The 115,343-nt window shown below is 45.0% G+C and carries 123 protein-coding genes and 1 riboswitch (2 of these 124 only partly in view); of the genes, 112 read left to right on the top strand and 11 right to left on the bottom strand.

What is annotated here, in order from left to right:
• From D2910_RS03550 to D2910_RS03425, 26 genes are all read left to right on the top strand, one after another.
• Window positions 1-935: the 3' portion of an FtsK/SpoIIIE family DNA translocase gene (locus tag D2910_RS03550; protein WP_117312414.1), read on the top strand. The gene continues 1,414 nt to the left of window position 1, outside the view; the window shows 935 of its 2,349 coding nt (coding positions 1,415-2,349); the start codon falls outside the window, past its left edge; its stop codon occupies window positions 933-935.
• A gap of 175 nt (window positions 936-1,110) precedes the next feature.
• On the top strand, window positions 1,111-1,839 hold the full coding sequence (locus D2910_RS03545; protein ID WP_084245338.1) for a GntR family transcriptional regulator: 729 nt from the start codon (window positions 1,111-1,113) through the stop codon (window positions 1,837-1,839).
• Between the two features lie 47 nt (window positions 1,840-1,886).
• Window positions 1,887-2,972 carry a BMP family lipoprotein gene (locus D2910_RS03540; protein ID WP_084245340.1) on the top strand — a complete coding sequence of 362 codons (1,086 nt, stop codon included), beginning with the start codon at window positions 1,887-1,889 and terminating at the stop codon, window positions 2,970-2,972.
• A gap of 168 nt (window positions 2,973-3,140) precedes the next feature.
• Window positions 3,141-4,700, top strand: a complete 1,560-nt coding sequence (locus tag D2910_RS03535; RefSeq protein ID WP_084245342.1) for an ABC transporter ATP-binding protein — start codon at window positions 3,141-3,143, stop codon at window positions 4,698-4,700.
• Window positions 4,690-5,739, top strand: coding sequence for an ABC transporter permease (locus D2910_RS03530; protein ID WP_084245344.1), 1,050 nt, complete (start codon window positions 4,690-4,692; stop codon window positions 5,737-5,739). The genes D2910_RS03535 and D2910_RS03530 overlap by 11 nt, the downstream gene beginning before the upstream one ends.
• Window position 5,740: 1 nt before the next feature.
• Entirely contained in the window at window positions 5,741-6,700 is a 960-nt protein-coding gene (locus tag D2910_RS03525) for an ABC transporter permease (protein ID WP_117312413.1), read from the top strand.
• A gap of 332 nt (window positions 6,701-7,032) precedes the next feature.
• Window positions 7,033-8,307 (top strand): EF-P 5-aminopentanol modification-associated protein YfmF, encoded by a 1,275-nt coding sequence (gene yfmF, locus D2910_RS03520; protein ID WP_084245348.1) that lies wholly within the window; start codon window positions 7,033-7,035, stop codon window positions 8,305-8,307.
• Window positions 8,300-9,604, top strand: a complete 1,305-nt coding sequence (gene yfmH / locus D2910_RS03515; RefSeq protein ID WP_117312412.1) for an EF-P 5-aminopentanol modification-associated protein YfmH — start codon at window positions 8,300-8,302, stop codon at window positions 9,602-9,604. Before yfmF ends, yfmH begins: the two co-directional genes overlap by 8 nt.
• On the top strand, window positions 9,601-10,320 hold the full coding sequence (ymfI, locus tag D2910_RS03510; RefSeq protein WP_117312411.1) for an elongation factor P 5-aminopentanone reductase: 720 nt from the start codon (window positions 9,601-9,603) through the stop codon (window positions 10,318-10,320). Before yfmH ends, ymfI begins: the two co-directional genes overlap by 4 nt.
• A 108-nt stretch (window positions 10,321-10,428) precedes the next feature.
• Window positions 10,429-11,232: a YmfK family protein gene (locus D2910_RS03505; RefSeq protein WP_084245354.1), complete on the top strand. Its 804-nt coding sequence runs from the start codon at window positions 10,429-10,431 to the stop codon at window positions 11,230-11,232.
• Window positions 11,233-11,246: 14 nt separating this feature from the next.
• The gene (locus D2910_RS03500; RefSeq protein WP_240633541.1) at window positions 11,247-12,128 is read left to right on the top strand and encodes a helix-turn-helix domain-containing protein; all 882 of its coding nucleotides are present in this window, start codon (window positions 11,247-11,249) and stop codon (window positions 12,126-12,128) included.
• Window positions 12,129-12,178: 50 nt separating this feature from the next.
• A complete protein-coding gene (pgsA, locus tag D2910_RS03495; protein WP_117312410.1) occupies window positions 12,179-12,757 on the top strand; it encodes a CDP-diacylglycerol--glycerol-3-phosphate 3-phosphatidyltransferase in 579 nt (192 codons plus the stop codon).
• 36 nt (window positions 12,758-12,793) lie between these two features.
• The gene (locus D2910_RS03490; protein WP_117312409.1) at window positions 12,794-14,029 is read left to right on the top strand and encodes a competence/damage-inducible protein A; all 1,236 of its coding nucleotides are present in this window, start codon (window positions 12,794-12,796) and stop codon (window positions 14,027-14,029) included.
• Window positions 14,030-14,221: 192 nt separating this feature from the next.
• A complete protein-coding gene (gene recA, locus D2910_RS03485) occupies window positions 14,222-15,283 on the top strand; it encodes a recombinase RecA (RefSeq protein ID WP_084245360.1) in 1,062 nt (353 codons plus the stop codon).
• 270 nt (window positions 15,284-15,553) lie between these two features.
• On the top strand, window positions 15,554-17,110 hold the full coding sequence (gene rny / locus D2910_RS03480; RefSeq protein WP_084245362.1) for a ribonuclease Y: 1,557 nt from the start codon (window positions 15,554-15,556) through the stop codon (window positions 17,108-17,110).
• A 65-nt stretch (window positions 17,111-17,175) separates the two neighbouring features.
• A complete protein-coding gene (locus D2910_RS03475; RefSeq protein WP_084246793.1) occupies window positions 17,176-17,973 on the top strand; it encodes a TIGR00282 family metallophosphoesterase in 798 nt (265 codons plus the stop codon).
• A gap of 100 nt (window positions 17,974-18,073) precedes the next feature.
• A complete protein-coding gene (gene miaB / locus D2910_RS03470; RefSeq protein ID WP_117312408.1) occupies window positions 18,074-19,621 on the top strand; it encodes a tRNA (N6-isopentenyl adenosine(37)-C2)-methylthiotransferase MiaB in 1,548 nt (515 codons plus the stop codon).
• Complete coding sequence (locus D2910_RS03465; protein ID WP_117312407.1) at window positions 19,622-20,056, top strand: YlbF/YmcA family competence regulator; 435 nt, start codon at window positions 19,622-19,624, stop codon at window positions 20,054-20,056. It abuts the gene before it with no gap.
• Between the two features lie 124 nt (window positions 20,057-20,180).
• A complete protein-coding gene (gene mutS / locus D2910_RS03460; RefSeq protein ID WP_117312406.1) occupies window positions 20,181-22,706 on the top strand; it encodes a DNA mismatch repair protein MutS in 2,526 nt (841 codons plus the stop codon).
• A 4-nt stretch (window positions 22,707-22,710) separates the two neighbouring features.
• Window positions 22,711-24,522: a DNA mismatch repair endonuclease MutL gene (gene mutL / locus D2910_RS03455; protein WP_117312405.1), complete on the top strand. Its 1,812-nt coding sequence runs from the start codon at window positions 22,711-22,713 to the stop codon at window positions 24,520-24,522.
• Window positions 24,523-24,537: 15 nt separating this feature from the next.
• Window positions 24,538-26,031 carry a glycerol kinase GlpK gene (gene glpK / locus D2910_RS03450; protein ID WP_117312404.1) on the top strand — a complete coding sequence of 498 codons (1,494 nt, stop codon included), beginning with the start codon at window positions 24,538-24,540 and terminating at the stop codon, window positions 26,029-26,031.
• Window positions 26,032-26,043: 12 nt separating this feature from the next.
• A complete protein-coding gene (locus tag D2910_RS03445) occupies window positions 26,044-27,708 on the top strand; it encodes a glycerol-3-phosphate dehydrogenase/oxidase (protein ID WP_117312403.1) in 1,665 nt (554 codons plus the stop codon).
• Complete coding sequence (locus D2910_RS03440; RefSeq protein ID WP_117312402.1) at window positions 27,705-28,625, top strand: alpha/beta fold hydrolase; 921 nt, start codon at window positions 27,705-27,707, stop codon at window positions 28,623-28,625. Before D2910_RS03445 ends, D2910_RS03440 begins: the two co-directional genes overlap by 4 nt.
• Complete coding sequence (gene miaA / locus D2910_RS03435) at window positions 28,618-29,574, top strand: tRNA (adenosine(37)-N6)-dimethylallyltransferase MiaA (protein ID WP_117312401.1); 957 nt, start codon at window positions 28,618-28,620, stop codon at window positions 29,572-29,574. The genes D2910_RS03440 and miaA overlap by 8 nt, the downstream gene beginning before the upstream one ends.
• Window positions 29,575-29,584: 10 nt before the next feature.
• On the top strand, window positions 29,585-29,809 hold the full coding sequence (gene hfq / locus D2910_RS03430; RefSeq protein ID WP_033544068.1) for an RNA chaperone Hfq: 225 nt from the start codon (window positions 29,585-29,587) through the stop codon (window positions 29,807-29,809).
• A 152-nt stretch (window positions 29,810-29,961) separates the two neighbouring features.
• Window positions 29,962-30,261 (top strand): rhodanese-like domain-containing protein, encoded by a 300-nt coding sequence (locus D2910_RS03425; protein WP_117312400.1) that lies wholly within the window; start codon window positions 29,962-29,964, stop codon window positions 30,259-30,261.
• Window positions 30,262-30,312: 51 nt separating this feature from the next.
• On the opposite strand, the gene D2910_RS03420 is transcribed toward D2910_RS03425, so the two are convergent.
• The gene (locus D2910_RS03420; RefSeq protein WP_084245385.1) at window positions 30,313-30,918 is read right to left on the bottom strand and encodes a trimeric intracellular cation channel family protein; all 606 of its coding nucleotides are present in this window, start codon (window positions 30,916-30,918) and stop codon (window positions 30,313-30,315) included.
• Between the two features lie 107 nt (window positions 30,919-31,025).
• On the opposite strand from D2910_RS03420, the gene D2910_RS03415 reads away from it, so the two are divergent.
• From D2910_RS03415 to D2910_RS03395, 5 genes are all read left to right on the top strand, one after another.
• Entirely contained in the window at window positions 31,026-32,258 is a 1,233-nt protein-coding gene (locus D2910_RS03415; protein WP_117312399.1) for a methionine gamma-lyase family protein, read from the top strand.
• A gap of 96 nt (window positions 32,259-32,354) precedes the next feature.
• Window positions 32,355-32,738 carry a MerR family transcriptional regulator gene (locus tag D2910_RS03410; RefSeq protein ID WP_084245389.1) on the top strand — a complete coding sequence of 128 codons (384 nt, stop codon included), beginning with the start codon at window positions 32,355-32,357 and terminating at the stop codon, window positions 32,736-32,738.
• 39 nt (window positions 32,739-32,777) lie between these two features.
• Window positions 32,778-34,112 (top strand): type I glutamate--ammonia ligase, encoded by a 1,335-nt coding sequence (gene glnA / locus D2910_RS03405; RefSeq protein ID WP_084245391.1) that lies wholly within the window; start codon window positions 32,778-32,780, stop codon window positions 34,110-34,112.
• Between the two features lie 259 nt (window positions 34,113-34,371).
• Window positions 34,372-35,193: an STAS domain-containing protein gene (locus tag D2910_RS03400; protein ID WP_084245393.1), complete on the top strand. Its 822-nt coding sequence runs from the start codon at window positions 34,372-34,374 to the stop codon at window positions 35,191-35,193.
• A 57-nt stretch (window positions 35,194-35,250) separates the two neighbouring features.
• Entirely contained in the window at window positions 35,251-35,451 is a 201-nt protein-coding gene (locus D2910_RS03395) for a hypothetical protein (RefSeq protein ID WP_117312398.1), read from the top strand.
• A gap of 35 nt (window positions 35,452-35,486) precedes the next feature.
• Here D2910_RS03395 and D2910_RS03390 read toward each other — a convergent pair whose 3' ends face one another.
• The gene (locus D2910_RS03390; RefSeq protein WP_117312397.1) at window positions 35,487-35,723 is read right to left on the bottom strand and encodes a hypothetical protein; all 237 of its coding nucleotides are present in this window, start codon (window positions 35,721-35,723) and stop codon (window positions 35,487-35,489) included.
• Between the two features lie 274 nt (window positions 35,724-35,997).
• Between D2910_RS03390 and D2910_RS03385 the strand changes: the two genes are divergently transcribed.
• The 3 genes from D2910_RS03385 (at window position 35,998) to D2910_RS03375 (ending at window position 37,384) form a co-directional block, all read left to right on the top strand.
• Complete coding sequence (locus D2910_RS03385; RefSeq protein WP_117312396.1) at window positions 35,998-36,198, top strand: hypothetical protein; 201 nt, start codon at window positions 35,998-36,000, stop codon at window positions 36,196-36,198.
• 156 nt (window positions 36,199-36,354) lie between these two features.
• A complete protein-coding gene (locus D2910_RS03380) occupies window positions 36,355-36,549 on the top strand; it encodes a hypothetical protein (protein ID WP_084245401.1) in 195 nt (64 codons plus the stop codon).
• A gap of 94 nt (window positions 36,550-36,643) precedes the next feature.
• Window positions 36,644-37,384, top strand: coding sequence for a class I SAM-dependent DNA methyltransferase (locus D2910_RS03375; protein ID WP_101802871.1), 741 nt, complete (start codon window positions 36,644-36,646; stop codon window positions 37,382-37,384).
• 73 nt (window positions 37,385-37,457) lie between these two features.
• Here the strand turns inward: D2910_RS03375 and lexA are convergent, their stop codons facing one another.
• On the bottom strand, window positions 37,458-38,078 hold the full coding sequence (lexA, locus tag D2910_RS03370; RefSeq protein WP_084245405.1) for a transcriptional repressor LexA: 621 nt from the start codon (window positions 38,076-38,078) through the stop codon (window positions 37,458-37,460).
• Between the two features lie 162 nt (window positions 38,079-38,240).
• Here lexA and yneA point away from each other — a divergent pair, with 162 nt between their 5' ends.
• The 5 genes from yneA to D2910_RS03345 all read left to right on the top strand — a co-directional run bounded on the left by yneA (window position 38,241) and on the right by D2910_RS03345 (window position 41,962).
• On the top strand, window positions 38,241-38,558 hold the full coding sequence (gene yneA / locus D2910_RS03365) for a cell division suppressor protein YneA (RefSeq protein WP_084245407.1): 318 nt from the start codon (window positions 38,241-38,243) through the stop codon (window positions 38,556-38,558).
• Entirely contained in the window at window positions 38,555-39,208 is a 654-nt protein-coding gene (locus D2910_RS03360; RefSeq protein WP_084245409.1) for a YneB family resolvase-like protein, read from the top strand. The genes yneA and D2910_RS03360 overlap by 4 nt, the downstream gene beginning before the upstream one ends.
• A 57-nt stretch (window positions 39,209-39,265) precedes the next feature.
• On the top strand, window positions 39,266-39,499 hold the full coding sequence (locus tag D2910_RS03355; RefSeq protein WP_084246794.1) for a DUF896 domain-containing protein: 234 nt from the start codon (window positions 39,266-39,268) through the stop codon (window positions 39,497-39,499).
• A gap of 85 nt (window positions 39,500-39,584) precedes the next feature.
• Window positions 39,585-41,585 carry a transketolase gene (gene tkt / locus D2910_RS03350; protein WP_084245411.1) on the top strand — a complete coding sequence of 667 codons (2,001 nt, stop codon included), beginning with the start codon at window positions 39,585-39,587 and terminating at the stop codon, window positions 41,583-41,585.
• A gap of 125 nt (window positions 41,586-41,710) precedes the next feature.
• The gene (locus tag D2910_RS03345) at window positions 41,711-41,962 is read left to right on the top strand and encodes a YneF family protein (RefSeq protein ID WP_084245413.1); all 252 of its coding nucleotides are present in this window, start codon (window positions 41,711-41,713) and stop codon (window positions 41,960-41,962) included.
• A gap of 43 nt (window positions 41,963-42,005) precedes the next feature.
• Here the strand turns inward: D2910_RS03345 and D2910_RS03340 are convergent, their stop codons facing one another.
• A complete protein-coding gene (locus tag D2910_RS03340) occupies window positions 42,006-42,971 on the bottom strand; it encodes an alpha/beta hydrolase (RefSeq protein WP_101802874.1) in 966 nt (321 codons plus the stop codon).
• A gap of 13 nt (window positions 42,972-42,984) precedes the next feature.
• Window positions 42,985-43,884 (bottom strand): hydroxymethylglutaryl-CoA lyase, encoded by a 900-nt coding sequence (locus D2910_RS03335; RefSeq protein ID WP_117312395.1) that lies wholly within the window; start codon window positions 43,882-43,884, stop codon window positions 42,985-42,987.
• An 80-nt stretch (window positions 43,885-43,964) separates the two neighbouring features.
• Between D2910_RS03335 and D2910_RS03330 the strand changes: the two genes are divergently transcribed.
• From D2910_RS03330 to guaC, 3 genes are all read left to right on the top strand, one after another.
• Window positions 43,965-45,149: an acetyl-CoA C-acetyltransferase gene (locus D2910_RS03330; RefSeq protein ID WP_117312394.1), complete on the top strand. Its 1,185-nt coding sequence runs from the start codon at window positions 43,965-43,967 to the stop codon at window positions 45,147-45,149.
• Between the two features lie 13 nt (window positions 45,150-45,162).
• Window positions 45,163-45,372 (top strand): DUF3886 domain-containing protein, encoded by a 210-nt coding sequence (locus D2910_RS03325; RefSeq protein WP_117312393.1) that lies wholly within the window; start codon window positions 45,163-45,165, stop codon window positions 45,370-45,372.
• Between the two features lie 154 nt (window positions 45,373-45,526).
• Window positions 45,527-46,510 (top strand): GMP reductase, encoded by a 984-nt coding sequence (gene guaC / locus D2910_RS03320; protein WP_084245423.1) that lies wholly within the window; start codon window positions 45,527-45,529, stop codon window positions 46,508-46,510.
• A gap of 97 nt (window positions 46,511-46,607) precedes the next feature.
• Here guaC and D2910_RS03315 read toward each other — a convergent pair whose 3' ends face one another.
• Together D2910_RS03315 and D2910_RS03310 are read right to left on the bottom strand one after the other, a co-directional pair.
• Window positions 46,608-48,065 (bottom strand): UDP-N-acetylmuramoyl-L-alanyl-D-glutamate--2,6-diaminopimelate ligase, encoded by a 1,458-nt coding sequence (locus D2910_RS03315; RefSeq protein WP_117312392.1) that lies wholly within the window; start codon window positions 48,063-48,065, stop codon window positions 46,608-46,610.
• A 286-nt stretch (window positions 48,066-48,351) separates the two neighbouring features.
• Window positions 48,352-49,254: an aldo/keto reductase gene (locus tag D2910_RS03310; RefSeq protein WP_117312391.1), complete on the bottom strand. Its 903-nt coding sequence runs from the start codon at window positions 49,252-49,254 to the stop codon at window positions 48,352-48,354.
• 83 nt (window positions 49,255-49,337) lie between these two features.
• On the opposite strand from D2910_RS03310, the gene D2910_RS03305 reads away from it, so the two are divergent.
• The 7 genes from D2910_RS03305 to D2910_RS03275 all read left to right on the top strand — a co-directional run bounded on the left by D2910_RS03305 (window position 49,338) and on the right by D2910_RS03275 (window position 56,022).
• Window positions 49,338-49,889 (top strand): NUDIX hydrolase, encoded by a 552-nt coding sequence (locus D2910_RS03305; RefSeq protein WP_084245429.1) that lies wholly within the window; start codon window positions 49,338-49,340, stop codon window positions 49,887-49,889.
• A 103-nt stretch (window positions 49,890-49,992) separates the two neighbouring features.
• Window positions 49,993-50,472, top strand: coding sequence for a ferric iron uptake transcriptional regulator (gene fur / locus D2910_RS03300; protein WP_084245431.1), 480 nt, complete (start codon window positions 49,993-49,995; stop codon window positions 50,470-50,472).
• 100 nt (window positions 50,473-50,572) lie between these two features.
• On the top strand, window positions 50,573-51,475 hold the full coding sequence (gene xerD / locus D2910_RS03295) for a site-specific tyrosine recombinase XerD (protein WP_117312390.1): 903 nt from the start codon (window positions 50,573-50,575) through the stop codon (window positions 51,473-51,475).
• 68 nt (window positions 51,476-51,543) lie between these two features.
• On the top strand, window positions 51,544-52,728 hold the full coding sequence (deoB, locus tag D2910_RS03290; RefSeq protein ID WP_117312389.1) for a phosphopentomutase: 1,185 nt from the start codon (window positions 51,544-51,546) through the stop codon (window positions 52,726-52,728).
• Window positions 52,729-52,746: 18 nt separating this feature from the next.
• Window positions 52,747-54,051, top strand: coding sequence for a pyrimidine-nucleoside phosphorylase (locus D2910_RS03285; protein ID WP_084245437.1), 1,305 nt, complete (start codon window positions 52,747-52,749; stop codon window positions 54,049-54,051).
• Between the two features lie 61 nt (window positions 54,052-54,112).
• Window positions 54,113-55,435: a diaminopimelate decarboxylase gene (gene lysA / locus D2910_RS03280; protein WP_117312388.1), complete on the top strand. Its 1,323-nt coding sequence runs from the start codon at window positions 54,113-54,115 to the stop codon at window positions 55,433-55,435.
• A 227-nt stretch (window positions 55,436-55,662) separates the two neighbouring features.
• On the top strand, window positions 55,663-56,022 hold the full coding sequence (locus tag D2910_RS03275; protein ID WP_084245441.1) for a GNAT family N-acetyltransferase: 360 nt from the start codon (window positions 55,663-55,665) through the stop codon (window positions 56,020-56,022).
• 1 nt (window position 56,023) lies between these two features.
• Here the strand turns inward: D2910_RS03275 and D2910_RS03270 are convergent, their stop codons facing one another.
• The gene (locus tag D2910_RS03270; RefSeq protein WP_084245443.1) at window positions 56,024-56,524 is read right to left on the bottom strand and encodes a DUF309 domain-containing protein; all 501 of its coding nucleotides are present in this window, start codon (window positions 56,522-56,524) and stop codon (window positions 56,024-56,026) included.
• A 58-nt stretch (window positions 56,525-56,582) separates the two neighbouring features.
• Here D2910_RS03270 and D2910_RS03265 point away from each other — a divergent pair, with 58 nt between their 5' ends.
• The 11 genes from D2910_RS03265 (at window position 56,583) to D2910_RS03215 (ending at window position 67,633) form a co-directional block, all read left to right on the top strand.
• Entirely contained in the window at window positions 56,583-57,356 is a 774-nt protein-coding gene (locus tag D2910_RS03265) for a segregation/condensation protein A (RefSeq protein ID WP_117312387.1), read from the top strand.
• Window positions 57,334-57,927, top strand: a complete 594-nt coding sequence (gene scpB / locus D2910_RS03260; RefSeq protein ID WP_117312386.1) for an SMC-Scp complex subunit ScpB — start codon at window positions 57,334-57,336, stop codon at window positions 57,925-57,927. Before D2910_RS03265 ends, scpB begins: the two co-directional genes overlap by 23 nt.
• A 30-nt stretch (window positions 57,928-57,957) precedes the next feature.
• Window positions 57,958-58,689, top strand: coding sequence for a pseudouridine synthase (locus D2910_RS03255; protein WP_084245448.1), 732 nt, complete (start codon window positions 57,958-57,960; stop codon window positions 58,687-58,689).
• An 89-nt stretch (window positions 58,690-58,778) separates the two neighbouring features.
• Entirely contained in the window at window positions 58,779-59,339 is a 561-nt protein-coding gene (resA, locus tag D2910_RS03250) for a thiol-disulfide oxidoreductase ResA (RefSeq protein ID WP_117312385.1), read from the top strand.
• Between the two features lie 12 nt (window positions 59,340-59,351).
• Window positions 59,352-61,028: a cytochrome c biogenesis ResB family protein gene (locus tag D2910_RS03245; RefSeq protein WP_117312384.1), complete on the top strand. Its 1,677-nt coding sequence runs from the start codon at window positions 59,352-59,354 to the stop codon at window positions 61,026-61,028.
• The gene (gene ccsB, locus D2910_RS03240; protein ID WP_117312383.1) at window positions 61,025-62,209 is read left to right on the top strand and encodes a c-type cytochrome biogenesis protein CcsB; all 1,185 of its coding nucleotides are present in this window, start codon (window positions 61,025-61,027) and stop codon (window positions 62,207-62,209) included. Before D2910_RS03245 ends, ccsB begins: the two co-directional genes overlap by 4 nt.
• A gap of 181 nt (window positions 62,210-62,390) precedes the next feature.
• Window positions 62,391-63,107 (top strand): response regulator transcription factor, encoded by a 717-nt coding sequence (locus D2910_RS03235; RefSeq protein WP_101802894.1) that lies wholly within the window; start codon window positions 62,391-62,393, stop codon window positions 63,105-63,107.
• The gene (locus tag D2910_RS03230) at window positions 63,100-64,881 is read left to right on the top strand and encodes an ATP-binding protein (RefSeq protein WP_084245458.1); all 1,782 of its coding nucleotides are present in this window, start codon (window positions 63,100-63,102) and stop codon (window positions 64,879-64,881) included. The genes D2910_RS03235 and D2910_RS03230 overlap by 8 nt, the downstream gene beginning before the upstream one ends.
• 45 nt (window positions 64,882-64,926) lie before the next feature.
• Complete coding sequence (sigX, locus tag D2910_RS03225) at window positions 64,927-65,460, top strand: RNA polymerase sigma factor SigX (RefSeq protein WP_084245460.1); 534 nt, start codon at window positions 64,927-64,929, stop codon at window positions 65,458-65,460.
• Entirely contained in the window at window positions 65,450-66,688 is a 1,239-nt protein-coding gene (locus D2910_RS03220) for a GerMN domain-containing protein (protein WP_117312382.1), read from the top strand. Before sigX ends, D2910_RS03220 begins: the two co-directional genes overlap by 11 nt.
• Window positions 66,689-66,770: 82 nt before the next feature.
• Window positions 66,771-66,904: riboswitch (FMN riboswitch) on the top strand.
• Between the two features lie 147 nt (window positions 66,905-67,051).
• Window positions 67,052-67,633 (top strand): ECF transporter S component, encoded by a 582-nt coding sequence (locus D2910_RS03215; RefSeq protein WP_117312381.1) that lies wholly within the window; start codon window positions 67,052-67,054, stop codon window positions 67,631-67,633.
• Window positions 67,634-67,716: 83 nt separating this feature from the next.
• Here D2910_RS03215 and D2910_RS03210 read toward each other — a convergent pair whose 3' ends face one another.
• Complete coding sequence (locus D2910_RS03210; RefSeq protein ID WP_084245466.1) at window positions 67,717-67,968, bottom strand: ferredoxin; 252 nt, start codon at window positions 67,966-67,968, stop codon at window positions 67,717-67,719.
• Between the two features lie 107 nt (window positions 67,969-68,075).
• On the opposite strand from D2910_RS03210, the gene D2910_RS03205 reads away from it, so the two are divergent.
• The 36 genes from D2910_RS03205 to D2910_RS03030 all read left to right on the top strand — a co-directional run bounded on the left by D2910_RS03205 (window position 68,076) and on the right by D2910_RS03030 (window position 99,078).
• Entirely contained in the window at window positions 68,076-69,101 is a 1,026-nt protein-coding gene (locus D2910_RS03205; RefSeq protein ID WP_117312380.1) for a YpbB family protein, read from the top strand.
• Window positions 69,098-70,525: a RecQ family ATP-dependent DNA helicase gene (locus tag D2910_RS03200; protein WP_084245470.1), complete on the top strand. Its 1,428-nt coding sequence runs from the start codon at window positions 69,098-69,100 to the stop codon at window positions 70,523-70,525. The genes D2910_RS03205 and D2910_RS03200 overlap by 4 nt, the downstream gene beginning before the upstream one ends.
• 80 nt (window positions 70,526-70,605) lie before the next feature.
• Window positions 70,606-71,292: a LysM peptidoglycan-binding domain-containing protein gene (locus tag D2910_RS03195; RefSeq protein WP_084245472.1), complete on the top strand. Its 687-nt coding sequence runs from the start codon at window positions 70,606-70,608 to the stop codon at window positions 71,290-71,292.
• Between the two features lie 60 nt (window positions 71,293-71,352).
• The gene (locus D2910_RS03190) at window positions 71,353-71,982 is read left to right on the top strand and encodes a CBS domain-containing protein (RefSeq protein ID WP_117312379.1); all 630 of its coding nucleotides are present in this window, start codon (window positions 71,353-71,355) and stop codon (window positions 71,980-71,982) included.
• Window positions 71,983-72,049: 67 nt separating this feature from the next.
• Complete coding sequence (locus tag D2910_RS03185) at window positions 72,050-72,832, top strand: metallophosphoesterase (protein WP_117312378.1); 783 nt, start codon at window positions 72,050-72,052, stop codon at window positions 72,830-72,832.
• A gap of 55 nt (window positions 72,833-72,887) precedes the next feature.
• Window positions 72,888-73,856, top strand: coding sequence for a YpdA family putative bacillithiol disulfide reductase (locus D2910_RS03180; protein WP_084245478.1), 969 nt, complete (start codon window positions 72,888-72,890; stop codon window positions 73,854-73,856).
• Between the two features lie 66 nt (window positions 73,857-73,922).
• Window positions 73,923-74,891 carry an asparaginase gene (locus D2910_RS03175; RefSeq protein ID WP_084245480.1) on the top strand — a complete coding sequence of 323 codons (969 nt, stop codon included), beginning with the start codon at window positions 73,923-73,925 and terminating at the stop codon, window positions 74,889-74,891.
• An 81-nt stretch (window positions 74,892-74,972) separates the two neighbouring features.
• Window positions 74,973-75,653 carry a glutamic-type intramembrane protease PrsW gene (gene prsW / locus D2910_RS03170; protein WP_117312377.1) on the top strand — a complete coding sequence of 227 codons (681 nt, stop codon included), beginning with the start codon at window positions 74,973-74,975 and terminating at the stop codon, window positions 75,651-75,653.
• A gap of 386 nt (window positions 75,654-76,039) precedes the next feature.
• Window positions 76,040-76,714, top strand: coding sequence for a (d)CMP kinase (gene cmk / locus D2910_RS03165; RefSeq protein WP_101802905.1), 675 nt, complete (start codon window positions 76,040-76,042; stop codon window positions 76,712-76,714).
• A 1-nt stretch (window position 76,715) separates the two neighbouring features.
• Window positions 76,716-77,303 (top strand): lysophospholipid acyltransferase family protein, encoded by a 588-nt coding sequence (locus D2910_RS03160; protein WP_101802906.1) that lies wholly within the window; start codon window positions 76,716-76,718, stop codon window positions 77,301-77,303.
• A 72-nt stretch (window positions 77,304-77,375) separates the two neighbouring features.
• Window positions 77,376-78,521, top strand: a complete 1,146-nt coding sequence (gene rpsA, locus D2910_RS03155) for a 30S ribosomal protein S1 (RefSeq protein ID WP_117312376.1) — start codon at window positions 77,376-77,378, stop codon at window positions 78,519-78,521.
• Window positions 78,522-79,577 carry a type 2 isopentenyl-diphosphate Delta-isomerase gene (gene fni / locus D2910_RS03150; protein ID WP_084245490.1) on the top strand — a complete coding sequence of 352 codons (1,056 nt, stop codon included), beginning with the start codon at window positions 78,522-78,524 and terminating at the stop codon, window positions 79,575-79,577. It begins immediately after the preceding gene.
• A gap of 94 nt (window positions 79,578-79,671) precedes the next feature.
• Complete coding sequence (gene der, locus D2910_RS03145) at window positions 79,672-80,982, top strand: ribosome biogenesis GTPase Der (protein ID WP_084245492.1); 1,311 nt, start codon at window positions 79,672-79,674, stop codon at window positions 80,980-80,982.
• Window positions 80,983-81,006: 24 nt separating this feature from the next.
• Window positions 81,007-82,026 (top strand): NAD(P)H-dependent glycerol-3-phosphate dehydrogenase, encoded by a 1,020-nt coding sequence (locus D2910_RS03140; RefSeq protein ID WP_084245494.1) that lies wholly within the window; start codon window positions 81,007-81,009, stop codon window positions 82,024-82,026.
• A gap of 168 nt (window positions 82,027-82,194) precedes the next feature.
• Window positions 82,195-82,398: a DUF2768 domain-containing protein gene (locus D2910_RS03135; RefSeq protein WP_084245496.1), complete on the top strand. Its 204-nt coding sequence runs from the start codon at window positions 82,195-82,197 to the stop codon at window positions 82,396-82,398.
• A gap of 10 nt (window positions 82,399-82,408) precedes the next feature.
• Window positions 82,409-83,119 (top strand): hypothetical protein, encoded by a 711-nt coding sequence (locus D2910_RS03130; protein WP_084245498.1) that lies wholly within the window; start codon window positions 82,409-82,411, stop codon window positions 83,117-83,119.
• 175 nt (window positions 83,120-83,294) lie between these two features.
• Window positions 83,295-83,567, top strand: a complete 273-nt coding sequence (locus D2910_RS03125) for an HU family DNA-binding protein (protein WP_084245500.1) — start codon at window positions 83,295-83,297, stop codon at window positions 83,565-83,567.
• A 455-nt stretch (window positions 83,568-84,022) separates the two neighbouring features.
• Window positions 84,023-84,592 carry a GTP cyclohydrolase I FolE gene (gene folE, locus D2910_RS03120; RefSeq protein WP_117312592.1) on the top strand — a complete coding sequence of 190 codons (570 nt, stop codon included), beginning with the start codon at window positions 84,023-84,025 and terminating at the stop codon, window positions 84,590-84,592.
• A 23-nt stretch (window positions 84,593-84,615) separates the two neighbouring features.
• A complete protein-coding gene (mtrB, locus tag D2910_RS03115; RefSeq protein ID WP_101802910.1) occupies window positions 84,616-84,837 on the top strand; it encodes a trp RNA-binding attenuation protein MtrB in 222 nt (73 codons plus the stop codon).
• A gap of 88 nt (window positions 84,838-84,925) precedes the next feature.
• A complete protein-coding gene (locus tag D2910_RS03110) occupies window positions 84,926-85,702 on the top strand; it encodes a heptaprenyl diphosphate synthase component 1 (protein WP_117312375.1) in 777 nt (258 codons plus the stop codon).
• A gap of 5 nt (window positions 85,703-85,707) precedes the next feature.
• Entirely contained in the window at window positions 85,708-86,412 is a 705-nt protein-coding gene (locus D2910_RS03105; protein ID WP_084245508.1) for a demethylmenaquinone methyltransferase, read from the top strand.
• A 17-nt stretch (window positions 86,413-86,429) separates the two neighbouring features.
• The gene (gene hepT / locus D2910_RS03100; protein WP_084245510.1) at window positions 86,430-87,404 is read left to right on the top strand and encodes a heptaprenyl diphosphate synthase component II; all 975 of its coding nucleotides are present in this window, start codon (window positions 86,430-86,432) and stop codon (window positions 87,402-87,404) included.
• 88 nt (window positions 87,405-87,492) lie between these two features.
• A complete protein-coding gene (gene ndk, locus D2910_RS03095) occupies window positions 87,493-87,939 on the top strand; it encodes a nucleoside-diphosphate kinase (RefSeq protein ID WP_084245512.1) in 447 nt (148 codons plus the stop codon).
• Window positions 87,940-88,110: 171 nt separating this feature from the next.
• Window positions 88,111-89,283 carry a chorismate synthase gene (aroC, locus tag D2910_RS03090; protein ID WP_084245516.1) on the top strand — a complete coding sequence of 391 codons (1,173 nt, stop codon included), beginning with the start codon at window positions 88,111-88,113 and terminating at the stop codon, window positions 89,281-89,283.
• 4 nt (window positions 89,284-89,287) lie between these two features.
• Window positions 89,288-90,367, top strand: a complete 1,080-nt coding sequence (gene aroB / locus D2910_RS03085; RefSeq protein ID WP_117312374.1) for a 3-dehydroquinate synthase — start codon at window positions 89,288-89,290, stop codon at window positions 90,365-90,367.
• Window positions 90,367-90,750 carry a chorismate mutase gene (gene aroH / locus D2910_RS03080; RefSeq protein ID WP_084246795.1) on the top strand — a complete coding sequence of 128 codons (384 nt, stop codon included), beginning with the start codon at window positions 90,367-90,369 and terminating at the stop codon, window positions 90,748-90,750. Before aroB ends, aroH begins: the two co-directional genes overlap by 1 nt.
• On the top strand, window positions 90,747-91,835 hold the full coding sequence (locus D2910_RS03075) for a prephenate dehydrogenase (RefSeq protein ID WP_117312373.1): 1,089 nt from the start codon (window positions 90,747-90,749) through the stop codon (window positions 91,833-91,835). The genes aroH and D2910_RS03075 overlap by 4 nt, the downstream gene beginning before the upstream one ends.
• A gap of 15 nt (window positions 91,836-91,850) precedes the next feature.
• Window positions 91,851-93,134: a 3-phosphoshikimate 1-carboxyvinyltransferase gene (aroA, locus tag D2910_RS03070; RefSeq protein WP_117312372.1), complete on the top strand. Its 1,284-nt coding sequence runs from the start codon at window positions 91,851-91,853 to the stop codon at window positions 93,132-93,134.
• An 84-nt stretch (window positions 93,135-93,218) separates the two neighbouring features.
• Window positions 93,219-94,472, top strand: coding sequence for a tetratricopeptide repeat protein (locus tag D2910_RS03065; RefSeq protein WP_117312371.1), 1,254 nt, complete (start codon window positions 93,219-93,221; stop codon window positions 94,470-94,472).
• A gap of 14 nt (window positions 94,473-94,486) precedes the next feature.
• Entirely contained in the window at window positions 94,487-95,050 is a 564-nt protein-coding gene (locus D2910_RS03060; protein WP_084245526.1) for a ReoY family proteolytic degradation factor, read from the top strand.
• A 5-nt stretch (window positions 95,051-95,055) separates the two neighbouring features.
• A complete protein-coding gene (locus tag D2910_RS03055) occupies window positions 95,056-95,499 on the top strand; it encodes a YpiF family protein (RefSeq protein ID WP_117312370.1) in 444 nt (147 codons plus the stop codon).
• A gap of 148 nt (window positions 95,500-95,647) precedes the next feature.
• Window positions 95,648-96,151, top strand: coding sequence for a Rieske (2Fe-2S) protein (locus tag D2910_RS03050; protein WP_084245530.1), 504 nt, complete (start codon window positions 95,648-95,650; stop codon window positions 96,149-96,151).
• Between the two features lie 21 nt (window positions 96,152-96,172).
• A complete protein-coding gene (gene qcrB / locus D2910_RS03045) occupies window positions 96,173-96,847 on the top strand; it encodes a menaquinol-cytochrome c reductase cytochrome b subunit (protein WP_084245532.1) in 675 nt (224 codons plus the stop codon).
• 38 nt (window positions 96,848-96,885) lie between these two features.
• Window positions 96,886-97,668, top strand: coding sequence for a menaquinol-cytochrome c reductase cytochrome b/c subunit (locus D2910_RS03040; RefSeq protein WP_084245534.1), 783 nt, complete (start codon window positions 96,886-96,888; stop codon window positions 97,666-97,668).
• A gap of 61 nt (window positions 97,669-97,729) precedes the next feature.
• Window positions 97,730-98,353: a lipoprotein heptaprenylglyceryl N-acetyltransferase LhaT gene (lhaT, locus tag D2910_RS03035; RefSeq protein WP_117312369.1), complete on the top strand. Its 624-nt coding sequence runs from the start codon at window positions 97,730-97,732 to the stop codon at window positions 98,351-98,353.
• Between the two features lie 41 nt (window positions 98,354-98,394).
• On the top strand, window positions 98,395-99,078 hold the full coding sequence (locus tag D2910_RS03030) for a zinc metallopeptidase (RefSeq protein WP_117312368.1): 684 nt from the start codon (window positions 98,395-98,397) through the stop codon (window positions 99,076-99,078).
• A 53-nt stretch (window positions 99,079-99,131) separates the two neighbouring features.
• On the opposite strand, the gene D2910_RS03025 is transcribed toward D2910_RS03030, so the two are convergent.
• Window positions 99,132-99,998 (bottom strand): YitT family protein, encoded by an 867-nt coding sequence (locus tag D2910_RS03025; RefSeq protein ID WP_084245540.1) that lies wholly within the window; start codon window positions 99,996-99,998, stop codon window positions 99,132-99,134.
• A gap of 107 nt (window positions 99,999-100,105) precedes the next feature.
• Between D2910_RS03025 and D2910_RS03020 the strand changes: the two genes are divergently transcribed.
• The 16 genes from D2910_RS03020 to D2910_RS02945 all read left to right on the top strand — a co-directional run bounded on the left by D2910_RS03020 (window position 100,106) and on the right by D2910_RS02945 (window position 115,017).
• Window positions 100,106-100,441, top strand: a complete 336-nt coding sequence (locus D2910_RS03020; RefSeq protein ID WP_117312367.1) for a nucleotide pyrophosphohydrolase — start codon at window positions 100,106-100,108, stop codon at window positions 100,439-100,441.
• Window positions 100,441-101,241 carry a 4-hydroxy-tetrahydrodipicolinate reductase gene (gene dapB / locus D2910_RS03015; RefSeq protein ID WP_117312366.1) on the top strand — a complete coding sequence of 267 codons (801 nt, stop codon included), beginning with the start codon at window positions 100,441-100,443 and terminating at the stop codon, window positions 101,239-101,241. Before D2910_RS03020 ends, dapB begins: the two co-directional genes overlap by 1 nt.
• A 13-nt stretch (window positions 101,242-101,254) precedes the next feature.
• On the top strand, window positions 101,255-101,659 hold the full coding sequence (gene mgsA, locus D2910_RS03010; protein ID WP_084245546.1) for a methylglyoxal synthase: 405 nt from the start codon (window positions 101,255-101,257) through the stop codon (window positions 101,657-101,659).
• Window positions 101,660-101,670: 11 nt separating this feature from the next.
• On the top strand, window positions 101,671-102,813 hold the full coding sequence (gene bshA, locus D2910_RS03005; RefSeq protein WP_117312365.1) for an N-acetyl-alpha-D-glucosaminyl L-malate synthase BshA: 1,143 nt from the start codon (window positions 101,671-101,673) through the stop codon (window positions 102,811-102,813).
• The gene (locus D2910_RS03000) at window positions 102,810-103,943 is read left to right on the top strand and encodes a CCA tRNA nucleotidyltransferase (protein ID WP_117312364.1); all 1,134 of its coding nucleotides are present in this window, start codon (window positions 102,810-102,812) and stop codon (window positions 103,941-103,943) included. Before bshA ends, D2910_RS03000 begins: the two co-directional genes overlap by 4 nt.
• Window positions 103,921-104,904: a biotin--[acetyl-CoA-carboxylase] ligase gene (locus D2910_RS02995; RefSeq protein WP_117312363.1), complete on the top strand. Its 984-nt coding sequence runs from the start codon at window positions 103,921-103,923 to the stop codon at window positions 104,902-104,904. Before D2910_RS03000 ends, D2910_RS02995 begins: the two co-directional genes overlap by 23 nt.
• A 224-nt stretch (window positions 104,905-105,128) precedes the next feature.
• Entirely contained in the window at window positions 105,129-105,965 is an 837-nt protein-coding gene (panC, locus tag D2910_RS02990) for a pantoate--beta-alanine ligase (RefSeq protein ID WP_117312591.1), read from the top strand.
• 2 nt (window positions 105,966-105,967) lie between these two features.
• Window positions 105,968-106,351, top strand: coding sequence for an aspartate 1-decarboxylase (gene panD / locus D2910_RS02985; protein WP_117312362.1), 384 nt, complete (start codon window positions 105,968-105,970; stop codon window positions 106,349-106,351).
• A 486-nt stretch (window positions 106,352-106,837) separates the two neighbouring features.
• Window positions 106,838-109,600, top strand: a complete 2,763-nt coding sequence (gene dinG / locus D2910_RS02980; protein ID WP_117312361.1) for an ATP-dependent DNA helicase DinG — start codon at window positions 106,838-106,840, stop codon at window positions 109,598-109,600.
• A 23-nt stretch (window positions 109,601-109,623) separates the two neighbouring features.
• Entirely contained in the window at window positions 109,624-109,794 is a 171-nt protein-coding gene (locus tag D2910_RS02975) for a YpmA family protein (RefSeq protein ID WP_084245560.1), read from the top strand.
• Between the two features lie 14 nt (window positions 109,795-109,808).
• Complete coding sequence (locus tag D2910_RS02970; RefSeq protein WP_101802926.1) at window positions 109,809-110,285, top strand: cell wall elongation regulator TseB-like domain-containing protein; 477 nt, start codon at window positions 109,809-109,811, stop codon at window positions 110,283-110,285.
• Between the two features lie 15 nt (window positions 110,286-110,300).
• Window positions 110,301-111,491 (top strand): pyridoxal phosphate-dependent aminotransferase, encoded by a 1,191-nt coding sequence (locus D2910_RS02965; protein ID WP_117312360.1) that lies wholly within the window; start codon window positions 110,301-110,303, stop codon window positions 111,489-111,491.
• A 27-nt stretch (window positions 111,492-111,518) separates the two neighbouring features.
• Window positions 111,519-112,814, top strand: coding sequence for an asparagine--tRNA ligase (gene asnS, locus D2910_RS02960; RefSeq protein ID WP_084245566.1), 1,296 nt, complete (start codon window positions 111,519-111,521; stop codon window positions 112,812-112,814).
• Between the two features lie 501 nt (window positions 112,815-113,315).
• Window positions 113,316-114,020 (top strand): DnaD domain-containing protein, encoded by a 705-nt coding sequence (locus tag D2910_RS02955; RefSeq protein WP_117312359.1) that lies wholly within the window; start codon window positions 113,316-113,318, stop codon window positions 114,018-114,020.
• A gap of 12 nt (window positions 114,021-114,032) precedes the next feature.
• Window positions 114,033-114,713 carry an endonuclease III gene (gene nth / locus D2910_RS02950; RefSeq protein ID WP_117312358.1) on the top strand — a complete coding sequence of 227 codons (681 nt, stop codon included), beginning with the start codon at window positions 114,033-114,035 and terminating at the stop codon, window positions 114,711-114,713.
• Window positions 114,688-115,017 carry a YpoC family protein gene (locus D2910_RS02945; RefSeq protein WP_133299066.1) on the top strand — a complete coding sequence of 110 codons (330 nt, stop codon included), beginning with the start codon at window positions 114,688-114,690 and terminating at the stop codon, window positions 115,015-115,017. Before nth ends, D2910_RS02945 begins: the two co-directional genes overlap by 26 nt.
• A gap of 62 nt (window positions 115,018-115,079) precedes the next feature.
• On the opposite strand, the gene D2910_RS02940 is transcribed toward D2910_RS02945, so the two are convergent.
• Window positions 115,080-115,343 carry the 3' end of a penicillin-binding protein 1A gene (locus tag D2910_RS02940; protein WP_117312356.1) on the bottom strand. 2,820 nt of this gene lie beyond the right edge of the window, so the window shows 264 of its 3,084 coding nt (coding positions 2,821-3,084); the start codon falls outside the window, past its right edge — the gene reads right to left on this strand; the stop codon is at window positions 115,080-115,082.

The following is a 115,343-nucleotide window of genomic DNA, read 5'->3' as shown; positions in this document are numbered from 1 at the left end:
CAGTTTGTATCAACGGCATTATCACAAGTATTATCATGCGTGCAAAACCTCACGAAGTGAAAATGATGATGATCGACCCAAAAATGGTTGAGCTGAATGTCTATAATGGCATTCCGCATCTATTGGCGCCGGTCGTAACCGATCCGCGCAAAGCAGCGCAGGCATTGAAGAAAATCGTTTCTGAAATGGAGCGCCGTTATGAATTGTTCTCCCATACCGGAACAAGAAATATCGAAGGCTATAACGAATATGTAAGAGTGTTTAATGAAGAAAATGAAGACAAACACCCGAAATTGCCATTCATCGTCGTAATCGTCGATGAGCTCGCCGATCTGATGATGGTCGCTTCGAACGAAGTGGAAGATGCCATCACCCGATTGGCACAAATGGCGCGGGCAGCCGGTATCCACTTGATCATCGCGACTCAGCGACCAAGCGTCAACGTAATAACGGGCGTTATCAAAGCCAATATTCCATCACGCATTGCATTCGCGGTATCATCCGCCATCGATTCGCGGACGATTTTGGATATGGGTGGAGCAGAGAAATTGCTTGGCCGCGGAGACATGCTGTTTCTGGGGGCCGGTCAATCCAAACCGGTCCGGGTGCAAGGAGCGTTTCTTTCAGACAGTGAAGTGGAGAAAATCGTCGACTTTGCCATTGAGCAGCAGAAAGCACAGTACCAAGAGGATATGATTCCGTCCGATGTGGAAGAAACCAGCATTGATGAAGAAACGGATGAAATTTATGATGAAGCGGTGCAATTGGTGACCGAGATGCAGACTGCTTCCGTATCGATGCTGCAGCGCCGCTTCCGTGTGGGTTATTCCCGCGCTGCCCGGATCATCGATCAAATGGAGCAGCGTGGAGTGGTTGGCCCTTATGAAGGCAGCAAGCCTCGCACTGTTTTAGTTCAAAAGCAGGAAGAATATTAAACAAGAACAAAAATTTCGTGACATATTACGCACATCATACAAGGCTTCAGACTGAAAAATTCGCGAAATTCGACAAAACACTATTTATTTCGGTGGAAATAAGTGTTATAGTAATTTTGATTAGTAGGAATGTTTTACATCAGATGTCTGATCTCTGTCATTGGTGGTGAATCGTATGACAATTAAATCGGATCATCGGGCATTGTATCTCCAAGTGATCGATCGGATGAAGCAGGATATTGCTGCCGGAATATACAAAGAGAAAGAAAAGTTGCCTTCCGAATTCGAATTGGCGAAAACACTTGGGGTCAGCCGCGCCACCTTACGGGAAGCGCTCAGGCTGCTGGAAGAGGATAATATTATAGTAAGAAGACATGGCGTCGGTACATTTGTTAATCCGAAACCCTTATTTACATCAGGGATCGAACAATTGACAAGTGTCTCGGAGACAATCAGGCAGGCCGGTATGGAACCTGGTTCGATTTATCTGAGTACTTCCGAAAGCCTTGCTTCTGAGGACGATATAAAACGCTTACATTGCAATCCTGAAGATTCAGTAATTACAATTGAAAGGGTACGGACAGCGAATGGTGAACCTGTCGTTTATTGCATCGACAAAGTTCTTTCCAGCTTTTTGCCGGAAGATTTCCTGGGTCGTGCCGAAAGCTCCATTTTCTCCGCAATAGAGGAAAGTGGAGAAACACATATTAGTTATGCAGTGACGTATATCGATCCGGTCGGCTACCATGAAGATGCGTCTCCGATTTTGGAAACCGATCCTGAAACTGCATTGTTGGTATTAAAACAGCTCCATTATGATACAGACGATCAAGTGGTGCTTTATTCGAAGAACTATTTCAGAGCTGATAAATTCAGTTTCCATGTAGTTCGAAAACGTGTGTAAAACAAACTATTCCTGCTAATATCAAAAAAACCTTGGGGGTTATTACATTGACAAAACGTAAATTTGGTCTAGGTCTTTCACTTATGCTGGCTGCAGGTACAATGCTTGCTGCTTGCGGAAGCGACGAAGACACTTCTTCAACTGACACTGGAAACGGCGGAGAAGGCGGAGAAGGCACTGAAGAAACAAGTGACTTTTCGGTAGCAATGGTTACTGACGTCGGCGGTGTCGATGACAAATCATTCAACCAGTCAGCTTGGGAAGGTCTTCAGAAATTCGGTGAAGAGAACGGACTTGAAAAAGGTGACGGCGGATTTGACTACCTCCAGTCACAAAGTGATGCAGACTACAACACAAACTTGAACAACTTGATCCGCCGTGACTTCGATGTCGTTTTCGGTATCGGATTCCTGATGGAAGGCGCAGTAGCTGAAATCGCTGCACAACAGCCAGATGCTCAAATCGCTATCATTGATGCTGTAGTTGAAGCTGATAACGTTGCTAGCGTATTGTTCAAAGAACAAGAAGGTGCTTTCCTTGCAGGTGTTGCGGCTGCTCTTATGACTGAAACAGGCAAAGTCGGATTTGTAGGCGGCATGGATATTCCTGTAATCGAGCGTTTCGAAGCTGGATTCCTTGCAGGTGTTGAAGCTGCTAATGCTGACGTAGAAGTTGATGTTCAATACACAGGTGCTTTTGATAAAGCGGAATTAGGTAAAACTACTGCAAACCGTATGTACCAAGGCGGAGCTGATATCATCTTCCACGCTGCCGGCGGAACTGGAAATGGTGTATTCACTGAAGCTAAAGAACGTAAAGAAGCAGATGCAGACGCAAACGTTTGGGTAATCGGAGTTGACTCTGACCAATATGACGAAGGACAAGTCGGCGATGCAAACATCACTTTGACTTCAGTTCTTAAACGTGTTGACAACGCAGTTTTCAACATCTCTGAACAAGCAATGAACGGAGAATTCCCAGGCGGCGAAACTGTTGTTTACGGTCTTGCTGACGACGGTATCGATCTTGCAGATTCACGTGGAGCTATTCCTGAAGACATCATGACGCAAATCGAAGAATTCAAGCAACAGATTATTGATGGTGATATTACAGTTCCAGAAACTGTGGAATAATCTTCAATTTTCACGGTCATTCTCATAAAGACCGGTTCAACCGGTCTTTATGATTTTTTTTCGCCTAAATTTACAGAAAAATTAATAGATGAAAGGTTTTTTATATGGAAACCTTTCCTGTATTAATTAATAAAAGAGAATTTAACAGTTTTCGAGGGAGTGAAAACAGTGGAATATGTTGTTGAAATGCTGAACATCCGAAAAGAGTTCGGAAACTTTGTCGCTAATGACAACATCACCCTGCAATTGCAAAAAGGTGAAATCCATGCCTTGCTGGGAGAAAATGGTGCTGGGAAATCGACATTGATGAACGTCCTTTTTGGTCTTTATCAGCCAGAAGGCGGAGAAATCCGAGTCCGTGGGAAAAAAGTGGACATCACAAACCCAAACGTAGCCAATGACCTGGGGATTGGAATGGTACACCAGCACTTTATGCTGGTCGAGAATTTTTCCGTTACAGAGAATATCATCCTTGGATCGGAACCGACCAAGATGGGTGTTACAAACAAAAAAGATGCAGCGGATAAAGTACAGGCATTATCAGAGCAATACGGATTGAATGTCGATCCTTACGCAATCATCGAAGATATTTCAGTTGGGATGCAGCAGCGTGTGGAAATATTGAAAACGCTTTACCGCGGGGCAGAAATCCTGATTTTCGATGAGCCGACCGCTTCTTTGACTCCGCAGGAAATCATTGAATTGGTGCAGATCATGAAACGTCTGATCGCAGAAGGAAAATCGATCATTCTCATCACCCATAAACTGAAAGAGATCATGGATGTATCCGATCGCGTCACTGTTATCAGAAAAGGGCAAGGGATTGGTACAGTCGTTACAGCAGATACAAATCCGAACGAACTTGCTTCCCTGATGGTTGGCCGCCAGGTCGAATTCAAAACAGAAAAAGGTCCTGCCTTCCCTAAAGATGAAGTGTTGGATATCCGTGATTTGGTTGTTCTTGATTACCGTGGAGTCGCGAAAGTGAAGAACTTGAATCTGAATGTGCGAAAAGGTGAAATTGTAGGTATTGCAGGAATTGACGGTAACGGACAGTCAGAACTTATCGAAGCCATTACAGGTCTAAGAAAAGTGAAAAGCGGTACAATTTTCATCAATGAAAAAGATGTTACCGGATTGAAACCGCGTAAAGTGACTGAAGCAGGTGTCGGGCACATTCCGCAGGATCGCCATAAGCATGGTCTGGTTCTGGATTTCCCGATCGGCCATAACATTGCACTTCAAACTTACTATAAATCACCGATCTCCAAAAATGGCATCATCGACTACAACAAAATAAACGAAAAAGCAAAACAGATAATTGCTGACTTTGACGTCCGTACACAAGGGCCGCATGAACTGGCCCGTTCACTTTCAGGCGGAAACCAGCAAAAGGCGATCATCGGACGTGAAGTTGACCGCGATCCGGATCTTTTGATTGCCGCCTTGCCTACACGCGGACTTGATGTTGGGGCTATTGAATTCATACACAGCCGTCTCATTGAACAGCGCGATAACGGCAAAGCTGTCTTATTGATTTCATTTGAACTTGATGAAGTTATGAACGTCTCGGATCGGATCGCCGTCATCCATGATGGTGAGATCGTTGATATTGTGACTCCGGAAACAACAACGGAGCAGGAGCTCGGGCTGTTGATGGCCGGCCATAAAATCGATGACAATAAAAAAGGCGAATTGAAGGAAGGTGAGGATCAGCATGTCGAATAGAGTCACCAATATCCTGGTCCCCCTTGTTTCCGTTATTCTGGGCTTGCTGGTCGGAGCTATAATCATGCTGGTCAGCGGATATAACCCGTTGATAGGCTATACAGCTTTATGGAATGGAATCTTTGGGGATTTATATACAATAGGAGAAACTCTCCGTCAAATTACACCATACTTACTTGCGGGTCTTGCTGTAGCATTTGCATTCCGCTCTGGACTTTTCAATATCGGGGTTGAAGGGCAATTGATCGTCGGTTGGTTCGCAGCGGCTTATGTAGGCGTAGCTGTAGAACTGCCGAAAATAATCCACTTGCCATTGGCAATCTTGGCAGCTGCAGTTGCCGGTGCGCTATGGGGGTTTGTACCGGGCCTATTAAAAGCGAAGTTCCGTGTACACGAAGTAATCGTGACAATCATGATGAACTATATCGCATTGCATGTAACGAACGCTTTAATCAAAACAGTATCTGACGGCGGAGACCGGACTGAACGAATTTTCACAAGCGCATCTCTCCGTTCAGAGTTCTTTCAGAACCTGACAGAATTTTCACGTCTGCATTACGGCATCCTGCTGGCGCTGATCATGGTCGGTGTGATGTGGCTGATTCTTGAAAAGACTACACTCGGCTATGAATTAAAAGCGGTCGGTTTCAACCAGAACGCTTCTGAATATGCAGGTATGAACGTCAATAAAAACATCATTCTGGCAATGGTCATTTCTGGTGCTTTCGCCGGATTGGCAGGATCGATGGAAGCGCTTGGTACATTTGAATATGTATCTTCAAAAGGCGGTTTCACGGGAATCGGTTTTGATGGGATTGCCGTTGCCTTATTGGGAATGAACACACCGCTTGGTGTTATTTTCGGGGCTACATTATTCGGTTCACTGAAGTATGGTGCATTGAATATGCCGAACGAAGCGGGAATCCCATTGGAAATCGTTGAAATTGTAATTGCTGTAATTATATTCTTCGTAGCTTCCGGCTACATCATCCGCCTACTGTTGCTGCGGGCAGCAAATAAGAAGAAGGAGGCGAAGTAATATGACTTTCCTGGAAGCTTTGTATTTCATCGTTCCTTCGGCGATATTCTATGCTGCACCGCTAATTCTTGTCGCGATCGGCGGAGTATTCTCCGCGAGATCCGGTGTCGTCAATATCGGACTTGAAGGTTTGATGGTCATCGGTGCCTTTACCGGCATCCTGTTCAATTTGTTCTTTGCGGATACGTTCGGCAGTGCAACTCCATGGCTGGCACTTGTAGCGGCAATGGTAGCAGCCTTATTGCTGTCATTGCTCCACGCAGTAGCTTCAATCTCGTTCCGCGCGGATCAGGTTGTGTCGGGTGTTGCCATCAACTTGCTGGCTATCGCATTATCTCTGTACCTTGTTAAAAAAATCTTCGGTAAAGGGCAGACGGATTTCATCACCGAGCGCTTTGCGCGTTATAATGTGCCGGTATTATCCGACATTCCATTCATCGGAGATCTGTTCTTCAAATCGATCTATAACACATCATTCTTTGCGATAGCTGTTGCGATCGTTGCTTGGTTCATCATTTATAAAACACCTTTCGGCCTCCGTTTGAGAGCTGTCGGTGAACATCCGATGGCGGCTGACACGATGGGGATCAATGTAACAAAAATGCGTTATATCGCAGTAATGATTTCCGGTGCTCTTGCAGGAATCGGCGGTGCCATCTACGCACAAACCATTTCCAATGATTTCGGACATGCCACAATCAATGGACAAGGATTCATGGCGCTTGCCGCGATGATCTTCGGGAAATGGCATCCACTAGGTGCGATGGGAGCCGCTTTGTTCTTCGGACTCGCTCAATCATTAAGTATCGCTGGTTCATCCATTCCTTACATTCAGGAAATACCAAATGTATTCCTTCTGATATTGCCATATGTGCTGACAATACTTGCACTAGCCGGCTTTATCGGCAAGGCGAACGCGCCGAAAGCGAACGGTAAACCTTATATCAAAGGTGAGCGTTAATCATACAGACCAAAGAGCCGTCAATGCGACGGCTCTTTTTTTGAGTTGTACATTATTTGCTGGCTGCTCCTGTATCGCTGCGCTGCTTCGTCGCAAAGAGATGGGCTCACAAACATTGGGCCATCTCTTCACCGTCGCTTTTCTTTATTGTCCAGACTCCAACGGCCAACTCCTCGGTCTTAAGCTGCTCTTCCTATGCGGCAGAAAGCGCCGCTTCGGAAGTTCATCTTAAGCCTGACGGAGCTGAACGGCCGTCTCCGCTTTTCTTTATTTGCATTTAAAGGAAAAGGTTCGGTATAGTAAAAGAATGAACGATGAGAGGGGATTCATTAATGTTTGAAACTATCAGGCTTGCGAAAGGCGTGAACGTTCACGTCAATGAAACAACACAATTCAAAACCATTAATATTTCAATAAAGTTTAAAGATAAATTATCAAAAGAAAAAGCGTCGGCCCGGTCGATTCTTGCGAATGTCCTGCAGCACAGCAATGAAGCCTATCCATCCCATACGGCTTTGCGTATGGTGCTGGACGACCTTTATGGCACATCTTTATACATGGATTCTTCCAAGCGCGGCAATGAACATATCGTCAGTTTGAATGTCGAAACAGTCAACGATCAGTATTTGTCAGAAGAAGGCGTTCTGGAAAAAGTTTTGAATCTGATGTATCTTGTGCTGTTCAAGCCGAATACCGAACACGGCCTTTTCAAGGAGTCGATTTTCCTGCGCGAAAAAAATGCGGTCAAGGAAAGAATTGAATCGATTTTTGATGATAAGACGCGTTACGCCCAACAGCGGATGATGGATCTGGCTTTGCCGGAACATCCTGCTTCGATTCCGGCTAACGGTTCAATCGAAGAAGTTGAAAAGATCTCAAATGAGAAGCTGATGGAGGAATACCGTACGATGATCGAAGCCAATGAAGTGGAGATCTATGCGGTTGGAGACGTGAAGCCGGAATTGATAGCTGATTATGTCCGTGATTATTTCCATTTTGCCGATCGTGAAAAACCGGTGGCGGCACCTTCCATGGAGCTGGAAAAGCCTGCGCAGCAGCGCGTTGCCGAATTCGAGGATATGAAGCAAGGTAAACTGCATATGGCTTTCTTCAGCCCTGTCACTTTCCGCGATGAGAAATTTCCGGTAATGCAATTGCTGAACGGCGTTTTTGGCGGATATGCCCACTCAAAACTTTTCGTCAATATCCGTGAGAAAGAAAGTATGGCTTATTATGTATCCAGTTCCTATTCTTCCCAGTTCGGCTTGATGTTTGTGCTGGCGGGGATTGACGGTAAACTTGAGGAAAAAGCGGTTAAGCTGATTCTTGAGCAGCTGGAAGAAGTTAAAAAAGGAAATATTACAGATGTCGAGTTCGGCCAGACCAAGGCGCTTCTAACCAATCAATTGACCGAAGCACTCGATTCTGCGCGCGGTCAAATCGATATTTATGACCAGTATATGGAACTGACAGAAGACTTTGAACCTGATTACCTGATCAGCCGATGGAATAAAATCACAAAAGAAGATATAGCAGACGCAGCTAAGCAACTGAGCCTGGAAATGACTTATTTCCTGTCAGGAAAGGAAAGTGAAATTGATGCATAAAGTGGAATTCGAACAATTGGACGAAACCTTATACCACGAAAAACTGGGAAATGGCCTGGAAGTTTTCATCCTGCCCAAGAAAGGTTTTTCCAAGACATTTGCCACGTTCACTACTAAATACGGATCAATTGACAATCATTTTGTACCGCGAGGAGAAAAAGAAGCGATTAAAGTGCCGGATGGCATCGCCCACTTCCTGGAGCATAAGATGTTCGAAAAAGAGGAAGGGGACATATTCCAGCAGTTCAGCAAGCAAGGTGCTTCTGCAAATGCCTATACGTCATTTACCCGGACAGCTTACCTGTTTTCAGCAACCGGCCAAATAAATGAAAACATCGAAACCCTGCTGGATTTTGTCCAGGAACCTTATTTCACAGAACAAACAGTGGAAAAAGAGAAAGGCATCATCGCGCAGGAAATTACGATGTATGATGATCAGCCCGACTGGCGCCTGTATTTCGGCATCATCGAGAACATGTACAAAAACCATCCGGTTAAAATTGATATCGCGGGAACTGTGGATTCGATACAGGATATAACGGCTGAACATTTATATACTTGCTACAATACTTTCTATCATCCTTCCAATATGGTTCTTTTCGTGGTGGGGGCTGTCGACCCTGAACAGATGATGAAACTGGTGAAAGAAAACCAGGACCGTAAAACGTTTGAAGATGCACAGGAAATCGAACGGATTTTCCCTGAGGAGCCTTTGGAAGTGGCGATCAAAGAACGTGTTTTGAATATGAGTGTTCAAAAGCCGAAAGTCTTTGTCGGCATTAAGCCGGAAAAAATGGATTTGCAGGGTGAAGAAATGCTGAAGCATGAACTTGCAGCGGAGCTGGCATTCGAATTGCTGTTTGGCCGCACTTCCGATTTCTATCACCATGCATATGAAAAGAACTGGATCGATGAATCCTATTCGTTCGATTATTCATTGGAGAACGGTTTCGGCTACGCCATTATCGGATCTGATACGGCAGAACCGGAAACGCTGGCCGCTGAAATAAAACATACAATCGCGAATGCTGTAGAGAAATGGCCATTTGGGCAGGCTGATCTTGACCGTATGCGCCGTAAGAAAATCGGATTTTTCCTGCGTGCATTGAATTCTCCCGAATATATCGCCAATCAGTTTACGCGCTATACATTCAATGGCATGAATCTTTTTGATGTTGTGCCGACACTCGAAGAGATTGAAGTAGCTGACCTGCAGGCAGCGTTTTCGCTTGTCAGTGCGGAAAGCCAGCAATCCGTGTTCACTATCCAGTCTCCTGATAAGAAGGAAGCACAGTGAAGAAATTCGCCCTTGTAATGGGGGCTTCCGGTGAATTGGGTGAAAGCATTTCACGGACGCTTGCGGCATCCGGCTGGTCGCTTTATCTTCACTGGAATACAAACCCGGTGGACGATTTGGCGTCCCAATTAAGGGATGCCTTCCCGCAATCGGAATTTTCAGCAGTCCAGGCGGATCTTTCATTGCCGGACGGAGCGGAAAAGCTCACCGGACAGATTTTTGATGTATCCTGTATTGTTGTGGCAAGCGGCCAGTCACTGGTTGAAATGCTGGCGGATACGCATGATGAAGACATGGAAAAATTATGGCTGGTCCACGTAAAGAATCCGCTTTCGGCCATTCGGCAGCTGTCTTCGAAGCTGCAGCGCCATTCCAATACTTATATAGTTTTCATTTCTTCCATCTGGGGTGAAATAGGAGCATCCATGGAAACGGCCTATTCTGCAGTTAAAGGCGCACAATTGGCTTTTGTTAAAGCCTATGCCAAAGAAATGGCCTATTCCGGCACCCGGGTCAACGCTGTTGCACCCGGGTTTATCATGACCAAGATGAATAATGATTTTTCACAAGAAGAAATTGAATCCCTGCGTGAAGAAATTCCGCTGGGGCTCGGCAAACCTCAGGACGTAGCCGATATGGTGGACTTTCTGGTCAGCGGAAAAGCTGATTACATGACCGGGCAGACATTGCGCATAAACGGCGGCTGGGATATGTAGCGCCATAATGCCTATTCTTTTGATGAACCCTTTTCTTGCAGCATTAAATCAGCTATTATAGAGGATAGGGAATTAATAAGAAATTGACAGCGAAAGGTCGGACGCTTAATGAGAGAATGGTATTTTGAATACGAAATCCAAGTGAACCGGCCGGGTTTGCTGGGAGATATAGCTTCACTGCTTGGGATGCTGCGCGTCAACATCGTCACAATCAACGGTGTCGACCAGGGACGCCGTGGTATGCTTCTGCGCGCGGAGCATGATGTTCAGCTTGAACGTTTCGAACAAATCGTCTCCACGATCGAAACGATCGCTGTGACCAAATTCCGTGAACCCAAATTACGCGATATCCTGGCGGTTCGTCATGGCCGATACATACAACGGGATGCGGATGACAGGAATACATTCCGGTTTGTCAGGGATGAACTGGGCTTGCTGGTCGATTTCATGGCTGAGATTTTCAAACAGGAAGGCCATAAACTCGTCGGACTGCGCGGAATGCCACGGGTCGGGAAAACGGAATCCATCGTAGCTGCCAGCGTCAGTGCCAATAAGAAGTGGATTTTCCTTTCATCGACCATGATCAAGCAGACTGTCAGAAATCAGCTGATGGGTGATGAATTCAATGAAAATAATATTTTCATACTGGATGGCATCGTCACCAGACGTGCACATGATGAGCGGCATATGCAGCTTGTCCGGGAAATGATGCGGATGCCTACTATTAAAGTGGTTGAGCATCCGGACATGTTTATACAGCAATCCGAATACAGCATCGAGGATTTTGATTATATTATCGAATTGCGCCATCATCCCGATGAGGAAATCACTTATGAAGTGATGGAGAAAAACAATTTTGTGAATGATAAGAGCCAGGCTGACGATATGTTTGGCGGCGGATTTAATTTTTAGGCAGGCAGGTGATCGTGTTGAATGAAATGGGTACTCGCCTGAAAGAAGCGAGAATCGCTAAAGGGTACAGCCTGGAAGATCTTCAGGATGTAACCAAAATACAGAAACGCTATCTGGCGGGAATAGAAGAAGGCAATTACAGCATGATGCCCGGTCAATTCTATGTTCGCGCTTTTATAAAACAATATGCTGATGCTGTCGGGCTGAACGCTGATGAACTGCTTGAACAGCATAAATCCGAAATGCCAGAAACGACGAAAGAGCAAGTCAGCAAACCGATGGCTGCACCAGCCCGGTCACGCAGGCAGTCGATGTCGAAATCATCTTCCGGCAGAATAAATGAAAAGATGCCGATGATCATTGTCGCTTTATTCATTGTATTGATCATTTTTGTGATGTGGTTCTTCTATAATATGCTGGCAGAAAATGATCCAACTGATGAAGCAACGGAAAACGACGATGGCCTGCAATACGAAGCCCCTTCTGAAAACTCCCCTCCACCAACAGAGGAAGAAGAACCTGCAGAAGATGAAGCTGCAGAAGAACAGCCGGAAGAAGAAGAGCCTGCTGAACCGGAGACCGAAATTTCAGTTACTGGAACAGAAGGCCAAACTACTACTTACCAGTGGACAGGTCCGGCTGAGCGGGAGCTTGTTATTGATGTTTCTGGTCCTTCATGGGTTGGCGCCACTGATGAAAACGGCGAAAACCTTATGACAGCTACTACTATGCAAGCTGGACAAAGTGAAACATTGGATGTGTCGGAAGCCTCACAGATACGGCTGCGCCTTGGTGCTGCGCCTAATGTGGAACTCTCGCTGAACGGTGAGCCGATTGAGTATCAGCAGGATCTGACAACCCAGAACATTGTCATCGATTTTACAGACGCTGAATAGCCATCTATACAGATGGCTATTTTTATTGAAAGTAAGGAAGGGGAAGCATTATGAACATACCAAATAAAATAACAGTTTCACGCATTCTTTTAATACCGGTTTTTATGATATTCATGCTTATTGATTTTGGTTGGGGAGAAATGACGCTGTTAGGTGCCACTTTGCCTGTCAGCCATTTTATCGGAGGTTTGATTTTCATTTTTGCATCATTGACGGATTGGGTTGACGGCTACTATGCCCGGAAATACAATCTGGTAACGACATTCGGCAAATTCCTTGATCCGTTAGCTGACAAATTGCTTGTGTCAGCGGCTTTGATTATCCTGGTTGAACTTGGTTTTGCGCCTTCGTGGATCGTCATCATCATCATCAGCCGTGAATTTGCTGTGACAGGGCTGCGCCTTGTGTTGGCCGGTGAAGGCGAAGTGGTTGCAGCTGGCGGGCTTGGCAAAATCAAGACCACGGCACAAATTCTGGCAATTTCCGCTTTGCTTCTATATGATATGATTTTCACTTTGATCGGCCTTCCATTTGGAATGATCATGCTTTACATCGCACTTATTTTCACAGTATGGTCCGGTTGGGATTATTTCTATGCAAACCGGAAAGGTTTATTGGCATCCAAATAAAATTTCTTAAGAAATCAATGGAAGGTGCGTGCCCGTATGAATGCAGAAATCATAGCAGTCGGTTCAGAATTGCTGCTTGGACAAATTACAAATACGAATGCCCGTTTTGTATCGGGACACCTGGCTGAGATCGGGATTAATGTTTATTACCATACAGTTGTCGGTGATAATCCGGACCGTCTTGAACAAGCGATCCAGATTGCCGAAAGCCGGGCGGATCTCATCATTTTCTCCGGAGGACTGGGTCCTACTAAGGACGACCTGACTAAAGAGACGATTGCACGGCATCTCGGCACCACCCTTGAAATGGATGAATTGGCGATGGACTCGATAGAAGCCTATTTCGAGCGCGCAAATCGTCCGATGACTGAAAATAACCGGAAACAGGCTTTGATCCTAAAAGGCAGTGAAGTTCTGGTCAACGAAAATGGAATGGCCCCAGGCATGCTTTATAAACATGAAGGCAGGGTGTATATCCTGTTGCCGGGCCCGCCGCACGAAATAGAGCCGATGTTCCAATTCGAGGCGAAACCGAAGTTGATCCGGATGCTTAACAAGGAAAATGTGATCATTTCCCATGTGCTCCGTTTCTATGGGATAGGGGAAGCGGAACTTGAAGACCGGTTGGATCATATTCTTGTAAAACAGACCAACCCGACGATCGCACCTCTGGCATCCGCCAGCGAGGTGACTCTTCGCATTACAGCGAAAACAGATACGTCGGAAGAAGCCTGGAAATTGATTGATGAGACAAAAAAAGAGATTCTCGATGTTGTCGGTGAATATCTGTATGGCTACGACGACGATTCCTTGACCTCCCGGGCCGTAGATTTGCTGAAAGAGCAGAACAAGACGATTTCAGCTGCGGAAAGCCTGACCGCTGGGCTGTTCCAGTCAGAACTGGCCTCTGTTCCTGGTGCCAGCGCTGTCCTTTCAGGCGGTGTAATTGCTTATAATGAAGAAATTAAGATTAGCCAGCTCGAAATCGATGCCGAACTGTTAAAAGCGCATGGAGTTGTCAGCGAAGAAACAGCTGTCGCAATGGCGGAAAATGTACGCAGAAAATTCGGCACTGACTTCGGCATCGGCCTGACGGGAGTAGCGGGACCTGATGCACACGGCGGTCAGCCGGCTGGCACTGTATGGATCGGCATTTCCTCGGAATCAGGCAGTGATGCCTATAGGCTTCAATTATCCGGAATGCGCAACACAAACCGGATCCGTACCGTAAAATTGGCTTTGCATTATTTAATACAAACACTATCACGTTAAAAAAACGCGCAAAATTTATTTTTGCGCGTTTTTCTTTTTCAAAAATCGGATATGCTCAATATAGAGGTCTTAAAAATATAATTTAAAATACGAACACGAATAAACGTTCGCTTTTTTCTTGTATATTTCTCAATAACCTAGTATACTAGAAACAGGTAGAAAAATTGGTTTATATTAAGAGGAGGATTTCTTTTGAGCGATCGTAAAGCAGCGTTAGATGTTGCGTTAAAACAAATTGAAAAACAATTTGGTAAAGGTTCAGTCATGAAATTGGGTGAAAAAAGCGACCGGAATATTTCGTCGGTTTCCAGTGGTTCACTGGCAGTTGACTCTGCACTTGGAATAGGCGGATACCCGCGTGGCCGTGTCATCGAGATTTATGGTCCTGAAAGTTCAGGTAAAACGACTGTTTCACTTCATGCTATTGCGGAAGTACAGGCTACTGGAGGAACAGCGGCATTCATCGATGCTGAGCATGCGCTTGACCCTGTCTATGCGCAGAACCTTGGCGTGAACATCGATGAGTTGTTATTATCCCAGCCCGATACTGGTGAACAGGCTTTGGAAATTGCTGAAGCATTAGTACGAAGCGGAGCGGTTGATATTGTGGTCATCGACTCTGTTGCGGCACTTGTACCGAAAGCGGAGATCGAAGGCGAAATGGGCGATTCCCACATGGGTCTCCAAGCCCGTCTGATGTCTCAAGCTCTCCGTAAATTATCCGGTATCATCAATAAATCGAATTCGATTGTCATCTTCATCAACCAGGTTCGTGAAAAAATCGGTGTCATGTTCGGTAACCCTGAAACAACAACTGGTGGACGCGCATTGAAATTCTATTCTTCCATCCGTATGGAAGTGCGCCGTGCTGAAGCTTTGAAATCAGGCAACGACATCATCGGTAACAGAACGAAGATCAAAATTGTGAAAAACAAAGTTGCCCCGCCTTTCCGCACAGCTGAAGTTGATATCATGTACGGAAAAGGGATTTCACGTGAAGGTGAAATCGTTGATATTGGTGCAGAGCTTGAAATCATCCAAAAGAGCGGTTCTTGGTATTCGTATAAAGAAGAGCGCATCGGACAAGGCCGTGAAAACGCGAAGCAATTCCTGCGTGACCACGCTGATATCCGAAATGAGATTGCAGGAAAAATCCGTGAGCAATACGGAATGGCCGCTGCATCCTATACGATTGCTGCTTCAAAAGAAGAGCCGGAAGAGTTCAACCTTTTGATCGACGAGGACGACGAATAAGTCTTTATAGAAGAGCCGTTGGACCAAAGCGTATGCTTTGTCCAACGGCTCTTATTTTATTGCCGGGATCCAGCATATGGAAGTGACATATCAAAACAATAGAATATCCACTCGCAAAGCTATTTTAAAGGCTTGTCACCGGGTTGACACTTTAAAGGTCCATCTATACAATTAAAACTGTATAATTTTATAATTTTTACAGCGTTTGAGAAGCACGAAAATTTAATTTATTGTGAACCATTAAAACGAATAGCAAGAGGAGGTGTCCGAATGGAATACGTGATCATCTTCGCTTTGCTTGGTATCCTCGTCGGTGTGTTTGTTGGTTATTTTGTAATGAAAAAATCAAATGAGTCCAAAATGGCAGGTGCGAGAAACTCTGCAGAGCAAGTTATAGAAGATGCGAAGAGAGAAGCAGAAGCACTGAAAAAAGAAGCCCTTTTGGAAGCAAAAGACGAAAATCACAAATTGCGTACTGAAACAGAATCTGAAATTCGGGAACGCCGATCAGAAATTCAAAAACAAGAGAATCGGCTGTTGCAGAGAGAAGAAAATTTAGATCGCAAGGATGATGCATTAAACAAAAGAGAAGCGGGACTTGAACGGAAAGATGAAGCCCTCGCTGAAAAACAACAGCATATTGAACAGATGGAGAGCAGAGCTGAAGAATTGGTTCAACAGCAGCAATCCGAAATGGAACGGATTTCTTCTTTGACACGCGAAGAAGCCAAGTCAATCATCCTCCAGCAAGTTGAGAACGAACTTTCAACAGATATTGCAGTGATGGTGAAAGAAACGGAAGCCCGTGCAAAAGAAGAGTCCGATAAGAAAGCGAAAAATATCTTATCATTGGCTATGCAGCGTTTTGCAGCAGACCATGTGGCAGAGACGACAGTATCTGTTGTCAACTTGCCTAACGATGAGATGAAAGGCCGTATTATTGGCCGTGAAGGCCGTAATATCCGGACGCTTGAAACACTGACAGGAATCGATTTGATCATCGATGACACACCGGAAGCGGTAATTCTGTCAGGATTCGATCCGATCAGACGTGAAACAGCAAGATTGGCACTTGAGAAATTGGTGTCAGATGGCCGTATTCACCCAGCCCGGATCGAAGAAATGGTTGAGAAGTCCAGACGCGAAGTAGATGAGCAAATCCGTGAAATTGGTGAACAAACCACATTTGACGTTGGGGTACATAATCTGCATCCCGATTTGATCAAAATCCTTGGCCGTCTGCGTTATCGCACAAGTTACGGACAGAATGTCCTCAAGCACTCAGTGGAAGTCGCATTCCTTTCCGGCTTGATGGCAGCGGAACTTGGCGAAGATGTCACCCTGGCACGCCGCGCAGGTTTGCTTCATGACATCGGTAAAGCGATCGATCATGAAGTTGAAGGCAGCCATGTTGAAATCGGGGTTGAACTTGGAACCAAATACAAAGAGCATCCGGTCGTCATCAACAGTATTGCTTCCCACCACGGAGACACCGAAGCGACATCGATCATTTCGGTGATCGTTGCAGCGGCGGACGCCCTATCAGCGGCACGTCCGGGAGCGAGAAGTGAGACATTGGAAAACTATATCCGCCGTCTGGAAAAACTTGAAGAGATTTCTGAATCCTACGAAGGCGTTGAGAAATCATTCGCCATTCAGGCAGGACGCGAAATCCGCATCATGGTCAGACCGGAACAGATTGATGATATGACTGCACACCGTTTGGCTCGCGACATCCGGAAACGGATCGAAGAAGAGCTTGATTATCCGGGACATATCAAAGTGACCGTAATCAGGGAAACAAGAGCAGTTGAATACGCAAAATAATAGGATAAAGGCTTCGATGAATGTCTATTCAAAGAAGCCTTTTTCTTATGGGAAAAGGTGAGAGTATGAAAGTTTTATTTATTGGAGATATTGTCGGATCGATCGGACGTGATGCATTGGAGTCTTATTTACCGCGCCTGAAGAAAAAATACATGCCGGATGCGGTAATCGCGAATGGTGAAAATGCTGCAGCGGGAAGGGGCATCACGAAAGCCATTTACCAGGATCTCCTTTTCATGGGCGTCGATATGGTGACAATGGGCAATCACACGTGGGACCAAAAAGAGATTTTTGATTTTATTGATGAAGTGGATTATTTAATCCGTCCGGCGAATTTTTCACCGGAAGCACCTGGCCGCGGAATGGCGACGTTGACGAAAAATGGCAAGACTTTGTCTGTCATCAATTTGCATGGCAGGGTATTCTTGCCGCCGCACGATGATCCATTCCAAAAAGCGGATGAGCTGCTGGCGGAAGCCAAAGCCGTTTCGCCACTGGTCTTCGTTGATTTTCACGCAGAAGCAACCAGTGAAAAAATCGCGATGGGCTGGCATCTCGACGGCCGTGCTTCAGTGGTAGTTGGCACACATACTCACGTCCAGACTGCCGATTCACGCATCTTGCCGGGCGGCACAGCCTATATCTCGGATGTCGGCATGACCGGCCCCTATGATGAAGTGCTGGGGATGAGCAAGGATTCAGTGCTCTACCGGTTCAAGACCAATATGCCGACCCGTTTCGAAGTGCCAAAACGCGGCCGTTCCGTAGTCAGTGGCTTTTTCACTGAAATTGATGACGAGACAGGCAAGGCGTTATCCTGCGAACGAATCTACATTAATGATGATTACCCGTTCCGCGGATAAACGGTCAGTTGGTGACGATTCTCCGACAATTTCTGCAATCGGCTTGAAGGAACGTCTTTGATTTCAGTATAATAACGGTATGATTGAAAGGGGTTTTTTCATGAATGAAGACCAGCGTTTACTTTCAAGCCAAGTAACGGCTGCCCGATCGGTTGGAAAACACGAAAAGGATTACAGCCAATACTTTCAAAATGTCTATACCGCGCCTTCCCTGAAAGACGCAAAAAAACGCGGAAAAGAGCAGGTATCCTACGTGGATAATTTTGCGATCGATTCCCGTTTTGAAAACATGGGCCGAGGGCGGAAGTTCTATATCCGCACTTATGGCTGCCAGATGAACGAACATGATACAGAAGTGATCGCCGGTATACTGCTGGAACTCTGCTATGAGATCACCGATTCTGTGAAGGATGCGAATGTCATTCTGCTGAATACTTGTGCCATCAGGGAAAATGCTGAGAACAAAGTTTTTGGTGAACTGGGTCATTTCAAACCGTTAAAACTGGAAAACCCTGATTTATTGATCGGCGTTTGCGGTTGCATGTCGCAGGAGGAATCCGTCGTCAATAAAATCTTGAAGACCTACGATCAGGTCGATATGATTTTTGGGACGCATAATATCCATCGTCTACCGGAAATTTTGGATAACGCCTATAAATCGAAAGAGGTTGTCGTGGATGTCTGGTCCAAAGAAGGGGACGTCATCGAGAACTTGCCGAAAGTGCGCAAGGGCAATATCAAGGCGTGGGTCAATATCATGTACGGGTGTGACAAATTCTGTACCTATTGCATCGTTCCTTATACGCGAGGCAAAGAACGCTCCAGAAGACCGGAGGATATTATCCAGGAAGTGCGGCAATTGGCTGCGCAAGGATACAAGGAAGTTACTTTGCTGGGACAGAATGTCAATGCCTATGGCAAAGATTTTGAGGATCTCGAATTCCGGCTGGGTGATTTGATGGAGGAATTGCGCAAAATCGATATTCCTCGCATCCGTTTTACAACAAGCCATCCAAGAGATTTTGATGAACACTTGATAGAAGTGCTGGCGCGAGGCGGAAATCTTGTCGACCATATCCATTTACCTGTACAATCAGGTTCGACGGGTATGCTGAAAATAATGGCCCGCAAGTACACGCGGGAACAATATATCGAATTGGTCCATAAAATCAGGGCTGCCATTCCGACAGTGTCATTGACAACTGATATAATTGTCGGCTTTCCCAATGAAACCGATGAACAGTTTGAAGAAACGATGTCTCTATTCCGGGAAATCGGATACGAGATGGCCTTCACTTATATTTATTCTCCAAGGGAAGGGACTCCGGCTGCGAAAATGGAAGACAACATCCCGATGGAAGTAAAGAAGGAGCGTCTGCAGCGCCTTAATGAACTGGTCAAGGAGCAAGCGCTGGCCGCCATGCAATCTTACCAGGGCCAAGTGGTCGAAGTGCTGGTTGAAGGGGAAAGCAAGAAAAACCCCGATGTCTTATCCGGCTATACAGCAAAAAATAAACTGGTCAATTTTGTCGGGCCGAAGTCGATTGTCGGTCAACTCGTCAAAGTGAAAATAACTGAAACTAAAACATGGTCGTTAAACGGGGAACTGATTGAAGTTGCCGCCGGCCAAGAAGTGGGTGTCCAATAGATGACTTATACAAAAGATGAAATCGTAGCAAAAGCGCGTGAAGTGGCAGACATGATCGCCGAGACTGAAGAAGTGGATTTCTTCAAGCGCGCCGAAGCACAGATCAATGAAAACCAACAGATCCGTGAAAAGATTGCGAGCCTGAAAAGCCTTCAAAAACAAGCGGTCAATTTCCAGCATTACGGCAAGGAACGGGCACTGGAATTGATCGAAGGCAAAATCAAGAAAATTGAAGATGAAATTGACGCAGTGCCGATTGTACAGGAATTCAAACAGTCCCAAAGCGATGTCAATTCATTGCTTCAAATGGTTTCGACTGCAATCGCCAACCAGGTGACGAACAATATCATCACTGATACAGGCGGCGATCTGCTGCGCGGTGAAACAGGTTCAAAAGTGCAAGCGGATGCAAAAGGCGGCAGCAGCTGTTCATAAACAACCAAATTGAAAATTGATAAAGAAAAACTGAAAGAGCTGATGCTCTTTCGGTTTTTTCTTTTCTACGTGTATTTTTGCTATAATGAAGAAACGAAGAATTGATTCCGAAAGAGGTTTTAAAATGGCGATTACACCAATGATGCAGCAATATCTACAGGTAAAAGCAGATTATCAGGACGCATTCCTTTTTTTCCGGCTTGGCGATTTTTATGAAATGTTTTTCGATGATGCTTTACAAGCATCCCAATTGCTTGAAATTACGTTGACCAGCAGGGGCGGCAATGGGGACGAACGTATTCCGATGTGCGGGGTTCCGCATCACGCCGCGAAAAATTATATAGATCAATTGATTGCGAAAGGCCATAAAGTGGCGATCTGTGAACAAGTGGAAGATCCGAAATTGACAAAAGGTGTCGTCAAGCGTGAAGTAGTGAGACTCATTACACCCGGCACCCATACTGAAGGCAAAAGTGTGGATTCGAAATCCAATCATTTTATTGCAGCGGCCGAAGAATTGCCGGGTGGCTTTTCATTGTCGTACATAGATATATCAACCGGGGAATCGACAGCCACATACATAATGGGGCAAGGTAAAGCGCTTCTCCAGGAATTACAGTCTCTCGGTATCCGTGAATTGGTGGTTTCCGATTCCCTGTTCCTGCTGCTGAACGAAGATGCGCAGGATTTGCTGTTATCAATCGAACCGATGGAATTTGTGTATGAACTGGATCGGTCTCTGATTCAGCACTGCCCTGCCGATCTTACCGGCAGCAGCCATCGCTTGCTGACATATATTGCACGTACCCAAAAACAATCGCTTGAGCATATACAGCCTTTTGTTTATAGCGAAGAAGGGCAATTGCTCAGCATAGATTTCCATTCGAAACGCAATCTGGAATTGCTGCAGTCAATCCGGGGCGGCGAAACGAAAGGGACATTATTATGGCTTTTGGATGAAACGGTAACCGCAATGGGAAGCCGGAAATTGAAGCAATGGCTTCATCAGCCGCTTGCCAACAGGAACCGTATCGAACTCCGCCAACAGATGGTGGAATCCCTTATTGAGCAATATTTCACTCGAGTGGAATTGCAGAATGCGCTGAAAGAAGTTTACGACCTTGAACGGCTGAGCGGGCGTGTCGCCTTTGGCAGCGCGAGCGGGCGTGATTTGGCGCAGCTGAGAAGCTCACTTGAGAAAGTGCCGGCAATCATCGAAGAACTGATGCAATCCGGCAATTCGCATTTAGCGGAATTCGCCGGTAAATTGGATCGCTGCGGCGAAGTTTGTGAACTGCTGGAAGCGATCAGTGACAATCCGCCATTATCGGCAAAAGAAGGCGGTGTCATCCGTGAAGGCTTCAATAGGCAATTGGATGAATTCCGGGATGCCTCGCGGAACGGCAAAGACTGGATAGCTCAGCTTGAACAGCAGGAGCGCCAGAAAACAGGCATAAAATCCTTGAAAATCGGTTATAACCGCATCTTTGGCTATTACATCGAGATTTCGAAGGCCAATATGCACTTGGCTGATTTGGAACGATACGAACGCAAACAGACATTAGCGAATGCCGAACGTTATATCACTCCGGAGTTGAAAGAAAAGGAGACGTTGATCCTGACAGCCGAAGAAGAAAGCCTGGATCTGGAATACCGGCTTTTTACAGTGATACGGGATGAAGTGAAACAGTATATTTCCCGCATCCAGCAGCTTGCATCGTCACTCAGTGCGCTTGATGTATTCCTCAGTTTTGCGGACGTAGCGGAAAAATACCGGTTCACGAAACCGGAGTTTACCGACAGCCGTGAAATCCGGATACTAGAAGGCCGGCATCCGGTTGTGGAGAAAATGCTGAACAGGCAGCATTATGTGCCGAATGATTGCGTAATGACTGAAGACAGCAATATGCTGTTGATTACAGGGCCCAATATGTCAGGTAAAAGTACATATATGCGCCAGGTGGCGTTGACGATAGTACTCGCGCAGGTCGGCAGTTATGTGCCCGCGGATTCAGCGGAATTGCCGATTGTTGATCAAATTTTCACACGGATCGGCGCTGCGGACGATCTTGTCTCAGGCCAAAGTACATTCATGGTCGAAATGCTCGAATCCCAGTACGCCATTACACATGCAACCGAACGCAGCCTGCTGCTGTTCGATGAAATCGGTCGGGGCACTTCAACTTACGATGGTATGGCACTGGCACAGTCAATGATCGAATACATCCATAAAAACATCGGGGCGAACACATTATTCTCTACGCATTATCATGAACTGACTGCGCTTGACCAATCACTTGAACGCTTGAATAACGTGCATGTTGCGGCGATGGAGCAATCCGGAAAAGTTGTATTCCTTCATAAAGTGAAGCAAGGTCCGGCTGACAAAAGCTATGGCATACATGTAGCCGAGCTGGCCAATCTGCCGCAGCAAATACTCACGCGAGCCCGGGAATTGCTGAAGAATTTTGAAGCGGAAAAGAAGCAGCAGACACAGCATATCGAACAATTATCGTTTTTTGATGAGCGTGATACAGATTCTGAAGAAGTGGTTCAAGCCATCACAGACGCTAAAATATCTTCGATGACACCGCTTGAAGCCTTGCAGATGATTAATGATCTGCAATTAAAGCTTAGCCGGAAGGAGTGATTCTATGGGAAAGATCCGCTTGATGGATGAACCCTTATCAAATAAGATTGCTGCGGGCGAGGTCGTTGAACGGCCAACTTCAGTAGTAAAGGAATTGGTGGAAAACGCCATTGATGCCGGCAGCAATGCGGTGGAGGTCCTGCTTGAAGAAGCTGGATTGACATCGATTCACATCATCGATAACGGAGCGGGAATGGACAGTGAAGATGCTTTGCTGTCTTTTTCCCGTCACGCGACCAGCAAAATTGCAAATGAGCACGACCTGTTCCGGATCCGGACACTCGGTTTCCGCGGTGAGGCGCTGGCGAGTATTGCCTCGGTGTCCAAAGTGACCTTACAGACTTCCGACGGTTCGGACGGAACTTTTGTCCACCTGGAAGGCGGTCGGATGATTGAAAGCCGACCAAATGCTTTGCGTCAGGGAACTGATATTAAAATCGAACAATTATTTTTCAACACACCTGCGCGGCTTAAATATATGAAAACATTGCAAACGGAACTCGGTCATACAATAGACCTGATGAACCGTTTCGCACTCAGCTACCCGTCAGTGGCTTTCAAATTGGTGCACGACGGCAAAACGATTCTGCAGACTTCCGGCAGCGGTGAAATTCGCCGGGTCCTGGCGGATATTTACGGGATTGCCATCGCGAAAAAAATGATTCCTTTTGAAGGGGAATCCCAGGATTATAAAATTTCCGGCTATACATCATTGCCGGAAATCACTCGCGCCAATAAAAATTACATCTCTTTATTCGTCAATGGCCGGTGGGTAAAACATTATGCCATCGCTACGACGGTCCACCGGGCTTATCATACATTCCTTCCGCTGGAACGCCAGCCGATAACCATGCTGAATATTGAAGGGGATCCTTATTTAACGGATGTCAATGTCCATCCGGCGAAACAGCAGATCCGCCTCAGCAAGGAAAAGGAATTGATGGAGCTGATCTATCAGACGATCCGTCAAGCCATCAGCTCTGCCGTGCGGGCTCCGGTCATCGATGAACCGAAACCGAAGAAACAGGCATCTGCCCCTTCGATGCAGATGGATCTTTGGAAAACTTCCACTACAGTTAACGAACAAAGGCCAGTTGAAAAACCAGTATTCCAAAAGGCTGAACCTCTGATCGAAAACACGTTATTGTCAGAACCTGATGTATTTCCGGAGCAGAATCCAGTAGAAAAGGAATATTCGCCTGAAGTTGAGGGAATAGAGGAAAGTCCGCAGTTTCCTGAACTGGAAGTGGTAGGTCAGATTCATGGCACATATATCGTCGCCCAAAGTTCAGACGGGTTTTATCTGATTGATCAGCACGCAGCACAGGAACGCATCAAATACGAATATTTCCGAGAGAGGGTCGGACAGGCAGACGCCATGGAAAGGCAGTCCCTGCTGTTGCCGCTGACATTCCATTATAGTCGGGATGAAGCGCTGAGGCTGCAGGAAAACCTGGAAAGCCTCGCGGAAACAGGCGTCTTTTTAGAAATCTTCGGTGATTCCTCTTTTATTGTGCGCGAGCACCCGACTTGGTTCCCTAAAGGTTTTGAACAGGAAATTGTCGAAGAACTGATTGAGCAGGTACTGAATGGCAGCCGTGCGGATGTAAAAAAATTACGTGAAGAAGCAGCAATCATGATGAGTTGCAAAAGGTCCATAAAAGCGAACCATTATCTGCAAAAACAGGATATGGAGCAATTGCTGGCAGATCTGAAAAAGGCAGAGCAGCCATTCACCTGTCCGCATGGCCGTCCGGTTATCATCCATTTCAGGACCTATGATGTAGAAAAGATGTTCAAGAGAGTTATGAATTAGAGGAGGTATGCTGGTTTGGAAAGCTATATCCTATCCATTGATCAAGGAACGACAAGCTCGCGCGCGATTCTTTTCAATAAGCAAGGTGAACTCGTCCATACATCTCAGAAAGAGTTCAGGCAATCCTATCCTAAACCGGGCTGGGTCGAGCATAATGCCAATGAAATCTGGGGATCGGTCTTATCTGTCCTGGCTGCGGCATTGACGGAAAGCGGTATTTTACAAACCCAGATTTCAGGCATCGGCATTACAAATCAGCGGGAGACGACCGTGGTATGGGATAAAAATACCGGCCAGCCGGTCTACCCCGCAATTGTATGGCAGTCGCGCCAGACCCAATCAATCATTGATGATTTGAAAAAAGAAGGATTGGAAGAATGGTTCCGTGATAAAACGGGCCTTCTGCTCGATCCGTATTTTTCAGGCACCAAAGTCAAATGGATACTCGACAATGTCGAAGGTGCCAGAGATGCAGCAGAAAAAGGTGATTTGCTGTTTGGAACGATCGATACGTGGCTGATCTGGAAAATGACAGATGGCAAAGTGCATGTCACAGACTATTCCAACGCTTCGAGAACTTTGCTGTATAATATCTTCGACTTAAAATGGGACGAGGAAATTTGCGGGAAACTCGGCATTCCGGTGGGGATGCTTCCGGAAGTGAAATCTTCTTCTGAAATTTACGGTGAAACAGATCCCAGTGTTTTCTTCGGACAGAAAGTACCGATCGCAGGCATCGCCGGGGATCAGCAAGCCGCGCTTTTCGGCCAGCACTGTGTAGAAAAGGGCATGGCTAAAAATACATACGGCACAGGCTGTTTCATGCTGATGAATACAGGGGAAGAGGCTGTGAAATCTGCCAATGGCCTGCTGACGACAATCGCATGGGGTCTGGACGGAAAAGTGGTCTATGCACTTGAAGGCAGTGTGTTTGTAGCGGGTTCTGCCATTCAATGGCTTCGGGACGGGTTGCGGATGCTGAAAAACGCCGCTGACTCCGAAGCATATGCCAAGCGGGTGCCATCGACCGACGGAGTCTATATAGTGCCCGCCTTTGTCGGTATGGGGACGCCTTACTGGGATTCTGAAGCCCGGGGTGCCGTATTCGGCCTGACAAGAGGCACGGAAAAAGAACATTTCATCCGGGCGACGCTGGAATCGCTGGCGTACCAGACGAAAGATGTGCTCGACTGCATGGAACAGGATTCCGGGACTGAGATCCAAATGCTGCGGGCTGACGGCGGTGCGGTTTCCAATGACTTCCTGATGCAATTTCAAAGTGATGTTCTGCAAAAAGATGTGGAACTTGCGAGGCTCAATGAAACAACGGCGCTTGGGGCAGCTTATCTGGCCGGTTTAGCAACAGGATTTTGGAAAAATCTAAACGATATAAAAGAATTGGATTCAACGAAGAAGATCTATAAACCGAAAATGGATGAAGCAAACAGGGACAATCTATACAAAGGGTGGAAAAAGGCGGTAGCCGCTACCCGGGAGTTCAGCAGATGAGGGGTGTATTAGATGTTTTCAGCCAAACTTCGCCAACAAAAAATTGAAGAATTAAATACTTATCAATTCGACCTGGTGGTAATCGGCGGCGGCATTACGGGAGCAGGAATCGCTCTGGATGCTGTATCGCGCGGGTTATCGGTTGCTCTGATTGAAAAGAATGATTTCGCTTCAGGCACATCGAGCAGATCAACCAAATTGATTCATGGCGGCCTCCGCTACCTGAAGCAATTTGAAGTGAAGATGGTGCGTGATGTTGGACGTGAACGGGAGGTCGTTTATGAAAACGCGGTGCATGTCACGGAACCGCAATGGATGCTTTTGCCGTTTCACAAAGGCGGAACATTCGGACCGTTGACCACTTCAGTCGGTCTCAGGGTCTATGATTATTTGGCCGGCGTCAAAAAAGGGGAGCGGCGCAAAATGCTGACAGCGGATGAAGCTTTGTCAAAAGAGCCGCTGCTCAAAAGTGAAGGTCTTCAAGGCGGCGGCTATTACGTCGAATACCGGACAGATGATGCGAGGCTTACACTTGAAATCCTGAAAAAAGCCGATGAACTGGGAGCTCTTTGCCTCAACTACGTAAAAGCGGAGGATTTCCTGTATAAAAACGGCAAGGTTTCCGGTGTGGAAGCGGTAGAGACAATCAATGGAACTAAAGTGGCTATTGAAGCGAAAAAAGTTGTGAATGCAGCTGGTCCGTGGGTGGATGATATACGGGACATCGATTCAACAGCTGCCGACAAGCAGATCCGTTTGACTAAGGGTGTCCATATCGTTGTCGACCGCCAGACTTTCCCGCTGCGCCAGCCTGTGTATTTTGATGCTCCGGATGGCAGGATGATTTTTGCGATTCCACGGGATGACAAAGCCTATATCGGCACGACAGATACCTTCTATGATGGAGATCCTGCAGAAGCGGCCGCTGCGGAAGAAGACGTAACGTATCTTTTGGATGCACTCCGCCATATGTTTCCGTCAACTTCTCTTGGACATTCAGATGTGGAATCCACCTGGGCAGGGGTCAGGCCGTTGATTTACGAAGAAGGCAAAGATCCATCTGAAATTTCCCGGAAAGATGAAGTGTGGGAATCAGAGAATGGATTAATTTCTATTGCTGGCGGCAAGCTGACGGGTTACCGCAAAATGGCTGAAGCCATAACTGACCGTGTAATAAAATCCTTGGAAAAAGACAGCCACAAGAAATTCGGGAAATCGGTCACCAAGAAATTGCCGCTTTCAGGCGGTGACTTCGGTGGCTCCAAAAACTTTCCCCGTTTTGTAAGTTCCATGGCGCTTCAGTCTGAACAATTTGGACTCGCACCCGAAGAGGGACGGATGTTCGCTCAATTCTTCGGAACCAATGCCGGAAAAGTATTCGAGCATTATTGGAAGCGTTCAGCAGAACCGCATAGGGATGGACTGCCGGATGTGTTGGCGGCTGTAGTGTCTTATGCAATGGAAGATGAAATGGCAGTCACACCAAGCGATTTCTTCATCAGACGTACAGGAGATCTGTATTTCCATATAGCAGACGTAATGAGATATAAAGAGCAGGTATTGGATTATATGGGTAAGCACTTGAATTACAGCGAAAAGCAAAAAGAGCGATACCGCAAAGAGTTGCTCGAAGAAATCGATAAAGCTACCCGCTTTGGGAGGGGAATGCCGCAGTGAAAATAACAAAGAATTTTATAAAAGCTTCAGACGGACATGAAATCTATTATGAATTATATATTCCGGAAAAGCCGACAGCCCACGTCCATATCATCCACGGGATGGCGGAACATATTGCGCGTTATGAGGAATTCATCCGGTTCTTGACGGACCGCGGATTTATCGTATCTGGCCATGACCAAAGAGGTCATGGCCGCACGGCGGAAAGAAATGGTGTGGAAGGCTTTTTTGCGGAACAAAATGGTTTTCAACGGGTGGTCGAAGATGCAGATGAAGTTATTACTGAAATCCAGCAGCAAATCGATGACTTGCCGCTCATTCTTCTCGGCCATAGCATGGGCTCATTCGTTGGACGACGCTATATTCAGCTATACAGCGACAAAGTTTCCCGCGCAGTGTTCTCAGGCACAGGCGGCAATCCGGGTGCAGCAGGGAAGATTGGTATTCTTGCAGCGACGTTGAATGGCAAATTGAATGGCAAGGATGAAAAAAGTAAAGCGATCGGTTCACTTGTTTTTGGTCCTTTCATCAAGGATTTCAAAGATGAAGGCTCGGCATTTGCCTGGCTGAGCAGGGATTCTTCTGAAGTTGCCAAGTATGAAGCGGATCCGATGAGCGGATTCGTTTCCACCAATCAATTTTTCGCCGACTTATTCAAAGGGATGCTGATGATCAACAGGAAAGAGGAAATAGCCAAAATCCGCCATGACCTGCCGATACTCCTGATCAGCGGATCCAATGATCCCGTAGGGCATAAAGGAAAAGACCTTTTCGCTGCCGCGGCGAAATATAAAAAAGCTGGAATCCATTCGATTAAAATATTCCTTGGGGAAGAGGCACGCCACGAACTTCTCCATGAAATTGACAAGAAGCGTTATTTTAATGTGCTTGCAGATTGGATGGCTTTAAATGATTGAAGTAATGGCCATTGTCGGTCCGACTGCGTCTGGAAAAACCGCTCTTGGCATTGAGCTTGCAAAAGCTTTCAATGGTGAGATAATCAATGGGGACTCCATACAGATCTACCGGGATATGTCGATAGGCACTGCTAAGGTGAAGCCGGAAGAAATGGCGGGAGTAACTCATCATCTGCTGGATATCAAAGATCCCGAAGAGCCATTTTCTGTTGCTGAATACCAGAAGCTGGTGCGTGATAAGATTTCAGAGATTAAACAGAAGGGTAAATTACCGATAATTGTCGGAGGAACCGGATTATATATTCAGGCTGTTTTATTCGACTACCGTTTTTCCGAATCTCAGGTGGATGAAAATTTAAGGAATGAACTCTATAACGAGCTGGAGGAATTCGGTCCGTTGCATATGCACGAAAAACTGATGCAGTTGGACCCTGAAACCGATATTCACCCGAACAATACGAGGCGCGTGGTCCGTGCGCTGGAAATCATTCTTGGCAGTGAACAAAAAGTGGACCGGTCACTGGCACTTGAACCGATGTACAATGAATTGATAGTGGGCATCGATATTCCAAGAGCTTTCTTATATGAGCGAATTGACAGAAGAGTTGATGCGATGATGGAGGAAGGCCTGATACGGGAAGTCGAAGCTCTTCGTGAACGGGGAATCAGGGATGTTCAGTCCATCCAAGCGATCGGCTATAAGGAGATTTATGCATATCTGGATGGGAAACTGGAATTCGACAGGGCCATTGAGCTGCTGAAAAAGAATTCCCGGAACTATGCGAAACGGCAGCTTACTTATTTTCGCAATAAACTTCCGGTATTCTGGATTGACGGCCGGGGTAACTTAGGGGATAATATTGAAAATATTCGACAGATTATGCAGGAAAACGATCGTGGACGTCGAATTGAGTTAATTGGTGAACAAAAACCAGAACAGGGGAAATAGGGGGATTTTCATGAAACCAGTAAATATCCAGGATGTCTATTTGAATCAGCTACGTAAAAATAATATTTTTGTTACGGTCTTTTTACTGAATGGCTTCCAGCTTAAAGGAACCATTAAATCTTATGATAATTTTACGGTGCTGGTTGAAACAGACGGCAAACAGCAATTGATCTACAAACATGCAATCTCTACGTTTTCACCCGCTAAAGCGGTTTCGATTGAACACCAGGAATAATCACCGAAAAGTGACTCAAGGGGCTGGGCCGCTGGAGTCTGGACAGAGAAAAGCAGGAAGCCGGCCATTTGTATGGCCGGCTTTTTAATTGACAGCAACTTGTCTAGCCTATAGGATTTTACTAGGAAACTAATGAGCCGGAGGTGTGTATTATGAAAAAAATAACGACTGATGAGTTGCAGAACCGTATTGAATCCGGTGAGCAATTGCGCATCGTCGACGTTCGTGAAGCCGATGAAGTGGCTGCTGGAATGATTCCAGGCGCCGTACATATTCCATTGGGGGAAATTGCCGACAGAGCAGGTGAATTTGAAAGCAGCCAGCCATATTATCTGGTTTGCCGATCAGGAGCACGCAGTGGCCGTGCGACAGAATTCCTGCAAGCTCAAGGGATTGACGTGACGAATGTTGAAGGCGGCATGCTAAACTGGAATGGCGAAACACAGGCTTGAAATAATTGTGCTATACAAAAATGCCGCCCGGTAAAAACCGGACGGCATTTTTTATGCAGAAGTAATCTTTCTTGAAGGCAAACGCCATTTATAAGTATAGGATAGAATACGCAGCGCTGTTATGACCGCGAACAGGATATACAGGAAAATATCATTCCTGATCAAATCCACACTGATCAACAAACCGGCCATTGCCGCCCAGACAGCATAAATTTCCGCTTTCAAAACTAATGGCTTTCTGCCGGCCAACATGTCCCTGATGATTCCGCCTCCGGAACCGGTAAGAACCGCCGCTACTACTACAGCGTACACCGGCAGATTTAATTCAACGGCGTACAATGCCCCTTGAACAGCGAAAGCCGATAAGCCGATTGCGTCAAAAAAATGGCCCCATCGGTTCCATTGCCCTAAAAGACGGTGAGGAAACAGGAATACCAGCGTGATTGACACCAGCGCGAGCTGAAACATCATTTCCTGTTCCCATAAAGCGGAAACAGGGACCCCGATTAAAAGGTTGCGGACGGCACCCCCGCCAAATGCTGTGACAACGCCAAGAAGATAGACGCCGAATATATCGTATTCCTCTTCCATAGCGATAATTGCACCAGATATAGCAAAAGCGATGGTACCAATCGCACTTAATACTTCCCAAGCCATTCAATTTCCCTCCCGCAATGTTCAACTCTATGAATTGTAGCAGAATTTGACGCAATTTCAAGCTAATGTCAATAATAGAACTAATAAAAGAAAGAATGGAGATTCCCATGCTGAATTACATAAAACAAATCGAACAGAAAATTCAAGCTCAATTAAGCCATGCTGATGATACCGCATTGCTCAACCAACAAAAAGTGCTGCAGGCTTTTCACAGCCAGAAAGTAAGCGACCACCATTTCAACCCGTCGACCGGCTATGGCTATGATGACGAAGGCCGGGATACATTGGAAAAAGTGTACGCGGAAGTTTTTAAAGCCGAAGCTGCATTGGTGCGCGCTCAGATTATTTCCGGAACTCATGCCATCACTATTTCCCTGTTCGGCATTCTCCGTCCGGGTGATGAACTCCTCTATATTACAGGTAAACCATATGACACACTCGAGTCCATTGTCAGCGGCGGCGATAAGGATACAGGATCGTTGCGCGACTTCGGCATCGGTTACAGCCATATCGATCTGGATTCAAACAATCAGCCAGACTGGAATAAAATCAAAGAGGCGGTCACAGACAAGACGAAAGTGTTCGCCATCCAGCGTTCCAGAGGCTATGATACCCGTCCTTCATTTACAGTGGATGAAATCGAGGCAATGATAGAGAAAGTCCGTGGCATTAAGAAGGATGCGATAGTTTTCGTGGATAATTGCTATGGAGAGTTTGTCGAGATGCGGGAACCTATTGAAGCTGGAGCGGACCTGATTGCCGGGTCGCTCATTAAAAATCCTGGGGGCGGACTGGCGAAAATTGGCGGCTATATTGCCGGTCGTCACGATTTAGTGGAAAAATGCGCTTATCGTATGACTTCGCCGGGTATAGGGGGAGAGGCAGGTGCGTCGCTTAACACGCTGCCGGATATGTACCAAGGCTTTTTCATGGCACCGCATATCGTTTCGCAGGCGCTGAAAGGCGCAATTTTTACAGCGGCGCTCCTTGAAGAGTCGGGAATGGCTACGACTCCGCATTACAAAGACAAACGCACTGATCTGATTCAATCCGTGTCATTTGAAACAGCGGAGCAGATGATTGCATTCTGCCGCACCATTCAGGCAAACTCGCCAGTAAACGCACAATTCCTGCCGGAAGCTGCTTATATGCCAGGCTATGAAGACGATGTCATCATGGCTGCCGGAACTTTCGTTCAGGGGTCCAGCATCGAATTGACAGCAGATGGTCCCATCCGTCCGCCTTATACTGCTTTTATACAAGGTGGATTAACTTATGAACATGTTAGAATTGCAGTGGTTAACGCAGTGGAAGATTTGAGAAAGAAACAATTACTGTAAGTGGAATTTTTATGTAAGATTATATAACATAAGTTTGACAGGAAACCTAACATCTTTTATACTTATAAATGAAGTACAAGTAAAAGGGTGAACAATATGACGAATCGCGTCCGTCGGACTATGCCGATTTTGCCGATCAGCATAGTGATGCAGCTGACAGATTTAACTGCCCGTCAAATCCGCTACTATGAAGAACACGGATTGATCAGCCCGGCCCGGACAGATGGCAATAAGCGCATGTTTTCGCTGAATGATGTCGATGTCCTCCTTGAAATCAAAGATTTCCTGGATCAGGGCCTTAACATCGCAGGCATTAAAAAAATGTTTGAATTGAAAAACCAGCCGCAGAATGTCATGGCTGAACCCAAAGCGATCAGCGATGATGACTTGCGCAGGATTTTCAGGGAAGAAATGATGCCTGGGAAACCTCATGACAGACACGGACTCAGACAAGGTGATCTATCCCGGTTCTATCATTAGAAGCGGGTCATACAAAACTTATAGGAGAGTGAAAAGAGCATGGGCAAGTATTCAAAAGAAGACATTCAAAGGTTAGTAAAAGAAGAGGATGTAAACTTTATCCGCCTTCAATTCACCGATATTCTTGGAGTTATTAAAAACGTTGAAATTCCAACATCACAACTTGAAAAAGCATTGGACAATAAAATGATGTTCGACGGATCTTCAATCGACGGATTTGTCCGCATTGAAGAATCGGATATGTATCTGTTCCCTGACCTGGACACGTGGGTGGTATTCCCATGGATCACCGGTAAAGGGAAAGTGGCACGTTTAATCTGTGATATTTACAATGCGGATGGAACGCCTTTCGCAGGAGATCCCCGCACCAACCTTAAACGCATTTTGAAAGAGATGGAAGAACTTGGATTCACTCACTTTAATCTCGGGCCAGAACCGGAATTCTTCCTGTTTAAACTGGACGAAAGAGGAGAACCTTCTCTTGAATTGAATGACCACGGTGGATATTTTGACCTTGCGCCGATGGACCTTGGTGAAAACTGCCGACGTGACATCGTACTTGAACTCGAGGAAATGGGCTTTGAAATTGAAGCTTCCCACCACGAAGTGGCACCTGGCCAGCACGAAATCGATTTCAAATACGCAGACGCTATCAAAGCATGTGATGATATCCAGACGTTCAAGCTGGTTGTAAAAACAATTGCCAGAAAACACGGCCTGCATGCGACATTCATGCCGAAACCGTTATTCGGTGTCAATGGTTCAGGCATGCATATGAACGTATCATTGTTCAACGGCAAAGAGAATGCTTTCCTTGATGAAGATGGCGACATGAAGTTAAGTGATACGGCATTCCAGTTCATGGCAGGGATCCTTGAGCATGCTCAAGGCTTTACAGCTGTAACGAACCCGACAGTGAACAGTTATAAACGTTTGGTTCCCGGGTATGAAGCTCCTTGCTACGTAGCTTGGTCAGGGCAGAACCGCAGTCCGCTAATCCGCATCCCGGCCTCACGCGGCCTTTCAACTCGTGTTGAGGTGAGATCAGTCGACCCTGCTGCAAACCCTTATCTTGCAATGGCTGTTCTTTTGGGTGCAGGTCTTGATGGGATCAAACGCAAACTGACTCCACCTAAACCGGTTGACCGCAACATCTATGCGATGAACAAAAAAGAGCGCCAGGCTGTAGGAATTGAAGATTTGCCGGGCACTTTATATGCAGCATTGCAGGAATTGCAATCTGATGAAGTTATGGTGAAATCTTTAGGGGAGCATATTCTGAAGAACTTCGTGGAAGCGAAGGAAATCGAATGGGATATGTTCAGAACTACTGTACACCCTTGGGAACGCGAACAGTATTTGAAAATGTATTAATATTAAGTCCGAAAACCGCCGAAGCATTTCGCTTCGGCGGTTTTTATTTTTGCTGGAAGGGTATAACACCTCTAGGTGCATATAGTTGCAGCCTATTCTCCAGGAATTCGGATTAATAAAATATGCAGGATTTCTGCAAAATAAATCTTGATGCTATTTCAAAAGGAATATTGTATTGTAACTTATAAGGGGATTTGGATAACATTCCATGTCTCTTTCCTCACAGTAAAAAGAATTCATGACAAAAAGGGGTAAAGGCATGCTAATAAATAAGGAGCTCCATCAATTTCTGTGCAGTAAGACAGATGAACTGACTGAAGAGTGGTACGCCACACTTGATAAAAATAAAAAAGGGGTCTATGGCTCGACAGATCCGGCTGAAGTGAAAAAGCTCCGTGAGCAGAATCATGGCTTCCATGTGCATTTTTGTTCGATGTTCGAGAAAGAAGAAGCCGATTTCCTGATCGAATTTGATGAATGGATTGCCGAAGTCACCAATGACGATGCACATCTTGATACACCGCTCCCGTCGGTGATTGAAGAGTTCTTCCGTACCCAGATCCAGTATCTGGATCTTGTGGGACAATACACTGTTGCCAATAAAGATAAGGTTACACTTGAACAAGTGGCAGTTTGGAACAAAGCGATAGTGGAAACGATAAGCAAAATCATCCAGGAATATACGGTGAAGAGCACGGAAGCGGCCAGCCGCCGCTGGAAGAAGCAAGAAGATCTGATGGATCAGATCAGTGCACCTGTCATCCGTCTTTCCGAAAACACCGCATTACTTCCGTTAGTGGGGGAAATCAATTCTTCCCGGTCGGAAATGATGTTCGAAAACGCTATGACTCAAGCAACGAATTTTTCGATCAGTAAGTTATTCATTGATATTTCAGGAGTGGCTGTAATTGATACCATGGTTGCGAATCAGATCTTCCAGATGATCAGCGGGCTGAAACTGATCGGTGTCGAGACAGCGTTATCCGGTATAAGCCCTGTCATTGCGAAAACTGCTGTAGAACTGGGAATTGATTTTAAGGACATTCAAGTATATAGTACTTTACCGCAAGCATTAAAATAATGAAGACATTAATTGTCATATAAAAGATCTGATTTGCTGACATAGGAGGAATGGACGGTGTTTGGCAGCTGGAAGGAATTTAAATTGTTATTCAATCAGGGAGACAATGCTTCAGATGCATGTATTTCCTGCGGGGAGGAAGATTTTGATTTGCTGTGTAAAGAGAAGAGCGATGACGAAACTTTACTTGCCATTTTTATCTGTAAAAATTGCGGCATGCAAAAAAAGATGGAATACGGAGAACTGGAAGTGAATTAGAAAAAGCACGGCATCTGTGTGCCGTGCTTTTGTATTTAAATTTGAGCTATTGTTTGGCTGGTTTTTTCGTGAATCCATTCAGCGGCTGATTCGGCTGATTCGAAAGTAATGACATTATCGGTTAAGGAAGAACTTATTACGAAATGTACATTTTCCGCCTGGTAATGGACTGTAAAATTTTCTGTTGCTCCATTGCTGAATGTTTCCGAAATGGATGCTGTTCCAAAATAACGCATTGTCTCAAGTGTTTTGATGATGTACTCAATTGACAAAATAAAAGCCCCTTTCCTTATATGGAAAGTGACTAAGAAAAGTCTCTAGGAATCCATAAACTCATTTATTGAATATCATCATTGTACCATAAAATGGTTAAAAATACTAACAGTTCATTCTAACAGGGTTGTGTAAAAAGCAGTGCAAAAATAAAAAATTGCAGATTAGGTTAGAAATCAATATTTGTTGGGTATAATGATATATGCCATAAATTTTAATAACTCGTACTGAATCTTCTTTAGAGCTAAGGAGGATTTTGTGGGAGGTGATTAAATGGGCAAAATCCAAGGAATAGAAAATCTGCTCGTTTATTTGGATTCAGTGGGGTACCCGCTGACGGAACAGCAGATCAATGAATTCTTATTGGCAAGAAAGATCCCTCATAGTAAGCCGTACGGCAATATGATTGTGTTTGACCGGGCCCATATTCAATGGTGGGTGGACATGCAAAGAAAAACCGATTCATTATTCTAATATGGTTTGAGCCTGGAACCTCGAAGCTGCCTGAAATGCAGGGCAGTATCGGGGTTTCTTGTATACAGATATGTTTTTCGGTCCAAATTCGGTTCGACAGTCCACTTATGATAAACTGAGTAGTGAGATGTTATGAGACGACAGGAGGCAATACTTATGAAAAATTTTCAGATTGATTTTTATTTTGACCAAGGGAACACACTGACACATACTGTTAAAGCTACAAGCAAAGATTCTGCATTGAGCGGTATACCGACAAACGGTACATATGAATTCCGTGATGACAATGATAAGAATGTTTACCGCATCACGATAAATATGGTGAAATATATCATCGTATCTGAATTATGATTCCTTTGAAACGCTGCTTCCCGCAGCGTTTTTTGCTGGAGTGGAAATATACAGGTAAATTTAAAATTGATGACATGTGAAAGAGGGATGCAAAATGGAATATAGAGGATCACTTGCGTATGAGGAACAGGATTTTCTGGAAAGCTATTTAAAAAGGCGTTCACGTCCGGACAGTCCGAACAATGCAATCGAAGGGCCGATCATCAATGGATTCATGAATGACTTAAAAGATGCACATATATTGGACTTAGGCTGCGGGGATGGAAGGTACGGAAAAGAACTTCTGAAAAAAGGAGCAAAAGCTTATACAGGGGTTGAAGGTTCTGCAGCCATGGTAAATTTGGCAAAAACAAATCTTTACGGCACCCGGGCCGAAGTTTTTCACAGATCGATGGAAAAGTTTGAATACCCGGAAATGGCCTACGAGATTGTTATTTCAAGAATGGCTCTTCATTATATAGAAGATCTTGATGAAGTATTCAAATCAATTGCCAAAACGTTGAAAGAAGGGGCCAGATTCATATTCAGTGTACAGCATCCGGTAACGACTGCATCATTCAAAAGCAAGAGCGGTGGAGAAAGAAGGAATGATTGGGTAGTTGACAACTATTTCGAACAAGGCGCCCGAAATGAGCCGTGGATCGGAAAGAATGTGGTGAAATACCACCGGACAATTGAAAATTATTTTTCTTCCCTGATTTCAGCCGGCTTCCATATACATTCCCTGAAAGAAGGACAGCCTGAAAAAGCTAACTTTACGGATCCAGGGGAATTTGAAAGGCGTAAACGAATTCCGGTTATACTGGTCTTTTCCTGCAGCAAAGGAGAAAGCTGAGCTTAAAGAAATTAAAATCATTATGGATAAAGGAAAGAGCCAAAGGCGGCATGCCTTTGGCTCTTTCTGTATATTATTGGATCTGACGGTAAACGCCTACAACTTTGCCTAAAATGGATACACTTTCAACAATGATTGGATCCATTGAAGAATTTTCAGGCTGTAAGCGGAAATAATTGTCTTCCCGGAAGAAACGTTTGACAGTTGCTTCGTCTTCTTCAGTCATCGCTACAACTATGTCGCCGTTATTTGCAGTTTGCTGCTGCTTGACGATGACATAGTCGCCGTTGAGAATGCCAGCTTCAATCATACTCTCACCCATGATTTCAAGCATGAAGATGTGATCATCATCAGTACCATAGGATTGAGGAAGAGGGAAATACTCTTCAACGTTTTCAATAGCTGTGATTGGCTGCCCTGCGGTTACTTTACCGATTAACGGTACGTGCAGCACCGGGCTTTTGTCGATAAGCGCTTCATCAGTGGATATAACTTCGATCGCTCTTGGTTTTGTCGGGTCACGGCGGATAAGCCCTTTGCTTTCAAGTCTTGCCAAATGGCCATGGACTGTAGAACTGGATGCCAGACCAACTGCCTCGCCGATTTCACGGACGGAGGGTGGATAACCCTTTTCACGCACTTCATCTTTGATGAAAGTCAAGATATCTTCCTGGCGTTTCGATACTTTCTTCAACAGTTTCACCTCTTTTATTTAAACTTCTTATTTTCTACTTTTATTATATCAACTTGGGCAATGAAATGCAAACATAGGTTCGAATTTCGCCTTGACAAAAACACGTGTTCGCATTATTATAAGAACATACATTCCGAACACATATTCTAGGAGGAGATTTCAATGGCTTACATTCGTAGAAATTCATTTGTTTTCCTATTCTTCACTTTGGTACTTATCCTTTCATTTTATTCAGCACTCTCCCATAATAGTGAAGAGGCCCATATGGTCCAGCTTAAAATCGAACAAGGGGACACCTTATGGACGCTTGCCGATGAATACAGCGGCAATATACCACATCACGAATGGATTGATGGAATTATGAAAGAAAATAAATTGAATGCACCGGTCATTACAGCAGGACAGACTCTGAAAATTCCTGATGAGCATCTGGATTATGTGCCGGACGGGACTTATAAATTGGCGAGTGATTCCGAATGAAGAAAAAAGCTTTCATTTATTGCCGTGTGAGCACGGATAAAGAAGCACAGGAAACATCGCTCGACCGCCAGGAAGAGGAACTTTTGAAATTTGCGTTCGAGCAGGGCTATTTAGTGGAGCGAATTTTTCGTGATCAACACAGCGGTTATGAAATGGACAGGGATGGATTGCTGGAGATGCTTAACAGCATCAAGACAGAGAAGTTGGATGCTGTCTTTGTCCAGGATGAAACACGTCTTGGCAGAGGACACGCCAGGATTGCGCTTCTTCATGTCATGAAAAAATATGGGGTTGAAGTATATACCTTGTCGGACAAAGGGCAGATTGCCTTGAATGATATGGATGATATGGTGCTGGAAATATTGGCCATCGTTGAAGAATACCAACGGAAAATACATAATGCCAAGATTAAACGTGGCATGAGGCGGGCGGTCGAAAACGGCTACAAGCCAGAGAAGAATCTGAAAGGAAAAGGCAATCCGCAGGGCAGGGAAAGACTGGAATTGCCTTTGGATCAGATTGTCAGCCTGAAAAACAGCGGGCTGACATTCCATGAGATTGCTGTTACCCTTGAGGGCTTCGGCTATAAGGCCAGTAAAGCTACTGTGCACAGACGGTACAGAGAGTTTCAGAAACTATCGCAAAACTAAATTCTTGCAACTGCCTTTCAATTTTTATACCATATGAAGGGAGAAAGGCGGATGTATATGTTAATACCTGAAAAAATGAATCGAATAAATGAACTTGCCAAAAAGTCAAAAACTGATGGCTTATCAATAGAAGAGGCCAAGGAACAAAGTGCATTAAGGCAGGAATATTTGCAGACGTTCCGCAAGACGATGAGAGGCACTATTGAAAACGTTACAGTAATAGATCCGAACGGAAATGATGTGACTCCGGAAAAGGTCAAAAATAACCGGGAGAATAAGTATTTGAATTAATACTTATTCTCTTTTTCGTTGTATTCTTTTCTATTGTTGACTAAACTAGAAAGGAGTAAATTTTTGTATCAGAGAGGATGTTACGATGTCGAACCATACAGATCAACTAGCAGTAACAACAATTCGCACACTATCCATCGATGCGATTGAAAAAGCGAATTCAGGCCATCCTGGCTTGCCGATGGGCGCAGCTCCAATGGCATATACTTTGTGGACGAAACACATGAACCATAACCCGAAAAATCCTGAGTGGTTCAACCGTGACCGTTTTGTCTTATCAGCAGGACACGGCTCGATGCTTCTATACAGCTTGCTTCATTTAAGTGGCTACGGACTTGAAATGGACGAGATCAAGAATTTCCGTCAATGGGATTCTAAAACTCCAGGACATCCTGAATATCACCACACAGTGGGAGTAGAAGCAACAACAGGTCCTCTTGGACAAGGAATTGGTATGGCTGTTGGTATGGCTATGGCAGAAAAACATTTAGCCGCCACTTATAATAAAGGCGAAATGAATGTGGTGGATCATCATACATTCGCGTTATGCGGAGACGGAGATTTGATGGAAGGCGTTGCTGGCGAAGCGATTTCACTGGCTGGCCACTTGAAGCTCAACAAATTAGTTGTTCTTTATGACAGCAATGATATTTCACTTGACGGAGATCTCAGCATGAGTTTTTCTGAAGACATCCGTAAGCGTTTCGAATCATATGGATGGAATTATCTTCGAGTGGAAGATGGCAATGAATTGGATGATTTGTCAGAGAAGATCGCAAAAGCTAAACAATCTTCCGACAAACCGACTTTGATTGAAGTGAAGACTGTCATCGGTTACGGTGCACCTAATAAATCCGGTAAAGCCGATGCGCACGGTGCTCCACTGGGCGAAGACGAGATGAAACTTGTAAAGGAATATTACGAGTGGACTTTCGACCAGGATTTCCATGTACCGGAAGAAGTATACGAAACTTTCGAAAAAGCGACCGATGAGCTTGGCGGCAAAGCGGAAGCTGAATGGAATAAATTATTCGAACAATACGAATCAGAACATCCGGAATTGGCTGCGCAGTTAAAAGCTGCCATCCAAGGTGATCTTCCAGAAGACTTTGAAGCGGAATTCCCTGAATATGAAGTCGGCAAGAAACAGGCGACACGTTCATCATCAGGCGACATGGTCAACGCAATCGCTAAAACAGTTCCTTCATTCTTCGGCGGAAGTGCTGATTTGGCCGGTTCTAACAAAACGAATATCAAAGATGGCGGCGATTTTGACGCTGAAAATCCATCAGGTCGCAATATCTGGTTCGGTGTCCGTGAATTTGCAATGGGAACTGCTTTGAATGGTATGGCGCTGCATGGAGGATTACACGTCTTCGGCGGTACTTTCTTCGTATTCAGTGACTACGTCCGTCCGGCAATCCGTTTATCAGCATTGATGGGCTTGCCTGTCACATACGTATTTACACACGACAGTGTTGCTGTTGGAGAAGACGGACCGACGCATGAACCTGTTGAGCATTTGGCATCTCTTCGCGCAATGCCGAATCTGAACGTGATCCGTCCGGCTGATGCCAATGAAACGAAACAGGCATGGAAGTTGGCTCTTACGGCTAAATCACATCCTACGCTGCTGGTCCTTTCCCGTCAGGATCTCCCTGTACTGGAGCAGACTGGTGAACTTTCGGCTGCAGGCGTTGAAAAAGGTGCTTATGTAATTTCAGGCGCTGAGAATCCACAGGCTTTATTGCTTGCGACAGGATCAGAAGTGAGCCTTGCTGTTGAAGCGCAAAAACAATTGGCGGAAGAAGGGATTACTGTATCCGTTGTTTCAATGCCATCGTGGGATCGCTTCGAGAAGCAGGATAAGGAATACAAACAATCCGTTATCCCGCCAACTGTCAAGAAACGTCTTGCTATTGAAATGGGCTCATCTTTTGGATGGGATCGTTACACTGGGGATGAAGGCGATGTCCTGGCGATTGACCGTTTCGGAGCAAGTGCTCCAGGTCAGCGCATTATGGAAGAGTTCGGTTTCACTCCGGAAAATGTAGCAGCCAAAGTCAAAATGTTGATCAATGAATAATAAGTTGCGGGAGCGAATATGCTCCCGCTTTTTCTTTTTTTCTTGTTATGGTCAGTGAGCTTGTTTTATAGTATAATTTTCTGGGTGTACTATTATATTTAAGCAACACGAGGGAGGTAATAATTTTGGATACATGGATCTGGATCGTAATCGTGATTTTCGCTTTGCTCGCAGGTGTTGCTCTTGGATTCTTCATCGCACGTCGTTACATGATGAAATATCTGCAAGACAATCCACCGATTAACGAAGAAATGCTCCGCATCATGATGATGCAAATGGGACAAAAACCGTCTCAGAAGAAAATCAATCAAATGATGACTCAAATGAATAAAGCGTCTACTAAGCCTGATAAAAAAGTTAAAACGGCTAAAAAATAAAAAGCACTCAGCTGAGTGCTTTTTTTGTTTGGATTTTATTGTTTTATTTCAACGCTGCCGTAAGGGCGCTGTCCTTATTCTTTCCTGCAGGATTGACTCCATGATTGTTAAGGAATTCAGAGACCGTTTCTTTGTATTCCACCGGATTCTCATTGAAAGACTGGGCATGGGCACCTTTATCAAACAACTTCAAAGATTTCGGCCCTTTTTTAATCCCGTGCATTTCGATGCTCATTTCAGGTAGGACGAAATCATCAGGCAAGCTGTGGATGAAAAGGACGGGCTTTTCGATCAATTTGACCGCTTCACGGGGTGAAACTGTACTGATATGATAGCCATCCCGTAATTTCATGAAAAAGCCGGCAAGTTTCAAAGCAAGCGGCGTCTTGAGCGGTGTGGTTGTTTGCATCACATGAAGGATCTGTTCAGAAATGTCTGAGTAGCCGCAATCGGAAATATAAAAAGCGGCATCATCACGCATCCCTCCATAAAGCAGTGTTGTGGCGGCTCCCATGGATTCGCCATGGATGCCGAAAACCAGCTTTGGACCGACATGCTCTTTGAGCATATCGACCACCGCTTTCAGATCAAACTTCTCATAATGTCCAAAACTGGTCGTTTTGCCGCCTGAACCTCCGTGGCGCCTATGGTCATAGACCACTGAATTGTAACCCAGCTCCTCGAACATGCGAGCGTATTTGAATGAGTTCACTTTCGTTTCGGTAACCCCATGGCAGATGATGACATAATGATCAGTGTCGTGGGGTTCAAGGAAAATAGCATGTACGTTGTAGCCGTTTTCCGACTCGATCCATCGTTCTTCTTTCTTTACATTGGCATACCAAACTTCATCGTAACGCTTGGCTGAGGTTTCACGCTCCAGTATCAGCTCTTCGTCCTTTTTCTTAACATACATAAGCCGATTGCTGGCAAGGATTCCTGCAGCAGTCGCCAATAGTGTAAAAGTGCTGGATATTGCCGCTGATACTTGAAGAATTCGTCTTCTCATAGCCAAAGCTCCTTTAAGAACGGTTTTTGTATAAAGTATATATTCCCGTATTAATCGGATTTGACACATGGGATTCGATTTTTTCAATTGCTTTGGACAAGAGATCTAAGTCAATGCCGGTTTCGATGTCCATGCGATGAAGCATGTTGACGACATCTTCCGTGGCGACATTTCCGGTGGCTCCGGGTGCAAAAGGGCATCCTCCTAAACCACCGGCTGATGTGTCGAAGCGGTCGACGCCCGTTTGCAAGGCGGCGAAAATATTGGCTAACGCCATTTTCCGTGTGTCATGGAAATGGGCAGTGATCAAAGTTGTTGGAAAAGCTTCTTTCAATTGTTTAAATAAATGATAACTTTCAGCAGGATTTGCCATGCCGATTGTATCGGCAACACTCAATTCATCGACACCCCAATCAACGAACTGCCGGCATAAGCGGATAGTGTCTTCCGGTTTCACGGCGCCTTCGAATGGGCAGTAAAATGCTGTGGATATACAGGCCCGGACAAAAATGCCATCCTCTTTCAGTTTGTGAATCAACGGTTTTAAAGCTTCCATGCTTTCTGCTGTGGATTTATTGATGTTTTTCTTATTAAAAGAATCTGATACTCCAACAAATACGGCAAGTGCATCCGAGCCGGCTTCCAACGCGGATTGGATACCGCGTTCGTTCGGTGTCAGCACAAATTGGCGGCCCATTTTTTTAGTGCCGGCCACAATTTCTTTTGAATCCGCCATTTGAGGCACCCATTTAGGTGACACGAAAGAAGTCAATTCCATTTCTTCCACGCCGGCTTGCTGAAGCCCTTCGATAAACTGCAATTTATCTTCGGTTGCAACCAGCTGTTTTTCATTTTGCAAACCGTCACGCGGTCCGACCTCGATAATCGTAACTTTTTTTGGTAAACTTAACATAGTATCCCCCCTGATTCCATTGTATCTATGCGGGGGATAAAAGAGCAACCAGTTTCAATCAAACAAGGGGGAAAAGGAAAATGTCACAGGAAATCGTAATCGTAAGCGCAGTGAGAACTGCTGTTGGAGCATTCCAGGGGAGTTTAAAAGATGTATCGGCCACGCAACTCGGGGCTATCGTTATAAAAGAAGCGGTAAATCGCGCAGGTTTAAAACCTGATCAAATATCGGAAGTGATCATGGGCAACGTCCTGCAGGCGGGCTTGGGCCAAAACCCTGCACGCCAGGCGGCTATCAATGCCGGCCTGCCGGAAACTGTTCCATCCATGACAATCAATAAAGTTTGTGGTTCAGGGCTGAAATCAATCCATTTAGCGTATCAGGCAATTTTTGCGGGCGATGCTGAAATCGTTGTTGCCGGCGGAATGGAAAATATGAGCCGTGCACCTTATTTGCTTGAAAATGCACGCGGCGGATTCCGTATGGGCGACCAGAAAGTTGTCGACAGTATGATCGCAGATGGACTGACATGTGCTTTCAACGATTACCATATGGGCAACACTGCTGAAAATCTCTGTGATATGTATGGGATTTCACGGGAAGAGCAGGACAAATTCGCAGCGCGTTCGCAGGCTAGAGCTGCTGCTGCGGTTGAAGCGGGCAAATTCCAGGATGAAATCGTACCTGTTGAAATTCCGCAGCGCAAAGGGGATCCGATTGTTTTCTCACAAGATGAATATATTAAAGCTTCTTCAACAGAAGAAAAACTGGGCAAATTGCGTCCGGCTTTCAAAAAAGACGGCAGTGTAACAGCCGGAAACGCATCAGGCATCAATGACGGGGCTGCCGCGGTAGTTGTAATGACAAAAGCGAAAGCGGATGAACTTGGTTTGACACCTCTCGCAACTATTGCGGCAAACGGCAATGCGGGAGTAGATCCTTCAATCATGGGCATCGGACCGGTTCAGGCAGTCAAAAATGCTTTGGCAAAAGCGGATATGACGCTGGAAGACATCGAGTTGATCGAAGCGAATGAGGCATTCGCCGCTCAATCCATTGCAGTCGACCGCGAATTGAAATTCAACCACGAAATTTTGAATGTCAACGGTGGGGCTATTGCAATCGGACATCCGATTGGAGCAAGCGGAACCCGCATTTTTGTCACGCTTTTACATGAAATGCAGAAACGTGACGCAAAAACAGGACTGGCAACCTTGTGCATCGGCGGGGGCCAAGGAGTCGCCACAATCGTTAAACGCGCATAAGGAGTTGTTTTTATTGGCAAAAAAGGAAGATCAGGATAATTCATTATTCAATGACGAAGTATTGGCAAAGCTGAAAGATACTAAAAAAGCGTTGCAGGCTGAAGAACAGCAGCGAAGGGAAGACGAAGAAGCCAAACGGCTTTTTGAAAAGAAACAGCGTGAAAAAAATATGTCTTTCGCTGAACTACTGGAAAAGCATGGCGACCAAGGCGGTAAATATTAGTTTGAATTCGAGTGTCCCGGAGCATGCGTCAGCAGCTTCGGGTCTTTTTTTATCACGTGAATTTTTTGTATATCCAACACTTGCAATACGCTCTCAAATGACGTACGATAACCTATGGATTTAAATTAAATGTTCGTATATAGGAGTGTTAATGATGGAAAATGTATTTGATTACGAAGATATTCAGTTAGTTCCTGCAAAAGCGATTGTAAATAGCCGTTCTGAATGTGATACATCAGTTAAGTTCGGAGGCCGCAGCTTTAAACTGCCGGTTGTGCCTGCCAATATGCAGACGATCATCGATGAAAAAATTGCGGTATACCTTGCGGAAAATGATTATTTCTATATACTTCACCGGTTCAAACCAGAACAGCGCATTGATTTTGTGAAGGATATGCAGAACCGGAATCTCTTTGCATCCATAAGTGTAGGCGTAAAAGAAGAAGAATACAGCTTCATCCAGCAGTTGGCTGATGAAGGATTAGTGCCGGAGTACATTACGATTGATGTGGCGCACGGCCATTCCGATTCGGTCATAAATATGATCAAACACATTAAAGGGCTGCTGCCTGAAAGTTTTCTCATTGCCGGGAACGTTGGTACACCGGAGGCGGTCAGAGAGTTGGAACATGCGGGAGCGGACGCCACGAAAGTCGGGATCGGACCCGGAAAAGTATGTATCACAAAGATCAAGACTGGTTTTGGAACCGGAGGCTGGCAGCTGGCGGCATTAAGATTATGCTCAAAAGCAGCAAGCAAACCGATAATCGCTGACGGTGGAATACGTACACATGGGGATATCGCTAAATCAGTTCGTTTCGGAGCTTCCATGGTGATGATCGGGTCATTGTTCGCTGGCCATGAAGAATCTCCAGGGGAAACAGTGGAGACAGATGGAGTGTTATACAAAGAATATTTCGGATCCGCTTCTGAATTCCAAAAAGGGGAAAAGAAGAACGTTGAAGGTAAACGGATGTATGTGGAATACAGGGGGTCACTGCAGGACACGCTAACTGAAATGGAGCAGGATCTGCAATCGTCCATTTCTTATGCAGGCGGGGATAAACTGGAAGCCATCCGCTATGTGGATTATGTAATTGTTAAAAATTCAATCTTTAACGGTGATAAGGTTTATTGACAGAAAACTTTAGACCATAAATAAAACCGCTGTGGAAAGAGTGAGGCAACTCTTCTTTCCACAGCGGTTTTTCAATATGTCAAAAAGGAGCGGCCAGTCATTTGGCGCTTGGCGGTTCAACCATGAACTTCACCGTTTCCTTATCGGATTCAGTCGGCAGCTCGAATTGATGACTGTATTTTTCATGCCCTTTTCCGGTTATCACAACCCAGTCGCCTTCGGAACTGCTGTCGATCGCATCTTTAATCGCCATGGTCCGGTCCATCTGAATGAGCCCTTTTTCATTGCCGTACCGCTCGTTCAATTCTATATAATGCAACTGCATTTCTTCAGCGGGCACTGAATTCAGATCATCAGTGGTGATGATATACCGATCACTGATATTCGATGTAATCTTGATCATTTCCCGTCTCTTGGAAGAATCACGGTCACCCCTGAAGCCGAAGATGTGTGTAATCTGCTTGGCACCCGCTTCTTTGGCGGTGGTCAGGCAATGAAAAACCGCATCGGGCGTATGAGCGTAATCTACAATTACAATAACGCCTTTTCCAGTTTTGGATGTTTCAAATCTGCCTTCGACGCCCGGAAAATTTTTTATACTGGAGAGGATATCATCTTTTTTTACACCAACCGCCAAAGCAGCTGCGTATGCCATCAGCGAATTATAGATGTTATGGATGCCTGCCATAGGAGACTGGATTAATGTTTTTTCTTCGCCCGCCAGACAAAGGGTCGAATGCTCCATGTCGAAAGACTCTATACGGAATCTGCTGTGCTGAGCCTGTCCGATGCTCCAGACGTCCCGTCCTTTTGCACGGAGTTCCCGGTCCAGCTTTTCTCCCCATTCATCATCTGTATTTATGATTGCTGTACCCGTCGGCTTCAGATGTTCGAAAAGAATCGACTTAGCTTCGTAGTAACTTTCCATTGAACCGTGATAATCGAGGTGTTCATGATGAAGGTTCGTAAACATGCAGACATCAAATTCGATTCCTTCTATACGATGTTGAGTCAATCCGTGTGAAGAGACTTCCATCACGACCGCATCATCATGGCTATCTGCAAGCAATTTTTGCAGGATCAGCGAACTGGGGGTGGTATTGGCACTTTTAATCGATTCACCATTGACGATATTTTGTATTGTTCCCATAACGGAGCATGTAATGCCATTCTGCTCAAGAAGATGCTTTACAAGATAACTGGTTGTTGTTTTGCCATTAGTCCCGGTTATGCCGATCATCAACTTGCCGCTGGCAGGATTTCCATAGAAGTTTTTGGAAAGGATCCCTAGGGCCATCCGTGCATTTTCCACACGAAGATAAGGGATAGGCAATTCTTCCAGCTGCTGTTCACCGACTATTAACGAAGCGCCTTTTTGAATGGCGTGCGCGATATGATTGTGCCCGTCGTCCTTATAGCCCTTTATGGCAATAAAAACAAACCCCTCTTCGACCTCCTGGGAGCTGTCAGCTATGCCTTTGATAACCAAGTCATGTAAATCTTCTTCTATGCTGTTTTGGGGTATGAGTCCTTTAATTAGTTGAGTTAGTTTCATTAGATATGCTGACCTTTCTATCGATAATTTTTTACACTCAGCTTATCTGGGGTGGCTGAACATCTTCTGGCTGTAAATATACATCGTGATTCAATTATTGAAAGGCGAGGGCCTTATACCATTAGAACATGCCATTGATTTGAAACCAAGCAACTTTAGAACTACTACTTTTTTATTATACGAATAATTCTTACTATTCAGTCTATTACAAAAGAAGGGCGAATACAATTAAAATCGTATCAGCCCCCTGCATTATTTTGGATTATTAGAGATAAGCAAATTTCTTTTATTCACGGTGTTCTTTATACCTTGACTGCTTGGTGATCAAGCCGGCAGCTTCGATTTGCTCGGCAGAAATTGCACTGTCGTAAGCGGCGATGGTATCTCGTATTTGATCAGGTGAACTTGCGCCGGCCACAACCGCTGCAACTGTTTCGTGTTGCAGCACCGAATGAAGCGCCAGTGCGTTTAAGTTGTTTTCAATAGAAAGAAGTTCTTTAAGAGCTGCCAGAAGTTCAGGCTGGCTGTAATCCATATAGCCATCAGTATCGCCAGCGCGGACCAAAGCTTCGGAAGTCAATAGACCTTTGGCCAGCGATCCACGAGTCACTACAGACACCCCGGCCTCAGCGATCTCATCAAGGAATTCCTCGGGACGACGGTCAAGAAGGCTGAATTGCATCATAATGGATGCGATGTCGCTATTTTTCAAAAAACGTCTGATGACATTCGGCCGTATTGACGAAATGCCGTACTCCCGTATCAACCCTTCTTTTTTCAACGATTCAAACGCATCGATTGTTTCATCGGAAGGATCGGTTATCATTCCGCCATGCAGCTGATACAAATCGATGTAATCCGTTTTCAGCCTGCGGAGGCTGTTATGCACTTGCGATTTGATATAACCGGCAGATGGATTCCATGTTACATCGTCTGTTTCCTCGTTCCACTCATTGCCGACTTTAGTGGCTAAAATTATGTCTTGCCTTTTGCCTCCGAGGCTTCGACCCACAAGTTCTTCGTTTTGCCCTTTGCCGTAAAAATCGGCGGTATCAAAATAACTTATGCCAAAATCAAGCGCTTCGTCCACAATAGCCTTCGCTTCTTTCGGATTGTCCGGCAAAGACATGCACCCGAGCGCAATTTCACTGACATTAAGACTGCTGTTTCCTAATCTTCTCTTTCTCAATTTGCTTCACCCCGTTATAAGATTGATGTTCTTTCTATGGTATACTTTGCGTTAGAAAAACCACAAATGAAACGAGGCGCGGCATGAAAAAATTTGAAGAAAAATCAATCAGTTCTGAACGTATTTATGAAGGGAAGGTCATTAATCTAAAAGTGGATGAAGTCACACTGCCTAACGGCCATACATCCAAGCGCGAATTAATCGAACATCCAGGTGCAGTGGCGATACTGGCAATAACCCCGGATAAGAAAATCATCATGGTGGAGCAATACAGAAAAGCGTTGGAGCGTTCGATCATCGAAGTCCCGGCTGGCAAGCTTGAAAAGGGGGAGGCTCCTGAAACGACTGCTATGCGGGAACTGGAAGAGGAAACCGGTTATACGGCTGAATCGCTCGAGTTGATCCAATCGTTCTCTACATCTCCAGGGTTTGCGGATGAAGTCATACACCTCTTTTTAGCTGAAGGACTGCGAAAAGCCGAATCAGGAGCAGTACTCGATGATGACGAATTCGTCGAATTGCTGGAAGTATCGATTGAAGAAGCAGAAAAAATGATGCAGGACAACCGGATCTTTGATGCGAAAACTGCTTTTGCCGTGCTTTGGGCAAAACAACGATTATCAATTGAGAATTAATACAATTCGTACTTTATAATGATTATAATTAATCGCGACAAGGATCCTTGTAATTGAGAACTGACATTTGATATAATGGAGTCAGTTTGAGGGAGGGCGTCGCATGGAAACCAGGATTGATCGGATCAAGAAGCAATTACACGCTGCGAGCTATAAATTGACGCCACAGCGCGAAGCGACAGTTCGAGTTTTGCTAGACCATGAAGAGGACCATTTAAGTGCAGAAGACGTCTATCTGTTAGTGAAGGATATCGCACCGGAAATCGGGCTGGCTACAGTTTATCGGACATTGGAGCTATTGACTGAATTAAAAATTGTCGACAAAATAAATTTCGGTGATGGCGTGTCACGCTATGATTTGCGTCAGGAAGGCGCCGCGCATTTCCATCACCATCTTGTATGCCTTGAATGTGGGGCAGTGGATGAAATACAGGAAGATTTACTGGAAGATGTAGAAAATGTCGTAGAAAAACGCTGGAACTTTCAAATTAAAGACCATCGTCTTACTTTCCATGGCATCTGTTGGCGCTGCCATGACCGCAGCTCACAGGATTCACCAGAAAATCGAGGCGATGGGGAGTAACGGCCAGTTATGGCCGTTTTTTTGTTTTATTTCGTTTATTATGAAATGATTTGGAGATATTGGCACAAGGGAATTGAGATAAACGAAGGAGGCGTGGACAATGAAATACGCAAAAGATGCATTGGATGATTATCTGCAGTTTTTGAGAGTCGAACGGCAACTTGCTGCCAATACATTAACCTCATATGAGCGCGATCTGAAAAGTTACCTTCAATATTTAAAAGAAGTGGAGCAATTGGATTCACTGCGTAATGTGGAAAGAGTACATATCTTGAATCACCTCAGCCACTTGAAGGAGACCACCATGTCTTCAAGAACTGTGGCAAGGCATATTTCGTCTATTCGCTCGTTCCATCAGTTTCTGATCAGGGAACGGATTGTGGATAAAGATCCGACAATACACCTTGAAATGCCGCAAATGGACAAAAAATTGCCGAATGTATTATCGATTGAAGAAGTTGATGCACTGATAGAAGCACCCGATACTTCAAAAGCCAATGGAAAGCGAGATCAGGCGATGCTTGAATTGTTGTATGCCAGTGGCATGCGTGTAAGCGAATGCATAAATCTCGATATGGAAGATGTCAATTTGACCATGGGCTTTGTCCGCTGCTTTGGGAAAGGCGGCAAGGAGCGTATTATTCCACTGGGCAAATCAGCACTCGCATCCTGCAAAGACTATTTATCAGGCCCGCGCAGCGAACTGGCGAAAACAGGTGTGACCACTGACGCATTATTCATCAACCAACGGGGTAAAAGACTTACTAGGCAGGGTTTTTGGAAATTACTGAAGCAGCATGCACAAAAAGCTGGCATTCAGAAAGAATTGACACCGCATACATTAAGACACTCATTTGCCACACATCTAATCGAAAACGGCGCAGACCTGCGCGCGGTGCAGGAAATGTTGGGACACGCCGATATTTCCACGACTCAAATCTATACTCATGTAAGCAAAACAAGATTAAAAGACGTATATTCCCAATTTCATCCGAGAGCTTAGAATAGGTCTGACATCTGACAATAGTGGAATATATGATAGAATATAATTGTAAATAAGGAGGATGTTAAATGACAAATAAAATTTTTAACCGCATTCATTTAATTGTTTTGGACTCAGTAGGGATCGGTGAAGCTCCAGACGCGGCAGCGTTCGGGGATACCGGTTCGGATACCCTTGGCCATATAGCAGAATCAATCGGCGGACTCAAGATGCCGAATATGGAAAAACTGGGCCTTGGGAATATTAAGACTGTTCAGGGGATTTCACCAGTTTCTGCCCCTGAAGCCTATTATGGAAGGCTTCAGGAAGCATCTGTCGGCAAAGACACGATGACAGGGCACTGGGAAATCATGGGCTTAAACATCGACACGCCATTTAAAGTGTATCCTGAAGGATTTCCACAGGAATTGATTGCACAGCTGGAAGAGAAAACCGGCCGTAAAGTGATTGGCAACAAGCCGGCGAGCGGTACCGAGATTCTGGATGAGCTCGGTGCGGAACACATGGAAACAGGGGCGATCATAGTTTATACATCTGCTGATCCCGTGCTTCAGATTGCGGCTCATGAAGACATCGTGCCTCTTGAAGAATTATATGAAATCTGTGAAATAGCGCGTGAATTGACTTTGTCGCCTGAATTCCTGGTTGGCCGAGTCATCGCCCGTCCGTTCATCGGAGAAGAAGGTGCTTTCAAACGGACTTCAAACCGTCATGATTATGCACTGACTCCATTTAACCGCACAGTTATGAATGAGTTGAAAGATAATGGCAAAGATGTAATTGCCATCGGCAAGATCGATGATATTTACAATGGAGCGGGTGTAACAAAAGCATTGCGCACAAAAGATAATGGAGATGGAATGGATAAACTGGCTGCTGTGGCAGGAGAAGATTTCAATGGCTTGAGTTTCCTTAACCTGGTCGATTTCGACGCATTGTTCGGACATCGCCGCGATCCTAAAGGATATGGAGAAGCGTTGGAGGAATTTGACCGCCGCTTGCCTGAAGTGCTTGAAAAAATGGGTAATGATGATCTGTTGCTCATCACTGCAGACCATGGCAATGATCCGACTTTCCCAGGGACGGACCATACTCGCGAATTCGTCCCATTACTGGCGTATTCACCAAGATTCGAAACTGGAAAAGAATTGGGGCTTGGATCGACATTTGCAGATATCGGCGCAACAATTGCGGAGAACTTTTCCGTCCCGATGCCGGAATTCGGCACAAGTTTCCTATCCAAATTAAAATAAAAAAGGCGGATGACATTCATGAGAATGGTAGATTTGATTGAGAAAAAAAGAGACGGTTTTGAACTGTCGACGGAAGAAATCCAATATATCGTAACTGGTTATACAGCTGGCGACATCGATGATTACCAGATGAGCGCTTTCCTGATGGCCACTTACTTCCAGAACATGACGGACCGCGAACGTGCGGATCTGACAATGGCTATGGCTGCATCAGGCGATCAGATCGACTTGTCAGCCATCGACGGCATTAAAGTAGATAAGCATTCAACTGGGGGTGTCGGCGATACGACTACTCTGGTCCTTGGGCCATTGGTTGCTGCCTGCGGCGTACCGGTAGCGAAAATGAGCGGACGTGGACTGGGCCACACAGGTGGCACCATTGATAAACTGGAAGCGATTGAAGGATTCCATGTAGAATTATCCACTGAAGATTTCATCAAGCAAGTCAACGATATTAAAGTTGCAGTCATCGGACAAAGCGGCAATTTGACGCCTGCAGATAAAAAGTTATATGCACTGCGTGACGTTACGGCAACCGTTAACAGCATTCCATTGATTGCAAGTTCAATAATGAGCAAGAAGATTGCCGCTGGAGCAGATGCCATCGTACTTGATGTCAAAACCGGCGAAGGCGCATTCATGAAAACAGCGGAAGATGCCGAAGAATTGGCGCATGCAATGGTGGGCATTGGCAATGCAACCGGACGCAAGACAATGGCGATCATTTCCGATATGAGCCAGCCGCTTGGCTTTGCAATCGGCAACGCACTGGAAGTCAAAGAAGCCATCGAAACATTGCAGGGCAAAGGTCCGGAAGATTTAACAGAGCTGTGTCTGGTTCTTGGCAGCCAGATGGTTGTAGTCGGTGGAAAAGCTGACAGCCTGGAAGAAGCGCGCAGCATGCTGGAAGAAGTTATCGCAAACGGTAAAGCGTTGGATATCTTCCGCCAGTTCATCAAGGCGCAAGGCGGAAATCCTGCAGTAGTGGATGATGTCAGCTTGCTGCCGCAGGCAAAATTCGTCAAAGAAGTGCCATCGCAAAAAGAAGGTTATATCTCGTTCATGGAAGCTGATGAAATCGGTACAGCAGCAATGGTCCTTGGAGCGGGCAGAGCGACGAAAGATTCGGAAATCGATTTGGCGGTCGGTATCGTCCTTCATAAGAAAGTCGGCGATTTCGTCAAAAAAGGCGAACCGATTGCAACTGTCTATTCAAACACAGAGGATATCGCGAAATGTACAGAGATGTTATATAATAGTATAGAATTCAAAGATGAAGCAGTGGAAAAAATTCAACTGATTTCAAAATTGATTACTGATTAAAAGAATCTTGCCGGGCTTTCCCGGCAAGATTTTTTCGAATACTCATTTCAGGAGGTTTACTATGCATTTATACGGTACTCAAGCCATCGGCGGCAATGGCCATTTAACTATCGGCGGTGTTGATTCGGTGCAATTGGCTAAAGAATACGGAACACCGCTTTATGTCTACGATATTGAACTTTTCCGGAAACGGGCACGCGCATTCCAGCAGACGTTTGAATCCGCTGGTATCGGTTACCAGGTTGCCTATGCAAGCAAAGCATTTTCCAGTATCGCGATTTATCAGGTGGCTGCGCAGGAAGGCTTATCCCTCGATGTCGTTTCAGGAGGCGAACTGTATACAGCGGTTAAGGCCGGCTTCCCTAAAGAAAAAATCCATTTCCATGGGAACAATAAAAGCCTGGATGAGCTGCAGATGGCTTTCGAAGAAGGAATCGGCTGCATCGTTGTCGATAACTTTCATGAAATCGGGCTGCTTAAAAAGCTGTCTGAAGAATTGAAGCAAAAGATGAATATCCTGCTGCGGGTTACACCAGGCATTGAAGCACATACGCATGACTATATTACAACAGGCCAGGAAGATTCGAAATTCGGTTTCGATTTGAATAATGGCCAGGCAGATCAGGCGTTTGATCAGACATATGGCCATGAATATTTGAATTTACTGGGGCTTCATTGCCACATCGGTTCCCAGATTTTCGATACAGCGGCGTTTCGGATGGCAGCAGGCAAGCTGGTTGCCAAGATGTCTGAATGGCAGGAAGAATTTGATTATCAATGCCCCGTTCTGAATCTCGGCGGCGGTTTTGGTATCCGTTATACTGAACAGGATCAGCCACTTGAGCCGTCTGAATACGTGAAGGAAATGATCGATACGGTTAAACGGATTTCGGCCGATTCCGGTTTTCCTGTTCCCGAGATCTGGATTGAGCCTGGGCGTTCGCTTGTAGGGGATGCGGGTACTACCCTATATACCATCGGTTCGATGAAAGAAGTACCGGAAATAAGAAAATACATCGCGGTGGACGGGGGAATGTCGGATAATATCAGACCTGCCCTTTACGGAGCAGCCTATAGTTCGATGATTGCCAATAAAGGACACCAGGCATTGTCTGAAACCTATACGGTTGCAGGAAAATGCTGTGAATCCGGGGATAAATTGATTGAACAGGCAACTTTGCCGGAAGCGGAAGCTGGGGATATTCTGGCTGTTTTCTGTACGGGTGCATATGGCTATTCAATGGCCAGCAATTATAACCGGATTGCCCGTCCTGCAGTAGTGTTCGCTGAAAAAGGGAAGCATCAGCTTGCTGTCAGACGTGAAACACATGAAGACATTGTCAGCCTGGATCTCGAATATGGCGTAAAGGCGGAACTGTCATGAAAAAGAATAATAACATACTGCTTCTACTGTTATTGCTGATGGCTATTGGCTGGGGAGTTGTGTATTGGATTTTCTTTGCAGATCAGGTGCCGGGTGTGTGATTTTGCAGAAGTGTGAGGCGGCTGCGGAGCTTAACGGGCGCTTGCGCTTTTCGATGAAACTTGAGTTATTAAAGGAAATATAGTAGGATAAGTTAAGTTGTTTCAAGAAGAAAACGAGGGATTATTATGTTATTCAGATACAAAAAATCATTCGAAAAAATAGCGATGGGTTTGCTGTCGTTCATGCCGAAAGAGCGTGAGCTCAAAAAGCTCCAGCAGACTATGCACATATACGAAGAAAATCCTGATTGGCAATTATACCTCTGGAAAAAAGGTGAGGATTTTGTTGGACTGCTTGGTGTTGAAGTAGCTGAAGACCAATTTGTCATCCATCATATTTCGGTCAACCCTTCCCACAGGGGAGAAGGCATCGGGCATGACATGATTGAAAAGATCCAGCAGATCATGCAGGACCGCGAAATGGTTGCAACGAAAGAAACTGAAGCTTTCCTTACAAAATGTCCATCAAAAAAAGGCGAACTTTAATTTAAAGTTTCCGCCTTTTTTTTTGTTCCCGCAAATTGATGATTGAAGAGCGGTCACGCAGTCTGTGCTTGTGCATCAAAAAATAGGGTTCCAGTGTTTCTGAAGGATTGTCGGCCATGTAACGGTTGACTGCCTGTACCAGCTCTTCAGAAATTATCGGTAATTTAGTGGCAGTAAAATCCCGGCGGGCTGTTACACCTTCAATTGCCTCTGCAAGTTGAGCGGATAGCGCCGCGCTGTCAAAGCCATCAGTCCATGCGCCTGCGTTTGAAAGTTTGTCTTTTGCACGGATAAACGATCGCAGAGCGCCTGGAAAGTTGCTTCTGCGCCAATGATACATGCCGACCGCCATCTGTATCCAACCTGCCAGAGGGTGCATTTTATCTTTTGGTGCAACGCTTTTCCAGTATTCCTCACCAACTTCATGGCATTCGAAATAATCTTCGTGAAAATTGAAGTGTATAATGTATTGGATAAAGAGCGGATGATGGAGTGGGTGCATTTTGATCCCCTTTCTACTATAATATATTGAGTATCTTTAACAGTCAGGTGGTTGGATAATGTCCTATGAAGTAAAGGTTGAGGCTTTTGAAGGGCCTCTTGATTTATTATTACATTTAATACACCGTTTGGAAATTGATATATACGACATTCCCGTATCACAAATCACTACCCAGTATATGGAGCATATCCGTGCAATGCAAGTGCTCGAGTTGAATGAGGCGAGTGAATACCTTGTTTTTGCCGCTACTTTGCTGGCGATTAAGAGCAAGACCCTCTTGCCGGTGCACCAGGGAGACCTGGATGACCCGGATTACGACTTCGAAGAACAGGATCCACGGGACGAGCTTGTGTCCCGGCTTATCGAGTACAGGAAATTTAAAGAAGCGTCAGGCCAGCTGAAGGAATTGGAAGCTGACCGTGCCACAATTTTCACTAAACCGCCGATGGATCTATCAGAATATCAGACATTGGCTCCGTTTGAGAATATTGACCTTGAAGTGAATGCCTACGATATGCTTGCTGCGTTCCAGAAATTGATGCGGAGAAAGAAAATGAAGGCTCCGCTTTCAGCAAGGATCGCCCGTCAGGAGATTTCCATTAAGGATCAGATGACTTCTATTGTCAATACGCTAAGAGCGGCAAAAGGCAGGACGGCGTTTTCAGAACTGTTTCCTTCGGATGATAAGACTGTAATGGTAGTGTCATTCCTGTCGCTTTTGGAACTGATGAAGCGGCAAGTCGTTGCAGTTGATCAAGAGAAAAACTTCACCGATCTGATGGTCGAACTTAGAAAGGAAACGTGGGATTATGATGACGCATCTTTCGAGTAAAATAGAAGCATTGCTGTTTGTTGCAGGTGACGACGGATTATCGATGAAACAGCTTGAATTTTTGACGGAAGCTGAAGAGAAAGAGATCAGAGAAGAGATTTCCGCTATGGTTAGAAGGTATGAAGAAACTGAAACCGCGGGCATCATGATCAAGGAACTGGCAGGAGTCTATCAATTGGTGACAAAGGCAGAAGTGGCCGACACCATTCAGCGGCTGGTTGAAAACCCTACAGTCCAATCCCTGTCACAGGCTTCTTTGGAAGTATTGGCTATCGTGGCTTATAAACAGCCGATTACGAGAGTGGAAATTGAAGACCTGCGAGGAGTTAAGAGCGAAAAAGCACTTCATACATTGGCAGGCAAAGCACTGATCCAGGAAGTCGGAAGAGCGGAAGGCACAGGCAGGGCAATCCTATATGGCACTACCAGTGAGTTTCTGAATTATTTCGGATTGAAAAACCTGGACGAATTACCTGCTCTTCCGGATGAAGTGGAAGACGATCAGGACGGGGATACCGATCTTTTCATGACTAAATTCCAAGAAGCATTTAAAGAAGAAGCGAAAGTATAAAAATGAGATTAAATTAGACGGGGTGAGTTTATGGAACGATTGCAGAAAATGCTGGCACACGCCGGCGTCGCTTCAAGACGAAAAGCGGAACAGATGATTTTGGACGGCAAAGTGCGCGTGAACGGCAAAGTGGTCAAGGAATTAGGGACGAAAGTTTCTTCATCCGACACAATTGAAGTTGAAGGCGTGCAGCTGGAAAAAGAACAGAAAGTATATTATTTATTGTATAAGCCGCGCGGAGTCATATCCGCTGTGACAGATGATAAAAACCGTAAAGTGGTTACAGATTTCTTCGATGACATCGATAAACGGATCTATCCTGTCGGAAGATTGGATTACGATACGTCAGGACTGCTGATTATGACGAACGACGGGGAATTCGCGAACATCCTCACACACCCGAAATATGAAATCGATAAAACATATGTAGCGAGGTTAAAAGGCATTCCTGCTAAAGAAGATCTGCAAAAATTAGAGCGCGGCATCAAACTTGAAGACGGCATGACTGCTCCGGCGAAAGTGAAGCTCTTGTCCGGTGATAAGAAACAGGGCAAAGGAATCGTCCAGATCACCATTCATGAAGGCCGGAACCGACAGGTGAGAAGGATGTTTGAGGCAATCGGTTACCCGGTCCAAAAATTGAGCCGCGAACAATTCGGGTTCTTGACTTTGCACGGTCTGAATGCAGGTGAATCCCGTCAGCTGACAGCACATGAAGTGAAGTTGCTGCGCGTGATGGCTGAAACCGGCAAGAGGCATTAACGTTCACAAACCCTTCAAAACTCCAGGTTTTTTGACTATGAAACTTTGCTATAATTGGTTCAATAATGACCTCGGAGGAGGAGAGAAGCATGCAGGAAGACAAAAAAGCGAAAAAGACGAATAAGAAAAGAAACCGCGCTTTTATGCGTTTAGCTATATTATCTTTGCTTGTGCTGGCAATCGGCTACACAATATATAATAGTGTTACTGCTGATAATGTGGAAGTGCTCCGGGTAGGCGATAAAGCGCCGGACTTTACTCTGGAGGATATGGATGGCAACCGGCATAAGCTTTCTGACTATCAAGGTGAAGGAGTGTTCCTTAATTTCTGGGGTACGTGGTGTGAACCATGTGTCAAAGAAATGCCTGCCATGGACAGACAATATAAAGAATATGAAGAACAAGGTGTCCACATACTTGCTGTAAACATCGCCCAATCTGATTTCGAAGTGCAGTCATTCGCTGATCGGTTTGATCTATCCTTCCCTATCGCGATTGACAAATCCAGATCGGTCATGACGGCTTATAATATCCGTCCGTTGCCGACAACTGTGTTGGTCAATCCTGAAGGCGACATCCAGAGGATAATCACCGGGGAAATGACAGAACAGGATATTAAAGGCTTCATGGAAGAAATCAAACCTCAATAAGGAGTTTTTGGGATGGAAAAGATGCAATGTAAATGTGGTCATGTCAACCCGCCGGGCACAATCTTATGTGAATCCTGCGGCCGTTCACTGACTGAAGAAGAACAGAATAAGAAATTGGCGGATATGCGGTATGAAGGAACCGCCCGCCGTTCGCAAACTTATAACAAATCGATTATAGATAAAATCTGGAACTTCTTTTCGAGTGTTAAAGTCGGAGTTTCTATAATTGTGCTGCTGCTTATTGCAGCGGCGATTGGAACAATTCTTCCTCAGGCGCAATACGTCAATGTTCCAGTGAGAAACGACGAAACCATCAAAGCTTATTATGCTGATGTATATGGAGAGATCGGCAAAATCTATCATTTTCTCGGTTTCCACGACCTCTACAGTTCTGCCTGGTTTATAATTTTAGTGGGCATGCTGGCGATTTCCCTTATTGTAGCCAGTCTCGACCGATTTGTGCCGTTATATCGTTCATTAAAAAACCAGCGGGTTCTGCGCCACCGCAGCTTCATGGATAAACAGCGCATTTACGCTGAAGGTCCTGCTCCTGAGGACGCGATGTTAAAAGCGGAAGAAAAACTGAAAGAATTGAAGTATAAAGTTACTTTGGACAAAAATGGCCTGCTAGCTGAAAAAGGCCGATTTTCACGATGGGGCCCTTACGTCAATCACATAGGCCTCATCATTTTCCTGTTTGGCGTTATGCTGCGAATGATGCCTGGTTTCTATGTGGATGAAACGTTATGGATCCGCGAAGGCGAGACCCGCGCAATACCTGATGCGCCTGGTTATTTCCTGGAAAGTAAAAACTTTACAATGGAAACCTACACCGGCGAGGGTGATGAAGCGAAATTCGAAGAAGCGATCGACCGGGTCGGCTCTGTAGCGAAAAATTATCAGACGGATATCGTGTTGTACCAGACACCGGATGAAAGTCTGCCGGGCGCCACAGATGACATGGAGCAAGTTAAAGAACATGCAATTAAGGTCAATCAGCCATTGAAGTTTGATGGCTATGCAGTCTATCAGATGGATTTCAGGCAAAATGAATTAAAAGCGATGACTTTCGATCTCACCAATAAAGAAACTGAGGAATCGCTTGGTTCGTTTACAATTGATCTTGTCAACCCGGAAAAATCCTATGATCTGGGTGATGACACACGCGTTGATCTTCTCGGCTATTATCCTGATTTTTCAGGTTTTGAAAACGGTGAGCCTCAAACTGAAACCCCGGTTCCCAATAATCCCGGTTTCCTTGTAAGAATGTTTACACCTGAGACTCCAGACGGGGAAGTCAGCTTCATCGTTATCCAGAATACGATCGAACCACTTGGGGAAAATGATTATAAGCTGACGTTCCAGACAGCTGAAACCCGCGATGTATCTGGTTTGACAATCCGCAAGGACAGAACCTTGCCGATTCTTGGACTGGGAGGCCTGATCTTTATGATAGGCGTCGCACAGGGGATGTATTTCAATCACCGCCGTTTCTGGATTCAAAAACAAGAGGATGGCGAACTTGTGTTGGCCGGCCACACCAATAAAAACTGGTTTGGTTTAAAGAAAGATCTTGATCAGGTTTCCGGCTTCGCAGCACTTCCTCCCTATGTTGATCAACAGGAAGAAATTGAGAAGCAGGAAAAACTGAAGAAAGAGCAGAAACTGGAAGGTGATGAATTGTCATGACATTGGCGGAAATAAGTTCTAATTTACTGTACGTCGCTTTTTTAGCCTATTTAATAGCAACTTTTGTCTTTGGCGGAGCAGTCAAAGGCAATAAAGAAGGATCCTTCAAATCAGAAGGGCGTTGGGGGAAAATCGCTTTTATCATTACGGTGGTCGGTTTTCTTTCCCATTTCGGATACTTTATAACACGCTGGACAGCAACAGGGCATCCGCCACTCAGCAATATGTTCGAATTCACTACAGCTTTCGGTATGACGTTAGTCGGTGGATTCATCATTCTTTACCTATTATATAAAACGCCTGTTTTGGGAATGATCGTGCTTCCGGTTGCATTACTGATCATTGCATTCGCGAGTATGTTCCCAAGTGAAGTCAGTCCGTTGATTCCCGCTTTACAGACAAACTGGCTTGCGATACACGTCAGTACCGTGGTAATCGCTGAAGGTATTTTAGCGATCAGCGCAGGAGCAGGGTTAGTCTATCTCTTGAAAGTTGTCGACATGAACAAGAAGTCGAAACAACGTTTTTGGTTGGAAGCGATCATGTATTCACTGGTTCTTGTAATCGGGTTTGTTATCGCCAGCAGTTTCTTCTCGCTGACAGGCTACCAATCGGATTTCAGTTATGTGAATAAAGATGGAAATGAATCCACAATTACGTATAATATGCCTGCACTGGTCGGGATGAATGAATACACCTCATTGACCGATGGCACAATGGAGCCGTTTTTCGAAACGCCTGCAGTAGTGAATGCCAGCAAAGTGACTACGGTGCTTTGGTCGGTCTTCGTCGGAACGATTCTTTATTGGCTCATCCGGCTGGTTGCGCGTAGACGCATCGCTGCAATTTTCAAACCGTTCGTCAAGAACGTCAGCCTGCAATTGATGGACGAAATCAACTACCGCGCAGTGATCATCGGCTTTCCGCTGTTCACACTCGGCGCATTGATCTTCGCCATGATCTGGGCACAGATTGCCTGGTCCCGTTTCTGGGGCTGGGATCCAAAAGAAGTATGGGCTCTCATCACCTGGTTGTTCTATGCTGCTTATCTTCACTTGCGTCTGGGTAAAGGATGGCAAGGGGAGAAATCCGCTTGGCTTGGTGTTGTCGGATTTGCGATCATCATGTTCAACCTGGTGGCCGTCAACCTGATTATTGCGGGTCTTCACTCTTACGCGTAACAGGTACGGAGCCATATGAATTTATAAAGGAATCAAATCAAAGCGGATGGAGAAAAAGCATTATTTTTCTCCATCCGCTTTTTCAATAAGATTTGACTGCTTATATAGAAACCCATTTTTATTTATTTTTGGAAATGTTATCGGTACAATGTAAGAATAGAAGAAAGTTGGAGGGATTACGATGTCTGAGGAAATTACAATTTTGGTTGTCGATGATGAGGAAAGGATCCGCAGGTTGTTGAAAATGTACCTTGAGCGCGAAGGGTACCTTGTCGAAGAAGCGGAAAATGGCGTTGAAGCCCTTGAAATGGCCACTGAAAAAGACTATCACTGCATCCTGCTGGATTTGATGATGCCTGAAAAAGGTGGGATTGAAGTAGCGACGGAACTGCGTGAAACTAAAATGACCCCAATTATCATGCTGACTGCGAAAGGCGAAGAAGCGAATCGGGTCGAAGGTTTTGAATCCGGAGCTGATGACTATATCGTCAAACCCTTCAGTCCAAGGGAAGTGGTGCTGCGGGTAAAAGCGATTCTTCGCCGCTCATCCGCCTATTCGCCATCCGCCAATTCAACTGTTTCCAAAGATCTAGTCGTTTTTCCGCATCTGACGATTGATCATGATGCTCACCGGGTCACAGCTGACGGTACCGAAGTGAACCTGACTCCTAAAGAATACGAGTTGCTTTATTTCCTTGCCAAAGCACCGGATAAAGTTTTTGACCGGGAGCATCTGCTCAAAGAAGTTTGGCATTACGATTTCTTCGGAGACCTTCGGACAGTTGATACACATGTGAAACGACTTCGCGAAAAATTGAACCGGGTCTCGGAATCTGCTGCCAAAATGATTGTGACAGTCTGGGGAGTAGGTTATAAATTCGAGGTCGGCAATGAATAGAATATGGAATAGTGTCGTCGGGAAGCTGTGGATTACCATCCTGCTTCTCGTTTCCTTTGTCCTTTTTATTGTTACTGTACTCCTTTTGGAATTTTTGGGAAATTACCACAGCCAAACGGTTGAAGAAACTTTGAATAAGGAAGCGGCTACAATTGCCCGTATTTTCAATGAACATGGCAATTTGGACATATCATTGAATATCATCGACGATATTCTGGGTCCTGAAACAAATGCTGTCATCGCCGAAGCACCATATGAAAGTTCTTATTTTTTGCATGACGGCATGAATGGCGATGAAATCCGTGAACGCATTCTGAATGAACCTGCGTTCCAGAAAGTTTTTGAAAGTGATGAAACCGTTATGAAGGAAATGCTTCTTCCTGCTTTGTCGGGAGAAGACAGAATGGAATCCTATATTGTTTTAGCAAGTCCGCTTCAGACAGGACAGGAACTGCATGGAACAGTATTCATCTACCAGTCCCTTGAAGTGATGGACCGTACGGCTGAGAGAACCACGAACATCGTCTTCCTGTCAGCTTTCATCGCATTATTGCTTACAACATTTTTTGCATTCTTCCTTTCTTCCCGCATTACTTCGCCACTGCGTAAAATGCGTGAAGGTGCATTTGAGCTGGCGAAAGGTAATTTTGATACCAGAGTCAAATCCACTTCCAAAGATGAAATCGGCCAATTGGCAACTGCATTCAATCAGATGGGCGGCCAATTAAAACATCATCTCGAAGTTATCAGTCAGGAAAAAGAACAATTATCCAGTATCTTGACATCAATGGCTGATGCTGTCATTACTTTCAATCAAGATAAAACTGTCCTGCTCAGCAATCCCCCTGCAGAAAAGCTGCATGAAAACTGGCTGTTGAAAAAAGCGATTCCTGAAGGAAAGCCTCTTCCGCTCGAACTGTATCATATGCTGGACCACGTTCTTCATTTTGAGGAAGAGCTGGAAGAAGAGCTTGAAATTGAAGGAGCTTACTACGCAGTATCATTCAGCCCGCTATACAGCGGTGACTCGGTCCGTGGGGCTGTGGCTGTCCTGCATGATATGACAGAACAGCATAAACTGGAAAAACTGCGTGAAGACTTCATTTCCAATGTATCCCATGAATTGCGGACACCAATAGCCATGCTTCAGGGATATAGCGAAGCTCTGCTTGATGATGTCGGTGCAACAGAGGAAGAACGCCGGGAAATGACGAAAATCATTTATGAAGAATCTCAGCGGATGGGCCGGCTTGTAACAGATTTGCTTAATCTGGCCAGACTGGAATCCGGACACATGCGACTTTATAAAGAAGTCGTCCAGCTAAATAATGTCATCGAGCGCATGACCCTTAAATTCGCTCAGGCTGCGAAAGAAAATGGAATTGAATTGTCTTTTGATACGGATATTGATGATTGGACAGCTGCTGAAATTGATGAAGACAGAATTGAGCAAGTAATGACCAATCTTATCGACAATGCGCTGCGCCATACACCAGAAGGCGGAAGGGTAATTGTGAAGGCACAGCAACAGAATAATTTTGCTAAGATATCCGTCAATGACACAGGTTCGGGTATATCCGAAGAGGACAAAGCTTTTGTCTTTGAGCGTTTCTACAAAGCAGACAAAGCCCGTACACTCGGCAAAGGCGGAACCGGGCTTGGCTTGGCGATTGCCAGCAATATCGTCAAGGCTCACGACGGTGTAATCGATGTGGAAAGTGAATTTGGTAAAGGAACTTCATTCTTTTTCCTGCTGCCACTGAAAAAGATGTAACTTAATTCGACATAAAACGACTAATTCTAAGAACGGGGGGAGTATATGAATGACTCCGTTTTCCACAGGCTTTATGACCAGTACCATCAGGATGTTTTCCAATTCCTGATTTATTTGGTTAAGAACCGCCATATCGCGGAAGATCTCATGCACGAAGTTTATATTCGGGTATTTCGGGCTTATGACCGCTTTGAAGGCAAAAGCACTGAGAAGACATGGCTTTTTTCCATCGCCAAAAATGTTGCCATCGATCATTTCCGAAAAGCTTCAGTGAGGCAAAAGCATTCGATGGAGCATTTCGACTGGGAAACGCAGCAGTTGACTTCTTCTGAGCGTTTGCCGGAAGAGCTGTCTTTATTGAATGAAGATAAGCTCTCATTATATAAAGCGTTGGATACTTGCACAGGAGACCAGAAAATGGTCGTCATCATGCGCTTCTTCCAGGATTTGTCCATTGCCGAAACTGCTGAAATCCTTGATTGGTCAGAAGGAAAGGTCAAAACGACCCAGCACCGTGCAATCAAATCCCTGCGCCAAAAATTAACCGCAAAGGAAGGGGGATTGCAAAATGCCGAATAACAAATGGGATGAAGAAAACATCGAAAATTTGTTAAAGGATTTCCCCGCTATCAAAGACGAAAGACCAAAAGAAGAAGTTTTTAAACGGCTCCAAAAAACAGAAAGACCCCATAAAAAATCGAAGAACTGGGTGCCGCTTCTAGTTGCGGCTCTGGCATTTATCACGTTCGGTGTGCTGCTGGCGTCCATGCTCGGCCAAAGCAGCGATGAGAGTGCTTATGATATGAGCGGTTCGGAAGGCGAGGGTGCTGAAGAAAGTACAGCAGAAAGCGGAGACGCTAACTCAGCTGCTACGGAAGATAGTGGAGGTGCAGAATCGGAGTCAGCGGCAACCGAATCTTCTGAAGAAGCGGATTCAGAAGAAGGTTCAGATTCTTTCAATGCTATGGAATCCGCCGCAGGTCCACCTGAAATTACTCTTAATGAAGAGCAATTGGAAGGCATTTCCTTGTTCACTGTGGGCTTGACTGAAAATGCGATTGTTATCCCGGTGTCATTTGTGATTTGGGAGGACCGATTGGTGGAAGATTTTGGAACCGCTGATGTGGATGCAGTTGAACTCTATAATCGATATGCAGCCGAACTTGATGAAGAAGCATTGGGGTTTGATGAATATCACCCATACAGCGGAACAATTGATGCGACTGCAGAAGGGGTTCAACATGAATTGCCCGCTGCTCATGAATACGACATGGCTTCCGCCGCGATGAGTGTTTATTTCAATTCGTTGGCAGCTACGTTTTCCGATGCCTCTGAAATTTCAATCGTCGACGAATCCGGAAATGCTGCGAATTTTGATCAGGTAGGACAGGTTCAAGCGATTCAGCCTGGCATCACAAATATCGCCTACTATTCGTATAGTACCGCAGATACAGAACGCTATCTTGTACCTGGTTATGATATGCCGCATGAAAATGTTTCAGCAGCTTTGGAAGCCATGAAATCCTCACCAAACGATCTATATGAATCTGTCGTGCCACAGGATTTGGAGTATTCCGTTTCTGAAAACGACAGAACAGTTACGGTGGAGTTTACTGAACCGGTGGATTTCAATTCTTATGAGTATAGAGAAGCAGTATTCTTGATAGAAGGAATGGTTCTGACCGCGGACTCTTTCGGCAAGGAATTGATGATTGCCAATACCGTGGATACAAACTGGAACAAGTATGATTTCACGAAACCATTACCGGTTCCTGCAGGGATAAACGTTAAGGAATATAATTATTAATTGACGAGGCGCATTGTAAGCAAAGCTGTTTACAATGCGCCTTTTTTCAATTATCATTAATTTGTAATTAAATAAAATATCGATTCATCTTCGGGGCAGGGTGCAATTCCCTACCGGCGGTAATTGAACGATTGTTCATAAGCCCGCGAGCCGTAAAACGCAGGATTTGGTGAGATTCCAAAGCCGACAGTATAGTCTGGATGGGAGAAGGTGAAGGTGCGGACGTGTGTCGTTTACTGTAAACGGAACGCTGTTTTAAGTGTGCCTTTTCTCCCTTAAGTGGTTTTCAGCTTAAGGGATTTGCTATGTAACAACACGATCCAAGCCTTTCTTCTGGTGAATCACGACAAGGAGAGAGGAATAATGAAGAACAAAAAATTACAGTCGATGATTGTAATCGGGATGCTGAGCAGTATTTCATTTATCTTGATGCTGTTTAATTTCCCTTTGCCAGCATTGCCGGCATTTTTGAAAGTGGATTTTAGTGATGTGCCAGCTTTGATAGCGGCTATTACAATGGGGCCGGTAGCCGGTATACTGGTAGCGTTCTTTAAGAACGTGCTGGATTGGTTATTCCAAGGAAGCCCAACAGGTGTCCCAGTAGGACATTTGGCGAACTTTGCGACAAGCATCTTATTTTTTATGCCTGTCTATTACATCTATAACAAGATTTCGACTAAAAAAGGCATGATTTTTGGATTGGCCGCTGGAACACTTTCAATGGCAATCGGTATGAGCATTCTCAACTACCTGGTATTTCTGCCAATGTACACGTATTTCCTGAATATGCCCGCTGAAACCGGCAATGCACTGTTCGGAACGATCGTTTTGGGTATTCTGCCGTTCAATTTGATTAAAGGTATTTTATTGACGCTGGTGGTTCTGCTGATGTTCAGCAGCATGCACAGGTGGATTGAGAAGCAGCGCCTTTACTATCAAGCCTGAAATAAATAACGATATAATAATAGATGGAATAAGAAAATCCCCTGAGAAAATTTTTCTCAGGGGATTTTCTGTACAATCAATAATCAGTCTTCATATTTTAATGGATCGCCTTCAAAAGGAGCGTCCGCCACTTTGATGGAATCTGTTGGACAGCCTTCAAATGCATCTTCCATATCCTCTTCCAATTCGTCTGGAACTTCAGTGTTCCCCGTGTTATCATCTAGGATAACAAACGCAATTCCTTCATCATCATAGTCATAAATGTCGGGTGCTGCAGCTCCACAAGCGCCACAAGCGATACAAGTATCTTTATCGACAATGGTATACTTAGCCATAATCTTATTCCTCTCCTTTATCTCCGAACAAGTTCAGTTATACTATCGTTTTCATTCTAAAGGTGTTTGAGTAGTTTTTCAACCAAAAACCGCTAGGGGGCGCAGTCTTGTTATTTGAAGATATTCTTATCACGATTTTAAAAGCGGTGGATGGCGAGCGGACGATTTCCTCACCCTATCATTTGATAAAAGGGAAAAAATCCGGACAGACAATTCAGGACATCGGCTATTATAAACTTCACCCATACTTCGGGGTTATGCCGAAATTAGAAAAAAAGGTCTATGATAAAGCCGTCCAAAAATTATTTGAACAAGGGTTCATCATAACAGATGGACAGGTTGTGAGAATGACGGAAGCGTCCATGGCACTGCAGACGCCGGTTCCTTTGCTTAATGGATGGAAGTATCGCGGAAAAGAACAATTGTTTATGGCGCGGCTTTCCTTGATTGTCCAGTCACTTTCACAAATTCATCAGAATCAGCGAGCTTTCGATCCGGTAGTGATTGCGGAAGACATACAGCAATGGGTGAAAAAATATTTACATAAAATTAATTACCGTGATGCTGAAAGTTGTCGGAACTTCAAAACAGAGTTGGCAGTCAGCCTGTCGAAGGTTGATGTGGATGCTGCCGGTAAAAGAATTGTTGTCCAAAGACTTTCAGGATTTAAAATCGGAGGTTTGACCTGGGAACAAATAGCAGCCGCAGAAAGATTGGAAGTCATTGATATCAAATTGCAAGCGATTGAAACATTGCATGCGTGGATGGATGTTCTGGAAACCCGACAGTTTCCTATGATGAGTGAACTGTTGGATGGTGTTATCCAACAATCTTCTTTGACGGAAACTGCAAGAAGGACCGAATATTATTTCAGAAATGGCCGAAGCCTTGAAGAAATTGCCGCTTTGAGAGGGTTGAAGACGAGTACGATTGAAGACCATTTTGTAGAGCTGGCAATGAATGACCCAGGGTTTGATATTCTTGCTTTTATGGATGGAAGTCTCTACAGCAAGATAATTGCTGTCAGCCATTCCCGGAATACCAAAAGGCTTAGGGATATTAAAGAAGCCATACCGGAGGCAGGTTACTTCCAAATTCGGCTTGCGTTAGCGACAAAGGGGGAAACGTTATGAATCTGGAAAAAACATTATTTGATACGTACGGATTTACGTCTTTCCGTCCTGGACAAAAGGAAGTGATTGAAAAAATCCTTGGGGGCCAAGACGTAATCGCCTTATTGCCGACAGGGATGGGCAAATCGATGTGCTACCAGCTTCCTGCTCATCTGATGGAAGGAAGTGTACTGGTTGTTTCGCCGCTCTTATCGCTGATGCAAGATCAAGTAGCTCAATTGAAAAAGATGGGGGAAAAATCAGTGGCTGCTATCAATTCTTTCCTTGATCCTGCTGAGCGCTCAAACATTCTGCACAACTTGAATACTTACCGTTTTATTTTTATTTCTCCTGAAATGCTGGTACAGCCCTATATCAAAAATAAATTGATGGGACTGAACATTTCATTGCTTGTTGCTGATGAAGCTCATTGCATTTCACAATGGGGCTTTGATTTTCGTCCGGATTATCTTAGGATAGCAGAAATTATGCCAGCTCTCGGCCATCCGCGGGTTCTGGCGCTGACCGCCACTGCCACTGCTAAAGTAACGGAGGAAATCAAACAGTATCTGAAGCTTTCAGAACCATTTATCTATACACACCCGATGGACCGGAAAAATATTGCTTATGATATAAAGAAATTTGAAAACGGCAAGGAGAAATTGGAGTGGCTATCCACTTTTGTGGCAGCCAATAAAGGACCGGGTATCATATACGCCGGTACACGGAAAAAATCCCAGGAATTATCCAACCTTCTCAGCCTATCCGGAATCCGTACGGCGTTCTATCATGGGGGCATGGAACATCAGGACAGGATTTTTGTCCAGCAGCAATTTCAGAATGGTGAATTGGAATGGGTTTGTTCAACCAATGCTTTTGGAATGGGCGTACATATCCCGGATATTGGCCATGTAATCCATTTTCAGGTGCCGACTTCCATAGAAGGCTATGTTCAGGAAGTTGGGCGAGCAGGCAGGAATGGTGATCCGGCTCTGGCAACCTTATTGTACGCTGCGGGAGACGAGGATCTTCTTGCAAACCTTGTCCTGGATGATTTGCCAACGAATCATGAAATAAGGGAAGTTTACCAGAATGAAGGTGACCCGGCACAATTGGTCGATCAGGGGATTGTAAGAGAAACTTCTTTGAGAGTGATTTCCTATTGGAAGAATCATTTAAGTGAGCAAGACACCATTATTCAAATCGCACAACAAAAAAATGAAAAAATAAAGCAGTCTGCTAAAATCAGGAAATTGATCAATTTGGAAAGCTGTGTTAGAGAATATGTGCTGGAATGCTTTGATCAGCAATTGCATATCAAGCCGGAAAACTGCTGCATCAATGATCATCTGAATTTTGCTGACTTTCTTACCCACCGGGAAACTGTGGATATTCAAGTATTGGATACATGGGAAAGCCGCTTGAATGCAATCTTACCTTGTTAATAATGTATTATTATGGCATTTACAAATGGGACTTTTTTCGTCATAATGAAGTTATCAGATAAGATAGGGGTAATTAATGAATGGACAAAAAAAATTATCGTGAATCCTTGGAAAAAGATCGCCAGGAAATCATTACGGATAGCAATTCCACCCTGTCACGGAGAGCGCATCGACAAACAGGCAGTCAGAAGACCCAAAAACGGAAAAATCTCTTGTTGCCTGCATTGTTCTTCATTTTCATCCTGATTCCGGTAACGATCCTGATATATGTGGCTTTTGTTTATGAGCCGAATGACACCTTGATCGGAGCGGAAAATGAAAACGAAGTAAGTTTTGAAAACACGTCATCACCTGAAGAAAACTCAGTTCTCGTTCCGGAAGAAACAGAGGAAGATGTGGCCGATGAAACGGAAGAAGCTGCTGACGAAAAATCCGAGGAAACTGACGCGGCAGCTGAAGAGAAAAAGGATGACACCGTAAAAGAAGATACGTCTGAAGAAACGGAAGAACCGGCTGAAAGTGAAACGCCTGCAGAACAGGAAACGCCTGCAGCGGAAACACCAAGTACACCTGAACCGGAAGAACCTGCGGGCAGTGATGCTGTTGGAGCGAAAACGGTCATTGTAAAAGACAACGAAACTTTGTACCGGATCGCGGTGAATAATTATGGAGCTTCAGGAGCTGGAGCTGCTGTAGAAAAAATCAAACAAGCTAATGGTTTGAGTTCGAATGAAATTTATGCAGGACAGAAGTTAATCCTTCCATAATAGAGGGTACTCTTATATTGAGTAAAAACTTAAATCATATCATGAGACAGGAGTGGGCAAATGTTCGTAAAAAGCGCAATGATCAAAAAAGAAAAATGCTATACTGTTAAACCGGAGGATTCAGTGCAGATTGGCCTGGATTTGCTGGAGAAATTTTCGGTCGATGCCTTGCCGGTAGTGGAAGGCAATAAATTCAAAGGCATCTTCACTTGGTACCATGCCTATAAGGCTTTCTTCAATGCAGGACAAAGCAAGGAAGAGTACATAAGTTCAACAAAAGTTAAAGATGTTTTGGTAAATGAAGATGTTTTCCTTAGCCTGGATGATGTCTACGAAAAAGCTTTAGTGGAGCTAAGTGATTTCCCGATCATAGCTGTTGTGGAAGAAGGGGAATTCCTTGGGATCGTTACTCGCTTTGACCTGGTTAACCAGCTGCAAAGCGCATTCGGGATGAAGAAATCCGGTTACCGCATCACATTTACATCTGTCGAATCCGAAGGCCGCATCGGTCGTCTGGGCGAGCTGATCGAAAAATTCAAAGAATCGGTCATTTCACTTGTAACTTTTGATGAAACCGATAAAGTCGTACGGGGAATCGTCTTGAAAATCCGCAAAAAAGACAATGTTGATAAATTCGTAAAAGAACTTGAAAAATCCGGATTCCGTGTACTGGATATTTCAGAAGATTAATAGGAAAATAAAAGGGGCTTAAGCAGAACTTGCTTATGCCCCTTTATTGATTGGAGGAGTGGTGCATTTGAAATATCTTTTTCGTGCAGGGCTTGCAGCTGCCGCACTGCTCTTATACATGTACAGAAACGCGAATAAGATTCATAAGAAAAGACATATTATCAAACTGGAAACCCGTCATGGGTTCCGTCCTTTTCGTCTGCTTTTTGTCGCAGACATCCACCGGAAGAAGTTGCCGGAAAACTTCATCACGAATCCTTTGGATGCTGTCGTGATTGGAGGGGATTTTACGGAACGGGGTGTGCCTATGAAGAGGACTGCTGATAATTTGCGGATTTTAACTGAAGCCTCACCGGTGTTTTTTATTTGGGGTAATAACGATGAAGAGGTTGGAGAGCGCAATCTGCGGAAATTACTGGGCCATTTTCAGGTGACTATTCTGGATAATGAATCAGTGGAATTATTCAACAATCCGCACCTGAAATTAGTGGGGGTTGATTTTTTCAGCGACAGGGAAGAAAAGCTGAAAAAAGCTTTCTCAAAAGTTGAACGTGATGATACCGTCCTTTTTGCATCCCATACGCCGGCTGTTTTTAAATACTTGCAATCAGCAGAAGGCCCTGGGTTCATGATGGCCGGGCATACACACGGAGGTCAGATCAGAATAGGGAGAATCGGACTTTATAAAAAAGGCTCCCTTCGAAAGTTTGGCAGACGCTATCAACTCGTTACTAACGGCTATGGGACTACATCGCTTCCGTTGCGGCTTGGAGCTGAAGCGCAGTATCACATTTTGGAATTTATACCTTTAGAAGGCAATGGCTTTCAGCGAGTGGCGAAGAATACGTAAATCTTCTATGCTTATAAGAGGAGTAAAGTAATGCAACAGGCAGGAGTTGGCTTAAATGGAGAATACAGATGTTGTAATCATTGGCGGCGGCCCTTGCGGACTGTCAGCCGCAATTGAATTGAAAAAAGCGGGACTGCAGACAATTGTCATCGAAAAAGGAAATGTCGTAAATGCAATTTATCAATATCCGACTCATCAGACCTTTTTCAGTTCCAGTGAACGGCTCTCAATAGGCGGCATCCCATTCATAACAGAAGAGAGAAAACCGAGAAGAAATCAGGCCCTTGTATACTACCGAAATGTCGTAACTATGGCGGGATTGGATGTGCGAGCTTATGAAACGGCTCTTTCGGTGGAAAAAGATGGGGATTTTATCATCACTACATCCAAGGGCGTCTATCGGTCAAAATATCTTGTTGCCGCAACAGGTTATTACGATCAACCCAACACACTTGATGTCGAAGGTGCAGAACTGCCTAAAGTGATGCATTATTTCAAGGAAGGGCATCCTTATTTCAATCAGGATGTTTTAGTGATCGGCGGTAAAAATTCAGCGGTTGACGCAGCTTTGGAATTACACAAAGCGGGCAGCCGCGTGACAGTTTCCTATCATGGCACCAGTTATTCCAAAAGCATCAAACCTTGGATTCTCCCCGAATTCGACGGTTTGGTGCGTAAAGGCGAAATCAGTATGCTGTTCGATTCGATGGTAGACCGGATTACAATGGATTCTGTAGAACTGACCGCAGATGACAGAAAAGTATTCATCAAAAATGATTTTGTCTTTGCAATGATCGGATATCATCCGGATCATGAATTTTTAAAAAGCATGGGCATTGTAATCGATGAAGCGACCGGCAGACCTGAATTTGATGAAGAATCCATGGAAACAGGAGTCGACGGTCTGTTCATTGCCGGAGTTATAGCTGCCGGAAATAATGCCAATGAAATATTTATTGAAAATGGCCGTTTCCATGGTGAACAGATTGCCGCAGCAATTTGCAGCAGAGAAGGACTGAAATAGGTTTCGGGATGAAAATTACAAATTATTAGTAAGCATGCAGCAAGAGCATCGGAAGGAGATTCGGTCATGAAGAAAAAAGTATCGCTGATCACGACGGGAGGCACAATCGCATCCCGTGAAATTTCAAAGGGTTTATTGAAATCCGGAGCTATCTCAGGTCAGGAACTGGCAGAGTTATGCCAGCTGCCATTAGATATAGAAGTGAAAGTAATCGATATATTTCAATTGCCAAGTATGCATATTGGCTTCGAACAAATGCTTAAAATCCAAAAAGCGGTCGAAAAGGAATTTCAGGATGACTCCGTCAGTGGTGTAGTGGTTACCCATGGTACAGACACGCTTGAAGAAACCGCTTTTTTTCTGGATCTGACTATCGACGACAGTCGTCCGGTAGTAGTGACTGGTTCACAGCGGGCACCGGAGGAAGTCGGGACAGATGTTTATTCGAATTTGCGTAACTCAATAAATGCAGCAGTGGACAAAACGCTTCACGATGTGGGAACAGTAGTGGTTTTCAACGAACGGATCTATTCAGCAAAATACGTGAAAAAAGTGCATTCGAGCAATCTGCAGGGATTCGATTCGTTCGGACATGGTTATTTGGGCATCATCGATAATGATAAAGTCAGAGTTTACCAAAAGCCCATTTATCGCGAAATACATAATGTAATCGACAGTATTCCACGTGTGGATATAGTGAAATGCCATTCGGGCCAGGATGGCTACATCGTCGATATGCTTGTCAAAGGCGGATCGAAAGGCATTGTTTTGGAAGCTGCAGGGCGAGGGCAGGTTTCACCATTTATGGTGGAATCGATCAGCCAGGCTGTAGAGCAAGGCGTATATGTTGTCCTTACTACAAGTGCCGAGGAAGGCAATGTCTATCCCTCTTACGGCTATCCTGGCAGTGCCCATGATTTGCTTTCAAAAGGCGTATTTTTAGGAAGTGATTATGACAGTAAAAAAGCCCGTATTAAATTGGCGGTGGCATTATCGTCTGCAGGCAAAATTGATAATCAGACATTTTCCATATAATTGGTTAAATTTCAGCTGGCGGCTAAAAATTCATAATATATCGTGATATACTGAAAGTACTATGAGCAAAGGAGCATCACGATGATAATATTACTTACTGTAGCGATAGCTCCTAGCCTGGCATTATTCAGTTATTTCTATTTGCGGGATCAATTTTCACAGGAGCCTTCCAAACTGCTGTTTCAAAGTTTCATCTATGGAGCAGTTCTGACGTTTCCGATTCTGTTTTTACAATATGTCTTTAAAGAAGAACAGGTATTCAGCAATATACTGGCGACCAATATTCTGTTCCCCAGTACTATAGAAGAATTTTTTAAATGGCTTGTTATACTGATTGCTATTTTCAGACATGTGGATTTTGAAGATCCTTATGATGGGATCCTCTATGGAGCAAGTGTTTCACTGGGATTTGCGACAGTTGAAAATATCCTCTATCTATTGGAATTCGGGACTGATATCGCTTTTATCAGAGCTTTGCTTCCCGTTTCAAGCCATGCGCTGTTTGGCGTCGTCATGGGATATTATTATGGGAAAGCCAAATTTTCACACGATGGAGTTCAGCATAAATGGCTGTTCCTGGCATTGTTCATACCGTTTGGGCTGCATCTTTTATACAACGCAAGCCTCTGGTCCAATAATAATCTTCTGGCAGGCGCTGCACCGTTTATGCTGTTCCTGTGGTGGTTCGGCCTTAGAAAAGTGAAGCAGGCCCATTTATTGTCCTTATCACATTACCACCAGCAAAATTCCAAAATGCCATGAATTAATTATCATAACTATTCAGCCCGGGGTCTTCGGGCTTTTTTCTATGTATTTTTTGCTAGTAAGGCCTTTTAAAGCAGAGCGGGCGCTGTCGCTTTTCTTTGTCCAGACTCCAGCGACCAGATTCTCGGATCATAAGCCACTCTGGCTGTGCGGCTGAAAACACGCCGCTTCGCCAGATCGTCTTATGCCTTTCGAATCTACATGGTCGCTTCCGCTTTACTTGTGTCCAGACTCCAGCTGCCCAGCTCTTCGGGTCATAAGCCAGCCCAGCTGCGTGGCTAATCGCCACTTCGCTGTTCTGTCTTATGCCTTTCAGAGCTTAGCGGGCGCTGTCGCTTTTCTTGTGTTAAAATAACTTGAATACATACGATGAGGTGACTTTTTTGACGAAATCAATCCAAATAGCGCTCGATGGTCCTGCTGCTGCAGGCAAGAGCACAATCGCAAAAATCGTAGCTGAGAAATTAGGCTATATTTATATCGATACAGGCGCAATGTACCGTGCTATTACATTAAAGGCTATACGGGAAGGCATCAATTTAGAGAGCGGTGAAGAGGCTGGGCGCCTGCTTGCAGATACACGGATAGACCTGCAGCCTTCACAAGATGGTCAATTGGTCTTTTTGGATGGAAAAAATGTGACAGAAGACATCCGGTCACAAAATGTGACGAATTCCGTCTCTATGATGGCAGCACATGAATCCGTACGAAAACAGATGGTGAAGCTGCAGCAGATACTGGCTTCCGGCAGAGGTGTGGTGATGGATGGACGTGATATCGGCACTCAGGTACTGCCGAATGCCGAGCTGAAAGTTTTCATGTCTGCGACTGTTGAAGAACGTGCGCGGCGCCGTTTTGAAGAGAACAAAAAAAGAGGAATCGATACGCCGCTGGATGATCTGCAAAAAGAGATTGCCGCGCGGGACAAAATGGACAGCGAAAGGGAAGTATCCCCACTGCGTCAGGCACAGGATGCGCTTTATCTCGATACAACGAATTTATCTATTGTCGACGCCGCATCCGAAATTCTAAAATTAGCGGAAGAAAGGTTGGACTGACGTGAATTTATATACATTCGGCAAAGCTTTGGTCAAGACGGCATTAACCCCGCTTTATCGGTTTGAAGTGACAGGAACAGAGAAATTCCCGGATCAGGGTGGGATTTTATTGTGTTCCAATCATATACATGCACTGGATCCGCCGGTAGTCGGAATGACTTCGCCGCGTACCGTCCACTTCATGGCAAAAGAAGAACTGTTCAAAGTGCCGGTGCTCGGTCGTATCCTTCCCCAAGTCAATGCATTCCCAGTGAAACGTGGGATGAGTGACAGGGAAGCGCTGCGCAGTGCTTTGAGGATTTTGAAAAACGGGGATGTTGTAGGACTATTCCCTGAAGGTACGCGATCTACTGACGGCGTTTTGAAAAAAGGGTTGAGTGGAGCCGGGTTTTTCGCTTTGAGAGGGGATGCTGATGTCATGCCATGTGCTATCATTGGTCCCTATAAGCCTTTCCGAAAAGTGAAAGTCGTCTACGGAGAGCCTGTTCTGATGGCTCCTTACCGTGAACGGAAAGCATCAGCGGAAGAAGTAACGTCGGTCATCATGGAGAGCATCCAAAAACTTCTGGACGAAAACTCGGAAAAATAAGGGATAATTTTTGTTTTTATTAGAGAATTCGAATAAAATAGAAGTTGGATAGTTTGTGAAGGAGGGCTACTTATGTCTGAGGAAATGAACATGATGGAAAACAATGGGTTCCAAACTGGAGATCACGTTAAAGGTACAGTTGCTAAAATCGAAGAGAAAGCAGTAACAGTTACAATCGAAGGTGCTCCTTTTGATGGGGTTATTCCAATCAGTGAGTTATCGAGCCTCCATATTGAAAAAGCATCAGATTCCGTACAAGTGGGAGATATTCTTGATCTGGTGATTACAAAAGTGGAAGACGAGAACTTTGTTTTATCCAAACGAAAAGTGGATGCCGAACAAGCATGGGATAAATTAGAAGAAAAATTCAATTCGGGTGAAATCATCGAAGCGGAAGTTAAAGATGTGGTCAAAGGCGGACTGGTTGTTGACCTTGGCGTCCGCGGATTTGTGCCGGCTTCCCTTGTCGAAGATTATTTTGTGGAATCATTCGAAGATTATAAAGGCAGAGTCATGACTTTTAAAATAGTTGAGATGGAAAAAGAAAATAATCGTCTGATACTTTCTCACCGCGCAGTGGTCGAGAAAGAGAAAGAATCGCACAAAGTGGAAGTGATGGAAAATATCCATCCAGGCGATGTGATTGAAGGTAAAGTGCAGCGTATTGCATCTTTCGGTGCCTTTGTTGATATCGGAGGAGTGGATGGCCTTGTCCACATTTCCCAGCTTTCCCATGAACATATCGACCAGGTATCTGATGCGGTGACAGAAGGACAGGAAGTGAAGGTTAAAGTACTTTCAGTTGATCGTGATGCTGAACGGATTTCGCTTTCCATCAAAGATACACTGCCTGGACCATGGGATTCCATTGAAGAGAAAGCGCCAAAAGGTTCTGTTCACACCGGAAAAGTTAAACGCCTTGTAAGCTATGGGGCATTTGTTGAAGTGTTGCCGGGTGTTGAAGGTCTCGTGCACATCTCACAGATTGCCCATAAACACATTGCGACACCTAACGAAGTGATCAGTGAAGGTGACGAAGTTCAAGTGAAAGTCCTTGATGTCAATAAAGAAGATAAACGCCCGTCATTAAGCATCAAGGAACTTCAGGAAAAAGAAGGCGAACAGGATTTCTCTGATTATGATATTCCTGAAGAATCCAGCGGCTTCTCCATCAGTGATGTCATCGGCGATAAATTGAAAGGGTTCAAATCCGAGTAAATGTCGAGGGCTCAACGCAAGATGGATCATATCAATTATGCTTTGACTGCTGGCCAAGGAGCGGGGACAATGTTTGAAGACATTCGTTTTGTCCATCAGGCATTACCCGGTCTTGGAGTAGAAGATATCGATTTGCGTCCAAAAACAGGTGATTTGAATTTAAAATCACCTGTTTTTATTAATGCTATGACAGGCGGCGGCGGAGATCATACAGAAAAACTCAATGGTATGCTCGCCAGAGTGGCGAAGGAAACAGGAATGGCTATGGCAGTCGGATCTCAAATGTCAGCGATAAAGGACCGTTCTGAAAGGCCGTCATTCAAAGTCGTTCGAAAAGAGAATCCGGACGGCATCATATTTTCGAATCTCGGCAGTGAAGCGACCTTTGACCAAGCTATGGAGGCTGTAGAAATCATTGAAGCGGACGCTCTCCAGATTCACTTGAATGTGGTGCAGGAGCTGACGATGCCTGAAGGTGACCGTGATTTTAAAGGTGCGCTTGAAAGAATTCACCATATTTCAGAATCTCTTCCAGTGCCGGTCATTGTTAAAGAAACGGGATTTGGAATTTCATATGAAACGGCTCTGAAGTTGGCCGGCACCAAGGTAGCTGCCATCGATGCAAGCGGATACGGCGGGACGAATTTCGCGAAAATCGAAAACGAGCGCCGCGCGAAAAAGCTGGATTATTTTCAGGAATGGGGCATTCCGACAGCCGCGGCTATTATCGAAGTCAAAAAAGCTTTCAATGGCATCGTTTTAGCTTCAGGCGGAATTAAAAATGCCCAGGATATCATTAAGTCATTTGTGCTCGGAGCGGATGCAGCGGGTCTGGCGGGCTCTTTTTTAAAGACTGCGATCGATGAAGGTGAATCAAAACTGATCGAGAGCGTCTTCGAGCTGCATGAAGATCTGGCGATGATGATGACGGCACTCGGTGCTGGCAATATCCGTGATCTTCAGCGATGTCCGATTGTGATTTCCGGTAATTTGGGCAATTATCTGATTGCGAGGGGCTTTGATCCGGCTGTTTTTGCAAATCCTGTGAAAAACTGAATATTGCACCATTGGAGGGGGATGGACATTTACACGATGCCGTCCTCTTTTTCGTGTATAATAGGTATATTAGAAGTGGAAGGATGAAATTATTATGTCAAAACCGGTAGTAGCAATAGTCGGCCGGCCGAACGTAGGTAAGTCTACGATTTTTAATCGTATAGTAGGAGAACGCGTTTCCATCGTGGAAGATATTCCAGGAGTGACGCGTGACCGTATTTACAGTTCTGCAGATTGGCTGACACATGAATTCAATATAATCGATACAGGCGGGATCGACCTCCGGGACGAACCGTTTCTTGAACAAATTCGGCAGCAGGCAGAGATTGCCATGGACGAAGCCGATGTAATCATTTTTCTGGTCAACGGCAGGGATGGCGTGACCGTCCAGGATGAGCAAGTTGCTAAAATCCTGTTCCGTGCGAAAAAGCCTGTCATTTTGGCAGTCAATAAAATCGATAATCCTGATATGAAATCGATGATTTACGATTTTTATACACTTGGCATGGGTGAGCCTTTTGCAATCTCTGGCTCTCACGGACTTGGTCTTGGCGATCTCTTGGATGAAGTCGCTAAAAATTTCCCTAAGGAAGACGAAGAGGATTATCCTGAGGACGTTATCAAGTTCTCATTGATCGGACGTCCGAATGTGGGCAAATCATCTTTGGTCAATTCATTCCTTGGGGAAGAACGTGTAATTGTGAGCGAAGTGGCTGGCACAACCAGGGACGCAGTTGATACCCAATATGAATATGAAGGTCAACCGTATGTCATCATTGATACAGCCGGAATGCGCAAAAAAGGGAAAGTCTATGAAACCACTGAAAAATACAGTGTGCTTCGCGCTTTACGTGCTATTGAACGATCCGATGTTGTTCTTGTGGTCCTGAATGCTGAAGAAGGCATACAGGAACAGGACAAGAAAATTGCGGGATATGCCCATGAAGCTGGCAAAGCGGTAATAATCGTCGTCAATAAATGGGATGCTATTGAAAAAGATGAAAAAACGATGAATGTAATGACGCGCAAAATTCGCGAACATTTCCTTTTCCTGGATTATGCTCCGATCATGTTCGTTTCAGCTATCAGCGGCAAACGTGTGCACAGCATACTTGAAACCATCAATAAAGTGAATGAAAACCATTCACGCCGCATACAGTCGAGCATTCTGAATGAAGTCATCGCCGATGCTGTGGCGATGAACCCGGCACCATCGGATAAAGGACAGCGACTGCGCTTATATTACGTGACGCAAGTGGCAGTTCAGCCGCCTACTTTCGTGGTATTTGTCAATGAACCGGAATTGATGCATTTCAGTTATATAAGATTTCTGCAGAACAGGATACGGGAAAGTTTCGATTTTGAAGGCACACCCCTCCGTCTTATTACCCGTGCCCGCACTTAATAGGATAAAGGTGGTAGTTTGATTATGGAAAAAATTACTGTATATGGGGCCGGGAGCTGGGGGACAGCTCTAAGCTACGTTCTTGCTCAAAATGGCCATGACATCTTGCTTTGGTCACATCGCGCTGAACAGGCAGAAGAAATAAACAGGCACAGTAATGAAAGATATTTAAAAGGCATCAAGCTTCCTGACAGTCTTAAAGCGACCAGCAACATCGAAGAGGCTGTGAAGCATGCAGATGTTCATGTTCTGGCGGTTCCGACAAAAGCGATGCGTGAAGTGTCAGCGGACATCGCTGGATACATTGAAAAACCATCACTTTTTGTCCATGTTTCCAAAGGCATCGAACCGGATAGCCTGAAACGTGTCAGTGAGCTGATCCGTGAAGAAATTCCGGAAAAATGGATTGAGGATCTTGTTGTGTTGTCGGGACCGAGCCATGCTGAAGAAGTGGTGCTCGAGCATCCGACCACAGTGACTGCGGCATGTGAAAACACTCATTCCGCCGAACGGGTTCAGGATATGTTCATGAACCAGTATTTCCGTGTCTATACGAATACGGATGTGATAGGTGTGGAAATCGGCGGCGCGTTGAAGAATATCATCGCGTTAGCGGTGGGGATTACCGATGGCCTCGGCCTCGGGGACAATGCAAAAGCGGCCATCATGACGCGTGGACTGGCAGAAATAGCCCGTCTGGGTGTGAAAATGGGCGCGACGCCGTTGACGTTCTCTGGGTTGACTGGTGTCGGTGATTTGATCGTCACTTGTACAAGCCAGCATTCAAGAAACTGGCGCGCAGGCAATATGCTTGGAAAAGGCAAATCACTTGATGAAGTGCTGGAGGAAATGGGCATGGTAGTCGAAGGGATACGTACAACAAAAGCTGCGCATCAAATGGCGAAAGCTTTTGAAGTGCCTATGCCGATTACAGAGGCCCTATACAGCGTCCTGTTCGAGAATGTGCCAACTGATGAAGCGGTCGGGCATTTGATGGGCAGAATGAAGAAAAATGAAATGGAAGACCTGATCGACTTGCTTTAAGCTGGGTATTGAAGCGGCGCAAATGTGCTGCTTCTTTTTTTTTGGCATGGATTGGTGCGGTTCGATCAGAAGCAGTAAATTGTACTGTCACTGTCAAATTCTCCAGGGGCAACAAGGTCCTTAATATGCTATACTATGGTCTGAAACCGAACGAGAGGCGGCTGTTTTATGAGTTCTTTGGATAAAATGTGGGTATCATTTGCCGGGATTGCTTTTTTGATTATCTCAATGGGAATGATTTACTTAAGCAGATACAAATTAAATAATGGCATCATTAAATTTATTTTTGCCCTGGTTGCATATATTCTGCTGATACTTGGATTCTTCATCATGGTTTTCACGGTCTTCAGCGGACCAACTGGCGGCGCATGAGGTGAAAAATATGAAAAAGACAATACTTTTTCTGCTCTTTATTTCCACTGCATTACTCTTGAGTGCTTGCATGTTCCCGGAAAGTGAACGTGCGGAAAATCAGATCCCTTACGAAGACCAATTGATTTCTGTACAAAACGCTGTGAATCAGTATCGTAACACCAGCGGAGGCTTACTGCCGATCAAGACGAGGGATATGGATGTAGATCAATTCATCAAATATCCGGTCGATTTCAGTAAAATAGTGCCGGATTATATGGCGGAGATTCCTACCAACGCGTTTGAAACAGGAGGGATTTTTCAATATGTATTGATGGATGTCGACGAAAACCCTACAGTTAAATTAGTGGATTTGCGCATGGCTGAAACGATTCGCGCCGTTAATGTCAGAAAAAGCGCTAACGGAGGCCAAGCGCCTATATCGGAGATCGTTGCGGACAATGTGTATAAATTCAATCATGAGGCAATGGGATTCAACGAAGAGCCGACTGTGGTCAGTCCATATAGCGGAAGAAATCTTCCTCTAGTCATTACTGGGCGCGGTATGGTTTACGTCGATTATTCCATGGATCTATATACAGCACTTCAGGAATATGAAGGGGAATTGCAGCAGGGTGAGGATATTCGATTTCTTTTATATGAAGATAATGCAGTATTGCCGGCTTATTCATTGCCATACACCATCGATGAAAACAGGGAGCCAATATTTCTGAATGAATAAAGAATGGTGTTTTAACGATGTTTTTAGTAGAAAACCATTCTTTTTAGAATATTTTGTCAGTATTTGGCCTGAAACTGCTGAAACCGCGGTATTAGTGGTTGCTATGCGTTTTTCGATGTGATACTCTTTTTACAGGATTGATGGTAAACATCCCCTTTGAGAGGAGGTGAATAGCATGAACAAGACAGAATTAGTGAACTCTGTTGCTGAATCAGCTGAGCTTTCCCGTAAAGATGCTGCTAAAGCAGTAGACGCAGCTTTTGAAGCGATTCAAGGCGCATTAACTAAAGGTGATAAAGTACAGTTGATCGGTTTCGGTAACTTCGAGGTACGTGAACGCGCAGCCCGTAAAGGACGCAACCCACAAACTGGTGCTGAAATCGAAATCGCTGCTAGCAAAGTCCCTGCATTTAAGCCAGGTAAAGCGCTTAAAGACGCGGTGAAATAAGCTACAGTGCTGTACATAGAATGGCTCCGACGGAATCAGTATTCCGCTGGAGCCATTCTTTTCTTGTAGGAAGAGTATTTTATGTATTTTTTATGGCAAATTATACTCAATTGATTCTTCCCATACTTGCTATACCGGAGTTCATAGTTTGCAAGTGTTATGCAGACAGCATTCCAGACCTCTTTCCAACAGTTCAAACAAGCTGAAAGCTGCGGATTTCGCCTTTTACCGCATAAGCGCTAATTTTGCGAAACACCCGCTATTATGCTAAGATTCTTATGCTAAGATGGATGAGGTTGCAGTGTGGATTTTCCGGGACCTTTTCCTATCAAAATGAACCTTATCATTGATTGGACCTAAGCGTTGATTATTTGACATAAATGATGAAATTACATAAAACATGGATGAATTTGAATTCATCTTTTACAGGAGGAACCATTGTGACCGATACGGAATTGCAGAATGTAGACCTTGAAAAAATTGAAGAAGCTGTTTCGATGATCTTGGAAGCGGTCGGAGAAGATGTAACCCGTGAAGGTTTGCATGACACACCTAAGCGCGTGGCAAAAATGTACGCAGAAGTCTTTTCTGGCTTGAAAGAAGATCCAAAGGAATATTTTAAGACTGTATTCCACGAAGGGCACGAAGAACTGGTTCTGGTAAAAGATATTCCGTTTTATTCGATGTGCGAACACCATTTGGTGCCTTTCTTTGGCAAAGCTCACATCGCCTATATTCCAAGGGATGGTGTTGTGACAGGGTTAAGCAAATTGGCCCGGGCAGTGGAGACCGTTGCGAAACGTCCACAGCTTCAGGAACGGATCACTTCCACTATCGCCGATTCAATGATGGAAACGCTGAACCCGCATGGAGTATTTGTCATGGTTGAAGCGGAACATATGTGCATGACGATGCGCGGTATTAAAAAGCCTGGGGCGACCACTGTAACTGCGGTAGCTCGCGGCATACTTGAGACGGACGCTATCAAGCGTTCTGAAGTCATTACTTACATTACTAAAAATTAAAATACTGGAAAGCAGGCGGGAACATGGCACAAACTGAATATATTGTAATTCGGGCTCAAGAAGACGGTGTTAATGTCATAGGATTGACTCGCGGCAATGATACTAAATTCCATCATACTGAAAAACTCGATAAAGGCGAAGTGATGATCGCCCAATTCACTGAACATACTTCTGCTATGAAAATACGCGGCAAAGCTGAAATCCATTCTGCCCATGGCGTAGTCGAAAGTGAAACCAAGAAATAGGACCAAATGGATGAAGCCACATTAGTTGCTGTGTTATACTTATGTAGAACTTATGTAGAATTGCTAAATCACGAATGGAGCACGCGGTATGAATGACCTACAAATACATTCGAAAATAACATCAATGGAAATCGATGTCCTGCAGGCGCTGCATCAGAGGACACTTGATAAATATACAGCCGGCCCATCAATTGAACGGGCGCGTTTGTTCTTTTTACTATTGCCTTTTTTTGATGGAAAACAATGGTCGAATGACATTGAGGATTCTGCTAAAACAGTAGCTATCGTCTACGCTGCTTTACATGCCCACGATCAGGTCGAGGAAGACTCGCCGATAAGCAAAAGCCAGCAGCTGACTGTACTGGCCGGAGATTTTTACAGCGGCATCTACTATCAAATGCTAAGCAATACGAATAATATCAAGCTGATTCAATTATTGGCCAGCGGGATCATCGGTGTAAGCGAGAAAAAAGCATCACTGTACGAAAAAACCATCATGCCCGCTTCAGGTGTTGAAGCGGCTGCTGAAGTCATCGAAACCGAGTTGCTGAACATTTTTTATAATTTCTATGGTTTCTCTCAGTACAGGGCCATTTCCAAGCCGGCTTTGGAGTATGTCCATTTCTCCAACCAGCTGGATGCTTACCGGAATGGCGTTGAAACAAATATCCTGCGCAAGTTGAATCATGCTCTGCCATTGCCGCTATACTCAGAACGCTGGCTATTGGATAAACTGGATGCATCACATGCCGAGTTGACAAAGGTGTTGGATGCCCATCCCATGGACTTCGGCCTGAAAAATTTTATGCTTCATCAAATTACACCGCATCAGCACTTAGCTGAACAGCTTACCCGAGAAGGATGACTGAAATGCCAAAAACAAAAGAACAGCGTGTACACGAAGTATTTGAAAAGATTTCCGGTAATTATGACCAGATGAATTCGGTCATCAGTTTTCAGCAGCACAATAAATGGCGTAAGGATACAATGCATAAAATGCAGGTGACACCTGGTGCTTCTGCAATTGATGTATGCTGCGGGACGGCTGATTGGACCATTGCACTTGCCGAAGCGGCTGGGGGCAATGGCCGTGTGGTAGGATTGGACTTCAGCCAGAATATGCTGAACGTCGGTGTTGAAAAGACGAGGCATTTGCCGCAGGTTGAATTGGTGCAGGGGAACGCAATGTCTTTGCCGTACCCAGACAACTCTTTTGATTTTGCGACAATCGGTTTCGGATTACGCAATGTCCCCGATTACGAACAGGTTTTATCTGAGATGCATAGGGTCCTCAAACCTGGTGGCATGATTGCCTGTCTTGAGACCTCCCAGCCGGAAAGCCTTCTTTTCAAACCGTTTTTCCGATTCTATTTCCGTTTTGTCATGCCTGTTTTCGGAAAACTTTTCGCTAAGAGCTATAAGGAATATTCCTGGCTCCAGGAATCCGCAAAAGAATTCCCTGGCATGAAACAATTGGCGAAACTGTTTGTCAAAGTCGGCTTTGAAAAAGTTAAATACAAGCCTTATACCGGCGGTGCAGCTGCACTCCATATGGGGATCAAAAAAGTAAAATAGCGGGAGAAGGTTTTTAAGTGGAAAAGGTGAAGTTGAAATTGCTCTATTCCGACCTTAGACCGGAATTGGAAATGATTGAAAAAGAACTGGAAGTCGCTGTAGACTCCAATTCACTCCTCCTTAACGAAGCTTCCCTACACTTATTGCAGGCCGGAGGAAAAAGAATCCGGCCTGTTTTTGTTTTGCTTGCAGGAAAATTCGGCGATTATAACGTCGATGTGATGAAGCAGGTGGCAGTGCCGCTTGAATTGATTCACATGGCTTCTCTGGTCCATGACGATGTCATTGACGATTCTGAAATGAGAAGAGGCCAGGCAACTGTCAAAGCGCAGTGGAATAATAGTGTGGCGATGTATACGGGAGATTTCATATTGGCGCGTGCACTGGAATATATTACTGTTATTGAAGATCCGAAAATCCATGATATTTTGTCCAGGACGATGATTGAAGTCTGTCGGGGTGAAATCATCCAAATCGAGGACAAGTTTAAATTGGATCAGTCGGTTCGTGATTATTTGCGCCGTATCAAACGCAAAACAGCATTGCTGATTTCGTCGAGCTGTGAACTGGGGGCGACTGTGTCAGGAACGGATAAGGAAACTGCCGCGCGTTTGCGCAGATTCGGTTATTTTATCGGAATGTCATTCCAGATAACCGATGATATTCTGGATTTTACTTCATCAGATGAAGAACTTGGCAAACCTGCAGGCAGTGATTTCATTCAGGGGAATATTACGTTGCCTGTTCTTTTCGCCAGGAAAGACCCGGAAATTTACAGCCGTCTGAAAGAAACGGTCGGGGAAGCGATGACAGATAGTGAACGCAGGGCAGTTGTTGAGATGATCCGCAACAGTTCAGCTTTGAAGGAAGCAAAGGCCGTCAGCGATCTCTACTTGGATAAAGCTTTGCAGGAGCTTGCGCATCTGCCGAAAGGAAATGCCAGCAAGACCATGAGAAAAATCGCTTTATTCATTGGAAAGAGAAAGTTTTAAGCTGGTAGTTGACAATCAGCTTCATAATGATAGTATTTTTTAAGGTGGGCAACTTATGCCCGAGCTTTTAATAGAGGAGTGTTCATTAATGGAAAAAACATTTTTAATGGTTAAACCTGATGGTGTGCAACGCAATGTAATCGGAGAAATCGTTGCCCGTTTCGAGAAAAAAGGCTACAATCTTGCAGGTGCTAAATTGATGCAAATTCCAACTGAATTGGCAGAAGAGCATTACGGCGAGCACAAAGAGCGTCCGTTCTTCGGCGAATTGGTTGAATTCATCACTTCAGGTCCTGTATTCGCAATGGTTTGGGAAGGCGAAAACGTTATTTTGACTGCACGTCAAATGATGGGCGCTACAAACCCTAAAGATGCAGCTCCAGGAACAATCCGCGGCGACTTCGCAGTTACTGTCGGCAAAAACATGATCCACGGATCAGATTCTGCTGAAAGCGCAGAACGTGAAATCGGCTTGTTCTTCAAAGAAGAAGAATTGGTATCTTACGAAAAAACAATGAGCAGCTGGGTTAACTAATCCGGAACTAAGAGGTGGCTTTTGCCATCTCTTTTTTTTATCCTTTTTTCCTTATTGCACATAAAGTGCTGATATAGTTCACTTTCCCGGCAATTTCGTATAGAATTGATGAAATATTATGTGTTATAGTGATACATAAATACTTTAGTGCGTTGAAGGGGGAAAGCGTTTATGCGTTATTTGACAGCAGGAGAATCACATGGCCCACAATTGACAGCCATTATAGAAGGCTTGCCGGCACAGTTGCCGCTGACAGCCGAAATGATCAATAAAGAATTAAAAAGAAGGCAAGGCGGACACGGCAGAGGAAGAAGAATGCAGATCGAGACCGATACGGTGGAGATCGTTTCCGGAGTGCGTCACGGCAAAACACTTGGATCACCGGTTGCGTTGGTTGTTAAGAATGATGACTGGAAACATTGGACAAATGTAATGGGCATTGAACCGATTGAAGAGACAGATGAAGTCAAAAGGCAAATTTCGCGTCCTCGTCCCGGACATGCTGATTTGAATGGCGGAATGAAATATGGCCACCGTGATTTAAGGAATGTGCTTGAACGTTCTTCAGCCAGAGAAACTACAGTCCGTGTAGCTGTTGGTGCAGTTGCCAAGCAATTATTGTCCCAATTGGGCATCGAATTGGTATCGCATGTAACGGAAATCGGCGGCATCAAAGTGAATCCTGAAAGCTATACCGGAAAATCTGCAGCTGAAATCCGGGAACTTGTCGAAAAAGACGCGGTTTATTGTGCTGATCCTTCAGTGACTCAGCAAATGACTGATCTGATAGACGAAACGAAAAAGAACGGAGATTCAATCGGCGGAACGGTGGAAGTGATCGTGGAAGGGATGCCGGCAGGAATCGGGAGCTATGTCCATTATGACCGCAAACTGGATGCTAAAATCGCCGCTTCGGTTATGAGCATAAATGCTTTCAAAGGCGTCGAATTCGGTCTCGGCTTTGAAATGGCGAGAAAGCCCGGAAGCCAGGTCCACGATGAAATATTGTGGAGTGAAGCTCAGGGCTACACGCGGAAAACGAATAACTTAGGCGGTTTTGAAGGTGGTATGACGACTGGTATGCCAATTGTAGTGCGTGGTGTCATGAAACCGATACCTACCTTGTACAAACCGCTCCAAAGTGTGGACATTGAAACGAAAGAACCATTCCAGGCCAGTATTGAGCGGTCTGACAGTTGTGCTGTCCCAGCCGCATCGATAGTGGCTGAGCATGTGGTGGCATGGGAAGTTGCAAATGCGCTGCTGGAGCAATTCGATGCCGATCAACTGCCTCGCCTTCAAGCGAATATCGCTGATTACTTAACGTATACAAAGGAGTTCTGATTCTATGGCTACGCTGACAGTAGAAGCGGCAAAACCTTATGAGGTCCATATTGGACAGGGTATGTTAAAGGTGCTTCAGGAAAATTACAGGGGAATGTTGGAAAACACGGATAAAATCGGCATCATCGCGGATGAGAAAGTTGCTGCGCTTCATCTGGATTATCTGAATGCACATTTAAAAGACACCGTTGAAATATTCATTTTTAAGATACCAGCAGGCGAACAGGCAAAATCGATCGACTGTTTCATGGATTGCCAAACATTTCTGCTGGATCATAATTTTTCAAGAAAATCGATCCTCTTGGCATTTGGCGGCGGAGCAACTGGGGACTTGGCTGGATTTGTCGCTTCCACTTACATGAGAGGAATCCGGTTTATCCAGATTCCCACCACTATTTTAGCCCATGACAGTGCTGTAGGCGGAAAGACAGCCATCAATCATCCTTCCGGCAAAAACATGATAGGGACTTTTTATCAGCCCTCGGCAGTTATTTACGACACGCATTTTCTGAAGACATTGCCAGTGCAGGAAGTCCGTTCGGGCATGGCTGAAGTTATCAAGCACGCTTTTATTTCCAATGAAGACTGGCTGGCTGAATTATTGGCTGTCAACGACTTTTCGCAAATGGATGAAAAGGACTTAGCTGTTTATCTGGAGAGAGGGATTGCGGTCAAATCGGCAATTGTCGAAGAAGATGAGTTCGAAAGCGGTGTCCGGAAATTCCTGAATTTCGGTCATACACTGGCGCATGCAATTGAAGCGGTGTCCGGTTATGGCACAATTACACACGGTGAAGCGGTGGCGATCGGTATGGCTTATGCATTGGAATTATCAGGCCATGAAAAATCGGGGGAATTTCTTGAATGGTGCATTAATAACAAGTACCCACTTAATGCCATAAATAAATTGAGTTTTGAAAAGCTGTCAGCTGTGATGAAAAAAGATAAAAAGTCGTCGGAAGGTTTATTGAACTTTGTGCTGTTGAAAGAGACAGGCAGACCATATATGGAAACAATCGATGAACAAACGGCGAGAAGAACATTTATGGCGTTGAGCGCAAAGTTAGGAGAGATGCATATATGATGATGCGGGGCATAAGAGGGGCAATTACCGTTTCTGCCGACAATCCGGAAGAAATATTGAGTGAGACAAGAAAACTGGTACTGGAAATGGCTGAACAAAATCAGGTAGACCCGGAACTGGTCGCTTCAGTAGTGATATCGACGACCACTGACATTTCTTCGGCTTTTCCTGCCAAAGCTGTAAGGACGATTGAAAATTGGACGTTTGTGCCGGTGATGTGCACCCATGAAATGGATGTGCCCGGCAGCATGCCTTTATGCATACGGGTGATGATGCATGTCAATACACCGGTAACGCAAAAAGATATTCATCATGTCTATATGAATGATGCGGTAAAATTGCGTCCCGACCTTTTAAAAGACAGCAAGGTGCATAAGCGGTGAAAAAGAATATTCTTATTATAGGTCTTGGGCTGATAGGCGGTTCTTTGGCAAAAGCTTTAATGCGGCATGACAATGCCTTGATAGTTGGCTATGACACAGATGCGCTGACTGTCCGGAAAGCTTATAAAATGGGCATCATCCACCGGGCTGCATTGTCCCTTGAGGAAGCAGCTTCTGAAGCAGATTTCATTATACTGGCAACTCCCGTAGGCGCTGCGAAGAAACTGCTGCAGCAAAGCCGTTTCTGGAATTTGAAGGATGATGTGATCATCAGTGACACCGGGAGCACTAAAATGGAGATTATGGAAGCTGCTGAACAAATGGACCATGTGTTCATTGGCGGCCATCCAATGGCGGGCTCCCATAAGAGCGGTGTCGAAGCGGCAAAGGACGTCCTTTTTGAAAATGCTTACTATATTTTAACTCCAGGGCTTCTGGCTGAAGACTCACACATAGATGAACTGAAAAGCTTGCTGTCAGTGACAAAGGCGAAAGTTGAAGTGCTGACGGCTAAAGAGCACGATCACATGACTTCGATTGTCAGCCACTTCCCGCATCTGATCGCCGCTTCACTGGTGCATCAGCTGGACCGGGAACAGGCCTATCCGTTCACAAGGCAATTGGCAGCGGGAGGTTTTCGTGATATTACCCGCATAGCGTCTTCGGATCCGATCATGTGGAGGGACATCACTACACAGAATAACGGCATGATTATGGCACAGCTGAACTTATGGATTGAAGAAATGTCCAAATTAAAGGATTTACTTGAAATTAATGAAGAAGAGCCGATACGGCAATATTTCGAGAAAGCTAAATCCGTGAGGGATCAATTGCCGATTGCAGGGCATGGCGCCATGTATTCGGTATTCGACCTTTATGTTGATATTCCGGATGTTCCCGGTGTCATCTCTGAACTGACCGGTTACCTGGCAGAAGAGAAAATCAGCATCGTCAATCTGCGTATTCTGGAAACACGTGAAGATGTTTTCGGGATTCTAGTGATGAGTTTTCAAACCGCTGAGGACCGGGAAAAGGCGAAAGCGTGCATTGCTGAGCGCACGGTGTACGATGCCTATATTTCATAAAGGGAGGAAACAGAGTTGTCAACGATTTTGAAATTCGAGAAATCCTCATTAAAAGGCACGCTTACAGTGCCGGGCGATAAATCAATTTCTCACCGCTCCATAATGTTCGGTGCCATCGCTTCTGGAACGACCACTGTCGAAGGTTTTCTGCTGGGGGCTGATTGTCTGAGTACAATCGCCTGTTTCCGGAAACTGGGTGTGGAAATTGATCTGCGAGGCAGTCAAGTAACCATCAACAGCAAAGGCATCGGAGGATGGAAGGAACCGGATGAGGTTTTGGATACCGGCAATTCCGGAACAACCACCCGGCTGATGCTGGGGCTTTTAGCCAGTACGCCATTCCATACAGTCGTGGCTGGAGATGAATCGATCGCCAAGCGTCCCATGAAGCGGATCGTCGACCCTCTCAGATTAATGGGGGCGGATATTCGTGGCCGATCAAACGGACAGTTCACTCCACTGGCAATTCAAGGCACTCGCTTAAAGGCTATCGATTACACTTTGCCGGTTGCCAGTGCGCAGGTGAAATCCGCAATTTTGCTGGCAGCCTTGCACGCAGAGGGAAGAACGACAATTGAAGAACCTGTAGCGACAAGAGACCATACAGAAATCATGCTCCGTCATTTCGGAGCGGATATCAATCGCCATGAAAATATCATCGAAGTGGCCGGCGGGCAATCGCTGTCAGCCCGTCATGTGAAAGTTCCTGGCGATATATCTTCTGCAGCATTCCTCATCGGAGCAGCGCTTATAACACCCGGAAGTGAAATCCGTTTGGAAAATGTGGGCACTAATCCTACAAGGACGGGGATTCTGGATGTAATCAGCCAAATGGGCGCTGATTTTGATATTGAAGAGAAAGAAACTGAGGGAGAACGTTCTGCGGACCTGGTGATCCGATCTTCCCAACTCAAAGGAATTGAAATCAGCGGTGCGTTGATTCCAAGGCTGATTGATGAAATACCGATCATCGCTTTGATCGCCACTCAATGCAATGGCGTTACCGTTATAAAAGATGCTGAAGAGCTGCGTGTAAAAGAAACAGACAGAATTACGGCTGTGGTCGATGAACTTTCCAAAATGGGCGCTGACATTACAGCGACCGATGATGGAATGGTTATCCATGGTCCGACTGCGCTCAATGGTGCGGACATGAAAACATATGGTGATCACAGACTCGGAATGATGGCTGCAGTAGCTGCACTGGCAGCTTCAGGTCCGGTGACAATCGACGACCCGGATTGTATAGCGGTGTCTTATCCAGGATTTTTTGAACATGTGAATAGCCTGCTTGTCTGACTCTCCTTCGGGGGGGTTTTTATTATGCTTAAATCAGCGTATCGTGTAGGATGGAAGTAGGAAATTGAAAGAATAGGTGATTGTATGGCAACTGTAGAAGAGATTCAAAAAGCTGTAGAGACAGGGGATATGGGTAAACTGAATGCACTGTTGGATTCCTATTTATTGGAAGGTGATCCGGATGAACAATACGGGTTATCGGAATGGCTGGGGGAAATCGGGTTTGTCGAAGAGGCTGTCAAAGTGCTGGAGCATCTCGAGTATCTGTTTCCTGAAGAAAGCCAGTTGAAGATCGACAGGGCCAATCTGCTGATTGAAGCTGACCGTGAAGACGAAGCTTTGAACCTGTTGATGGAAATTCCGAAGGATGATGAATATTATGCTCAGGCACTGGTTACACTGGCGGATTTATTTCAGCTGCAAGGCTTGATGGAAGCGGCAGAGAACCGTTTGAATGAAGCTATTGCCTTGCTTCCTGCTGAACCGCTGCTGATGCAGGCGAAAGCGGAGCTGCTATTGGATTCCGGAAGGTATTTGGAGTCTGCGAAAATTTATCAGGATCTTAAATCTGATGGCGTTGAAATTGATGGCGTCAATTTTTCTGAACGTCTGGCAGAAGTATACAGCGCTGGTGCTGCTTATGAAGAAGCGCTGCCATTTTATGAAGAAGCACTGGAGGATCAGGTTCAGCCTGACGTTCTATTCGGTGCAGCTGTTGCTGCATTTCAGACACAGCAGTATGAACGTGCGGTTCAGCGGCTTGATGAATTGATTGTGCTGGATCCCGATTATTTTTCAGCTTATTTATTGAAGGCACAGAGCCTTAATATGGCCGAGGATTATAAAGCTGCCTATGAAGCCATTAAAGAAGGCTTGAAGAGAGATGAATTCGATAAGGAATTATACCTATTTGCAGGCAAACTGGCGTTGAAGCTGGGGAACACCGAAGATGGAGTGGAAAATCTCAGGCAGGCTGTCGCTCTGGATCCCGAATACATGGAAGCGATTTTTGCCCTTGTGTCCTATTTCCATTCGAAGGAAATGGACGAAGAAGTGCTTGAACTTGTAGAAGCGGCAATTGAAAGCGGGGACGACTGGGCGGGATTATATCCGATGGTCGCCGAAGCCTATGAACGAACTGAACAATTTGAACAAGCCGCCACTTATTTTGACTTATCTTATCCCGCTTTCCGCGAAGATTCGGAATTTCTCGGGAAGTATGTCCGTTTCCTGATTGAAGAAGGAAAAAGGGAACGTGCTCTTGAAATATTAAAAGAGTTGCAGGTTTTGGAACCAGACAATCAGGAATGGCTGGATATGCAGCAATCTTTCGAATGAGAGGAGGATTTTACATGACCGCTTCAGTCTCAGTAGGGGATAAAAAGCAGTTTGTGCGATGGTTTCTTCAATCATATAAAATGAAACGCAGGGAATGCATCTGGATCTTGAATTACATGCTCAGCAATGATGAGCTTCTTGAAAAAACCCATTTCGTTGAAGAAGCACATTATTGCCCCCGTGCAATGGTTATGTCCTCGACAGAATCAAAAGAATTGCCGTTCCGTTTTTATAAGGGCAATTTGATGACTGCCGATGCTGAAAAATCTTTTCATGATCTGCGGTTAAACCCGGAGCAGGATCTTTATCTCCAATTGAATTTTCCCAACCGGCCGCCAACGCCGCTCTATTTATCTGTACTTGAGGAAAATCCATATATACCATTGGATGAAACCATCAATGAACAGGATCGGAAGCTTGCGGAAGACATTCTGGCAGACAGCTTGTCTTCTTTCCAGGAGGAAAAGCTGCTGAAACAGATTGACGAAGCATTGGATGCCAATGACAAAGAGAAATTCTTCGAATTGTCCACTTTGCTGCATAACATACAAGCGATCAAGAAAATGAAAGGTGAGTAGATTACATGCATTTTATCGGCAAAGACATGGACCAGTACCTGAGCCAAAAAGATTATGTGGATACAGCGGTAGTGCCGTTGCTGCAATTGGACTTGAGTGAGGCGGGCCTAAAGTCAAGCGCTGGCGCCTCGGAATATCTCCAGTCTCTCACTGCTATGCTGGAAAAACAATTTAAAGGGCGCATTTTACTGTTTCCACCTGTGGCGTATACGAAAAACGCAGACAGAAACAGATTGTCTGATGAAATTTCATCAGAAATGGAAAAGGCAGGCTTCAAGCATGTGTTTTACATGACAACGGACGCTGAATGGCGTTCAGTTGAAGAGTTGAAGAATGTCTTATGGCTGCCGGCGATTCCAACCGAACATATGGACAGGAATTTCAAGCAATCAGTGATGGAAGACCAGTTGCGGCAAGTGCTCCCATTATTTTTAAAAGAATGGTCATAAGCTTCATGAAATGTTCACAAACTGGCTTTTAGCTTCACAGCATTATTGACCTGCACTTTCGATTGATATATCATTAGGTTGTCCTAGTAATTATATTTGAATGAGTATGTCCATTGGACTGACCTTGAATGTTAGAGGGGGGAAAAGGATGAGTAACAATCGTGTATCACGACGTCAATTTTTAGGCTACACATTAACAGGAGTCGGCGGATTCATGGCAGCAGGAATGCTGATGCCGATGGTTCGTTTTGCAGTTGACCCGGTTCTTCAGCAGAAGGGCGCAGGCGACTTCGTATTGACTGATCAACGTGTGGAAGATATCACTGAAGAACCAGTGCGTGTCGATTTTACATTTGAACAAACAGATGCATGGTATGTATCTGAAGTAACGAACTCAGCTTGGGTCTACAAAGAAGGCGATAAATTGATCGCACTTTCACCGGTCTGCAAACATTTGGGCTGTACAGTAAACTGGGCCGGCGATCCGGAACACCCAACGCAATTTTTCTGCCCATGCCACGCCGGACGTTATGAGAAAAATGGACAGAATATCGCAGGAACGCCACCGCTTGGGCCACTCGATGAATATCTTGTCGAAGAGCAAGATGGCTATGTAGCTATCGGCGCAGTAAGACCAAACACATTAGTTTAATAGTTAGGGGGTACGACACCAGTGCTAAACAAGTTATATGATTGGGTTGATGAGCGTCTGGACATTACGCCGATCTGGCGTGATATTGCAGACCATGAAGTACCGGAACACGTAAACCCCGCACACCACTTTTCAGCATTCGTTTATTGTTTTGGGGGATTGACGTTCTTCATCACGGTAATTCAGATCTTATCCGGTATGTTCTTAACTATGTACTACGTACCAGATATCGAGAATGCCTGGCAGTCGGTTTATTATCTCCAGAATGAAGTAGCATTCGGAGAAATCGTGCGCGGTATGCACCACTGGGGAGCTTCTCTTGTAGTAGTTATGATTTTCCTTCATACGCTTCGCGTATTCTTCACAGGTTCTTATAAAAAACCGCGTGAATTGAACTGGGTAGTAGGCGTTATGCTTTTCGGTGTCATCCTTGGATTGAGTTTCACAGGCTACCTGCTTCCATGGGACATGAAAGCATTGTTCGCTACTAAAGTTGGTATCGAAATCGCTGCATCCGTTCCATTGATCGGCGGTATGATCAAAGTATTGCTAGCCGGGGATTCTACGATTCTTGGTGCACAAACCTTGACCCGTTTCTTCGCCATTCATGTATTCTTCTTGCCTGCTGCTTTGCTTGGGTTGCTTGCGGCGCATTTTATCATGATTCGGAGACAGGGTATTTCAGGCCCATTGTAAGCAATGCGGCTTAACGGATTTTTAAAGGAGGGGACACTATGCATCGCGGAAAAGGGATGAAATTTGTAGGGGATTCGCGCGTACCAGGAATGGAACATCGCAAGCCGAATATCCCGAAAGATTATTCCGAATACCCTGGCAAGACAGAAGCTTTTTGGCCAAACTTCCTTTTGAAAGAATGGATGATTGGTGCAGTCTTCTTGATCGGTTATCTGCTTTTGACTGTCGCTCACCCGTCACCTCTTGAAGGTCAGGCGGATCCGACTGATACAGCTTATATTCCATTGCCAGACTGGTATTTCTTATTCTTATATCAATTACTTAAATACGAATTCGCTTCAGGCCCATTCAATGTTGTAGGTGCCATCATTATTCCAGGTCTCGCATTCGGGGCATTGGCTTTGGCTCCATTCTTGGATCGCGGACCGGAAAGACGCCCGTCAAAACGGCCTCTTCCAACAGGCTTCATGCTTTTGGCAATCGCTTCAATCATCTTCCTTACTTGGGAATCCGTAGCTAACCATGACTGGGAAGCTGCTGAAGCTCAAGGCCAGATTACAGAAGAAGTTGAAATCGATACATCCGATCCTGGATATGAAATATATGCAGGTGCCGCTTGTATCAGCTGTCACGGTGATAATTTGGAAGGAGCTGTCGGACCTACACTTGTAGGAACTGGCTTGTCTCCGGAAGAAATCGCTGAAATTGCTGTCAACGGTATCGAAGAAGGCGGAGTACAATCCATGCCGCCATCTTGGGATGGTACAGAAGAAGACCTGCAGGTTATGGCAGAATTCATCTCAGGTCTTGAAGCAGAATAACATACTAAAAAGAGAGCCGGGAAACCGGCTCTTTTTTGCTATCTTGAAAGGAAGAAATCCAATGCTTTCCTTTGTCAATAAATTGTCCGCCTGGCTGATGTTCAAGCCATTCCTGTTATTGCTGTTTTTTGTGAATTTGGGCGGAACCATTTACGGTTACATATGGTATGGATGGCAACTGGCCATCACTGAACCTAAATATTTGATATTTGTACCTGACAGTCCAACTGCCAGCCTTTTCTTCACGATTGTATTGGGATTATGGCTGATCGGGAAACGGAGCAGCCTGATTGAAGCTCTTGCTTTTATCACTTTGATCAAATACGGATTATGGGCAGTGGTTATGAATATTTTAACGTTGTGGCAGACTGGGGATATTGGCTGGCTGGGTTGGATGCTGGTGGTTTCACATTTCGCCATGGCATTGCAGGCGGTCCTTTATCTCGACCATTACCGGTTTGGATGGCTCGCTGTGTCACTGGCTGCAGTCTGGACATTGCATAATGATGTAATCGATTATGTCTTTGGACAAATGCCTATATACAGCAGTTTGTCAGCATACAGCAATCAAATCGGCTACTTTACATTCTGGTTGTCGATTGCATGCATTGCATTCGCCTTCTTTGCAGCCTGGCTCAATAAGGCCACGCCGTTTCAGTTGACCAACACTGACCAAACCAAGTAAAATAAGGGCAACAGATAGTAAAGAAAGGGTGTTAGGACATCATGGGCTTAGGTTCATATCTCATCTATTTCGCAGTCTTGTTGATCCTGCCTTTATGGGCTCAATTTAAATTAAAAAAAACTTACGGCAAGTATTCGAAAGTGCGTTCGACATCCGGTCATACCGGTGCTCAAGTTGCCCGTATGATATTAGATCAGAATGGATTATACGATGTTAAGGTTATTGAAAGCCGTGGGATGTTAAGTGACCACTACAATCCACTTAAAAAAACTGTAGCTTTATCTAGCAATAATTTTCATGAAGCATCTGTAGCCGGAACAGCGGTCGCTGCACACGAAGTTGGACATGCAATCCAGGATGCTGAAGATTATTCGTTTCTTCGCTTGCGGCACCGGTTGGTACCGCTTGTGAATATTTCATCCAATATGTCCTGGGTGTTCATCATGATCGGTTTCTTCGCGCAACTCAGCGGGGCTTTGCTGATTGGTATCGTCCTATTGGCGATGGGTGTCATTTTCCAGATCATCACTTTACCGGTTGAGTTCAATGCTTCCAATAGAGCAATGGACCAATTGCTGTCAGCCAATATAATCCGCAACGAGGAAGAGCCTCACGCGAAAAAAGTATTGAACGCTGCAGCGATGACGTATGTGGCTGCTACAGCAGTTGCTGTTCTGGAACTGGCCCGCCTTTTATTGATCTACTCAAGCATGAACCGTTCGTAATAACTAGAAAACCGTTCCGACGAAAATCGGAACGGTTTTTTTTTGCTATTTCGTTAATTCAACGGCATTTTCTGTTCATCCAATGTAAATCCTTCTCCGATGACATCATGGACTTCAATTACTGAAACGAAGGCATGAGGATCTACAGAGTTTATGATGTTTTTCAATCGGACGATTTCATTTCTTCCGACTACACAGTACAGCACTTCGCGTTCTTCTTTCGAAAAGTGGCCATAGCCGCGGAGTATCGTTATTCCACGGTCCATTTCAATTGCAATGCGGCTCGCAATCTCTTCCTGTGAGTTGGAGATGATCAATGCACCACGTCCCGAGTATGCGCCTTCCTGCACGAAATCGATAACCCGCGCCCCGACAAAGACGGCAACAAGTGTATACATCATCGAACGGTTATCAAGAAATGCCAGCCATGAAAGAAGGATGACTGCGGCGTCGAACAGGAACATCGTTTTCCCCATGCTCCATCCCACGTATTTCTGGACCAGTCTGGCGATGATATCGACGCCTCCGGTCGTGCCCCCGTAACGGAAAATAATGCCTAGGCCAGCTCCTACAAAAATTCCTGCAAATAGTGAGGCAAGGAACAAGTCATGTTCCAGGTCAATCTGAATTTCATATACAAGAAAGATCTTGAGAAAAACTGATACGGCAACTGTTCCAATGATGGTATAAAGGAACACTTTTTTCCCAAGCAGCTTCCAGCCTACAAAGAAAACTGGAATATTCAATAATAGATTCATCAATGCGGGGTCCCAGTTAAGAAGGAAGTATAAGATCAATGTGATACCCGCGAAGCCGCCTTCACCCAGTTCGTTTTGGATATTAAAGTGAACAAAACCGAAACTGTAGATGGCGGCTCCCAATAAGATGAAGAAAATGTTTTTAATTTGTAGATTTTTCATTTGAGGTCAACTCCATTCTTTTTGCTCAACTCTTGTATTATGGGTTATGGACAGGATTTTGACAACATCATCCCTTTTCTTTACGATTAAAACAGGAGTGTGAAGATATGGCACAGCAAAAAACAATGAAACATTTGCAGCAGGATGTTGATGATTATATATCGCAATTTAAAGAAGGCTATTTTACACCGCTGGAAATGATCGCCCGATTAACCGAGGAGCTCGGCGAACTGGCCAGGGAAGTGAATCACGGTTATGGACCGAAGAAAAAGAAATCCAGTGAAACGGAAGCAAGCATTTCCGAAGAAATGGGTGATTTACTGTTCGTTTTAATCACGATGGCAAATTCACTGGATGTCGATTTGACGGACTCCTTGGAGCAAGTCCTGGAAAAATTCAATACAAGAGATAAAAATCGCTGGACCAGAAAGGATGAAAACTGATGACTATTCGAGTTGCAATCGCAGGAGCGCGTGGAAGGATGGGACAGGAAGCCGTACATACAGTCATGAAAAATCCAAATATGGAGCTGGTTTCAGTTCTTGACTATAAAGAAGTCGGAGAAACATTGGCGGATACCAAATTGTTTCCTCAAACTTTTACTGTGCCGATTTTTTTGAAGCTCGCTGAACTTAACAAAGAAACGAAACCGGAAGTTCTGTTAGATCTGACATCTCCTGAATCAGTCTACGAGCACACGCGTGAAGCATTGGAACTTGGAATCCGGCCGGTTGTAGGCACCACTGGATTTTCAGATGAGGAACTTAAAGAGCTCTCTGCTTATTCCGCGCAAAATGGGATAGGCTGCATCATTGCCCCGAACTTTGCTATAGGGGCGGTTTTGATGATGAAGTTCGCTGAACAGGCAGCCAAATACTTGCCGGATATAGAAATCATCGAGATGCATCATGATCAAAAGCTGGATGCGCCTTCTGGAACTGCCATGAAAACGGCTAACTTGATCGCTGATAAACGGGAAGCACACAGCCAGGGCCATCCGAAAGAAAAAGAAACCATTGCTGGAGCCAGAGGCGCAAATTATGACGGAATGCGAATCCACAGTGTGAGATTGCCAGGCTTGGTAGCGCATCAGCAAGTCCTTTTAGGCGGAGAAGGCCAGCTATTGACGATCAGACACGATTCATTTAACCGTGGATCATTCATGTCGGGCGTAGCATTGTCCATCAATAAAGTGATGGAAATTGAAAGTTTGGTTTACGGTTTGGAAAATATAATCGACTAAAGGGGAAGATGGCATGAAAATCGCATTAATTGCGCATGACCGAAAAAAAGATGATCTGATTCAGTTTGTAATCGCCTACCAGCCGATATTAATGGAGAATTCATTGTATGCAACGGGAACAACCGGCCAGCGGATCATTGATGAAACAGGTCTGCCTGTACATAAATTCCGTTCCGGCCCATTAGGAGGAGATCAGCAGATCGGTTCGATGATTGCACAGGATGAGATGGATATGATCATCTTCTTCCGTGATCCATTGACTGCCCAGCCACATGAACCTGATGTGACAGCGTTGATCCGCCTTTGTGATGTCTATAATATTCCGCTGGCGACAAATATGGGCACTGCGGAAGTGCTGCTGAAAGGCCTGAAAGAAGGCTTTGTCGACTGGCGCCTGATACGGGAACGCAGAGGATAGGAGTGTCAAAAATGCGTAAAATGAAAATAGGCATCACCTGCTATCCGACTGTCGGAGGATCGGGTGTTGTCGCGACAGAACTGGGCAAACTGCTTGCTGAAAAAGGGCACGAAATCCACTTCATCACTTCCAGTACACCGTTCAGGCTGAACAGGATGTATTCGAATGTATTCAGCCATCAAGTGGACGTCAATACGTATTCGGTCTTTCAATATGCACCTTACGACATTGCACTGGCGACGAAAATAGCAGAAGTGATCAAAAATGAAAACCTGGACCTATTGCATGTGCATTATGCAATTCCGCATGCTGTGTGTGCGATTTTAGGACGGCATATGGCAGAATCGGATATAGGGATCGTGACGACACTGCATGGTACGGATATTACGGTTCTAGGATCAGATTCATCATTAAAAGAAGCTATACGCTATGGCATTGAAAAATCTGATGTAGTGACAGCGGTCTCCAATTCATTGAGGGACCAGACTTACGAACTGATCGATCCTGATCAAAGCATAGAAACGGTCTATAATTTTGTGGACGAAAGGGAATATCAAGTAAAAGATGCCGTTCATTTGAAAGAAGAGCTGGGTATTCTGGAAGATGAAAAAGTGGTGATCCACGTTTCCAATTTCCGTAAAGTTAAAAGAGTGGGGGATGTAGTTGATACGTTCCACCGGATTCGTCAGCAAGTCTCCAGTAAATTGCTTTTGGTAGGCGATGGACCGGAAATGAGCGGAATACAGGAACAAGTAAAAGAGTTGAAATTGGATGAAGATGTATTGTTTCTTGGTAAAAGGGATAATTTATCTGAATTGTATAATATTAGTGACCTGAAATTATTGCTTTCCGAAAAAGAAGCATTCGGCCTGGTGATGCTGGAAGCGATGGCTTGCGGTGTGCCGGGCATCGGCACTAATGTCGGGGGAATCCCTGAAATTATCGAACCGGGGAAAAATGGTTATCTAGTTGAACTCGGCGATACCAGACAAGCGGCGATTCACGGAGTGGAGTTATTGAGCAACGCTAAACTCGGCAACAGATTAAGCGCTGGCGCAATCGAGATTGTAGCATCCAAATTCCATTCCAGCAGGATTTTGAAAGAATATGAAGATATCTACGAACGTTTATTGAATAAAGGTGAGCGGCAATGAAGACAGCCATCGAAGTCATACTTAAACTGAAAGCTTCCGGTTTTGATGCTTACCTCGTCGGCGGTGCAGTGCGTGATTTCCTGCTCGGCGAGAACCCGAAGGATTTTGATGTTGCGACTTCAGCGGAACCTGTACAAGTGAAAGAGATTTTCAAACGAACAGTGGACACAGGAATTCAGCATGGAACTGTTCTCGTGTTAATGAATGGCAGCGGTGTGGAAGTAACGACGTTCAGAACAGAAGGCAATTACACTGATAACAGGCGACCGGATTCAGTGGAGTTCGTGAAATCACTTGAAGAGGATTTGAAGCGCCGGGATTTCACCATCAATGCCATGGCTATGACGGAAGACTTGGAGCTTGTCGATTTATTTGGCGGCCAAAAGGACTTGGAGCGAAAATTGATAAAGGCTGTGGGGCAACCGGATGAACGTTTTCAGGAAGATGCGCTGCGGATGCTGCGGGCAATAAGATTTTCCGGTCAGCTGAATTTTTCCATTGAAGAACAGACGCTGGCAGCTATCACTAATAATGCGGCACTCATTCAAATGATCGCAGTCGAACGCATAAAAATCGAGTTGGATAAGATTCTGGCCAATCAGCATGCAAGGCGCAGCATTGCTTATATGAATCAATCAAGCCTAACCGATTATCTTCCGTCAGGCGGATTGTTCCGTACGGACTGGAAAAATTTTAAACCGACAGGTGATCCATTGAGCGGATGGCTATATGCTTTATGGTGGAATAGAAAAGAAGTGCCGGCTTTAGCTGGCTTTAAACTTTCAAATGAGGAAAAGAAAACTCTTGGGAAAGCTCTTGAAGCGGCAGCAATCGAAGAATGGAATCAATGGACTTTCTACCGCTTTACGCTCCGTCAACTGGAGCTTGCGGCTGCATTGACTGGCAGAGGCGGCGATCCGGCTCGACAAAAAAGCGGTTTGCCTATTCAAACTCAATCGGATTTAGCGGTTGATGGCCGTGATCTGATGGACTGGAGCGGCAAGAAGGCCGGCCCGTGGCTGAAAGAACTGCTCGAAGAGATAGAGCAGAAGGTCATATTCAATGAACTGGAAAATAAGAAAGAAAATATAAAGGAATGGTTCCTAAGTGAATATAACGGTAACGAATAAACTGGCGCAGCGATTGATGGAAGCTTCCGGAGAACCGGTTTCTGGTCAGCAATTGGCTGATGAGTTCGGTATTTCTAGGACTTCTGTATGGAAACACATAAAAGATCTTCAGGAAAAAGGTTATGAGATCACTTCTGTTAAAAAGAAGGGATATGTATTGATGGGCCTCCCGGATTCACTTGAAGCTTCAACAATACAACCTTTGCTGAAAACTAAGCGCTTGGGTAAAACGATTGAATACAGAGCTTCGTGCGAGTCCACACAAATCATTGCCCACCAACTGGCACAAACCGGAGTTCCGGACGGAACCGTGGCGTTGGCTGAAGAACAGACTGCAGGCCGGGGGAGAATGGCCAGAAAATGGGATTCTGCATATGGTAAGGGCGTCTGGATGAGCATCATCCTGCGTCCTGATGTGCCGATTCAGCGCGCTCCACAATTCACTTTGATAGCAGCAGTAGCCGTTGTCAGGGCAATTGAGGAAGTCACCGGCTTAAGACCGGATATCAAATGGCCAAATGATATTCTGGTGAATGGAAAGAAATGTACCGGCATATTGACAGAGCTGCAATCGGATGCTGATGGAATCCAGGCATTGATTATCGGGATAGGGCTGAATGCCAATCAGGAACCCGCGGATTTCAGTGATGAAGTCAGGGATATCGCCACCTCACTGAAAATGGAATCCGGCGGCCATGTCAGCCGTCAGGAGCTTGTTCGATCAATCCTATTCTATTTGGAACAGTATACGGAAATTTATGTAAAAGAAGGTTTTGGCGTTTTGAAGCTGATGTGGGAAAGCTATTCCACAACAATTGGGCGAAAGGTCCGTGCCCGCATGGCAAAAGAGACGCTGGAAGGGATTGCTGAAGGCATCACCGAGGATGGCGTACTTCAGCTCCGGACAGCTGATGGCAAGCTGCATGGCATTTATTCAGCGGACATCGAAATGGAGAAATGATAATTGTTTTTTGGCAGCATCTTCTGCTATAGTGTTTTTAACGGGCAGTATCTGATGAAGAACTGCACCGGTAAAAAAAGCTTTAACTTAAAACCTATGAATCTGCCTTGATCTATTGCATGACAGGGACGGAAGAAATGAAGTCAAACATTTTCTGTCCTTCTGCCCATTTTGGGGGAAGGACTTTTTATATGCGGCTTTCTTCCGGGAAGGAGAGAGAAGTATTGCGAACCATTGAAACAATTGCGGGACTCCAGGAATGGGTAAGGGAAAAAAAGGATGCGGGTCTGAGCATCGGATTGGTGCCGACAATGGGCTTTCTGCACGAAGGCCATCTGACACTTGTCGAAGCTGCGAAGAAGGAAAATGATGCAGTGCTGATGAGCATTTTTGTAAATCCCGCACAATTCGGACCGAACGAAGATTTTGAACGCTATCCGCGAAATATGTCGCGTGATATACAACTCGCTGAAACAGCGGGGACAGATGCAGTATTTGCGCCGACAGCCGAAGAAATGTATCCGAAGGAATCTGCTATTACAATATCCGCCGGCAGACTGGCGGATCAGTTATGCGGTAAATCACGGCCGGGACATTTTGACGGCGTGCTGAAAGTGGTCACAAAGCTGTTTCACCTGGCGCAAGCTGATCGCGCATATTTCGGCCAAAAAGATGCGCAGCAATTAGCCATCATCGAGTCTTGGGTGGAGGATTTTAATTTTCCGCTGGACATACGACGTGTTGCCACAGTCAGGGAACATGATGGACTGGCGAAAAGTTCACGCAATGTATATTTGAGCGATCAGGAACGTGCCGAAGCACCGCATCTGAAAAGAGCGCTTGAACTCGGCAAACAGGCTGTATTAGCCGGGGAGAATCCGGTTCCGCTCATGGAGCAGCATTTAAACGCCAACACTTCAGGACAGATAGATTATATTCAATTGCTGTCTTATCCTGAACTCACAGAAGACTTTGAAAGTGAAGTTATTTTGGCATTAGCTGTCCAATTTGAAAAAGCCCGTTTGATCGACAATCTTATATTTAATGTAAAGGGGAACTGACAATGCTTCGTATGATGCTCAATTCAAAAATCCACCGTGCCACTGTCACCGAAGCCGATTTAAACTATGTCGGCAGTATCACAATCGACCAGGATCTGCTCGACGCAGTCGGCATGCTGCCGAATGAAAAAGTCCATATCGTCAATAATAATAACGGTGCACGCTTTGAAACCTATATAATTTCAGGAGAACGCGGCAGCGGTGTCATCTGTGTCAATGGAGCGGCAGCCCGCCTCGTACAAAAAGGCGATATCGTCATCATCCTGTCATATGCTTATATAATGGATGAAAATGCGCGTGACCATAAACCGACCGTCGCGATCATGGATGGAGACAATAGGATCAAAGAAATCATCAGCTACGAACCAGAAGCTACTATTATGTAGGACCAAGCCTTCCAAAAGAAGGCTTTTTCTTTTTGCTATGGCGGTTAATACATGTTCGTTCAATAATCAGCCTTGTTTGGGGCTGAACAAAAAAGCGTAAAAGGGCCGGATATGTTACAATTTTTCCATAGGATTAGAAACCGTAGTTTTTCAAAATTAAAATGAGCCGGGCCGCATTATGCCTTTCAGAGCTGAGCGGCCGTTTCCGCTTTTCTATTGTCCAGACTCCAGCGGCCAAGTCTTGACCGACGTCTGCGAGGTCAAGGCTTTGCGACGAAGCTAGCGCAGCGATGCAGGAGCACAGAGCGAAGCGGGCGCTGTCGCTTTTCTATTCTCCAGACTCCAACGGCCAACTCCTCGAGTCGTAAGTCTCTCTGGCTAGGCGGCTGAAAACACGCCGCTACGCCAGAGTGCCTTACGCTTGTCGGAGCTGAGCGGCCGTTTCCGCTTTTCTATAATAGAATCACCTAAGAAAGAGGGATTGTCATGAACACAGATAAATATGTTGTCGTCGATATTGAGACGACGGGCCATTCCCCTGTAAAAGGTGATCGGATTATCCAATTGGCAATTGTTACGATTGAAAATGGCACCATTACAGATACATATACGAAATTCGTTAATCCTGGACGCAGAATTCCCATGTTCATTCAGGATCTCACTGGCATATCCGACGCTGATGTAGTACAAGCTGAGCCTTTCGAGGCATATGCTGAAACGGTTTTCGAGAAAATGCAGGATGCGATTTTCGTCGCCCATAATACCAATTTTGATCTCCCTTTTTTGCAAAAGGAATTGCAGCGCAGCGGCCTTCCGAAATGGCAGGGCCTAACTATGGATACTGTTGAATTATCCCGTTTGCTTTATCCGACGGCAATCAGCTATAAATTACAGGATATTACAGCCGACCTGGGCATATCGCTGGGCAACGCTCACCGCGCAGATGATGACGCTTATGCGACTGCTGAGCTTTTTTTACGGGCGAAAAATGATCTTGGACTTTTGCCATATGAAACTTTGGCTTTATTACATAAACGTTCGTTCCAATTAAAGTCCGACTTGTCCCGTCTGTTATATGAAGAAACTGCCAAAAAAAGAGGCTCACATCATAATGAGATGGATCAGTTCAACGGGGTGCCTTTAAAACTCAGGAAAAATCCGGCTAACCGGAAACGGGGGCAGTACCAGCCAAAAACAGACTGGCACAACAGGCTCGAAGAAGTTTTTCCTAATTTTGAGCGCCGTGAAAGCCAGTTTCAGATGATGTCCGCAATCCATGAAACATTGGAGAATGCTGATGAAATGGTCATAGAAGCGTCGACGGGGATGGGTAAAACCATCGCTTATTTATTGCCGGCAGCCAATCACGCGCTTGCAACAGGGAAACAGGTGCTTGTCAGTACGTATACTACCCATCTTCAAGACCAGTTATTATGGAATGAAGCGGGAATCGTAGAAAGATTCATAGGACAACCGGTAAATATTGCCTTGATCAAAGGGCTCGGCCATTATATCGATCTTACAAGATTTACCGAAATATTATATGGTGAGGACGAATCCTATGATGAAACATTTACAATCATGCAAATTCTGATTTGGCTGACTAAAACGTCAACCGGTGATCTGAATGAATTGAATGTTTCAAGCGGCGGGCAATTATTGCTTGATAAGATTAGACGATCACACACAAGAAGGCCAGGAAGTGAAGAAAAGTCGTATGATTTCTATGAATATGCACTGGAACTTGCCAGAAGTGCAGATATCATCGTAACCAATCATTCTTACCTGCTATATCAACCGCAATCCAGCCATCCACTATTGGAAAATGTCGATGCCGTCATCTGGGATGAAGCCCATCAGGCGGTCCAATCTGCTGTATCCCAATATGAAAAGACATTCGTTTATACGCAGTGGAAATATATATTCGGTCAAATCGGCACTTCTGAAGAAAAACAGTTATTTACAAAAATGAAATTGGCTGCTGAACAGACAGGTTTTGCGAGTGCGGCTGAAATGGTGAAGCTAGATATGCTGTTTATCGGGTTCACTTCAATTTTTGACCGGATCAGCACATTGCTTTCAATTGAGTTTTCTGAGAAATTCAAAGCTCGGAAGCATAAGAAGAATTCACTGCTATTGAGTGAAATGAATTTGGATATAAATGACTATACAGAACTTCTGCGCTTGCTGAATGAATGGATCGATCTTGCACAGACCATTTTGCAAAAAGCGGAAATGATCAATGAAAAGCCGATTGAAGAGAAACTGACCATTGCCGAATGGCGTTACTGGACGCAGGAGCTTATGGTGAAAGCAGTTGAGTTCAGTGAAATCTTCGTCTTTCCGGTCAATGACGAAGTCAGCTGGATCGAAGGGGATCTGCGCAGCCTTCCTAACAGCCTTTCCTTATATAAACGGCCGTTCGAAGTAAAGTCGATCATTGATAAAGTCACAGCCCCTATACGCGGTGATAAAGCGATCATCTGGCTGTCAGGCACAATGACCGTCCCATCCAATGAGCGTTTCATCGTGAACCAGTTAGGTGTCCCTGCTTCAGTTCCGATCACCAAATATGAACCGCCTCAAGATTTCTATCAGGGAGCACGGGTTTTTGTCATAGATGATATGCCTGATATTCAGCAAGTCTCCCAAATCGACTATATAGAAGCGGTAGCTGATGCGGTCATCCGTACAGTGCTGGTTACCGAGGGGCGTTGTTTTGTTTTATTCACCTCCCAGGATATGCTCCGCAAAACGGTGGAACTTATACAGGATACCGGCTTGCTCGATGACTATATGCTCTTTGCCCAGGGAATCTCTTCAGGCAGCCGGATGCGCCTGTTGAAATCATTCCAGCGTTTCCAGAAGTCCGTGCTTTTCGGTACGAACAGTTTTTGGGAAGGCGTTGATGTGCCGGGAGATGCGCTCCGTGCGGTGGTCGTAGTGCGGCTCCCTTTCACGTCTCCCGATGAACCGGTGTTCAAGGCGAAATCAGAAATGATATCCAAAGAAGGCATCAATCCGTTTCTGCATTATGCTTTGCCTGAAGCAGTATTGAGATTAAGGCAAGGCTTTGGACGGCTGATCCGTTCCAAAGAAGACCAGGGAATGTTCATCGTATTGGACCGCCGCATTGAAACGAAATCCTATGGGCAAGAATTTCTCAATGCCCTTCCGGATGTGGGCGTATCAAAAGTGTCTTTGGAAAAGATGGTAACGGATATTGAACATTGGTATAATAAGCAATGAAAAATGAAAGGAAGGTCGTTCAGATGGAGTCGAAAATTGAAGTACTTTCCACTGTAAATGTCGCTTACCAGCCGGATTTATATAAAGTGGTGGACGCACTCAACCGCACGTTGAAGCATGATAATCTGATGTTTGGACTGGCACTCGATAAAGAAGATCCGGAGAAAGCGGTCTTCACGATTTATAAAACATAGGTTCAGGTGATGAAATGAAACAATGGATACTATTTATAGCAGGTTTTTTATCGTTTCTGGCGATTGTTCTGACCATCTTAATCCTGATTCTGGGCAATAAACCTTTTTCAGATGCGGAAGAAACCGCTATTGCAAAGGTTAAGGATGAAAACCTCCTTAGTGAAGTCAGCAGATCATATGTATATTCCAATGACCAGAAATCGGTTACTGTTATCGGGACAGACAGTGAAGGCAAATTAAAGGCGGTATTTGTGCCTATGGGAGGCCAGGAACTATCTGAAACGGAGCTGGAAGGCAAGATAACTGCCCAGGAAGCACGTGGCATCGCCTTCAAAGAAATGGAAGTCAAGGAAGTGCTTCATACCAAACTTGGCCAGGAAGACAATAAGACGATCTGGGAAGTTGTGTTTTTAACAGAAAACGATAAATTGAATTATGTTTACATTTCCGCAGAAGATGGTTCCGTCTATAAAAGGATTTTAAATTTGTGAAGGGATTGAAGACTTGTGATTAAATTAGCAAATCGTGTTCAAACTCTGACGCCTTCAACAACTCTGGCAATTACAGCGAAAGCCAATGAACTGAAAGCGCAGGGAGTCGATATAATCGGACTCGGAGCAGGAGAGCCGGATTATAATACCCCTGAAAACATCCTTCAGGCTGCTTATAAATCGATGATGGAAGGCAAAACGAAATATACGCCAGCTGGCGGTTTGCCTGCTTTAAAAGAAGCGATCATCGAAAAACTGAAACGTGACCAGCAACTGACATACGCGCCAGCCGAAGTGATGGTGGGTGTCGGGGCTAAACACGTCCTGTATACATTATTCCAGGTGTTACTGGATAAAGGTGATGAAGTCATTATCCCGATACCGTATTGGGTCAGTTATCCAGAGCAAGTGAAACTGGCGGAAGGCGTGCCTGTATACATAGAAGCTACAGCCAGCCAGAATTATAAGATTTCACCTCAGCAATTGCGTGAAGCCATTACTGACCGCACCAAAGCGGTGATGATCAATACACCGAGCAATCCGACGGGAATGATCTATTCCAAGGAAGAGCTGCAGGAACTGGCTGAAGTTTGCCGTGAAAAAGATATTTTGATCGTTTCTGATGAAATTTACGAGAAATTGATTTATGGCGGAAGTGAACATGTATCGATCGCAACTTTATCTGAAGATGCAAAAAATCGCACAATCATTGTGAATGGTGTTTCAAAATCCCATTCCATGACAGGTTGGCGGATCGGTTATGCGGCAGGGGATTCTAAACTGATCAAAGCTATGACGAATCTTGCCAGCCATTCCACTTCGAATCCCACAACGACTTCACAATATGCTGCAATAGAAGCGTATAATGGTCCACAAGGGGCGGTTGAAGAAATGCGCCAGGCTTTTGAAAGCAGATTGGAAGAAATCTTTCCGAAACTGGAAGCAATCCCAGGCTTTAACATAATTCGGCCGCAAGGGGCATTTTATTTATTGCCTGATGTGTCAGAAGCAGCGGAGAAGGCCGGTTTTGCTTCAGTCGATGAATTCGTGGAAGCATTGCTGACGGAAGCGAATGTCGCGGTTATCCCTGGTTCAGGGTTTGGGGCACCATCCACAATCCGTCTATCTTACGCCACGTCGCTGGAAGCATTGAATGAAGCGGTGGAGCGAATCGGTGAATTCGTAACATCAAGATGGCAAAATTAAGTTGAAAACACATTCTTGGAGGCTAGTATGAAAAAAATTACAATTGCCGAAATGGCTAAATATAACGGTCAAACGATTAAACTGGGTGCTTGGGTCGCAAACAAACGCTCAAGCGGAAAAATCGCGTTTCTCCAATTACGCGATGGCTCAGGATTTGTACAGGGAGTAGTGGTGAAAGCGGAAGTCGGCGAAGAAGTATTCGCAGCAGCAAAAGCTTTGACTCAGGAAACATCCCTATATGTTACTGGGGAAGTAAAAGAAGATGAACGTTCTGCATTCGGCTACGAATTAGCGGTGACAGGCATTGAAGTGATTCACGAAGCGAAAGATTTCCCGATCACTCCCAAAGAACATGGCACAGAATTCCTGATGGATAACCGCCACTTATGGCTCCGTTCGCGTAAACAGCATGCAATCATGAAAGTCCGCAACGAGATTATCCGCGCTACGTATGAGTTCTTCAACGATAATGGTTTTGTAAAAGTGGATCCGCCGATTTTAACCGGTTCTGCACCTGAAGGCACTTCTGAACTTTTCGCCACGAAATATTTTGAAGAAGATGCATTCCTGTCTCAATCCGGTCAGCTTTATATGGAAGCAGCGGCTATGGCATTAGGAAAAGTATTCTCATTCGGACCAACTTTCCGCGCTGAAAAATCCAAAACTCGCCGCCATTTGATCGAGTTCTGGATGATCGAACCGGAAATGGCGTTCATGGAGCACGATGAAAGTCTTGAAGTGCAGGAGCAGTTTGTTTCCCATATTGTTCAATCCGTGTTGAAAAACTGCAAACTTGAACTGGATCGTCTGGGCAGAGATACATCGAAACTTGAAAAAATCAAAGCTCCATTCCCGCGCATCACTTATGATGAAGCGATCAAATGGTTGAATGATAATGGCTTTAATGACATTGAATGGGGCGACGATTTCGGTGCGCCGCATGAAACAGCTATCGCTGAAAGCTACGACATGCCTGTATTCATCGTCAATTACCCGATCGGCATCAAGCCATTCTATATGCAGCCGCATCCGGAACGTGACGACGTTGTTCTTTGCGCCGATTTGATCGCACCGGAAGGTTACGGTGAAATCATTGGCGGATCTGAACGCATCTACGATTACGAGCTGATGAAACAGCGCATCAAGGAACATAACCTTGATGAATCTGCGTACGCTTGGTATTTGGAGCTCAGCAAATACGGCGCAGTGCCGCATTCGGGCTTCGGACTTGGGTTGGAGCGTACAGTAGCATGGATTTCAGGAGCAGAACACGTCCGCGAATCCATCCCGTTCCCACGTTTATTGAACCGTTTGTATCCGTAACTCGTAAGTAAAAATAATTTATAAATCGATATTCCGCAACACAGCTTGCTTTCCTGGGGGCTTGCAAAAAACCGTGCTCCTGTCTCTGCTTCGCTAGCTTCGAGACATGAAAGTGCGTTGCATCGCTGCGCTAGCTTCGTCGCTAAGAGCCGGCCTTGCAAGCTGCGGCCAACTCTTAGCTAACTCGGGTTCGTTTCACTTCACCCGAGTGGATCTCAGCACTTCGCTGCTCACCTGGGAGTCTGCGCTGTTTTGCTCCATATCTCCAGAGAGTTATCCAGCAAAGGCGCGCCTATGGACTGAGCGAAGCAATAAGACGAGTGTTCTTCTCGGCTTATTGCGGGAGCTAAGGTGCGCCATGAACTTGCGGCGCCTCCTTTGCGACGAGCAGTGCGCAGGAGCATAATCTTCGCACTGTCCTAAGCGCCGGAGCGTATATACAGCTTCTTATTTATTTAAATGAAATAATTTAGTAATAACAAATAGAAAGGTGGTTGGGATATGAAACAGCCAGATCGACTTCAGACATGGATCGAGAAGGGGAATGTTCACATTTCCCAGCTTTTTTTTCAATTTTATAAGGAATTGAAGATTTCGGATGAAGAAGCCATGCTGTTGATGCATGTGCATGCTTTTCAGCAGTCAGGAAACCATTTCCCGACTCCAGATGAAATCGGAGCACGCATGATGTGCTCTCAAAAAAGCGTCACGACGATGCTGCAGAAATTGATGCAGCAAGGATTCATTGCCATTGAGCAGGAAACGGCAAATGACATCCTGACAGAAAACATCACACTGCAGCCTTTGTGGAATAGATTGCTTGATTGTGTGGACCAGGAAGTCCACCAGGAAAAGATTCATTCCCAGAAAGAAATGGAAGGCCAGGTATTCCAGTTATTCGAACAGGAGTTTGGCAGGTTCCTGTCTCCCATGGAGATAGAAACGATTTCAATGTGGATGGATCAGGACGGGCATACACCGGCTGTCATCAGGATGGCGCTGAAAGAAGCGGTCATCTCTCAAAAAATGAGTTTGCGCTATGTTGACCGCATCCTTTTCGAATGGAAGAAAAAGAATATCAAGACTTCATCGGAAGTCACGAAGCATGCAGCAACTTTCAGGGAAAAAAATATCCAGATTCAGCCTTCGACAGACAACACTGCAAAAAAAGTGAAATTCTATAATTGGCTGGAAGACCGGAATTAGCAGGTGATTGAAATGATGTCAAAAAAAGAATGGCAATTATGCCTTGAGGAAATGGATCATATGTTTCCTGATGCGCATTGTGAGCTGATTCACCGCAATCCTTTCGATCTCTTGATTGCGACTTTGCTGTCCGCTCAGTGCACGGATAAATTGGTCAATAAAGTGACCGCAGACCTTTTCAAAAAATACCATACACCGGAAGATTATGTATCTGTGCCGCTTGAAGAGCTGCAGGATGATATCCGTTCGATCGGCTTGTTCCGCAATAAAGCGAAGAACATCCAGGCATTGAGCCATATTCTGATTGAGCAATTCAACAGTGAAGTTCCAGCGGACCGTGATTTACTGACGACTTTGCCGGGTGTGGGCAGAAAAACGGCAAATGTTGTCGTTTCAGTAGCTTTTGGGATTCCTGCACTGGCAGTCGATACGCATGTGGAACGGGTGGCGAAGCGTCTGGGGCTCAATCGCTGGAAAGATTCGCCGCTGCAAGTGGAAGAGACCATCATGAAAAAGACGCCTTCGGAAGACTGGTCCAAAACCCATCATCAGATCATTTTCTTTGGACGCTACCATTGCAAATCCCAAAATCCCGGCTGCCATATCTGTCCTTTATTCGACAGATGCAGGGAAGGGCAGAAACGCGAGAAAAAAGGGCTGGTTAAGCGTGAGCACATTACAGAGGTCAATTGAAAAAGAGAAGATAATGCCTTTCTTCGTTTTGTGGACTAAGTTGGAGGAAGAGATTGGGATAATTCACACCAGCAAAAGAACTGATGCATCCTTATTTATGAAACAAGGAATATCGGTATATAAAGCTTTATTGGAACAATGCAGTTCAGAGGAAGAGACACTGGAGCCATTGAATAACGATGAACGGTTGCATTTTGTTGAAAGCTATACTTCGACATATGCTGCTTTCAGGCAGCTTCAGGAATTGTTTATTGAAATGCAGAAGAAGGTTGCTGCAAAAAGAGCAATTTTAAATAGGTTATAATTAACAGCACAAAAATACCCTTTAGCGTTCTTTTCGCTGAAGGGTATTTTTATGGCCGGAAATCAGTTGCTTTCAATGTCACTGGTTTCACCGATATTCTTTTCGTCATCATTATTGTTCCCTTCTTCAGGAGAGGTTGTTCCTTCTATACCTTCTTCAGGTGAGGATTTTCCTGTTTTTTCATCACTTTCGTCAGCAGGGGGTGTGGAAGATCCATCAGCCTCACTGTTGATATTTTCGCCATTGCCCTCATCATTATTTTCATTTCCGGAATCATCTTTGTTGTTTTCACTTTCATTAGCAGGAGGTGTGGAAGGTCCATTAGT

This window comes from Planomicrobium okeanokoites (assembly GCF_003428875.1).
Lineage (GTDB): Bacteria > Bacillota > Bacilli > Bacillales_A > Planococcaceae > Planococcus > Planococcus okeanokoites.
This window is presented reverse-complemented; position numbering and strand designations above follow the sequence as displayed.

Excerpts from the sequence above, each read along its gene's own strand:
- yfmH (WP_117312412.1), top strand. The coding sequence starts at position 8,300 with ATGCATAAAGTGGAATTCGAACAATTGGACGAAACCTTATACCACGAA.
- D2910_RS03315 (WP_117312392.1), bottom strand. The coding sequence starts at position 48,065 with ATGAAACTAACTCAACTAATTAAAGGACTCATACCCCAAAACAGCATA.
- rpsA (WP_117312376.1), top strand. The coding sequence starts at position 77,376 with ATGTCTGAGGAAATGAACATGATGGAAAACAATGGGTTCCAAACTGGA.
- lhaT (WP_117312369.1), top strand. The coding sequence starts at position 97,730 with ATGCTTTCCTTTGTCAATAAATTGTCCGCCTGGCTGATGTTCAAGCCA.
- prsW (WP_117312377.1), top strand. The coding sequence starts at position 74,973 with ATGATAATATTACTTACTGTAGCGATAGCTCCTAGCCTGGCATTATTC.
- deoB (WP_117312389.1), top strand. The coding sequence starts at position 51,544 with ATGACAAATAAAATTTTTAACCGCATTCATTTAATTGTTTTGGACTCA.
- panD (WP_117312362.1), top strand. The coding sequence starts at position 105,968 with ATGCTTCGTATGATGCTCAATTCAAAAATCCACCGTGCCACTGTCACC.
- D2910_RS03195 (WP_084245472.1), top strand. The coding sequence starts at position 70,606 with ATGGACAAAAAAAATTATCGTGAATCCTTGGAAAAAGATCGCCAGGAA.
- D2910_RS03545 (WP_084245338.1), top strand. The coding sequence starts at position 1,111 with ATGACAATTAAATCGGATCATCGGGCATTGTATCTCCAAGTGATCGAT.
- hfq (WP_033544068.1), top strand. The coding sequence starts at position 29,585 with ATGAAACCAGTAAATATCCAGGATGTCTATTTGAATCAGCTACGTAAA.
- D2910_RS03125 (WP_084245500.1), top strand. The coding sequence starts at position 83,295 with ATGAACAAGACAGAATTAGTGAACTCTGTTGCTGAATCAGCTGAGCTT.
- D2910_RS03030 (WP_117312368.1), top strand. The coding sequence starts at position 98,395 with ATGGGCTTAGGTTCATATCTCATCTATTTCGCAGTCTTGTTGATCCTG.
- der (WP_084245492.1), top strand. The coding sequence starts at position 79,672 with ATGTCAAAACCGGTAGTAGCAATAGTCGGCCGGCCGAACGTAGGTAAG.
- bshA (WP_117312365.1), top strand. The coding sequence starts at position 101,671 with ATGCGTAAAATGAAAATAGGCATCACCTGCTATCCGACTGTCGGAGGA.
- D2910_RS03425 (WP_117312400.1), top strand. The coding sequence starts at position 29,962 with ATGAAAAAAATAACGACTGATGAGTTGCAGAACCGTATTGAATCCGGT.
- D2910_RS03420 (WP_084245385.1), bottom strand. The coding sequence starts at position 30,918 with ATGGCTTGGGAAGTATTAAGTGCGATTGGTACCATCGCTTTTGCTATA.
- D2910_RS03530 (WP_084245344.1), top strand. The coding sequence starts at position 4,690 with ATGTCGAATAGAGTCACCAATATCCTGGTCCCCCTTGTTTCCGTTATT.
- D2910_RS03340 (WP_101802874.1), bottom strand. The coding sequence starts at position 42,971 with ATGAGAAGACGAATTCTTCAAGTATCAGCGGCAATATCCAGCACTTTT.
- mtrB (WP_101802910.1), top strand. The coding sequence starts at position 84,616 with ATGGCACAAACTGAATATATTGTAATTCGGGCTCAAGAAGACGGTGTT.
- dapB (WP_117312366.1), top strand. The coding sequence starts at position 100,441 with ATGACTATTCGAGTTGCAATCGCAGGAGCGCGTGGAAGGATGGGACAG.
- D2910_RS03235 (WP_101802894.1), top strand. The coding sequence starts at position 62,391 with ATGTCTGAGGAAATTACAATTTTGGTTGTCGATGATGAGGAAAGGATC.
- D2910_RS03050 (WP_084245530.1), top strand. The coding sequence starts at position 95,648 with ATGAGTAACAATCGTGTATCACGACGTCAATTTTTAGGCTACACATTA.
- D2910_RS03400 (WP_084245393.1), top strand. The coding sequence starts at position 34,372 with ATGCTAATAAATAAGGAGCTCCATCAATTTCTGTGCAGTAAGACAGAT.
- D2910_RS03000 (WP_117312364.1), top strand. The coding sequence starts at position 102,810 with ATGAAGACAGCCATCGAAGTCATACTTAAACTGAAAGCTTCCGGTTTT.
- mgsA (WP_084245546.1), top strand. The coding sequence starts at position 101,255 with ATGAAAATCGCATTAATTGCGCATGACCGAAAAAAAGATGATCTGATT.
- D2910_RS03330 (WP_117312394.1), top strand. The coding sequence starts at position 43,965 with ATGTCACAGGAAATCGTAATCGTAAGCGCAGTGAGAACTGCTGTTGGA.
- D2910_RS03215 (WP_117312381.1), top strand. The coding sequence starts at position 67,052 with ATGAAGAACAAAAAATTACAGTCGATGATTGTAATCGGGATGCTGAGC.
- nth (WP_117312358.1), top strand. The coding sequence starts at position 114,033 with ATGATGTCAAAAAAAGAATGGCAATTATGCCTTGAGGAAATGGATCAT.
- D2910_RS03175 (WP_084245480.1), top strand. The coding sequence starts at position 73,923 with ATGAAGAAAAAAGTATCGCTGATCACGACGGGAGGCACAATCGCATCC.
- D2910_RS03335 (WP_117312395.1), bottom strand. The coding sequence starts at position 43,884 with ATGTTAAGTTTACCAAAAAAAGTTACGATTATCGAGGTCGGACCGCGT.
- yneA (WP_084245407.1), top strand. The coding sequence starts at position 38,241 with ATGGCTTACATTCGTAGAAATTCATTTGTTTTCCTATTCTTCACTTTG.
- D2910_RS03410 (WP_084245389.1), top strand. The coding sequence starts at position 32,355 with ATGACGAATCGCGTCCGTCGGACTATGCCGATTTTGCCGATCAGCATA.
- D2910_RS03465 (WP_117312407.1), top strand. The coding sequence starts at position 19,622 with ATGACTTATACAAAAGATGAAATCGTAGCAAAAGCGCGTGAAGTGGCA.
- tkt (WP_084245411.1), top strand. The coding sequence starts at position 39,585 with ATGTCGAACCATACAGATCAACTAGCAGTAACAACAATTCGCACACTA.
- lysA (WP_117312388.1), top strand. The coding sequence starts at position 54,113 with ATGCATTTATACGGTACTCAAGCCATCGGCGGCAATGGCCATTTAACT.
- D2910_RS02970 (WP_101802926.1), top strand. The coding sequence starts at position 109,809 with ATGAAACAATGGATACTATTTATAGCAGGTTTTTTATCGTTTCTGGCG.
- D2910_RS03025 (WP_084245540.1), bottom strand. The coding sequence starts at position 99,998 with ATGAAAAATCTACAAATTAAAAACATTTTCTTCATCTTATTGGGAGCC.
- D2910_RS03380 (WP_084245401.1), top strand. The coding sequence starts at position 36,355 with ATGAAAAATTTTCAGATTGATTTTTATTTTGACCAAGGGAACACACTG.
- mutS (WP_117312406.1), top strand. The coding sequence starts at position 20,181 with ATGGCGATTACACCAATGATGCAGCAATATCTACAGGTAAAAGCAGAT.
- rny (WP_084245362.1), top strand. The coding sequence starts at position 15,554 with ATGGAATACGTGATCATCTTCGCTTTGCTTGGTATCCTCGTCGGTGTG.
- scpB (WP_117312386.1), top strand. The coding sequence starts at position 57,334 with ATGATGACGCATCTTTCGAGTAAAATAGAAGCATTGCTGTTTGTTGCA.
- D2910_RS03475 (WP_084246793.1), top strand. The coding sequence starts at position 17,176 with ATGAAAGTTTTATTTATTGGAGATATTGTCGGATCGATCGGACGTGAT.
- aroC (WP_084245516.1), top strand. The coding sequence starts at position 88,111 with ATGCGTTATTTGACAGCAGGAGAATCACATGGCCCACAATTGACAGCC.
- glnA (WP_084245391.1), top strand. The coding sequence starts at position 32,778 with ATGGGCAAGTATTCAAAAGAAGACATTCAAAGGTTAGTAAAAGAAGAG.
- D2910_RS03305 (WP_084245429.1), top strand. The coding sequence starts at position 49,338 with ATGAAAAAATTTGAAGAAAAATCAATCAGTTCTGAACGTATTTATGAA.
- D2910_RS03445 (WP_117312403.1), top strand. The coding sequence starts at position 26,044 with ATGTTTTCAGCCAAACTTCGCCAACAAAAAATTGAAGAATTAAATACT.
- fur (WP_084245431.1), top strand. The coding sequence starts at position 49,993 with ATGGAAACCAGGATTGATCGGATCAAGAAGCAATTACACGCTGCGAGC.
- yfmF (WP_084245348.1), top strand. The coding sequence starts at position 7,033 with ATGTTTGAAACTATCAGGCTTGCGAAAGGCGTGAACGTTCACGTCAAT.
- D2910_RS02955 (WP_117312359.1), top strand. The coding sequence starts at position 113,316 with ATGAAACAGCCAGATCGACTTCAGACATGGATCGAGAAGGGGAATGTT.
- ndk (WP_084245512.1), top strand. The coding sequence starts at position 87,493 with ATGGAAAAAACATTTTTAATGGTTAAACCTGATGGTGTGCAACGCAAT.
- D2910_RS03180 (WP_084245478.1), top strand. The coding sequence starts at position 72,888 with ATGGAGAATACAGATGTTGTAATCATTGGCGGCGGCCCTTGCGGACTG.
- D2910_RS03200 (WP_084245470.1), top strand. The coding sequence starts at position 69,098 with ATGAATCTGGAAAAAACATTATTTGATACGTACGGATTTACGTCTTTC.
- D2910_RS03385 (WP_117312396.1), top strand. The coding sequence starts at position 35,998 with ATGGGCAAAATCCAAGGAATAGAAAATCTGCTCGTTTATTTGGATTCA.
- D2910_RS03210 (WP_084245466.1), bottom strand. The coding sequence starts at position 67,968 with ATGGCTAAGTATACCATTGTCGATAAAGATACTTGTATCGCTTGTGGC.
- D2910_RS03360 (WP_084245409.1), top strand. The coding sequence starts at position 38,555 with ATGAAGAAAAAAGCTTTCATTTATTGCCGTGTGAGCACGGATAAAGAA.
- D2910_RS03285 (WP_084245437.1), top strand. The coding sequence starts at position 52,747 with ATGAGAATGGTAGATTTGATTGAGAAAAAAAGAGACGGTTTTGAACTG.
- D2910_RS02975 (WP_084245560.1), top strand. The coding sequence starts at position 109,624 with ATGGAGTCGAAAATTGAAGTACTTTCCACTGTAAATGTCGCTTACCAG.
- resA (WP_117312385.1), top strand. The coding sequence starts at position 58,779 with ATGCAGGAAGACAAAAAAGCGAAAAAGACGAATAAGAAAAGAAACCGC.
- D2910_RS03040 (WP_084245534.1), top strand. The coding sequence starts at position 96,886 with ATGCATCGCGGAAAAGGGATGAAATTTGTAGGGGATTCGCGCGTACCA.
- D2910_RS03135 (WP_084245496.1), top strand. The coding sequence starts at position 82,195 with ATGAGTTCTTTGGATAAAATGTGGGTATCATTTGCCGGGATTGCTTTT.
- aroH (WP_084246795.1), top strand. The coding sequence starts at position 90,367 with ATGATGCGGGGCATAAGAGGGGCAATTACCGTTTCTGCCGACAATCCG.
- D2910_RS03355 (WP_084246794.1), top strand. The coding sequence starts at position 39,266 with ATGTTAATACCTGAAAAAATGAATCGAATAAATGAACTTGCCAAAAAG.
- D2910_RS03105 (WP_084245508.1), top strand. The coding sequence starts at position 85,708 with ATGCCAAAAACAAAAGAACAGCGTGTACACGAAGTATTTGAAAAGATT.
- D2910_RS03190 (WP_117312379.1), top strand. The coding sequence starts at position 71,353 with ATGTTCGTAAAAAGCGCAATGATCAAAAAAGAAAAATGCTATACTGTT.
- D2910_RS03270 (WP_084245443.1), bottom strand. The coding sequence starts at position 56,524 with ATGCACCCACTCCATCATCCGCTCTTTATCCAATACATTATACACTTC.
- xerD (WP_117312390.1), top strand. The coding sequence starts at position 50,573 with ATGAAATACGCAAAAGATGCATTGGATGATTATCTGCAGTTTTTGAGA.
- D2910_RS03375 (WP_101802871.1), top strand. The coding sequence starts at position 36,644 with ATGGAATATAGAGGATCACTTGCGTATGAGGAACAGGATTTTCTGGAA.
- D2910_RS03415 (WP_117312399.1), top strand. The coding sequence starts at position 31,026 with ATGCTGAATTACATAAAACAAATCGAACAGAAAATTCAAGCTCAATTA.
- asnS (WP_084245566.1), top strand. The coding sequence starts at position 111,519 with ATGAAAAAAATTACAATTGCCGAAATGGCTAAATATAACGGTCAAACG.
- D2910_RS03055 (WP_117312370.1), top strand. The coding sequence starts at position 95,056 with ATGCATTTTATCGGCAAAGACATGGACCAGTACCTGAGCCAAAAAGAT.
- guaC (WP_084245423.1), top strand. The coding sequence starts at position 45,527 with ATGGAAAATGTATTTGATTACGAAGATATTCAGTTAGTTCCTGCAAAA.
- D2910_RS03110 (WP_117312375.1), top strand. The coding sequence starts at position 84,926 with ATGAATGACCTACAAATACATTCGAAAATAACATCAATGGAAATCGAT.
- D2910_RS03130 (WP_084245498.1), top strand. The coding sequence starts at position 82,409 with ATGAAAAAGACAATACTTTTTCTGCTCTTTATTTCCACTGCATTACTC.
- D2910_RS03065 (WP_117312371.1), top strand. The coding sequence starts at position 93,219 with ATGGCAACTGTAGAAGAGATTCAAAAAGCTGTAGAGACAGGGGATATG.
- dinG (WP_117312361.1), top strand. The coding sequence starts at position 106,838 with ATGAACACAGATAAATATGTTGTCGTCGATATTGAGACGACGGGCCAT.
- D2910_RS03020 (WP_117312367.1), top strand. The coding sequence starts at position 100,106 with ATGGCACAGCAAAAAACAATGAAACATTTGCAGCAGGATGTTGATGAT.
- D2910_RS03275 (WP_084245441.1), top strand. The coding sequence starts at position 55,663 with ATGTTATTCAGATACAAAAAATCATTCGAAAAAATAGCGATGGGTTTG.
- fni (WP_084245490.1), top strand. The coding sequence starts at position 78,522 with ATGTCGAGGGCTCAACGCAAGATGGATCATATCAATTATGCTTTGACT.
- D2910_RS03245 (WP_117312384.1), top strand. The coding sequence starts at position 59,352 with ATGGAAAAGATGCAATGTAAATGTGGTCATGTCAACCCGCCGGGCACA.
- aroB (WP_117312374.1), top strand. The coding sequence starts at position 89,288 with ATGGCTACGCTGACAGTAGAAGCGGCAAAACCTTATGAGGTCCATATT.
- D2910_RS03140 (WP_084245494.1), top strand. The coding sequence starts at position 81,007 with ATGGAAAAAATTACTGTATATGGGGCCGGGAGCTGGGGGACAGCTCTA.
- D2910_RS03230 (WP_084245458.1), top strand. The coding sequence starts at position 63,100 with ATGAATAGAATATGGAATAGTGTCGTCGGGAAGCTGTGGATTACCATC.
- ccsB (WP_117312383.1), top strand. The coding sequence starts at position 61,025 with ATGACATTGGCGGAAATAAGTTCTAATTTACTGTACGTCGCTTTTTTA.
- D2910_RS03490 (WP_117312409.1), top strand. The coding sequence starts at position 12,794 with ATGAATGCAGAAATCATAGCAGTCGGTTCAGAATTGCTGCTTGGACAA.
- miaB (WP_117312408.1), top strand. The coding sequence starts at position 18,074 with ATGAATGAAGACCAGCGTTTACTTTCAAGCCAAGTAACGGCTGCCCGA.
- mutL (WP_117312405.1), top strand. The coding sequence starts at position 22,711 with ATGGGAAAGATCCGCTTGATGGATGAACCCTTATCAAATAAGATTGCT.
- D2910_RS03505 (WP_084245354.1), top strand. The coding sequence starts at position 10,429 with ATGAGAGAATGGTATTTTGAATACGAAATCCAAGTGAACCGGCCGGGT.
- D2910_RS03060 (WP_084245526.1), top strand. The coding sequence starts at position 94,487 with ATGACCGCTTCAGTCTCAGTAGGGGATAAAAAGCAGTTTGTGCGATGG.
- pgsA (WP_117312410.1), top strand. The coding sequence starts at position 12,179 with ATGAACATACCAAATAAAATAACAGTTTCACGCATTCTTTTAATACCG.
- D2910_RS03220 (WP_117312382.1), top strand. The coding sequence starts at position 65,450 with ATGCCGAATAACAAATGGGATGAAGAAAACATCGAAAATTTGTTAAAG.
- sigX (WP_084245460.1), top strand. The coding sequence starts at position 64,927 with ATGAATGACTCCGTTTTCCACAGGCTTTATGACCAGTACCATCAGGAT.
- D2910_RS03265 (WP_117312387.1), top strand. The coding sequence starts at position 56,583 with ATGTCCTATGAAGTAAAGGTTGAGGCTTTTGAAGGGCCTCTTGATTTA.
- miaA (WP_117312401.1), top strand. The coding sequence starts at position 28,618 with ATGATTGAAGTAATGGCCATTGTCGGTCCGACTGCGTCTGGAAAAACC.
- D2910_RS03525 (WP_117312413.1), top strand. The coding sequence starts at position 5,741 with ATGACTTTCCTGGAAGCTTTGTATTTCATCGTTCCTTCGGCGATATTC.
- D2910_RS03255 (WP_084245448.1), top strand. The coding sequence starts at position 57,958 with ATGGAACGATTGCAGAAAATGCTGGCACACGCCGGCGTCGCTTCAAGA.